Genomic DNA, 96,306 nt, shown 5'->3' with positions numbered 1-96,306 from the left:
CAAAACGTACATAGCTAGGCACCGGCAAGGCACCTCGCACCCCTCAACTGCCCAAACCGCCAGGCGCAAGCGCCGTGGCGCGGGCAGACCTGTCGTTCATTCAAACCACAGGAAAGGAGACCGTCAGTCAGACCGCCTTCCCGCCGGCCGGACCGGGCTTTCCACTCTGGCGCATCCGCGCCGCCGGACGGGCGGGAAGGCGGTGGACGGGGCGTCTAGACACGCCCCGCAATTGACGAGAAATCCGTCCGGTTCATCGCTTGCGGGCCGCTGGAGAAGCCGGCGCCCTTGCCGCCATCTTCCTCGAACAGGGCGGCGAGCTGGTCGGTCATGGCGCCGCCGAGTTGTTCGACATCATTGATGGTCACGGCGCGGCGATACCAGCGGGTGACGTCATGGCCGATGCCGATGGCGAGAAGTTCGACTTCCGAACGGGTCTCGATCATGGCGATGGTTTCGCGCAGATGGCGTTCCAGATAGCCGGCGGAATTGGCCGACTGGGTGCCGTCATCGACCGGGGCGCCGTCCGAGATCACCATCATGATGCGGCGCTGTTCGGGGCGGGCGGCCATGCGCTTCCAGGCCCAGAGCAGGGCCTCGCCATCGATGTTTTCCTTGAGCAGGCCTTCGCGCATCATCAGGCCGAGATTGACGCGGGCGCGGCGCCAGGGCGTATCGGCGGCCTTGTAGATGATGTGGCGCAGATCATTGAGCCGGCCCGGATGCGGCGGCTTGCCTTCGGCCAGCCATTTCTCCTTCGAGCGCCCGCCCTTCCAGGCCTTGGTGGTGAAGCCCAATATCTCGGTCTTTACGCCGCAGCGCTCCAGCGTGCGGGCCAGGATGTCGGCGCAGGCGGCGGCGACCATGATCGGCCGGCCGCGCATGGAGCCGGAATTGTCCAGCACCAGGGTGACGATGGTATCGCGAAACTCGGTATCGCTCTCCTGCTTGTAGGACAGGGGCAGGGTCGGATCGGCGATCACACGGGCGAGGCGGGACCCGTCCAGCACGCCTTCCTCGAGGTCGAATTTCCAGGCCCGTTCCTGCTGCGCCATCAGGCGGCGCTGCAGCCGGTTGGCGAGACGGCCGACGACCTGATCGAGCCCCTTGAGGGTATTGTCGAGATATTTGCGGAGCCGCTCCAGCTCTTCCGTGTCGCACAGGTCGGAGGCCTGGATGACCTCGTCAAATTCGCGGGTGAAGACCTTGTAGGACTTGGCGTCGGGATCATTGGCCGGCTGCCAGTTGGGGCGCATGGCGGTCTGGGCGGCGCCTTCATCATCCATGGCGTCGACGCGGGTGTCGGCGTCGTCTGTGTCGGCATTGATTTCTTCTTCGTCACCCGCCGTGCCGGCGGCATCGGGAGTGTCGGGCTGGTCGCCCTGCTGGTCGTCGCCCTCGGCGTCATCGCCGGTGCGTTCCTCGCGATCGACGCCTTCATCCTCGTCTTCGGGATTTTCCGATTGTTCCGGATCGCCGCCGAGCTCGTCCGACAGGTCGAGATCCTGGATCACCGTGCGCAGCAGGTCGGCGAAGGCTTTCTGGTCGTCGGCATTTTCCGCGAGGGCGTCGAGTGACAGGCTGGCGACGCTTTCCATCTGGTCGCGCCAGAGCGACATCAGCCCGGCGGCCTCGGCGGGGGCCGGACGCCCGCTGATACGTTCGCGGACCAGAAGGGCGAGCGCCTCTTCCATCGGTGCGGCCTGACGGTCCTCGACCCGCATCCAGCCCTTCTGCTTGCAGCGCATGGCGAGGGCGGCATCAAGATTGCCGGCCATGCCGTGCATGTCGCGAGCGCCGAGGCCCTCGACCCGCGCCTGTTCGGCGGCGTGGAAAATCGCCCGCGCCGTGGCGCCGGGTGGCAGGGTGCGGACATGGGCCGCCTCGTCATGATGGGCCAGTCGCAGAGCCAGGGCATCGGCCCGGCCGCGCACCGCTGCCGCCGCTTCCGGCGAGGGCTCACTGCCGGGATTGGGCAGGACCATGCGTCCACCCGACAGGCCGGCGATCTCGCCGCCGAAACGCACGTCGAGATCCCGGTCGCCGGCAATGGCGCGGGTGGTGATGGACAGGGCGCGCTTGAAGGCGTCGGGATCGGCAGGCGGCTGACTCATGGCAGCAAGGGTAATTCATTCACGCCGAATTGCGAGCACCCACGGCCGCAAAAACCACAGCTCGGAACGGCTGGCCCGCTCGGGCGTTTCATATCAATTACAGGCGAGGCAGTGCCAGCCTGGTGTAAGGATGCCGACCCGTTGTCGGCTGGCAGATGACAGGAGTAAGGCTGATGCTGAAAACCGACTATCAAAACGCATTGCTCGACCCGGCCGATGCCTTCGCGACGCCTGACGGTGTCCTGGCGTGCCGCGATCTGAGCCGCGCCCAGAAAATCGAGATCCTGCGCCGTTGGGAACATGACGCAAATGAAGAGGCGGTTGCGGTCGAGGAGGGGATGCCTGGCGGTACGCCGGCGATTGTCCGCCAGGTCTCACTGGCCCTTGAAACGCTGGAGCGTGACGGGGAGGCCGCACCGGCTTCGCCGACCAAGCATGGCGGCTGATACCCGGACGGGTCGGCCTGTTGAAAGACGGCCTTGATCGGGGCGTGGCCGTCAACTTCTCGCTAACCCAATCGTGGAAAACTGGCCGACGGACCCGTATAGGCAAAAATGCCAAGGCGGGTCGGCAAGATGGTGGCGAGTGTCGGCAGGATGACCTTTTCGGTCCATTCCATGGCCGCCGTGAACTCCGCGCTGCAGCATATGAGCATGCTGCAATCGGAAAGTGCCAAAGTGCACGACCGGATCGCGACGGGGCTCAAGGTAGGCAGTGCCAGTGATAATGGCACGGTCTGGGCGATGGCCCAGGTCATGCGCACGGACAATGAGTCCCGTGGCAGCGCCCTCACATCCATCGATCTGGGTACCGGTGTGGTCGAGACCGCGCTGGCAGCCGCTGAGGGCATTTCCGATCTGATGGTGGAAATGCAGTCCAAGCTCGTCGCGGCCACCGACACGACGCTGGACGAGCAGAGCTGGCGCAGCCTGATGACTGACTTTATCGAGCTGGGCAATCAGGCGACCCGTTTGGCCGACAATGCCAGTTTCAACGATCTCAACCTGCTGGGCAGTGGCGGCGAGGATCTCGCGGTGCTGATCGGCGCCAATCCCGGCGACACGCTGACAATTGCGGCGGAAGACCTGACCGATGGTGGCGGAATTTTTGACGCCGGCCTGGCGGCCAACCTGCCGCAAAGCGACAACTCGATTGTCGCGACCCAGCCAACCAGTGCTGATGTGGCGGCGTTCGAAACCTCAATGTCCGATGTCACGTCTGCCGTGTCGCGACTGGGTGTCGGGCTGCGCTCGCTGGAAATCCAGAAGACCCTGCTGGTCAAGCAGATCGATGTGACCAGCGCCGGTATCGGCAATCTCATCGACGCCGATCTCGGTCGCGAAAGCGCGAAGCTGCAGGCACTTCAGGTGCGCGAACAACTCGGCATCCAGGCGCTTGAGATCGCCAACCGCTCGCCGCGGGTGATTTTGAGCTTCTTCCAATAGGCGACCATCCGGGTCGCCGGGTCCGGATCATAACCGGTAGTGCTTGGCGAGAAGGCCGATCAGCTCGTCCAGCTTGGCTTTCTGGTCGCCGGCATCGCCGCTTTCGATCGCGTGGGTGACGCAGTGGCTGGCATGGTCCTTGAGGATTTCACCCTCCACCGCCGCCAATGCCGACTTCACTGCTGACAATTGTGTGAGCACGTCAATGCAATAGCGGTCATCCTCGATCATCCGCGCGATCCCGCGCACCTGTCCTTCCACGCGTTTGAGGCGGTTCAGGCTTTTCTCCCGTGCCGGGGTGAGGGGTGTCTGGACATCTGTCATCCCGCTTGTATACCCCTAGGGGGTATGTTACCGCAAGCGGCATGATGCTTCCACGCCTGCAAATCCTTCCCGTGCTCGTCAGCACGTTTGCTGTGACGGCTTGTATGAGTGTCGATCCGGCCCGCGAACAGGCGGGTGTCATGGACGAGGTCGCGGCGCGCCTCGGAGTGCTGCCTGCGGCCGTCCGTCCGGAGGCCGGTGAAGTGCTCGACGAAACCACCGCAGTCGGTCTGGCCCTGGGCAATAATCACACATTGATGGCCCGGCTCGCCGAAGCGGGGATTGCGCGGGCCGATTGGGCCGAGCGTTCGCGTCCGCTCAATCCGGTGGTCGAGGCTGTCAGCTTGCCCGGACACGGTGACGGCCGGGTCTGGGACGTTGATTTGCGGGCCTCGCTTCTGGGCCTGGCGGCAACACCCTGGCGGGCCGAGGCAGCGCGGCAGCGCTATGAGGGACAGCGGGCTGACACCGTCCTGGCGACAATCGACTTCATCGCCGATACCCGCCGGGCCTGGGTCGCCGCCATTGCAGCGCGCCAACGCCTCGACCTGCAGGAACGCATTCGGGATGCCGCCACGGCCAGCCTGGTCGTGGCTGAGGAAATGCGGGCGGCCGGCAATGCGCCGGTGATTGAGCTGGAACGCGAGCGGGTCTTTGCGCGACAGGCAGAGCTGGACCTTCTCGATGCCCGCCACGCCGCCGTTCAGGCCCGTCTGGCACTCGTTCGGCAATTGGGCGTCGACCTGCCCGAGGACAGCCTGCCAACGCGCTTGCCGACTTTCGATCCGGCCCGCGAGTTGGCACTCGACGCGGCCGAGGCGATGATCGCCAGCCTGCCCTTGCAGGCGGCCGCTTCGCGCGTCGAGGCCAGTGCCGGCGAGGCGGGTCTGGAGAACTGGGCCAGCCTGCTTGAGCACGTTGAAATCGGTGCAGTCTGGGAACGCGAGGAGGCCGAGTGGTCGCGCGGCTGGACGGTGGAATTCGCGCTGCCGGTGTTTGATACGGGGGATGCCCGCCGCACGGCCGCGCGTCTGCGGGCCGGTCAGGCGGTCGACCGGCATGCGGCCCTCGTGCACGAGATCCGCACCGCGATCCGCGCCGCACAGGCGGCCGCCGATCTCGCGGCAAGCCGGATCGACCAGCTCGAAACCGACGCCCTTCCGGCGACCGAACGTTTGATGGATGCGACGATGCGCCAGTATAATGCGATGCAGGTCTCGGTGTTTGATCTGATGGCTGCGGTACAGATGCGCACGCGCACTGGCCAGGCCTATGTCGATGCCCTGATGGATCTGCACGAGGCCCGCATATCCCTGCAGCAAATCCGCGCCGGCGGCTCGCCGGTCATGATCGATGCGGCCGATCCGGGCGGTGCAGCGACTGGCCGGACCGGGGGAGGTCACTGATGCCGATTTCCAGACGCGACGCCCTGCTTGCCGGCGGTGCCGGGGTTGCCGCGGCCGGCCTGGCTGGCGGGTCCGCAACGGCCCAACCCGTCCGTGCCGCCGCCCACAGCGCATCGGTGGCGCATGACCGCGATTATGCACCGGGGCGGCCGGACCGGGATTATACGCCTGTTGTCACACCGGATGGCGCCTCACTGCCCTGGCGACTGGTCGACGGGGTGAAGGTCTTCCACCTCATCCCTGAAGAGGTCGAGCACAGTTTCGCGCCCGGCCTCAACGCGAAAACCTGGGGCTATAATGGCCGCACCCACGGGCCGACCATCGAGGCGGTCGAGGGTGACCGGGTGCGGGTCTATGTCACCAATCGCCTGCCGGCCCCGACGACCGTGCACTGGCATGGCGTCATCCTGCCCTCGGGCATGGACGGGGTGGGCGGTCTCAACCAGCGCGCTATCCTGCCGGGTGAGACCTTCGTCTATGAGTGGACCTTCCGCCAGCACGGCACTTTCATGTACCACTCCCATCATGACGAGATGACCCAGATGGCGCTGGGCATGATGGGGATGATCGTGGTTCATCCGCGCCAGCCGGCCGGGCCACGCCCGGATCGCGACTATGCCATCATGCTGTCGGAATGGGTGCTGCACCCGGGGGCTGAACGGCCCGATCCCAATGCGATGGGCGATTTCAACATCCTGACCATGAATGCGCGCTGCTATCCCGGCACCTCGCCCCTCATCGCCCAGCGCGGCGAGCGGGTTCGGATCCGCTTCGGCAATCTTTCGGCCATGGATCATCACCCGATCCATCTGCACGGCTATGCCTTCACCATCACCGAGACCGATGGCGGCGTGATCCCGGTCTCGGCGCGCCATCCCGACACCACCGTGCTGGTGCCGACCGGGTCGACACGCACGGTCGAATTCATCGCCGACAATCCCGGCGACTGGGCCATGCATTGCCACATGACCCATCACGTCATGAACCAGATGGGCCATGGCATTCCCAATCTCACGGGCGTCAATGCCCGCCGCATCGACCGCGCCGTCGGCGCCCTCCTGCCCACCTATATGACGATGGGTCAGGACGGGATGGGCGAGATGGGCCAGCACATCGAGATGGGCCATATGCCGGTGCCGGACAATTCCCTGCCCATGGTCGGCGCCCGAGGCCCGCGCGACTACATCACCATGGGCGGCATGTTCACCATATTGAAGGTTCGCGACCGCCTGACCGGCGATGGCGATCCGGGCTGGTATGACAATCCCGAGGGCGAGGCCCGCCCGGCCAGCGCCGATGAACTCAGCCGCGATGGCATCGACACGACTGCTTCGAACGCTCCGGCCTCCGCCAACCCGCATCAAGGACATCAGCCATGATCACACTTCTCGCCACCAGCCTCCTGCTTGCCACCGGCAGCGCCGATCACCACGGCCATCATGGCGGTCACGCCATGGCCGATGCCGAAACGACGGCACAATCGGTGGTCTCTGCCGATGTGCGCACGGTCGACACCGACGCCCGCACCACGCTCCTGCGCCATGAAGCCATGCCGGAACTGGGCATGGGCGCCATGGTCATGCCGTTTGCGGTTGATGAGGGCGTCGATATCGAGCTGTTCCAGCCGGGCGCAGCGCTGATGGTCACGGTGACGCGCCGTGACGGCGAATTGTTGGTGATCGCGGCTGAGGTGGATGAGAGCGCGGGTTAGGCCGCGCTCACACTCTTCACCGGCGCTTCCGGCAGGTTCACATCGAACACGCGCTGATACATCTCGGCAATCACTGGGCGTTCCAGCTCGTCGCACTTGTTCAGGAAGGTGAGGCGGAAGGCGGCGCCGAGATCGCCGAAAATCTGGTGGTTTTCGGCCCAGGTGAGCACGGTGCGCGGGCTCATCACGGTTGAGATATCGCCATTGATGAAGGCTTCGCGGGTGAGATCGGCGACCTTGACCATGTCGGCGACCTGTTTGCGGCCCTCTTCCGACCCGGCCAGCGATTTCATCTTGGCCAGCACGATGGCGTTTTCGGTTTCGCGCGGCAGATAGTTCAGCGTGGCGACGATGGACCAGCGGTCCATCTGGCCCTGATTGATCTGCTGCGTGCCGTGATAAAGGCCCGTCGTATCGCCCAGGCCGATCGTGTTGGTGGTCGAGAACAGGCGGAAATAGGGGTGCGGCCGGATCACCTTGGTCTGGTCCAGCAGGGTCAGCGAGCCGGCGGCTTCCAGCACGCGCTGGATCACGAACATCACGTCCGGGCGGCCGGCGTCGTATTCATCAAACAGGAGGGCGACCGGGCGTTGCAGGGCCCAGGGCAGGATGCCTTCCTGGAATTCGGTGATCTGCTTGCCGTCCTTCAACACGATGGCGTCCTTGCCGACCATGTCGATACGGCTGACATGACTGTCCAGATTGACCCGGACCATTGGCCAGTTGAGGCGCGCCGCGACCTGCTCGACATGGGTCGACTTGCCGGTGCCGTGATAGCCCTGGATCATCACCCGGCGGTTATAGGCAAAGCCGGCCAGGATGGCGCGTGTGGTGGCCGGGTCGAACACATAGTCCGGATCGAGAATCGGGGTGTGCTCGTCTGGCGTCGAGAACATGGCGACGTCAAAGCCGGGGTCGAAGCCGAACAGCTCCTTGCAATCGGCTTTGGCATCAGGCGCGGAAAGGGGGAAACTATCGCTCATCGAACCGGTCTTTATGGCTGGGCGCACGCGTCATTTGCTGCGGTGCGTATAAACGGACGCTACCGGGGTATCGCACGCCTGCCGACGCATCAAGTCAATGGCGGTGACTGTATGCGGCTCAGATCAGGCGGCGGCCGCGTGTGGTGAAGTGGGCCAGGGTGATGGCGAGCATTTCGATGAGGATCACAATCAGGCCGAACTGTCCGGAATAATACTGGCCGTCCGTGATTTTCAGCCAGACCACGAGGTGGATGAGGCAGGCAAGGCCGAGTGCCAGGATTGCGGCACGGCGATTGAGCACCAGACACACCAGGCCCGCCAGCCAGCAAACGCTCATTGCGGCAAAGCCGATGATTTCGATCGGGTCTGAACGCAGGATTGCGGTGCCGATATCGAGATCGCCAAGCTTGGGGTGCCAGAGGCCGGAAAAACTGCCGATGATCATTGCCGACCACAGGCCCATATACAGCATGGGAAGACATGCCAGCCCGAGCGTTGCAATCCTGACCGGAAGTGGAATGCCCGGATTGTCCGACATGAAATGCCCCAAAATTATTTGCCCGGCCACAGGATCGACCCGGAAGGCAAACAAAGCGTTAGCTCAGCCGCGTCATGCCATGCCGGCGCTTTTGAGGATCTGGTAGGAGGCGATGACGCGGCCCAGCTGTTCCTCGCTCGAGCGATCACCGCCATTGGCGTCCGGGTGGAATTGTTTGACCAGCTCGGCATAGCGCTTGCGCACGGTCGCCGGATCGACATCCGGATCGAGCGACATGGTCTCCAGCGCCTTGGTCTGCAGCCGGCCCATGGATTTTTCGCGCGGCGCTTCCTTGTGCGGGTCCTTGCGGTCGCCGAACATGCCATAGGGATCGTTGAAACCGTCGGCAAAATCGCGGCTGGCCTTGGCGGCCTTGGCCGAGGCGGAATGGGTGTTCTTCCATCCCCAGGTCGGACGGTGGCCATAGGCGGCACTTTCGCGGAAGGACTGGGCGGCATTCTCGCTCATGCCCTCGAAGAAATTCCACGACTTGTTGTATTCCGAGGCGTGGCTCTGGCAGAACCAGTAGAAGTCATTGAGCCGGTCATTCGCTTTCGGTGCGCGGCTGTCGCCATGCTTCTTGCAGCCCGGCCATTCGCAGACACGCTCTTCCGGCGCCGGCTGGTCCTTGGGCGGCTTGATGCGGATATCTTTGAACCGCGGTTTGTAATTGTAGGCTTCGGACATGATCCCCGATTATGGTCATGCGTCTGTAAAGCGGCAATGAAGCCGATGAACAAAGAGGTGTGAAAATGGAAAATCTTGCCGCCAGGATAGAGGCCAAGCTGCAAAAAGTCTTCACGCCGAGCGCATTGACGGTGACCGATGACAGTCATCTCCATGCCGGTCATGCCGGCGCCCGTCCGGGTGGCGAGAGTCATTTTACCGTCGACATCACCGCCAGCCGCTTTGACGGCCTGACACGCGTGGCCAGGCACCGACTGGTCAATGAGGCATTGGCTGACGAACTGGCCGGTCCGGTGCATGCCCTGGTGATCCGCGCGAAGGCGGCGGTCGAATAAGTCGCAGGTATCGTGCCTCGCGCTTCACATGCAAGGTACGTCGCGGCCATCGGGGACAGCATCATGCTCAGACTCAACACAATCATGCGGCGCCTGCTGCCGCTGACGCTCGCGGCTGGTACCGCGGCCTGCTCGACAAGTTTCGAAACCCCCACAACCCTGTCGTCGAGCGCGCATCTTGTGGCCGGCGAACGGCGCCTGCTGGCTGTCGAGGAGTTTGCCGATCCGGCAGCCCTGGCGCAATTGGCCACGCTATATCTGCCGCCAGTCGTCATGGCGCCGGCGGCCGATATCGACCCGGATATTTCTCCGGCCCGGCTCGACGATGTCCGCCTGCAACTCTCCCGCGATCTCTGTCAACGCTTGGCCCGGGCCGGTTTTTCCGTCGAGCCGGTCCGGCACCAACCGGGGACCGCACCGGTTCAGCGTGGTGATGTCATCGCTGCGGTCACCGGCATCCGCCGCAATAATGTCGCCACTACCGGCATGTCGCGACTGATCGGCGTTGCCGTTCCCGGGCCCTTCAACCCGCGTGTCCCGCTCGGGATTGGTGCGCTGGGTGTGGAGGCGGAGATACTCGATGCGGACGGACGCCAGATCGCCGCCATCCGCTGGGCATCGCAAAACCATCTCGCATCCGGCGGTGGTGTGACCACAATTCTCGACGGGGCGGATGCCTTCACCGATCTGGCGGATGTCATGGACTTGTCGAGTGTGTTCGCTGATGCGCTGGGCGATCTGGTGGAAGAGGCGCGGGCCGGAGCGGACACTGCAGAGCGGGGCGAAACACCGCGCGGAACCTGTAATGCTTATGAGGCGCTGATCGCTGACGCCGTGTCGCCTGAACGCTAGGTCACGGAAGCCTAGCTGCTCGCCACCACATCATCGGGACTCACAGAAACCCGCAGCCGGGTGATCTGGTTGCGCCGCCGCTCGACGACTTCGAAACGGGCGCCGTGGAAGCCGAAGACCTGGCCTCGCTCCGGGATGGTTTGCGCCTCATGGATCACCAGGCCGGCAATGGTGACGGCTTCCTCGTCGGGCAATTCCCAGTCCAGCGCCCGGTTGAGATCGCGGATCGGCAGGGTGCCGTCGACCAGCCAGACACCGTCGCCATCAGGCTGGATGCCTTCCACCGTGACATCGTGCTCGTCCTCGATGGCGCCGACGATTTCTTCGAGAATGTCTTCCAGCGTCACCAGACCCATCAGGGCGCCATACTCGTCGACGACGAGGGCGAAATGCTCACGCTTTTCGCGGAAGGCGTTGAGCTGATCGAGGACTTCGGTGGTCTCAGGCACGAACCAAGGTTCGCGGCGCAGCGCGTCGATATCGATCACAGAGGCATTGCCGTCGGCCTCATGCAGGGCGCGGGCAATGTCGCGGACATGCAGGATGCCGACGATGTTCTCGGTGTCGCCCTTGTAGATCGGCAGGCGGGTGTGGGGTGAGTGCAGGGCCTCGGTGACGATGGCCTCGGACGGTTTGTCGGCATCGATCATCAGGATGGACTTGCGGTGCACCATGATGTCGTCGACCGTGAGATCGCGCAGGTCGAGCACGCCACCCAGCATGTCGCGGTCGTCCTTGACGACGCCGCCTTCTTCATGGTGCAGGGCGATCGCGCCGCGCAGTTCGTCATGCGAAGACAGGACCGGCCCGTCGACATTGGCGCCGAACATCCGCAGCACATTGCGCACCACGAATTGCACCGCACCGACCACCGGGGCAAAGACGCGGACCACGATCAGGATCGGCCGGGAAACGACCAGCGCGAAGCGTTCCGGGTTCGACAGGGCATAGGTCTTCGGCATGACCTCGGCAAAGACGAGAACGAGAATGGTCATGACCAGCGTCGCCCAGACGACGCTGTTGCCGCCGAGCATGGTCTCGAACAACTGGCCAGCGATCATTGATGCCAGGATATTGACCAGATTGTTGCCGAGCAGGATGGCGCCCAGCAGGCTCTCACCGTCGGAGATCAGGATGTTGACGCGCGCGGCGGCCGGATTTTTCTCGCGCTCGAGCTGCAGCATTCGGGCCCGCGACGTCGCGGTGAGCGAGGTCTCCGATCCGGAGAAAAAGGCAGACAGCAACAAAAGACCCAAAATCGTCAGGGCCGGTCCGATTATTGTCCAGTCGAGGCTCATGAGAGCTGGGTCTCCATAAAGGCGAGAAGGTCGGCTTCATCGGCGGCGGCGTCAATGAAGGCGGCGCCGATGCCGCGCGTGAGAATGAGCGTGATCCGGCCATCCCTGTTCTTCTTGTCGTCTCGCATGCGGGCAACAAGGCTGGCGGCGTTCCAGTCGGTATGGGCCAGTTCATTGGGCGTCGCGGGCAGGCCGACTGCGCGCAGATGGGCCGTGACGCGGGCAGCGTCTGTTGCGCTGCAATCGCCGCGCTGGGCGGAATAGGCAAAGGCAAGCGCGATCCCGGCGGCAACGGCTTCGCCGTGGCGGATGACATCCTTTGGGGCATCCGCTTCGAAGGCGTGGCCGAATGTGTGGCCAAGATTGAGCAGGGCCCGCACCCCGCCCTCGCGCTCATCCTCGGCGACGATGCGGGCCTTGAAGGCGATGGCCGCGGCCACGGCGGTGTCCAGTTCCCGACCGTCGAGCACACCGGCGCCGGCGGCTTCGAGGCGATCAAACATCGCGGCGTCACCGATCAGGGCTGCCTTGACGATTTCGGCATAGCCGGCCCGGCGCTCACGATCGGGAAGGGTGGCCAACAAGTCGCGGTCCGCGATCACCAGTCGCGGCTGATGGAAGGCGCCGGCGAAATTCTTGCCGTGGGTGGTGTTGATCCCGGTCTTGCCGCCGACCGAGCTGTCGACCTGGGCCAGCAAGGTGGTCGGGATCTGGATGAAGTCGACGCCGCGCTTGGTCACGGCGGCGGCAAAGCCGGTGAGATCGCCGATCACACCGCCACCCAAGGCGATGACCGCCTCGGAGCGCTCGACATTGCGATCCAGAAGCGCATCGACGACACCGGCCAGACCGGTCCAGCTTTTCGAGGTTTCGCCCGGCTCGACAATGACCGGGTCAACGCGCAGCCCCTGCGCGGCAAGGGTATCGCTGACGGCTTCCAGATGCAGGGCCGCGACATGCCGGTCGGTAACAAGAATGGCGCGGCCACGCGGGAAGTGCGGGACCAGCTCCGGACCCGCCGCTGCCAGCGCGCCGGCGCCGACCAGCACGTCATAGGCGCGCTCGCCGAGCCCGACATTGACCCGCAAAACCTCACTCAAGCCTCGGCCTCCCGCAGGTCCAATGCCCGCAAAATCGCGTCGAGCGTGATCTGGTGCGAGCCACCGGACGCATCGACATGGATATCAGCCTCTGCATACGCGGCCTCGCGCTTGTTGAGCAAGGCACGCAGCACGCTTTCCGGGTCTTCATCGCGCAGCAGCGGGCGGGTGTCGCGGCGAGTGACGCGTTTGACCAGGGTCTCGACATCGGCCTTCAACCAGATCGAGGTTGCCTTCGCCTTGACCCGGGCCCGGGTCTCCTCATCGACAAAGGCGCCGCCGCCCAGCGCCAGCACCATTGGCGGCTCATCAAGCAGGCGGGCGATAACCTTGCGCTCGCCTTCGCGAAAGGCGGCCTCGCCGAAATCCTCGAATATCTCAGCCACGCTGCGACCGGCGGCCTGTTCGACCGCCTCGTCGGCATCGTGGAAATCCAGTTTCAGCGCATGCGCGAGGCGACGGCCGACCGTAGTCTTGCCGACGCCCATCAGGCCGATCAGGACGAGTGTTTTGGGCGGTTTGTGAACGCGCGACATGCTAGCGGTATAAACGGTCTGGAAATCGCCGCAATCAGGGTTAGGCTCGTCACCTGTACGGCCCGCAGTGCGACGGCGGGTTTTCAAGGGGTCTGAGGAGTCGGTTTCATGCGTGGTTTTCTGGTGGGTGTGGTGGTTGTCGCCGGTCTTGTCGCGATCGGATTTGGCACGCTGGTCCTGATTGCCAATGGCCTGGAGCCGACCCGGGAGAATGTGCGTGTCGAGCTGGAAGATGATTTCCCGCGCTAGCCTGCTGGCAGCGCTTCTGGGCGGTACAGCCGCAGCCCAAAATCCGATCGAGGTCGAGCGTCTTGATGCGCTCGATCCGCTTGAGGTGTCGCTGACCAATCGCGGTTTGGGCGATCGTTTGTGGGCCGGGACCAGCCGCGACATGGCCGAGGCCGTGCTGTCGCGCCTGCCGGCCTCGGACGGGCCTGGTTATGCGAGCGAGGCGTTGGCCGATACGGCGCGCCTGATCCTGCTCACCGGTGGACAGCCGCCGGCGGGTGGCCGCGGCGATGCCCGCTTGGCCGAGTTGCGGGTTGACCGCTTGCTGGCTGCCGGTGGCGTCCATGACGCGTTTGACCTGCTGGAACGCACGCCGACCGTCAATCGGCGTCCGGAGCTTGCCCGCTGGCATGCCGAGCTTGGTTTCGCCGTTGGCGAACCCGAGCGCGCCTGCCAGACCGCCAACGCCCTGATCGAAAACCGCGATGCGCCGGAATGGCTGCGTCGCCGCGCATTCTGCCTGGCCTTGGACGGGCAGGGCGCTGCAGCCGAGCTGACCGCCGAACTCGCGCGCTCGGGCTCGGACGATGATGATTTCGATGCGCGCCTGTTTTCAATCACGCTGGATACGCCGGTCGCTGACAGTGTCGCACCGGCTGATAGCGGCCTGGACTTCGCGATGGCGCGCTATCTGGTAGACCCGGAAGCCGACACGCCGGCCATCGCCGCGACGGCGCCGGGCTGGCTGCGTTCGCTCGGCCACACGCCGGATTTTGAACCGGTGCCGGTCGGCGATGTCAAGGCAGCTCTTGAGGCCGCTTTGGCGCTGACCGGGCGCGAACGTCACCACGCGCTGGAAGAAATCCTGGCACAGGGGGGTGATCGCGAGATCGCCGGTCTGGCGCTCGGACACATGCTGGCCGATACGTCCGATGCTGCGCGTTTCATCCATGTCGCCCGTCATCATGGCCGTGAAGTCGACACCCTGCCGCTGACCGAGGCGACGCTTGCCCATGGCTATGACATCGCCCTGGCGGCGGTGATCGTCGGCGACCTGCGCGCGGCGGCGCGCTGGCGCGATGGTCTGGTCGACGGTCCGCCGCACCGGCCCAGCCCTGCGGCACTCGCCGGCCAGCCGATTGTCGAAACCGCAGACGGGCAACTGATTTACGCCGACGGCACGCCAGTCGATGCCGAGATGCCGGAATGGGTGCCGCCGTCACCGCGCCGCATGGTGACTCTCGATCTCGCTCTGGCCGTGGCGCGCGACGCCCTGTCCGGCGGCAATATTGATGCCGTCCTGGCGGCCTGGATCGAGAGCCAGGGTGATGATGCCCTGGATGTGCAGCTGGCTCTCGCCGAGCTGGGTGCCCGCCTGCCCGGGGATATGCGCCTGACAGTGCTCGGCCAGGCCGGCATCGCGACGGTGACGGAATGGTCGTCCATGGAGATGGCGATGCGGGCCAGCGCCAACGCCGAGACCGCCATGCTCGCCATCACCTTGCTCAACCGGCCCGAAACCGCCACCGACCCGGTCGTGTTCAGTCGTGCCATCGCTGCGCTTGAAGCAGCAGGCCTGCGCCGACAGGCTTTGGCGCTGGTGCTGGAACGCATTGTCGCGAGGGCGCGGTGAGCCCAGCCGATCCGGGTGGCCGCAATGGCAATGGCGCCCTGATCGCGCTGTTTCTCGACATGATGGCCGCCGAGCGCGGGGCTTCGGTCAACACGCTCGACGCCTATCGCCGTGATCTGCTGGACGTTGCCAGTCGCCTCGGCGCTGGTGGTCGCCGTCTGGAAAATGCCGCCACGCCGGATCTCGAATCCGTTCTGGCCGGTTTCGCCGCCGATGGTCTGGCCGCGTCGACCGCGGCGCGGCGCCTGTCCGCGATCAAGCGCTTCTACCGCTTCCTGCTGTCGGACGGGGTTCGCGACGACAATCCGGCGACACCGTTGCGGGCGCCCAAACAGGGACGGTCCCTGCCGAAAATCCTGTCGGAAGCCGATGTCGACGCCCTGTTTGATGCCGCCGCTGGCCTGCCCGGTGCCAACGGGGTCCGCACGCGCGCGCTCATGGAGCTGCTCTATGCCGGCGGACTGCGCGTCACCGAACTTGTCTCCTTGCCGCTGGGAGCGTTTGTGCGTGCCGAGCGCTGTATCCAGATCACCGGCAAGGGCGGGCGCGAACGCCTGGTGCCGCTGACCGAAACTGCGCTCGACGCGGTGGCTGCGTACAAGGCCGTCCGCGAGGCTCATTTGCCGGTCGACAAGGGCAAGGCCGGCAAGGCCTCTCGCTTCCTGTTTCCGTCGCGGACCGCCAAGGGCGGGCACCTCACTCGCGAACGCTTCGCGCAGGTGCTCGGCGAGCTGACCCTGGCGGCGGGTCTGGATCCGGACAAGGTCTCGCCGCACGTCCTGCGGCACGCTTTTGCCACTCATCTTCTGGCGCGGGGCGCCGATCTGCGTAGCGTGCAGATGCTGCTGGGGCATGCCGATGTCTCGACCACGCAGATCTATACGCATGTACTTGACGAAAGACTGAAATCCCTCGTCCAGTCGGCGCACCCGCTGGCGCGGCGTGCCGATGACGGCGACGCCGGTTGACGTATGCGTAAGCACGGCTTTTGAGGCTTGTAGCGCCGGGACCGGGTGGTTAGGTTGCCCCCCACTTTGTGATCACAGGCGTTGGCAGGGCATGTCCGACCCCACACGTACCTATCTCGATTTCGAACGGCCGCTGGCCGAATTGGAAGCCAAGATCGAAGAGCTCGAATCCCTCGCGGGTGAAGACTCTCCGGACATGGCGGAAGAAACCGCGCGTCTGCGCCAGAAGGCGGCTGAACAGCTCGCTGCGATCTATTCCAAGCTCGACCCCTGGCGCAAGACGCTGGTCGCCCGTCATCCGGAACGGCCGCATTTCCGCGATTACCGCAAGGCGTTGATCGAGGATTTCGAGGAATTGTGCGGCGATCGCCGTTTCTCCGAAGACGCGGCCATTGTGGGTGGTCTCGGCCGTTTCCGCGGGCGCTCCGTGGTCGTGATCGGCCATGAGAAGGGCCACGACACCGAAACCCGCATCAAGCATAATTTCGGCATGGCGCGCCCGGAAGGCTATCGCAAGGCGATCCGCCTGATGGACCTGGCCGAGAAATTCGACCTGCCGGTTCTCACTTTCGTCGACACCGCCGGCGCCTATCCCGGCCTTGGCGCGGAAGAACGCGGCCAGTCCGAAGCGATTGCCCGCTCGACCGAGCGTTGCCTGACCCTGGGCACCCCGCTGATTTCCACCATCACCGGCGAAGGCGGCTCCGGCGGCGCCGTGGCCCTGGCCAGCGCCAATGTCGTGATGATGCTGGAGCACTCGATCTATTCGGTGATCTCGCCGGAAGGCTGCGCCTCGATCCTGTGGAAGGATTCGGCGCGCGCCAAGGATGCGGCCGTCGCCATGAAAGTGACCGCGCCGGACCTGCTGGCGATGAAAATTGTTGACCAGGTCATCCCCGAGCCGATCGGCGGTGCGCACCGTCATGCGGCCGCGACCATGACGTCGGTCGGCAATGCGATCGAAAAACATCTCGGCCAGCTCGAGCAGATGGACGCCAAAGCCCTGCGCCAGCAACGCCGTGAACGCTTCCTCGCCATTGGCCGGACCCTCCCGGGGGCTTAGGCCCGCCATCCCGTCCGTCGTGATGTTACAGCTCCGTCTCGGCGCTGCTAACCCGCGTGCCCGGCGGCGGGGATGTCTGACTCAGCCAGAGACTGACGAGCACGACCAGCATGCCGCCAATCTGTGTGGCTGACAGGCTTTGGCCCAGCACCGCCCAGCCAAGACATGCCGCGGTCATCGGGCTGAGGAAGCCGAGCAGGGTGGCCCGGGCCGGGCCGATCAGGGCGAGGCCTCGAAACCAGACCCAATAGGTCAGGGCGGCGCCGGGAAGGGCGAGCCATGCCAGTCCGCCCAGCGTCAGCGCATTGATCGGTGGAAGCCCGCCTTCGGCCAGCAGAGCAAGCGGAACCAGCAGGACACCACCCGCCGTCAACTGCCAGGCCGTCAGCGTCAGCGGCGAGACCGGGAATTGCCACCGCCGCGTGAGCACGCTGCCGGCCGCCATGGCCGCCGCGCCGCCCAGTCCGGCGAGCACGCCGACCGCGTCGATCCGGGCCTGACTGGTGAGGACCAGAAGGGCAACACCGGTGAGGCCCATCAGGCCGGCAATGACCTGGCGAGAGCGGATCCGGTCGGACAATGCGAGGCGTGCAAGGGCGATGACGAACAGCGGCTGGATGGCGCCGACCGTCGCGGCGATGCCGCCGGGCAAGCGGTAGGCCGCGATGTTGAGCAGGCTCCAGAAGACCGTGAAGTTGAGGGCGCCGAGAATGACGAGCTTGAGCATCCATCCGGCACGGGGAAGCCGGCGCACGAACAGCAGGAGCAGCAGGCCGGCCGGCAGCGCGCGCAGCGCCGCAATGCCCAGCGCATGATCCGGCGGCAGGCTCAGCGTGATGGCCAGGTAGGAACAGCCCCAGATCGCCGGGGCGAGCGCGGTCAGTGCGATATCCGGTAGACGCGGCATGATCATCACTCCACCGGCAGGGCGATCGGCCGCATGGGCGCCGCGTCGGCGCCCCGCAGGCGCAGCGAAGCCGCAATGAAGGCGAACTCGTACACGCCGTCGTGGGCCAGGCCTTCAAGATTGACCACTTCCAGGATCGGGATGCCGGACTGGGCCAGCAGGAAGGTGTGGACGGGCACGTAATTGCCCTCGATCTCGGACGGGAAGGCCTCGAAGCTGAGATTGTCGGCGCCAACCACCATCGCGCCGGCATCGGCGAGGTAGCGAGCGGCGTCCATGCCGAGCCCCGGTGCGTTGTTCATGTAGGTCTCTGCATCCTCGAAATCCTGCATCCAGCCAGTGCGGATCAGGACGACATCGCCGGTGCGAACGGCCAAACCTGTGTCGTCCAGGGCCGCTGCGATATCAGTGGCGGTCACGCGATAGCCCGGTTCCAGCCTGTCGATGTTGAACAGGGCCGGGAGGTCTACCAGCAGGCCGCGCGCAATGATCGCCGGCAAGGCGCCGGCGTCGGCCCGCTGCCAGCCGCGATCGCCAAGGTGCTCGTCGGCGGTGAAACCGTTCCAGATCCGACCATCAATACCGAAATGGCTGAGTGCATCGATGTGGGTGCCTGTATGCGTGTAGAGGCTGACCGCCGAACCGGAATAGCTGACATGCGCGTTGACGCCGTCCCCGACGCCGAGCGGATCGTCGATCGCGGTGCCGCGCGGTGTGTGGGTCATCCAGAGCCGGTAATGCGGGTCACCGGCGGCCTGCCAGCTGGGCATGCCGATGAAATATTCGACCGCCAGATCATAGCTTGTGCCGCCTGTTATCCGGCCAAGGATGGCCGCACGGCTGGCATCGGTCATGTCATTGAGGCGGCCGATCTCGTCATCGGCGCCCCAAGGGCTGTGGCCAACCTGCTGGGCTTGCCCGACAGATGTTGCCACAAGAGCAAGCAAGGCGGGGATGGCGACGCGATCGAGGTGCAGGAAGCGGGGCATGTCTCTCTCCAATGCGGGGCGGCAGGGCCGCGATAGGTGGAGAGGTACGGGTTTCGCTGGAATTCGATAATTGCCATAATCTTCACCTCAATGTTTCGCTCGGGTGAATTATGGATCGCTTTCTCCTGCTCACTACCTTTCGCCGCGTCGTCGAGCTGGACGGGTTCGCAGCGGCTGCCCGCGACCTTGGCCTGTCCAATGCGTCGGTCTCGAAACATGTCGCGCAGCTGGAATCGCATCTCGGCGTCGCCCTGTTGGTCCGGACGACCCGGCGGTTGAGCCTGACCGATGCCGGCCGCGACTATTACCGCAATGCCGTCCACATACTCGACACGCTGACCGAAGCCGACGATCAGGCAGGTCTGGCGGGCGTGGCGCCGCGCGGACGGATCCGGATGACGGCGCCCATGTCGCTGGGATTGGCGGACCTGACCGACCGGCTGGTGGATTTTCGCGAGCGACATCCGGAAATCACGCTTGATGTCCTGCTCGATGACCGCCAGGTCGACCTTGTCGAACACGGACTCGACCTGGCCATTCGCGGTGCCGGACCGTTGGCCGATTCCTCGCTGCGCGGACGCCGGCTGACGCCCATGGATCGCTGGCTTGTGGCATCGCCGCGCTATCTCGAGACCCGCGGGACGCCGACCTCGCCCGATCAGCTCACCGACCATGCCTGCCTCGCCTACAGCCATGCCGCCGAGCCGGATGTCTGGCGTTTCCGCCGGGACGGGGCCGAGGTCGAAGTGGGATTTAGCGGCCCGATGCGGATCAGTAATTCAATCGCCATCGTGACGGCATTGGTCCGCGGTCAGGGGATGGCGCTCGTTCCGGCTTTCCTGGTGGAACGGGAATTGGTGGCCGGGCAGTTGGCGCGCGTACTGGACAGGTGGGAGAGCGAGCCGCGATCACTGCACGTGCTCTATCCGGGGCATCGGGAGCATTCGGCCCGTGTCCGGGCCCTGATCGATTTTCTGGTCGCGACCTATCGTGAACGCCCGCTGGGACGCGACTAGAGCACCACTTCCAGCCAGGGCAGTTCGCGGCCCTTGAAGACATCGCTCGGCCGCATGGCGACGCGGCGGGCGCCCATGTGGATGTAGGCGGCTTCGGCGTTGGGGTCGGAGAGGATGGTCATGACCGTTTCGCCGCGGGCCTTGAGCTTGGCCTTGGCGTCCTCGAACAGGTCGCGGCCAACGCCCTTGCCGATGGCAGCAGGGGTAATGAACAAGAGGTCGAGCGTGCCATGATGGCCGCCGGGATCGATCTGGCAGACACCCAGCGGGGTGCCGTCATCAAGCTCGGCGACGGTGGTGTGGCCGGCTTCAATGTCCTCGGCCGTCACTTTCAGATAGGGCGCGACCTCGGCCATGAAGACCTCGTCATAACCCCAATGCGCCTTTGATTGCAGGCACAGCTCGGAGAGCGCGTCTTCCTCACCGGGGCGAGCTGGGCGGAGGCGGACAGGGCTCACCGACCGCTCCGGTCACGCCGATGGCGGGTTGTCGATGGCACCGTGGCATTGCTTGTATTTCTTGCCGGAACCGCACGGGCAGGGCGCATTGCGGGCGACCCGGCCCCAGGTTTCCGGCTTGTTGGCGTTGACCGGCGTCGAGACCCGGCGCTGGGTCGGCGCAATACGCGGCGCGACCGGTCCATCGCCCGGATCCGCCATCTCATTGCGGCCGGTGCGCGGATCGATATGGGTGGCGGTCAGGCCTTCCGGTTCCTTTGGCGGCGCCGGTGCGCGTTCGAAGCGGATCAGCATCAGCTGCCGGGTCACTTCGCCGCGCAGATTGTCCATCATGCGCTCGAACAGGTTGAAGGCCTCGGTCTTGAACTCATTGAGCGGATTGCGCTGGGCGTAGGAACGCAGGCCGATCATCGAGCGCATGGCGTCGAGATTTTGCAGGTGTTCGCGCCAATTGATGTCGATGGCCTGCAGCAGGATGGATTTCTCGATCCGGCGCATCAGGTCCGGACCGGCATTGGCGGCCTTCTCGGCATAGGCCTTGTCGGCGGCGGCGGAGACGCGTTCGAGGATTTCCTCGTCGGCAATGCCCTCTTCCTCGGCCCAGGCTTCGACCGGCAGGTCGAGCCCGAATTCGCTCTGCAGCTGCTCCTTGAGGCCGGCAATATCCCACTGGTCGGCATAGGCCTTGGGCGGGATATGGGCGGTCACCAGGTCTTCCGCCGTGGACTGGCGCATGTCCTTGATGACTTCGGCAACATCGTCGGAGAGCATGAAGTCGATGCGCTGTTCGAACACCGCCTTGCGCTGGTCATTCATCACGTCATCGTATTTGAGGACGTTCTTGCGGATGTCGAAATTGCGCTGCTCGACCTTGCGCTGCGAGGTCTCCAGCGCCTTGGACATCCAAGGATGCTGGATCGCCTCGCCTTCCTTCATGCCCAGCGTGCGCATAATGGTGTCGAGGCGTTCCGGGGCGAAGATGCGCAGCAAATCATCCTGCACAGAGATGAAGAATTTCGAGCGGCCCGGATCACCCTGGCGACCGGTCCGGCCGCGCAGCTGGTTGTCGATGCGGCGGCTTTCATGGCGCTCGGTGGCGAGCACATACAGCCCGCCGGCATCGAGTGCGTGGCGCTTCTTCTCGGCGATGTCGGCCTTGATGGCGTCCATCTCGCGATCAATCTCGGTCTGGGTCGGGGTTTTGCCGGCCGCTTCCTGCTCGGCTTTCCAGGCATCCAGGCGCATGTCGGGATTGCCGCCAAGCTGGATGTCGGTGCCGCGACCGGCCATGTTGGTGGCGATTGTCACCGCACCCGGCACACCGGCCTGGGCGACGATGAAGGCTTCCTGCTCGTGATAGCGCGCATTGAGGACCTGGTGCTCGAGCGGGATCAGTTTGAGCATTTCTGGCAGGGTGCGCTCGACCGGGCGGGCTGATTTCTCGAACTCGGCCTTGGCCGCCTCGTCCTTGGGATAAAGATGGCCCAGCATCTTCTTGAACAGGGCCTTGTCGCTCATCAGCCGGTCGATGACTTCCGACTTTTCGATCGAGGCCGTGCCGACCAGGACCGGCTGGCCGCGCTCCTGGCAATCGACGATTTCGTCGATGATGGCGGCGTATTTCTCTTCCAGCGTGCGGTAGACTTCGTCTTCCTCGTCGATCCGGGCGATCGGCTTGTTGGTCGGGATCTCGACCACGGCCAATTTGTAGATGTCGAAGAATTCGTCGGCCTCGGTGAGCGCCGTACCGGTCATGCCGGCGAGCTTGTCGTAGAGGCGGAAATAATTCTGGAAAGTGACCGAGGCGAGGGTCTGGTTTTCCGGCTGGATCTCGGTGCCTTCCTTGGCCTCGATCGCCTGGTGCAGGCCATCGGACAGGCGGCGGCCCGGCATCATGCGGCCGGTGAATTCATCGATCAGGACAACCGCATTGTCCTTGATGATGTAATCCTTGTCGCGCACGAAGATCTTGTGCGCCTTGAGGGCCTGGTTGACGTGGTGGACGACCTGGATGTTCTCGACGTCATAGAGGTCGCCTTCAGCGAGGAGTTCGCGCTCGTGCAACAGGCGCTCGATTTCCTCGTTTCCTTCTTCTGTCAGAAGGATGGTGCGGGCCTTCTCGTCGATCTCGTAGCATTCCTCGCCCATCAGCGGGATCAGCTCGTTGATCGTCTTGTAGAATTCGGTGCGATCCTCGGTCCGGCCGGAGATGATCAGCGGGGTGCGCGCCTCATCGATCAGGATCGAGTCGACCTCATCGACGATGGCAAAGCCGTGACCGCGTTGCACCATCTCCTCGGTCGAGTATTTCATGTTGTCGCGCAGATAGTCGAAGCCGAGCTCGTTATTCGTCGCGTAGGTGATGTCGCAGGCATAGGCCGCACGGCGTTCCGGATCGGTCATGCCGTGGGCGACGACGCCGGTGGTCATGCCCAGCTGGGCAAAGACCCGGCCCATCCATTCGCTGTCGCGGGTGGCGAGGTAGTCATTGACCGTGACCACGTGCACGCCCTTGCCGGGCAGCGCGTTGAGATAGCAGGGCAGGGTGGCGACGAGGGTCTTGCCCTCACCGGTCTTCATCTCGGCGATCGAGCCTTCGTGCAGCACCATGCCGCCCATCAGCTGGACGTCATAAGGGCGCAGACCGAGCGCGCGCTTGGCCGCTTCACGGACAGCGGCGAAGGCCTCGGGCAGGAGGTTGTCGAGTTTCTCGCCGTTTTCCAGACGGGCTCGGAATTCGACCGTCTTCGCTTTCAGCGCGTCGTCGGAGAGCGCTTCGAACTCCGGCTCCAGTGCAGTGATTTTTTCGACCGCGGGCCGCAGACGGCGGACTTTGCGATCATTTTCGGTTCCGAAGAGCTTGCGGGCAATGGAGAGCATGTGGATCAGGCTTTGCGAACTACTGGGCAGCTGGCGTCCGGCGCCCAGGTTTCGTTCCGTTCGCCGGGGACGACAGCATTGCTTTGAAACGTCAGGGTGACTTAAGGATGAGGGGTGTAACTGTCAATCAAGCCGCGCGGCAACTCTGCCCCGCGCCTTTTACAGATGAGGCGCTACAGGTGTCTGTTTTCAGGCTCTTTTGCATTTTTGTGCTGACTGCAACTTGCGCCGCCTGCGGCCCGGAACCGCGGCGCACGGTGGAGGATTTCGACTCAGGCGCTGCGGTCCTTGCGCTGGATGAGGCTGATCCCGTCGTGGCGCGGGTCGAGGGCACGATGATCCGGCGCTCGGATGTCGAACGCGAAGCGCTGGCCCAGCAGGGTGATTCGACCGCTGTTCCGCCAGCCATGGGGTCGGAGAAATTTGACCGGGTGCTCGAGGAATTGATCGATCAGCGTCTGCTGGCCCTCGAAGCCCGCCGCCGCGACCTGCACCAGTCCGAGGAGGCCCGTCGCCGGCTTGCCCTGGCCGAGGAACGCATTCTTGGCAATGTCCTGGTCGAGACCGCGCTGGCCGACGCCGTGACCGATGAAACCATCCAGCGCATTTATGAGGAGCAGATCCGCCTCATCCCGCTCGGCGAAGAGGTGCGTGCCCGCCACATCCTGGTGCAGACGCGAGACGAGGCGGTGGCGATCAAGGCCCTGCTCGACGAAGGCCGGGATTTTGCCGAGCTCGCCGTCGCCATGAGCGAGGACCAGGCGACCCGGCTTGAGGGCGGGGATCTGGGATATTTCTCGCGTGAGGGTATTTTGCCCGCTTTCGGTGCCGTCGCTTTCGCGACGCCGGAAGGTGTGGTGTCCGAGCCCTTCCAGTCCGAGTTCGGCTGGCACATCCTGACCGTGGTCGACCGCCGCCGTCAGCCGCCGCCTTCGCTGGAGGCGCTGCGACCCAACATTATCCGCTTTTACACGTTCGACCAGTTGGAGGCCCTGATCGAAGGGCTGCGGTCAGAGGCCGAAATCGAGCGGGCCGACCTGTCGCTCGCGCTTGCGCCGCCGGACGAGGCTGGTGAAGAGGGGGTGGTGTCGCCGGAGCCTGAAGAAAGCCTCAATTCCGACGAACCCGGATAGGCTGGAATTAACCGCCTTTCTGCACAGGTCCTTAAGGGAGATGTGGAAGTATGACGGCTCGTAGCCCCAAACCGGTGCTCTATGTTGCCGCATGTGCCTTGCTGGATGCCGATGGTCGCATCCTCATCGCCAAGCGGCCCGAGGGCAAATCAATGGCGGGGCTTTGGGAATTCCCGGGCGGCAAGATCGAGCCGGGAGAGACGCCGGAGCAGGCTGTGGTTCGCGAATTGCGGGAAGAGCTGAGCGTTGAACCGTGTGAGCGGTGCCTGCACCCGTTTGCCTTCGTTTCGCACCCCTATGACGACTTCCATATCGTCATGCCCTTCTTCCTCTGCCGCACCTGGGACGGGTTCCCGCAGCCCAATGAGGGCCAGGAACTGGCCTGGGTTCGCAAGGAAAGACTGCGCGACTACCCGATGCCTGCCGCCGATTTGCCCTTGGCGGCCGAATTGAGGGATCGTCTCTAGATGCGCGCGCTTGTGTCCCGATATTGTCGCGATGAGCGTGGTGGCACGGCGATCGAATACGCCTTCATTGCGGTCGTGGTGTCGACGATGCTGATCGGCGCCTTTTCGCTTCTCACTCCCGCCTTGATCGGCGTGTGGGACACGATCTCCGCGGTTTTCTAGCCGCGCGCCGGTAGCGGTCAGCGACCGGCTTTTTCACCCAGTGATCTTTCGCGTGTCCCGAGGGCGTCGGCGAGCCTGTGTGTGGCCGAGCCGGGCCGTTTCGGCTTGGGCTGGTCGGGATGGGGAGCCCATCCGGCGGCGTGGACAATCTCAAAGCTCGCCCTGATGCGTCCGTCCGGGTCGGCAAAACGGTCCGCATAGATCTGGCCGGCCCGGGCAAACAGGGCGCGGCTCGCCGGGTTGCGCGGCCGATCCGCCAACACCGAGGTTTCTCCCATGCCACGTAAATCCGCCATCAGTGCGAAGATGTGGTCATACCGCACGGTCACCCGGTCAATATCCGCAACCGGCATGGCAAAGCCGGCGCGTTGCAGCAGGGCCGCCATGTCGAAGGTTCCCGCGAGTGGCGAGACGCGCGCTGAAACTCCGCCGGTGAGCTCGCCCTCGGCGGCCATCAGGCTTTGCCGCAATTCGGTCAGGGTCGCACCGCCGGGCAGGGCGCAGGCAAAGAAACCATCCGGCTTGAGGGCATGATTGATCTGGACCAGGGCGCCGGGCAGATCATTGGTCCAGTGCAGACCCCAGGGCGCCAGAACCAGATCGAGACTTTCCGGGGCAAAGGGCAGGTACTCCTCGTCGAGGGCGAGAGCCGGGGCGTCGAGGCGGGTCGTGATGCGTGGCGACAGGTCGGCGCGGCACAGCCATTTCACCTTGGTCCGCAGCACGGCGGCAGTATCGGCAGCAAGCAGGCCCGGGCCGCCGCCCAGAATTGCAGCGCGGTCGAAATCACGGGTCACGCTGGCGACCCGGTCGACCATGTCGTCAAATGATCGTTGCGCGAGAAAGTTGTATTCTGTCATTGTGCGCGCCGACCGGTCGCGGCGGCGTCGCAGCAGGTTGCGGTCAAACAGGGCGGGCGGCGTGTTGGCTGTCATCCTGCGGATATGCCCCCTGGCCGGCGGTCGGAAAAGGGGCCGCACGCAGGAAAAGCAGGTTGGACCATCACGGTGGCGCGGATCGAGCGGACGGAGGGGAGGGCAGGCGTGCGGGAAACAGGATGGCAGTTAATCGGGCGACGACTGGCTGACCTGGCCTGGCCGCCGGTCTGCCCGATGACCGGCCGGACGGTCGACCGGGTTGGCCATCTGGCACCGGATCTGTGGCGACGGTTGAATTTTCTCGACGCGCCCTGGTGTGACACGTGCGGTTGGCCCTTTCCCTATCCGGGTGGTGGCGGCGCCGCGTCCCTGTCGGTGTGTGCCGGCTGTATCGCCAATCCACCGCGTTATGACCGGGCCCGCGCGCCCTTGGCCTATGACGGGGTGGCCAGTCCGCTGGTGGTCGGTTTCAAGCATGGCAGCCGACGCGAGATGATCGACCAGTTCGGGCGCTGGATGGCGCGGGCCGGGGCGGATTGTCTTGAGGGCGCCGATGCGCTGGTGCCGGTGCCCCTGCACTGGCGCCGACTGATCGCCCGCCGCTACAACCAGTCGGCGCTGTTGTGCCGGGCCCTGTCCTCACTGACCGGATTGCCGATATGGACCGACCTCCTGGTCCGGCAACGTCCGACCCCCAGCCAGGCGGGACGCACCGCCCGCATGCGACGCCGCAACATGGCCGCGGCTTTCGCGGTGACCGACCCGTCGCGGCTTGCCGGCCGGCATCTGGTCCTGGTCGATGATGTGGTTACCACGGGCGCGACTGTGACAGCTTGCACCCGGCAGCTGAAACGCGCCGGTGCCGCCTCGGTCCGGGTTGTGGCATTGTGCCGAGTTGTACGCGAAACCGATCCCACTATCTAAGACGGATCATCCGGAGTGAATTCATGGCCGACATAACCATCTACACCCGTCCGATGTGCGGATATTGCGCGCGTGCGGTGTCCTTGCTCAAGCAGAAGGGCGTCAAGTTTGACGAGATCGATGCCGGTTTCGACCAGGCCAAGCGTCAGGAAATGATCCAGCGTTCGAACGGCGGTCGCACCTTCCCCCAGATCTTCATCGGCGACATGCATGTCGGTGGCTGTGATGACCTGATGGCGCTTGAGCGCGGCAACAAGCTCGACGCCCTGCTGCAGGCCTGATCCGGCATGGAGGTCGCCCTCATCCAGATGCGCTCGGGCATCGACCCGGCGGAAAACCTGGCCACGGCCTGTGCGCTGATCCGTGCCGCCGCGGCTGACGGCGCGACCTTCATCGCCACGCCCGAGACCACGCATCTGGTGCAAAAAGACGCCGACGCCGCTTTCGCCGTGATGTGCACGCCTGACGATGATCCGGCGATACCGGCATTCGCGGCGCTGGCGAAGGAGCTGGGTGTCTGGCTACTGATCGGCTCGCTCGCAGTCCGCATTGCCGAGCGCCGGGCTGCCAATCGCAGCTTCCTCTTCGCTCCGACCGGCGCGATCGCAGCGACCTATGACAAGGCCCACATGTTCAATGTCGGGCTGGGCCAGGGCGAGACCTATCGCGAGAGCGACAATTACGAAGCCGGGGACCGGCTTGTCGTGCAAGACATTGACGGCGCGAAGCTCGGCCTGTCGATCTGCTATGATGTTCGCTTCGCCTATCTTTATCGCCGCTTGGCGCAGGCCGGTGCCGAGGTCCTGACCGTGCCGGCCGCCTTCACCAAGCCGACCGGACGCGCCCATTGGGACGTGCTGCTGCGGGCGCGCGCCATCGAGACCGGCAGCTATGTGCTCGCCCCGGCCCAGGGCGGGCAGCATGCCGATGGCCGCAAGACCTGGGGGCATTCGATCATCATCGGTCCCTGGGGCGAGACGGTTGCCGAACTCGATCATGACAATCCCGGCCTGTTGCGCGCCCGGCTCGACCTGCGCAAGGTCGCCGAAGCCCGCCAGCGCATTCCGGCGCTGCAGCATGACCGCGCCCTGAGCGGGCCGCTCTGACAGGTCGCCCATGATCCGCTACGCCCTTCTTTGTGACGACGACCATTCGTTCGAGGCCTGGTTCTCGGACTCCGCCGGTTTCGACGATCAGTGCGCCCGTGGTCTTGTCGAGTGTCCGCACTGTGGCTCGACGCAGGTGAGAAAGGCGCTGGCCGCGCCGGCGGTTGCCACCGCGCGCAAGCGGGAGGCGACAAGCGAGCACCGCATGGCCGAGATGGCGTCGAAGGTGAAGGCTCATATCCGCAAGAATTATGACTATGTCGGCACGGATTTCGCCAGTGAGGCCAGGGCCATGCATGACGGCGACAAGCCGGCGCGGCTGATCTATGGAGAAGCGTCACCGTCCGACACGAAAGCGTTGAGCGATGACGGGGTTCCGGTCTCCCCGCTCCCGGACGCGCTGGCGCCGACCCCGCCCAAAAAGGCGAATTAATCCGGATCGCCGGACCAGCCGTTTTCGATGGCAGCGGCTTCGGCCTCGGCATCGAGGGTTTCGCCGGCAATGCGGGCATCGACCGCCTCCAGCAGGATGGTCGGCAGCGCCGTTGACGCCGTACGGATCGGACCGTTTGACCCGGCCGGGACGGGCGCGGTCAGTTCAACCACCCAGCGACCGTCTTCGCGGCAGGCCAGCCCCGCCGTTCCACCTTGCTGGAAGGCCCGGCAATACCCGCCCGCGTCCGTGGCGAAGCTGAGCTGGACATGGGTGTCGCCTTCGCCGACAGCGCCGGCGGCCTGGCGGTCGAGCGCGGTCGCGAGCACCCCGCCGGCCAGCAGCCGGTCGCCTTCAAAATGCAGCGGGGCCGGCTCCGTCAGCCCAAAGCGGCTGCCGATCAACACCCCGATGACGAGGCTGGCAGCGATCGCGCCATAGGCCTGCCAGGCGGGGCGCGAGGGGCGGTCACCGGTCGGGCGTTGGAAGGGCAGGACGGTCTCGCTGTCCGGCGCCGTGTCGCGATCTGCCTGCCGCACGGCGGCGATCAGGTGATCGGGCACGGCCTCTTCGGCAATCGGCTGATAGGTCTCTCGGACGGCCTGGTCACTCAGCTGCAGCCGCTCCAGGCGGTCGGTCAGCGCCGGGTCGGCGTCGATCGCGACGGCGATGCGCTCCATCTCCGCCTCGTCCAACTCCCCGTCGAGGAAGGCGATCAGGGTTTCATCATCAATCATCATGTCCTGCCTCCACACTGTCGGGATTGAGTTGGGCTTCCAGCGCCTTGCGGCCACGCGCGAGCCGGCTGGTCAGCGTCCCCATCGGCACGTCGAGCACATTGGACGCTTCCTTGTAGGACAGGCCCTCAACGAGGACGAGCCCAACCGCGATGCGCTGGTCGTCGGGCAGGGTGGCCATGGCACGCTCGACCGACATGGCGCGTATCCGCTTGTCGAAATCGGGGTCCTCGGCGCCGACGCTCTCGCCGGCCTCCGGCGGGGCGAGGTGTCGACCCTGACGCTGACGGCGGCGGGTTTCATCGATCCAGGCGTTTTTCATGATGCGATACATCCAGCTGTCCAGGCGCGTTCCGTCCTGCCATTGATCCAGGCGGGTCAGGGCGCGCTCCACGGTTAGCTGGACGAGGTCATCGGCATCGGCGGCATCGCGTGACAGCGAGCGCGCAAACCGCCGCATGCGCGGCAGATATTCGATCATCTCGTTTTCGAGCCGGGCGGATCGCTTACCCATTCCCACTCCATCAACGTCTGGAAGAAAGTGTTTCTTCCATGCGTTATACTCCGGAGCAAGCAGGAGGGGGCAATCAGGAGGATTGTGATGTCGATGCGCGCAACAGGACTGATCATGCTGCTCGTCAGCCTGACCGTGTCAGGGATGGCACGGGCACAATTGCCGGTCGGCCTGCCCGACCTGCCGGTCACCGACCGTTTGCGTGACCGCCTGCCCGACACGCTCGATCGGGCCGTCGAGGATCTCGAAGATGTCAGACAGGACACGCTCGATCGCTTGCTGCGCCGAAACCGCGATGTGCTCGAACGCGGTCCGGACCGCTCGGTGATCCTGCGCGACCAGATCACCACGCTGGTCTCGGATGAGGCCGCGCTGGCGAGTCTGCTGGATGCCGGCTTCGGCATCATCCGGCAACGACAGCTCGGGGGGCTGCCGATGCGGGTCTATGTCTTGCGTGTGCCCGTCGGTCTCTCGACCGTGCGCGCCCTGGCGCTGGCCCGGCAGATTGATCCGGCGGGCGTGCATGATTTCAACCATCTTTATTCCCGGTCCGGCATTGCGGCGCAGCCACCGGGCATGACGCGCCGCCCGCCCGGCGGCCTCCGGGTCGGTCTGGTCGATACCGGGGTAGCGGCCGGACATCCGGCACTGGCGGCCGTCCGCGTCGAAGCCCGCGCCTTTCACGACGGGGTCTATGAGGCCGCGCCGCATGGCACGGCGGTGGCGTCTCTGATGGTCGGCCGTGCCGACGACACGCTGTATGCGGCTGACATTTACGGCAGCGGTCCGACCGGCGGTTCGCTGGAGGCGCTGCTGGAAGCCCTGGGCTGGATGGCCGAGGTCGAGGTCGGGGTGATCAATGTCTCGCTGGTCGGCCCGGACAATGCCCTGCTGCGTTCTGTCATCGCGATGCTGGTCGAGCGCGGGCATGTGGTGGTCGCGGCGGTCGGCAATGACGGGCCGCGGGCCGATCCGCTGTTTCCGGCTGCCTATCCCGGAGTGATCGGGGTGACGGGGGTCGATCAACGCGGCCGTGTCCTGCCCGAGGCTTGCCGCGGTGAGCATGTGGATTTCGCTGTTCAGGGGCGTGACCTGCCGGTGGCAGCCTTGCCGGACGGGGTGGACGAGGTTCGCGGAACCTCCTTTGCAGCCCCGCAAATCGCGGCCTTGATCGCGGCCGGGCATGACCGGCCACAGGCCGGTGCCATGAACGCAGCGATGACGATGCTCACGGCCCGGGCCGAAGATGCAGGCCGACCCGGCAGGGACACAGTCTATGGCGTTGGAGTGATCCGCCGGACCCCCGCTCTGACCGCTGTCCGCACCGAATAAGTCCGGCGTTGGAATAAATCCGGGGCCGCGGTCGTTCTCTCCCTGACAGCCTGCTTTCGGGCGGGCCAATCAAGGGAGACTGATGATGAAAACCCTCACTGTTTCAACCCTCGTTCTGATCGTTGCCACAGCCGGCGCCCAGGCGCAGCTGGGCGGTGTGACGGAAACCGCCGGGTCGGTCCGCCAGAGCACTGAGCTTGGTCTCGACCCGACGCTCGATTCGGCCGATGTTCGGGGTGTTGGCAATGGTCTGTCGCGGATCGACCAGATGCGCGCCGACCGGGCCCGCCGGGCGGCCCGTCGTGCCAGCCAAGCCGCCGAAGATGCGGCACCGCAGGCGTCGGCTTCAGCACAGGCCGGGGCCGAAGCCTCCGCCGCCGCCGTGGCCGATACGTCTGCCGAACGGGTTGTTGGTGCCAGCGCGGCAGCCGATGCGCACGCAGCCGCCGACGCTGCGGTTCAACCGGGTACGACGCCGAGCCTGCCGCAACGGGTCGAGCCGGCTGTTCGCGACCGCGTTGGTGAAGCGCGTGCCCGCATCGAGACGACCTCGTTGCCGGCACCGCAATCGGGCGCCGTGGTTCGGGCTGATATTCCGGAAACCCCGGACGTGTCGGTCGAAACACCGGCGCCGCGTGTTGCGGTCTCAACACCGGCGCCCGCCGTGCGCCAGAGCCGCACGGTCTATGTTGCACCAGCGCCGGCGCCCCTGCCGTCGCGCTCGACCCGGGTCGAGACGCGTACCGAAATCGTTCGCGAGACGACCGGCGCCCGGTCGGTTGATCCGGCACCGGCAAACCGTCCGGACGCGCCTGGTCCCGTGCGCCGTGTCGCCGGTGCGGCGGTTGAGCACGGTCTGCCGCTGTGTATCGCGGCCCTGCTGATCCTTGGCCTGATCCTCGCCGCCCGTGAGCTGACCCGCCCGCGCGGCCGGTCCGCATGAGGAAATTTGCAGCGGCATGGAAGAAAGTCCGGTGCCGCTGCGTTGTCCAGATATCCACCGCGTTCTTGAAGGAGGATCCAATGTTGAACCTGAAACAAATTGCCGTCCTGACGGCCCTTGGCACGGCAGCCGCTTCGGCGCCTGCCGCGCTGGCCCAGTCGAGCTGGAGCTTCGGCTACAGCCAGGGCCAATCGGCCAGCCGGGATTATCACGCGAGCTATTACGAGCATGGCTATGACCGGCACGAGTTTCGCTATTATCGCGAGGCTTGCCAGCCGCAGCGTCGCGGTGGTCTGGGCCTGGGTTTGAGCCTTGGCGGAGCGCCCGTCCTGTCGGCTTCCGTCGGCAGCCGCTGGACCGAGTGTGATCGCGGTCAGTTCAGCTATGCGCAATACGAGGCCTTCGACCAGCGCCGGGCCGCCTATTGGCACAATCCGGACAGTGGTCGCCGCGGTGTCGTCCGGCCGGAGCGTCATTATCGTCGCCACGGCCAGGAATGCGCCTCGGGTCATGCGGAAGTCTATGAACGTGATGGTGACTACCAGCGTTTCGATTTCGAAAGCTGCCGTGACGGCTCCGGCCACTGGCGCTTCGAAGGCCGCAGCGGGCGCTAGTCCCCTGTCCGCTGCGGGGCCCCGGGCGGCGCCAGCGTCAACGCTGGCGCCGCTTTTTTTTTGCGTCAGCCTGCCGGCTTTTCCGCCACCATCATGTAGTTCACCGCGGTGTCGTCACCGAGTGAAAACTGGTCGGTAAGCGGATTGTAGCTGACCCCGACAGGTGCCTGCAGGTTCATCCCGCCTTCCCGGAGGGCGGCGCGGATCTGGGCCGGTTTGACCAGTTTGTGGAAACGGTGCGTGCCGCGCGGCAACCAGCCCATCACCCATTCGGCGCCGACAATCGCCAGGGCGAAGGCTTTCGACGTCCGGTTGATCGTGGCGCAGACCATCAGCCCGCCGGGCTTCACCAAACGGGCGCAATCGACCAGGAATGTGTGCGGATTGGCGACATGCTCCATGACTTCCAGGTTCAACACAACGTCGAACAACGGTTCATCCTGTTCGATCAGCTGTTCGGCCACACCGTGGCGATAGTCGATGGCAAGACCTTGTTCGTCGGCATGGACGCTGGCGGTCTTGATATTGGCTTCGGCGGCATCAACGCCGGTGACCGATGCGCCGAGACGGGCCATCGGTTCGCAGACCAGGCCGCCGCCGCAGCCGATATCGAGAATGCGCAGACCGGTCAGGGGCTTGTCACCGGACAGGCCGAAATGCTCGCAGATCGTGTCCCGGATGAAGCCGAGCCGGATCGGGTTGAACTTGTGCAACGGTTTGAACTTGCTGTCCGGGTCCCACCATTCGGCGGCGATGCGTGAGAATTTCTCGACCTCTTCCGGATCGATCGAGGGACGGTTCAGCGTCTGCGGAGCGGCAGCGGTGGTCATGCTTTTCTCCTCGCGGGGGAAACCGCGTCTGATTGCGTTCAGGCGTTGCGTGCGGACGGCTTCGCGCTTACCTAACCGCCAGCGTGGCGCCCCGCTTCAGCCCTAATATGGCCCCAACGGTGCGCCTAATCGAGACCGGTGCGACGTTATGCTCGCCACCGGCTCACAGGGGAAGCGCAAGGGACAGGCAGCATGACGCGAGTCGTGGCGAAATTTGGCGGCACCTCGGTCGGAACGGTCGAGCGCATCCGGCACGCGGCCGGATTGGTTGCTGATGCGGCGTCACGCGGTGAAACCATGACCGTCGTGGTCTCTGCCATGGCCGGTGAAACCGACCGTATCCTGGGCCTCGCCGACGCTTTCGGCAGCGGGCTGGGCGATCGCGAGACCGATGTGGCCCTGGCAGCCGGTGAGCAGGTCTCGTCGGCGCTGATGGCACTGGCCCTGCGTGAACGCGGCCTGAAAGCGCAATCCTTCCTGGGCTGGCAATTGCCGGTGATTACCGACGGTCCGCCTGGCGCATCGCGCATCGCCGGCCTGGACGCGGCGGTGCTGGAGGCTGCCATCGCGGCCGGCATCATCCCGGTCGTGGCCGGTTTTCAAGGCATCACCGAGACCGGCGACGTGCGCACGCTGGGGCGGGGCGGGACGGATCTTTCAGCGGCGGCGCTGGCGGCGGCACTCAATGCTCGCTGCGATATCTACACCGATGTCGACGGCGTCTACACCACCGATCCGCGTATCGAGCCGGGCGCCAAACGGCTCGATGCAATCAGTCATGACGAGATGCTGGAACTGGCAGCCCAGGGCGCCAAGGTCCTGCAGACCCGCTCGGTCGAATTCGCCAAGGCGCGGTCTGTGCCGATGCGTGTGTTATCGTCCTTCCTCGAAGCCGGAAAAAGCCAGGGCACCGACGTGGTGGCCGAGAATGATATCGCGGAACGCCGCCTGGTGTCCGGCGTTGCCTATGCCAGGGATCAGGCCCGGATCGCCTTGCATGGCGCCTCCAACCGGTCCGACATGGCGGCCCGCTGCTTCGCGCGGCTGGCGGAGGCCGAGGTCGGGGTCGACATGATCGTACAGGCCCATGCCCGCCAGCCCGGCATGGTGGCCCTGGAATTTTCCGTCGCTCACCGTGATCTTGATCGCGCGCAGGCGGCGTTGGAAGAGGCCATGACCGGCGTGCGGATCTCGACCGAGACCGGATTGGCAAAAGTATCGGTGGTGGGCGCCGGCCTGCGTCAACGCGCCGATGTCGCCCGCTCGCTGTTTGCGGTGCTGGGCGATCACGATATCACGGTGAAGGTCCTCGCCACGTCCGAGATCAAGATCTCGGCGCTGATCGAGAATGATGCGGTCGAGCGCGCTGTGCGGGCCTTGCATGCGGCCTATGGTTTGGATCAGGTGTAGGCATGGAAGACATGACGACAAAACCGGCCCGGGATCCCCGCAATCTCCTCAAGCGCATGCGTCTGCTCATGGCGGTGCAGGAGAATGCGCAGGCGCGTCTCGATCACCTCACCGCGCTGATCGCGGAAGAGGCCGGCTGGGATGTCTGCTCGATCTATCTGTCGCGCCAGTCCAACGCGCTGGAATTGTGTGCGACCTACGGCCTGAAGCGCGAGGCCGTGCATTCGGTCCGCCTGCAGCCGGGCGAAGGTCTTGTCGGCCTGGTGGCGCGCCGGGCGCGGCCGCTGGCGACCTCCAATGCACGGGCTCACCCGTCCTTCTCCTACAAGCCGGAAACCGGTGAGGAACCGTTCGACACCTTTGTCGGCGTGCCGATCCTGCGCGGCGGTCGCATGGTCGGTGTGCTGACGGCCCAGACCTCGGTCGAGCGCCAGGTTGCCGGTGACGAGATCGAGACCTTGCAGACGGTCGCCATGGTGCTGGCCGAAATTGTTGCCTCCGGCGACATTCTCGATTCCGAGGAAATGGCCGGCCTTGATGTCCGTCAGTCACGCCCCGAACGCTTCCAGGGCGGGGCCTATTCCGGCGGTGTGGCGCAGGGCGTGGCCGTCCTGTTCGAGCCGCATGTTGAATCGACGCGCCTGATTGCCGACGATCCGGCGAGCGAGGAAAAACGTCTTGATGCGGCGATCACCTCGCTGCGCAGCTCGATCGACGAAATGCTGGAAGGCGGTCGCATTCCCTTTGGCGGGCCGACGCGCGATGTGTTGCAGGCCTATCGCATGTTCGCCCATGATCGGGGTTGGCTGGAACGCTTGCTGGAAGCGGTGCGCCGCGGCCTGACCGCTGAAGCCGCCGTTGAACGGGTCCGAAACGAAAACCGCGCCCGTCTGATGAAGGCGTCCGATCCGCTCTTTCGCGAGCGGTTGCACGATCTGGAAGATCTCGCCAATCGGCTCCTGCGTCATCTCGACGGTGTCGGCGCAGCGCTGGAACTGCCGGACAATGCCATCATCATCGCCCGCAATATCGGCCCGGCCGAACTGCTGGATTTTGATCGGACCAAGCTCAAGGGTATCGCCCTGGAGGAAGGCTCGGCGTCCTCGCACGCGGCCATTGTTGCCAAAGCGTTGGGCATTCCGCTGGTCGGCCGCCTGGAGGGTGCGCTCGATCGGGCCGAGAATGGCGACCCGGTCATCCTGGACGGTGAGTTCGGTGTACTCCATATCCGACCCGAGCAGGATGTGGTCGAGACTTACGAGGTTCGGGTCGCGGCGCTGTCGGAGCGACGCCTGTCCTATGCCGAGCTGCGCGGCCCGTCGGTGACGGCCGATGGCCAGCGGATCGGACTGCACATGAATGCCGGCCTGCTGATCGAGCTGACCGCCCTGGACGAGACCGGCGCCGACGGGGTCGGCCTGTTCCGCACCGAATTCCAGTTCATGGTTGCCGAGACCCTGCCGCGCCTGTCGGCCCAGGCGGCGGTCTACAAATCGGTGCTCGATGCCTCGGGCGACAAGCCGGTCATTTTCCGCACGCTCGATCTGGGCGGTGACAAGGTGGCGCCCTTTGCCCCCTCGACCATCGAACCCAATCCGGCGCTGGGCTGGCGGGCCATCCGGATGGGCCTCGATCGTCCCGGCCTGCTGCGCTATCAGCTGCGCGCCCTGATCCTGGCGGCGGCCGGTCGACCGTTGAATGTCATGTTCCCGATGATCGCGGCGCCGTGGGAGGCGCGGGCGGCGCGGGAGATGCTCAACAAGGAATTGCGGCACGCGACGCAATCGGGCCATGACCTGCCGTCCGAGGTTCGCTGCGGCATCATGCTGGAAACCCCGGGCATGGCTTGGGCGCTGCAGTATGCGCTCGACGATGTCGACTTCGTTTCGGTCGGTGCCAATGATTTGATGCAGTATTTTTACGCGGCGGATCGACAGAATACGCGTGTCTCGGAACGGTACGATGTGCTCGCTCCGGCTGCCCTGAACCTGCTCAAACATGTCCGCGACCTGTGCGCTAAACACGATACGCCGGTCTCGGTCTGCGGTGAAATTGCCGCCAAACCGCTCGAGGCTGCAGTCCTGATCGGGCTTGGTTATCAAAGTCTTTCCATGGCATCGGGCAATATCGGACCGATCAAGAAACTCGTCTCCGGACTCGATGCCGGCAAACTTGGCACCTGGCTTGCGAAGCATCTCGACAAGCCCGTGGACAGCCTGCGTCCCCTCCTCATCGAGGCGGGAGAAAACGCCGGACTGCCTCGCGAGGCCATTGAAAATGGACGTGGGATTTGATCTTATGGCGCCGCGTTAAGGATTTTTCCTTTTCAGACGCGTTGTGAGTGACGATCGCTCCGGCAAGGATGAGCGGCGGTATGGTGATGGTGAGTCAGACGCCCAGTGCGGACTTTGTTCCCGTTGACGCGGTCTATTCCGATGACGGCGTCGGATACGTCCACTTGTCTGCCGGTGAACGCTTGCGCGACGCCCGCCAGAAACTTCATCTCACCCTGTCACAGGCAGCCGAGCGCACCCGCGTCCGTGCCGACTATCTCGAAGCGCTGGAAACCATGGATCCGCGTGGCCTGCCGGCGCGGGCCTATGCGATCGGCTATCTGCGCACCTATGCCAATTTCCTGCACCTTGATGCCAGCGGTATGGTCGACCAGTTCAAGCGCGAGGTCGATACCGAGACCGGGCGTGCCCAGCCGACTGCCGCGACCAAGACGCGCGAGCCGATCAAGCTGCCGCGCGGCGCCTTTGGCGCTCTGTTGATCCTTGCCGCGGTGGCCGGCGCAGCCTGGTGGTATTCCGAGGAATTTGCCGGTGGCGGCGCCCTGACCAATATGCCTTCGCCGCCGGATGCGGCGCCGGACTGGGCGCGGGCCGATTTCGAAACCGGCCGTGTTGCGGTCAATGTTGATGATATCTGGACCGATCTGCCACTTGGTGACGCTGCGGCGGCCTCCGGGCAGGTCGTGATGCGGGCCGTCCTGCCGACCTGGCTGGAAGTGCGCGATGCATCCGGTCGCATCCTGTTTTCGCGGGAGCTTGCGGTCGGCGAGGTTTATCGGGCACTGGAACCGGGCCTTACCGTCTCGGCGGCCAATGCCGGCGCCATCGAGATCGAACGCGATGGCGAGAGGGTCGGCCTGCTGGGGGATGCCGGCATGCCGGTGGAAAATCTGCCGGTGATGGCTGAGGCTGATGTGGACGACGTCCAGCCGCAGTAATTTGCCGCACCCCGGTCGCGCAGCCGCCACAGACTCGCTATATCCACTCCATATTCCCGGCGTGCCGTTACAGGGCGATGCCGTGACGGGAGAGTGTCGATGTCGCAAACCAGCTCCGATCCGCGCAGCGTCCGCCCCTGGCGGATGATCGAGCGCCGCAAGAGCCGCAAGATCATGGTCGGTCCGCTCGAGGTTGGCGGCGATGCCCCGATCAGCGTCCAGACCATGACCAACACGCCGACCTCTGATGCCGGTGCCACGATCGACCAGATCCGGCGCTGTGAAGAGGCGGGTGTCGATCTGGTGCGGGTCTCCTGTCCGGACGAGGATTCGACGGCGGCTTTCAAGACGATCGCCAAGGCCGCCAATGTGCCGCTGATCGCTGACATCCACTTTCACTACAAACGTGGCATCGAGGCGGCCGAGGCGGGCGCCGCCTGCCTGCGTATCAATCCGGGCAATATCGGTTCGATGGACCGGGTTCGCGATGTCGTCCAGGCGGCCCGTGACCATGGCTGTGCCATCCGCGTCGGCGTCAATGCCGGCTCACTGGAGCGCCACCTGCTGGAAAAATACGGCGAACCCTGTCCCGAGGCGATGGTCGAGAGCGCGCTGGACCATGCCCGCATTCTCGATGACCTCGATTTTCGCGACTACAAGATTTCGGTGAAGGCCTCCGATCCTTTTCTCACCGTGGCGGCCTACCAGTCCCTGTCGGAAGCCACCGATGCGCCGCTGCATCTGGGCGTGACCGAGGCTGGCGGCACGCGGATTGGCACGGTGAAATCCTCGATCGGCATCGGTTCGATGTTGTGGGCCGGGATCGGTGACACGATCCGGGTCTCGCTGTCGGCGGAACCGGAGGAAGAGGTCAAGGTCGGTTTCGACATCCTCAAATCGCTCGGCCTGCGGACCCGCGGTGTCAATATCATCGCCTGCCCGTCCTGCGCCCGTCAGGGTTTTGACGTCATCCGCACGGTCGAGACGCTGGAAGCCCGTCTGGCGCATATTTCGGAACCGATCTCCCTGTCGATCATTGGATGTGTGGTGAACGGTCCCGGCGAGGCCCTGATGACCGATCTTGGCTTTACCGGCGGCGGCGCCGGGCGCGGCAAGATGTATGTGTCCGGCCGTCCCGACCACAATGTCTCCAATGAGGAGATGGTCGAGCATATTGTTGACATGGTTGAAACGCGTGCCGCGGAATTGCGGGCGGAACGTGACAGTGTGGAAGCCGCCGAGTAATCAGTGGCGGTGACAGTTGGGGGAGTGGAATGTGACGGGATTGGCGGTTTACGGACTGAAGAATTGCGACAGCTGCAAGAAGGCTGTCCAGGCCTTGGACGAAGCCGGTCTGGGGCATCAGTTCAATGATATTCGCGAGGATGTCGACCTGGTCGTGAAAGTGCCGGATTGGCTTGATGCCGTTGGCGCCAAGGCGCTGATGAATACGCGTTCCACAACCTGGCGCAACATGTCCGAGGAAGACCGCGAGATCGCGGTCGAGGATCCCGCCGGCGTGTTGATTGCCCATCCCACCCTGATCAAGCGTCCGGTGATCGAAGCAGGCACACTTGTGACAGTCGGCTGGTCTGCTGACAGCCTGAATGGTTTGCTGGCCGGCGCCGCGGAATGAATGCGGCGTTGAAAGCGCGCTGCGACCTCGATCTCGGCTTTCCCTTTCATCATGATGGCGATCCGGCCGACCGCCTGGAAGCGGTCGCCCGCTGGATGCGCAGCGAAGGTCTGGGGCCGGAAGCCTATCTGACCGGCGACAGCGTGGCGCGCCTGGAAGCACGCATGGCCGAGCTCTTGGGCAAGCCGGCGGCGGCTTGGTTCCCGACCGGCACGATGGCGCAGGGCGTCGCGGCACGGCTGCATTGCGCGGCCAGTGACGACGCCCGACTCGCCCTGCACCCAACCTCACACCTGGCCCTGCACGAGGAAGAGGGTCACATCCATTTGCATGGCCTGACTCCGCTTGAAATCGGCGATTGGTCGCGGCCCTTGCGGGCTGATGATCTGCCGGCGGTGGCGGGTTGCGCCTTTGTTGAACTGCCGCAGCGTCATAATGGCGGTGCCCTGCCGGACTGGGACGGGCTGGTCGCGCTCAAGGCCCGCGCCGCCTCTGCGGGTATTCCGCTGCACATGGATGGGGCCCGGATCTGGGGTCTGCCTTCGGCTTGGCCGGGGCGTGACTGGCCGGAAATCTGCGATGGTTTCGCCTCGGTCTATGTCTCCTTCTACAAGGATCTCGGCGCTTCCGGCGGGGCGGTGCTTGCTGGCGACAGCGACTTCATCGACGCCGCGAAAACCTGGCTGGCGCGGATGGGCGGCCGCCTGGTTTCGGCTTGGCCGATGGTGCCCGACGCCCTGCGGGCGCTGGATCTCCGCCTCGGCAAGCTGCCGGCCTTTGTCGAGCGCGCCCGGGAAATCGCCGCAGGCGTTGGCGAGGTGGATGGGCTGAGCCTCACGCCGAACCCGCCGCTGGTGAACATGATGCATGTCCGCCTCGATTGTGATGTCACAGCCGCCGAAGCGGCGCGTGATGCGGCCGCCGAGGCGACCGGTGTCTGGCTCGGCAACCGTTTCTGGCATTTCGAGAGGGATCCTGTCCCGGCGCTTGAAATCACCATTGGTGAGCGCGCCCATGACGCCGATCCGGCCCGCATCATCGCCGCGATCCGGGTCATGGCGGCGCATGTTTGCCAGGCTCAGTCGACCAGCGCGTAGAGGGTCAGCCGCAGCGCCATCGCTTCGCCGTTGCGGATCAGGTCGAGGTCGAGCGTGGTCGGTGGCTCGCCTTCGAGATCGCAGCTGCGTGTGCGCATCTCGTTGCCGTTGAAATGAGTGATGAAATCGCCGGTTTCGACCCCGGCATCCGATGCCGGTGAATTGGCGATCACGGTGGCGACGCGCATGCCGTCATCCTCGGGCACCAGGACCAGGCCGTGCGTGACCATGGGTTCAAACGTGATCGGCACGGACGGGTCATTGCGCAGCACCTGCACCCGTTCGCGGCGCTGGTCGAAGGTCCAGCTGAAATGCCGCATCACCGCGCCGCCGATCAATTCGGTCTCGGGTGTGGACTGGATAACCGGTTGTTCCAGCTCATGATCACCGATCCGCAAACCTCCGCTCATCCGCGCGGAAGACCGGGGTTCGACGACCGAGAACCGGACCGAGGCGCCGGTTGCGCGCGGCGGTTCAACCGTGTCGTAGCGCGCGATATTGCGCAGGACGACCGAACTCAGCGCCGCGCCGCTGTCGATCAGCAGCCGCCGTCGCTCGCCGCCGGGAAAACCGACCGGGATCCAGGGGCGCATATCGGGGCCGTCAGCGTCGAAAATGGTGACATTGTCCGGCCGCGGCAATTCGCCGGAAACCACTCGCATCTCGCTGGCGGCATAGTCGAGTGTCAGCAAGACGTCCTCGAAGGCGTCGAATTCCAGGATGCCGTCAATCTCCCGGCCCAGCGCGATCGACAGGTGGTCGAGATCGCGGACCCGTGCCCGCAAGCCATTCAGGCGCAGGGTGCCGGTCGTGACCTCGCCGAAACTGGCGCGGACACCGCTCGCCAGTCGCTGCCCCGACACGCGCTCGAGACTGTCGGGATCGACATAACTAGCCGAGGCGCCGGTGTCGTAGAGGAACCAGAGTGTCCGCGCTTCGGTCGTCTCGCCATCGCGTACCGCCAGCGTCACCGGCACAAAGAAATAGCCGCGGCACATCTGCGATGGCAGCACGATCGGCGTCGTGATCTGGGCCTGTGCCTTGCCGACTACCAGCAGCGCGACTATCAGGGCTGCGACCTGTTTCATGCTTGCCTCCAGACGATGGGCCGGCAGGATAAGGCCTGCTCGTTCGTTTCCAAACCATTGGGTTCGCCATGAAATCGATTTGCGTCTATTGCGGCTCCAATGCCGGCCAGGACCCGGCCTTTCTCGCGGCCGCCGACCGTCTCGGCGAGGTCATGGCCCTGCGCGGGATCGAACTGGTCTATGGCGGCGGCCGGGTTGGGCTGATGGGCCGGATCGCCGACGCCACACTCGCCGCCGGCGGCCGGGTGATCGGCGTGATACCGGAATTCCTTGCCCTCAAGGAAATCGCCCATATGGAGCTGACGGCGCTGCACGTCGTCAAATCCATGCATGCCCGCAAGGCCAAGATGGTGCGCTTGTCCGAAGGCTTCATCGCCATGCCCGGCGGCATCGGCACGATGGAGGAATTGTTCGAGATCTGGACCTGGGCCCAGCTTGGCCAGCATCGCCATCCGGTCGGCCTGCTGAACGTCAACGGCTATTATGACGAGCTCGTCGCCTTCCTCGACAAGATGACCGCCCAGGGTTTCCTGTCTCCCGAGCACCGCGGCGCCCTGTTCGTCTCGGACCGGGTCACGACCCTGCTCGACGCCTTCGAGCGCTATCAGGCCCCGCCCGCTGATGTCCGGATCAAGACCGGCCAGACCTGAGCCAAGCGCCTCCCTGACCGGCCGGCGGCGCGTGAGCGCCGATGCGGAATTCCCGGATATGCGGTCAGGGAGACGACCTTGCATGGCGGTTCCTCTGTCATGAGTTGAAGGATGGGTGACAAGCCCGTCCGCGCCATGGCGTTTCCACCTGGCGGTATGAGCAGTTGAGGGGTGCGAGGTGCCTTGCCGGTGCCTAGCTATGTAAGTTTTGTGGGTGGCGCCGGGGGCACCTCGCACACGGAGATTTGGTCAGGTCCCTTGCGGGTCCCGTCTCGAAACCGACAGGAACAAACGGTCGAGCTTTGTGCCGCCGTCCTGCCGATGGCCACGCCGGGTTGGTCTGGCGGTGTTTCCAGGCAACCGGACGAGCTCCGTACTCCCAACGCCCCCGGATCACCAATCCGGGCCTCGAGTAGCGCGGGACAGGGGGATTATCCGCCAGGTTTGACGGGCGGGGACAAGTTTTGTGATTTTTTTAGCGCGGAACGCTTTCCCTCTCCCCGGGGAGAGGGCCAGGGTGAGGGGTAAGTCCCGGTGACTGCAGAAGGAATCCCCCTCATCCGCCGCTTCGCGGCACCTTCTCCCAAGGGAGAAGGAAGGGTGCACAACAGGGATAACCCGCCTCTCCCCGGCCGGGGAGAGGTCCCGGAGCGCGGCAGCGCGCAGGGGGTGAGGGGCGCGCCGCGAAGCGGCGCCAGAGAAAGTCTTTAGTGGGCGCTGACGCGCCGCCCCTCATCGGCCCTGCGGGCCACTTCTCCCCGGTCGGGGAGAAGCGAGGGCGGTGTTTTTTTCCAATCGCGATAGTCCGTCATCCCGGACGCAGGGCTCCGCCCGGGATGACAAGCGAGAGGCGATGGAAGTCAGCCCAGCTCAATCCCCAACTCCCCCCAGATCGCATCGACCCGCGCCTTCGTGGCATCGTCCATGTCCAGCTTTTCGCCCCATTCCCGCGTCGTTTCATGGCCCGTCTTGTTGGTGGCATCCAGGCCGATCTTGGAGCCGAGGCCGGAGACCGGGGAGGCGAAGTCGAGATAGTCGATGGGGGTGTTTTCGACGGTGACGATGTCGCGGGCCGGGTCCATGCGGGTCGAGACGGCCCACATCACGTCTTTCCAGTCGCGCGCGTCGATGTCGGCGTCGACGACGATGATCCATTTGGTGTACATGAATTGTCTGAGGAAGGACCAGGCGCCCATCATCACGCGCTTGGCGTGGCCGGCATAGGCCTTCTTCATCGAGATAACGGCGATGCGGTAGGAGCAGCCCTCGGGCGGCAGCCAGAAATCGAGGATTTCCGGGAATTGCTGCTGCAAAAGCGGGATGAAGACCTCGTTGAGCGCTTCGCCCAGCACCGACGGCTCGTCCGGCGGGCGGCCGGTATAGGTGGTCAGATAGATCGGGTCCTTGCGCATGGTGATCGCGCTGATCCGGAACACCGGAAAATGCTCGACGGAATTATAATAGCCGGTGTGGTCGCCATAGGGGCCTTCCGGGCCGTACTCATCCAGCAGGACATGGCCTTCCAGGATGATCTCGGCTTCGGCGGGGACTTTCAGCGGGATGGTCTTGCAATCGACCAGCTCGGCCTTCTTGCCGCGCAGAATGCCGGCGAACTGGTATTCCGACAGCGTGTCGGGGATGGGCGTGACGGCGGCCAGTATGGTGCCGGGATCGGCACCCAGCACGACGGCGGCGGGCAGCGGGTCGGGCTTGCTATCCTTCCAGCGCTGATAATGCTGGGCGCCGCCGCGATGCTTGAGCCAGCGCATCAGGGTGCGGTCCTTGCCGAGCTTTTGCATGCGGTAGATGCCGAGATTGAAATCATCCTGCTTGTCGTCGGACGGGCCCTTGGTGACGACCAGCGGCCAGGTGATCAGCGGCGCCGGTTCGCCGGGCCAGCAGGTCTGGATCGGCAGCCGATCGAGATCGATATCGTCACCTGTCAGGACCACGTCCTGACAGGGCGCCTTTTTCACGGTCTTCGGCCGCATCGACATCACGGTCTTGGCCAGGGGCAGCAGCTCGGCGGCTTCCTTGAGACCGCGCGGCGGTTCCGGCTGGCGCAGGAAGGCGAGCAACTCGCCAACCTCGCGCAATTCCTCACCCGTGGTGCGCGCCTGTCCGCCCAGCGTGACCGCCTGGGCGACCCGTTTGACCGTGCCGAACAGGTTGACCAGGCAGGGCATTTCGCTCTTTTCGCCGCGCTCATTGATGACATTTTCAAACAGGATGGCCGGCCCGCCCGCATGCAAGGTGCGCTTGTGGATCTCGGTCATTTCCAGCTCGGTCGAGACCGGCGTGGTGACGCGGACCAGATCGCCCTCGGCTTCCAGTTGATCGATGAATTCGCGGAGCGATTTATAGGCCATGTGTCGGTTCCGGCTTGTTGGGCATCCGAAACTGCAACTTCGCTGCTGAAAGTCCAGCCCGCTTTCCGTCGCAGGTGCAGGCGCTTGGGTCGGGTTGCGAAAATTTGAACCAAATTCGCGGCAAATGCGGCGCAAAGGATTGAACCAAGTTTCAGTGTTGGCGTTTAGACGGCGGCATCCCTGATCTGGAACGGACATGCACATGCTGCACAGAATGGTCCTCGCGGCGCGGTCGCAACTCGATATCGGCCCCGGCGCGCTCAATGGTGAATTTGGATCCCTGGCGGCCAATTGCCTGCAGACCAGTGTCGAGAACGGGCTGACGGGCGGGTTGGTGGCCGATTCCGGCGTGTTGCTCGAGGTTCTGGAAGGGGAGAGCGCCGCCTTGTGTGACCGGCACAGCCGCGCTGAACGGGATCCGCGCCTTGATCAGCTTCAGGTTCTGGAATTCATCCCCGTTCTGCACCGGACCTACGCGACATGGTCGGTCGCAACGGCCGATGATGTAACCGGCAATGCGTCGCTGGTTGCAGCCGTCATCGAGAAGCGGGCCGGCCCGTTTGCGGTCGGCCAGCATGTCCGGGCGGTTCTGATGCAGGGCGCATTGGCGGCAACGCCGCCGCTCTGTGTTGCGGCCTAGAGGCTTGCCGGACCGGCGTGGATGTTACATGTCCTGATCATGCGGGTTGCCGGCATTGACCAGGGCAGCCGCGACGCCGGCAGCGAGGTCATAGCTGCCCGACGGGCCGCCATTGGTGGCGCCGAAGCGCACCACGACCAGGTCTTCATTCGGCATGATGATGCCGAGCTGCGACTGGAAACCACGCATCATGTAGGTGCCCTCGGGCAGGTTGACATAGTCTTCGGGCAACCAGAATCCCATGCCATAAAGCCCGTTCGACCCTTCGGTCGGGGTGCTGACCCGCTCGGTCCAGTCTTCGGGCAGCAGCCGGCGTTCACCGACCACGCCGTCATCAAGATAGAGCTGCGCCAGCCGGGCCCAGTCATGGGCGGTGGCGTAGAGATAGGACGAGCCCTGGAAATGCCCGGTCTCGTCCGGCTCCATGATGGCCGAATGAATGCCCAGCGGTTCGAACAGGCGGGCGCGCAGGGCACGGACCTGTTCCGGCAGGCTGTCGCCAAGCTGACGCTGCAGGGCGTCGGTCGCCATGATCGTATTGCCGCTCATGTATTGCCAATGCTCGCCGGGGCCGTGCAGCCGTTCCCGCGTGGCGGCGAAAAGCGGCATGTCGGACCGGGTCATCAGCATGTCGGAATTGGGATCGAAACCGTCATTGAGCTCGGCGATGGCAAAGCCACCGGACATGCGCAGCAAGTCCTCGATCGTGACATCCTCATAGGCCGGATCGACCGCAGACAGGGCCGGCACCTGGCCGTGTGCCTCGGTGTCGATCAGCCCGTCCTGTTCGAGCATGCCGGCCAGCGTGGTGACGGCGCTCTTGGTCATCGACCAGCCATGGAAGCGGGTCTCGCGACTGGCGCCGGGTGCGTAGTGTTCGGCGACGAGGCGGCCCTGGTGAAGTACGGCGACGCCGAGCGTATTGCGGAAACCCTCACCCGGCGCGTCGAAGGCGGCGGCGATGACGGTGTCGAGCGCGGCGGTGTCGAAATTTGCGTCGCGATGGGCGGTATCCAGTTCCAGCGGGATGAAATCCTGCGTCAGCGGCACGCTCAGCTCGCGATCGAAGTCGTGCCCGCCATGGACCAGCGTACAGCCCAGCCCGTCGCGCCAGACCGCACGTTGTTGCCAGAACAGGCCGAAGACGGAAGCGCGCACCTCGCCCGCCTCGCGGTCGAGATCATGGCTGATCAGGCCGGCCGCGGCGCCAAGCAAAGGGTCGATATAGATCGTCTTGGCGTGGTCCGGATCGAGCCCGGCGACAAAGGTTTGCGAGCAGACCTGTTTGGCAACGATGCCGGTGCCGGCTGGCAGGTAGATCCGGCCCAGCGGCGACAGGTTGAGGGCGACAAGCCCGCCGGCGATGAGCGCGGCGACGCCGCCCAGTATGATGCGCTTGGTCATGAATTCCCCCAAGTCCTGTCCCGTTGCCCGGCGCGTCAGCCCAGCTTGTCGAAATCCGGTGCGCGGCGTTCCAGGAAGGCGGCCGCCGCCTCGGCAAATTCCGGCGATTGCAATTGCGAGGCGAAGATCGCGTTCTCACGGTCCATGCGGGCCTCAATGCTCTCGGCTGGCTGACGCATCAGCGCCTTGGAGGCTTTCAGCGAGGTCGGCGCCTTGGCGGCGAGGATGGCGGCCATGAAGCGGGCCGTTTCGTCCATCTTGTCCGGCTCGGTAACGCGATTGACCAGGCCGGTCTCGCGGGCGCGTGTCGCATCCCAGGTCTCGCCGAGCAGCAGGAGTTCGGCGGCGACGGCATGGCCGAAAATGCGCGGCATGAGCTGGGATGAGGCGAATTCCGGCGCCAGGGCCAGATCGACGAAAGGCGTCTTGAAGATGGCGCGGCTCGAGGCGACGACGAGGTCGCAATGCAGAAGCATGGTCACGCCGATCCCGATCGCGAGACCGTCAACGGCCGCCACAACGGGCTTTTGCGCGTTCAGCAATGCCATCATGAAGCGGCGAACCGGCGGCGTATCATGCTGCTCGTTGAAATCCGGCGGACGCTGGGTGAAATCGACAATGTCATTGCCGGCGGTGAACACGCCCTCGGCACCGGTGATGATGCTGACCCGGACCGACGGATCGGTGTCGGCTGCTTCCAGCGCCTCGGCGGCGGCGGCATACATGTCCTGGGTGAGGGCGTTTTTCTTCGCCGGACGATTGAAGCGGATGGTGCGGATGCGATCCGCGGTTTCGACCAGAACCAGTTCGCTCACGCGAGCCTCCCTCATGATGGTTTTCCCGCTCGTATTTGTCGGCGGGCTTGTTGGGTTCGCGGGAGCCTAGAGCAAAAGTACAGGCGTTGAACACCGTGAATCAGTTGACGTAAACGTCACCCGAGCCGCATGGCGACCATACAGATCCGGCATTCAGATATTGACGGCGAGACGGGTCAGAACGCGGTGCAGCATGTCGGCATCATCTTCGCCGAGCCGGCTTTCCAGCTCACCGTTGAAATCGCGCAGGATATGATCCGCCGTATCACCGAGGGCGCGGCCTTTTTCGGTCAGCGAGACGACCGAGGACCGTTTGTCGGTTGTCGAGGCGGTCTTGGTGACCAAGCCGAGCGCGTCCATCCGGTTGACGAGGCCGGTCACGGCCGGCGGGTTGAGCGACAGGGTCTCGCCGATATCGCCCATCCGGCGCTCGCCACGACGGGCCAGCAGGAAGAGCACGGCGGCCTGGGCCGAGGTCACGCCGGCGACCGACTTCAGGCGTGCATCGGCGTCCCGGTTGAGCTTCCGGGCGGCAATCTCGAGCAGCAGGAATAATCGCCGGTCAACGGCGCGAGCGCGGGCCATGACAGCGATAGTGATTTGATTCTGCGGGCGAGGGGAGCGTCAGCGGTATTTCCAGACCTTGGCCTGCCTGACTTCGCGGTCTTCCAGGTCCCTTGTGACCGGGACGGTGTATTCAGCTAGCCGCTCCAGCTTGTCCTGGGGCAGGAAGGAACGACCGGGATCGCCGATCAGCACGGTCGCGCCGCGGGCATTGAGCGCTTCCAGCCAGCCACCGATCATACGCGCCGATCCGGCCTCGTAGAAGACGTCGCCGGCCAGCACCACATCCCAGCCATCATCCGTGCCGACCAGATCGCCCAGCCGTGTGGTCAGCGCCACGCCGTTGGCCCGGGCATTGGTCTCGATTGCCGCGATGGCGAAAGTATCCAGCTCGCAGGCCTCGACTGCTGCGGCGCCGGCCTTCATGGCGGCAATCCCCGACACCGCGCCGCCGGCGGCAAAATCCAGCACGCGCTTGCCGGCGACGATGTCCGGATTGTCGAGACAATAGCGCGCCAGCGCCTGTCCGCCGGCCCAGGCAAAGGCCCAAAACGGCGGCGGCAGGCCCATCTCGCCCAGCGCTTCCTCGGTCTGTTCCCAGATCGCCACCGTCTCGACGGCGAGATGCAGCGTCACTTCCGGCACCAATGGCGGCGCCATCAACGCGGTGTGGGCGCGGATGAAGGCGTGGGGATCATCGAGTCGGGGGCTGGCGGACATGGCGCTTCCTGTCAGTATGGCCAGACCATCCGGTAGGCGGCTCGGGCCAAAGGAGCAAGCCATGACGACACGTGTGACGCGATCAACCTATGTACTGGCCGTCAACGACCTTGAAGCCACCGCTCGCTGGTGGGTGGAAAAACTCGGTTTCGAGCATTGGCTGCGGGTCGAAGGCTGGGCCTTCCTGCGCCGCGATAATTGCTATCTGCGGATTGGTCATTGTGAGGATGCCATTCCGCCGGCGCAACTCGGCGACCACCAATTCTTCGCCTATGTCGAGCTGGAGGACGTCAAGGCGTTCCACGACGAAATCAAGGGCCCCGGGGTCGACATCATCCACCGGCTCTCCGATCAGCCCTGGGGCATGCGCGAGTTTGGTGTTCGCACTCCGGACGGTCACCGGATCTTGTTTGCGCAGAATATTGAGTAGGGAGCCTCAGACACGCCCTTCCCCATGTCATGGGGAAGGGCCGATTAGCGTCTCTCCCTACTCCCGCACTTCCGCAGCGGCGACTTCCGGCAAAGCGCGGACATCATCACCGATCACCGCCAGATCACCGACGAGGACCAGCACCATCTGGTCGAGGGGCAGGTAGTCCCGGGCCATGCGCGAGATATCCTCATCGCTGACGGCCAGGATGTTCGGCACATATTGGTCGAGATAATCATCCGGCAAGCCGTAGAGGTCGCGCTGGCCGAGCTGACCGATCAGACCACCTGTCGAGGCGTTTTGCAGGATGAAAATGCCGGCCAGCCAGTTGCGCATGCCGTCGGCCTCATCGGCCGGCGGCGTTTCGCTTTGCAGGCGCGTGATCTCGCCAAAGGTCTCACGCAGGGCGGCGGCCGTGTCGGCCGCCGTGACGTCGGCATTGAAGGTCCAATAGCCTCCCTCCATCGTCCAGGTCACGCCGGAACCCGGCGAATAGGTATAGCCCTTGTCCTCGCGCAGATTGCGGGTCAGGCGCGAGGTGAAGGAGCCGCCCAGCAGGGCGTTCATCACCGTCATTGCCGGCGCATCGTCGGCGCCGATCGCCATGGCAGGGAAGCCAAGGCGGATGGTGGTCTGCGGTGCGCCGGGCCGGTCAATCAGCTGGACAATCGGACCCCCGCTGGCCGGAGCGCCGGCCGCCGCATCGGCATCACCCGTGGCCCAAGCGCCGAAGGCGTCGCGGATCGCCGCTTCCATGGCCGCCGCATCGAAATGGCCGGCAACATAGAGCCGCGCACGACCGGCGCCGTAATTGGTTGCGTAGAAGGCCTGGACATCGCTCAGCTCATAGCCACGCAATTGTTCTTCGCCCGGCAGGGTATTGCCATAGGGGTGGTCGGGTCCGAACAGGATGCGGGCATAGGCCTCGGTGGCGATGGAGCCGGGCTGGGCCCGCTGGACATCGACATCGCGGACCAGATTGGCCCGCACCCGTTCGAACTCGCTGTCGTCGAAATTCGGGCGCAGGGCGAGGTCGGCCAGAAGGGCCACCGCATCGGGGCCGTACTGGCTGAGTACACCGGTGCTGATATTGGTGGTGTGGCGCCCGACCCCGACATTGAGCGCACCGCCCATGGCGGCAATCTCGGTGGCGATCACGTCGGATGAGCGCCCGGCCGAACCCTCCTCCAGCATGGCGCCGGTCAGGTCGGCGAGGAAAGTCTGGCTGCCATCATCGATATTGGCGGCGCGGACCTGCAGGGAGATATTCACCGTGGGCGCGAGGCCAAACGGGATGAAGGTCACTTCCAGCCCGTTATCGAGCGTGAAGCCGGTGGTTTCCGGCAGTTCAAACGGGACGGGGTCGCCGATCGGTGGCTGTTCGCTGACCTGGGCTCCGGCAAGGCCGGGCAGGAGGGCAAGGCTGGCAGCTGTCAGGGCCGCCTGGAAAATTCGGATGCTCATCTGTCTCATTCCTTCCGGGGGCCTGATCATTCTGAACCGTCTTCGTCCGCAAGGCGGACTTCAAGCACGGTGCGGTTGCTCGGACGCAGATATTCCTGGGCCGTGGCGCGGATCAGTTCGGGCGTCACTTGTTCAAAGCCTTCGGTGATGCGGTTGATGCGGCTCGGATCGTCATCAAACATCGCGAAGGAGGCCAGAAGATCGACGAGGCCGAAGCGGGTGGCTGTATCGACGGTGCCGTAAAAATCCGAAAGCAGCTTCGTGCGGGCGCGTTCGACATCAGCTTCGCTGACCAGCTCGGTGCGGACACCTTCAACGGTCGCGTCCAGCGAGGTCATGACGTCGGAGACCGTGAACTCGCTGTCGTGGATCATGCCGACTGTCCACAGCATCGGGCCGTTATAGTTGAAGGCATTGCCCAGCAGGTTGATGCCGCCGAAGACCCCGGAGGCAAAGCCTTCCTCATTGACCAGTGACTGGTTGAGGCGACTGTCATCGCCCTGGACCAGCAATTGGTCGATCAGGATCATGGCATAGTATTCCGGTGTGCCGCGTTCCGGCATGTGATAGCCGACCGCGAGGGCCGGCTGGTTGGCCAGATCGTCTTCGCGGACCGCGAATTTTTCTTCTTCCTGACGCGGTTCCGAAGTGTCGATTTCGGGCAGGGCATCGCCGGCCGGGATGGCGCTGAACAAGTCCTCGATCATGGCCAGTGTCGCGTCCTTGTCGATCGCGCCGGCGACCACGAGGACGGCATTATTGGGCGCGTAGAACTGGTCGAAGAAAGCTTGCGCGTCGTCCAGGCTGGCGGCGTCGAGATCGGTCAGATCGCCATAGAAATTGTGCGAATTGTGCCAGTTCTCATTGGCGGCCATCGGCAGGTCGATCCAGATCCAGCCGCCATAGGGCTGGTTGATGACATTGACGAAGACCTCGTTGCGCACGACCTCGCGCTGATTGTCGAGCTGGCTCTCATCGAGATTGGGCGCGCGCATGCGGTCGGCCTCGGCCCACAAGACGGCATTGAGGGCGTTGGACGGCACGACTTCATAATAGTTGGTGAAGTCGTAGCGAGTGGAGCCGTTGTTTACGCCGCCATTGCCGTAGATCAGCGTGTCGAAGGCGCCGTGTGGCAGGTTTTCCGAGCCGGCGAACATGAGGTGTTCGAACAGGTGCGCGAAACCGGTGCGGCCGCGCGGCTCATTGCGGAAACCGACGCCGTAATAGACGGCCACGGTGGCGGTCGGCACGCTGTCGTCTTCGGACAAAACAACGCGCAGGCCATTGTCCAGCTGGTGATAGCTGACATCGACCGTGAACTCGGTCGACAATGCGGACTCTGCCGCGGCGGTGTCACGGGGCGTATCGGGTGTTGCCGTCTCGTCCGGCACGCCGGCCGGTTGGCAGGCGGCCAGCAGGAGAATGCTGGCTCCAGTCGCCAAGTTTTTGTAAAAATTCATGATATCCCCGCTCAAGACTGCAAGAGTCGCTCTGATGGACTATCAAAGCGCCCGGCGGTCGGCGGGTCAAACCATGATGACCAAGTTTTAATCTGTCGGGACGGCCTCATGGCGCCGGATATCAGCCTGGCGCAGGGACGGCATGGCCCGCAGATCCCTCTCGAACCGGTCCAGATCGCCGACAATGACCAGCGTGAAACGGTCATCGCGCAGATAGGCGCCGGCGACGGCGCCAACTTCGCGGTCGGTGACGCCCATCAGGGCGGGAACGCGCTGGTCGAGATAGTCATGCGCCAAGCCGAACCCGTCGCGCAGGGCCAGGTTTTCCAACAAGCCATAGGAAGAGCCGGAGGACATCACGAACAGGCTGGCCAGCCAGCGGCGCGTGCTCTCGGTATTCCAGACATCATTGCGCAGCGAGGCAATGGTGCCGAACACCGTCGTCAGGGCGAGGACCGTGCGCGGCGCGTCGATATCATCGGTATAGGTCCACATGCCGCCACCGCGTGTCCACTGCACGAAGCTGGCCGGCGAATAGGACCAGCCGGCCTCGCGCATGCTGGAGGCAATGGCGCCGCCGAGCGCCGCGTCCATCACGGTGATCGCGGTGGCATCCTTGGAGGTGATGGCACCGACCGGATAGACGAGGTGTACCGTGGTTTGAACCGATCCGGGACGGTCGACGAGATGTACGACCGGGCCGCGTGCCGGGATGGCTTGCGGGGCCGTATCGGCCGGGCCGCGTGCCCAGTCTCCAAAAGCGTCGCGCACGGCCGCTTCCATGCGCACCGTGTCAAAGCGGCCGGCGATGTAGAGATGGGTGCGTCCGGCGCTGAAATGGGCGGCGTGGAAGGCCCGGACATCCTCGATCGAATAGGTATCGACCTGGCCCGGGAGCGGCAGGGCCAAATGATAGGGATGGCCGTCCGGGAAAAGCGAATGGAAGGCGGTTGCGAACGCCATCGTGCCGGGCTCGGAGCGCCGCAGTTCAATATCACGCGACAATCCGGAGCGGACCCGGTCCAGCGCCTCTGCGGGAAAGTCCGGCCGGCGGACCGCGTCGGCGATCAGATGAAGCGCGGTTTCACCATGTTCGGCCAGCACATAGGCACCGACCAGGGTCGAGGACTGGGTGACGCTGGTGTTGAGCGAGCCGCCCATGGCGGCGAAACGGTCGGCGATCCCGGCCTGGTCGAGACCGGCAAAGCCCTGGTCGATCATGGCGCCGGTGAGGTCGGCAATCCAGGTCTGCTGGCCATCATCAATATTGCCGGCCCGGACCGAGACGATCACATCCATGGTCGGTGTCATGCCCCAGGGTACGAAAGTGACGGTGAGCCCGTTCTCCAGCTCCAGAGTCTGGGTGTCAGGCAGCTCAAACGGCAGTGGCGCGCCCGGCGCCGGCGGTGTGGCACCACGGCCCGGGACCTGTGCGGCCGCGATGCCGGTCACGGCCAGCCAGCCGGTCAGCAGGGCAAGGGCCGTCGTGCGGAAGGTTCGGGAACCGATCATTGTCCGGCCTCCTCAGCTGATCGTGCCGACGCGGCGACCGGACGCCCGTCGCCGGGCACGAGTTCCAGCACGGTGCGGTTTTCCGGTCGCAGCCAGGTCCGGGCCGTCTCGAGGATCAGGTCAGGTGTGACTTGCTCGAACCCGTCCTCGATCCGGTTGATGCGGCCCGGATCATCGTCGAACAGGGCAAAGCTGGCGAGTAGGTCGACCACGCCGAAGCGGGTGGAATAGTCGAGCTGGGAATAGAATTCGGTCAGGAATTTGCTGCGGGCGCTGGCCAGGGTTTCGGCGCTGACGGGTTCCTGGCGCAATGCCTCGATCACCGTGTCGAACTCGCCGAGCACCGCATCCGGCGCGATGGCGTCATCATGGATGATGCTGGCCGTCCACAACATCGGTCCGTCATAGTTGAACACATTGCCCAACAGGTTGATGCCGCCGCTGACAGCGGTGCCATAGCCCAGATCATCGACCAGCCGCCGGCGCAGGCGGGCATTGCCGCCGCGAACCAGGATCTGGTCGATCAGGATCATCGCGAAATATTCCGGCGTGCCGCGTTCGGGCATGTGGTAGGCGATGGCAAGGCCCGGCAGGGTGGCCAGCGGGTCGGTCATCACGCTGTGCTTTTCAGCCCGCTGCGGGGGTTCCGACACGTCGATGTCCGGCAGGTCCGGCCCGGCCGGAATGTCACCGAAAAAGCGGTTGATCGTGGCCAGCGTGTCATCGCTGTCGAAACTGCCAGCCACCACCAGCACCGCGTTGCGCGGGGTGTAATACTGTTCGAAGAAGGCGCGCGCGTCAGCGACTGTGGCCGCGTCGAGATCGCTCAGATCGCCGTAGAAATTATGCGCATTGTGCCAATTTTCATTGGCCACCATCGGCAGGTCGATCCAGGTCCAGTCGCCATAGGGCTGGTTGATGACATTGACGAAAATCTCGTTGCGCACGACATCGCGCTCGCGCTGGAAGTTCTGGAGGTTGATCGTCGGCGTTGCCATCCGGTCGGCCTCGGCCCACAGATAGGCATCCAGGGCATTGGCCGGCACCACGCCGAAATAATTGGTGAAATCCAGTCGCGTCGAGCCGTTGGCGATGCCGCCCATATTGGAGATATAGTAGTAGAAGACCGGTTCCGGCAGATTGTCCGACCCGGCGAAGAAAAGATGTTCGAACAGGTGGGCAAAGCCGGTCATGCCGCGCGGTTCATTGCGGTAGCCGACGCCGTAATAGACGGCCACGGTCGCGGTCGGCACGGTGTGATCCTCGGCCAGGACCACCCGCAGGCCATTGTCCAGCCGCTCATAGCGCAGCGGAATGTGCAACCCGTCATCGGTGGCGGGCTGGGCCATGACGGGAGCGACACACAGGCTGGCACACAGGCCGGCACAGAGGAGGAGGGCGAACCCGGCGAGGCTGCGAAACGCTGATATCATGACACGAATCCTGAACGATTATGCCGCCCGGGGCCGCACGCTTTCATCAAGCCAGCGCACCGGCCTGACGTCAAATCGCTAATCCGGTCAACAGGGCGCCGGTCGCAAAGGTTGCAACCAGCAGCAGGCCGGTCGTCCGATTGGCCTTGAACAGGGCCAGGCAGCGCGCGCCATCCTCGATGTCGAGCCGACGCACCTGGTTGAACAGGTGGGCGGTGTAGAGGGTGAAGGGGATGACGATCCAGGGCGAGGCCTGGCTCAGCCAGATTGCCAGTGCGACCAGGATGGCGTGGGTGCCGTAAAAGCCGGCGACCCAGTATTGCGAGCTTTCGCCGAACAGGCGGGCGGTCGATTTTACACCGACCAAGGCGTCGTCCTCGGAGTCCTGGTGGGCATAGATCGTGTCATAACCCAGCGTCCAGAAGACGCAGGCGACATAGAGCACGATCATGGCCGGATCGATCCGCCCGGTGGCGGCGGTATAGGCGACCGGGACGCCCCAGTTGAAGGTCAGGCCGAGCCAGGCCTGCGGCCACCAGGTGATGCGTTTCATGAACGGATAGGCGGCGACCAGCAGCAGCGAGGCGAGGCCGACCAAAATGGCGATCAGTGGTAATTGCACCAAGACGATCAGGCCGACCAGGGCTTGTCCGCCGAGGAAGGCCCAGGCCTGTTTCAGGCTCACCGTGCCCGCCGCCAGCGGCCGGTCGGCGGTGCGGGCGACGCGGGCGTCGAGATCGCGATCGATGATGTCGTTATAGGTGCAGCCGGCGCCGCGCATGGCAACGGCGCCGATACCGAACAGGACGGCCAGCCAGATGTCGTAACCGGCAATGCCGTCGCCGATCCGCGCGAGCATCAATCCCATCCAGCACGGCAAGGCGAGCAGCCAGAAGCCGATCGGCCGGTCATAACGGGCCAGGCGCAGATAGGGACGCAGCGCCAGCGGCGCGCGGTCGACCCAGGATGTTGGCAGGCTGTCGGCGACTCGCCGGTCGAAATTCAGTTGCATCAAAGGTGTTTGGCAAAGCCTGAGGGCCAATTCAAGGCGGGAATGCGTATCGGGCAGCGGGACTTGACGTCGCGGGTGCGCGCCGTCAAAGCGGTGTCATGTCGACTGATCCCCGCCTTTTCCTCGATGTGCCGCTCAGCGTCGGCGCTGCCGTGCCGCTGTCGCGCGAGGACGCGCATTATCTGATCAATGTCATGCGCCGCGGCGAGGGCGACGTTGTGCGCGTCTTCAATGGCACGGATGGGGAATGGTCGGCAGTCATCGCCCACGCGTCGAAAAAGGCGGCGGCATTGACCGTCGGCGAACAGACAAGACCGCAGCTTGGCGTGCCCGATCTCTGGCTGCTCTTTGCCCCGGTCAAACGGACCAAGACCGAGCTCATTATCGAGAAGGCGACCGAGCTCGGCGTCGCCGCGATCTGTCCGGTCACCACCGCGCGCACCCAGTCCGACCGCATCAGGTTCGACCGCTTGCAGGCCATCGCCAAGGAGGCCGCCGAGCAGACCGAACGTCTCGACCTGCCGGAGATCCGCGATGTTGAAAAGCTGGACCAGGTTCTCGACGCCTGGCCAGCCGACCGGGTGATCATCTTCTGTGACGAGAGCGGGGATGAGGCGGACGAGGCCTGGGGCGGCGCCCGTGGTCGCGGCCAGCCGATGGCCACGGCCCTCGACGGCGTTGGCGGCCGACCTGCCGCCATCCTGATCGGCCCCGAGGGCGGTTTCTCACCCGCCGAACGCGAGCGCCTGCGCGCCCTCGATCACGTCATCCCGGTGACGCTTGGGCCGCGGATATTGCGGGCCGAAACTGCGGCGATTGCAGCTTTGACGATCTGGCAGAGCGCTTGCGGGGATTGGCGTTAGCCGGACCAGCCGCGTCACAACGCCGTGAATCTCAGCGTCTTGCCCTTGTTCAAGACGCAGTGCCCCCATATCTGTTGCGGACATTTTCAAACGGCGGGGGCGCTTGGCATGAGCGGCACGTATAATTCGGGCGGCGAAGGTGCTCCCATTGAAAGCCTCGACCAGCTGACGGCCTATTTTGCCGCCGGCGAGAAGCCTGAAACGGCCTTCCGCATCGGTACCGAGCACGAGAAATTCGGTTTTGCCCTGGGCGATCATACGCCGCTGGCCTTCCGCGCGGACGGGCCGAGCGTCGAGAAAATGCTGTCGGGCCTGGAGCGGTTCGGCTGGCAGCCGGTGCGCGAGGGTGGCGAGTTGATTGCCCTGAAACGCGACGGCGCCTCGATCACGCTGGAGCCGGGCGGGCAATTTGAATTGTCCGGCGCGCCGCTGGAAACCATCCACCAGACCTGTGCCGAGGTGAATTTGCATCTCCGCGAAGTGCGCGAGGTCGCCGACGAGATCGGCGCCGGTTTCCTCGGCCTCGGCTTTTCGCCGAAATGGTCGCTGGAGGAGACGCCGATGATGCCCAAGGCCCGCTACGGGCTGATGAAGGCCTATATGCCGAAAGTCGGCACGATGGGGCATCAGATGATGTTCCGCTCCTGCACCGTGCAGACCAATCTGGATTTCTCGACCGAAGCCGACATGGCCAAGAAGTTCCGGGTCTCGCTGGCCCTGCAGCCGCTGGCCACGGCGCTGTTTGCCAATTCGCCCTTCAAGGATGGCGGGCTGCACGGCTTCCTGTCCTACCGGGCCCATGTCTGGACCGATACCGACAATAACCGCACCGGCATGCTGCCCTTCGTCTTCGACGAGGGCTTCGGCTATGAGCAATACCGCGACTGGGCGCTCGACGTGCCGATGTATTTCGTCAAGCGCGGCGGCGAGTACAAGGATGCCACCGGCAAGTCCTTCCGCGACTTCCTCGACGGCAAGCTCGATGTGGTGCCCGGCGAAAAGCCGGTGATCAGCGATTGGGAAGACCATCTCTCCACCGTCTTCCCGGAAGTGCGGTTGAAGACCTTCCTCGAGATGCGCGGCGCTGATTCAGGACCATGGAACACGCTGTGCGCCCTGCCGGCCTTCTGGGTCGGGCTGCTTTACGACAATACGGCGCTTGATGCCGCCTGGGACCTCGTCAAGGACTGGACCGAAGCCGAGCGCAATGCGCTGCGCATCGGCGCGGCCAAGACCGGTCTGCACACGCCCTTCCGCGATGGCACGCTGCAGGACATTGCCCGAGAAGCGCTGGCCATTGCCCGCACCGGCCTGCGCGCCCGTGCTCGCATGAATGGTCATGGCGAGAGCGAGGCGCTCTTCCTCGATGATCTCGACGAGATCGCCCGCACTGGCGTGACACGGGCCGAGGGCCTGGTCGAGCGTTTCAAGGGCGAGTGGGGTGGCTCGATCGAGCCGGTCTTCACCGAGTGCGCCTACTAGGACTCAGGGCATCTTCCGTCCCCGGATGAACGGCGCACACCCAAATGTGTAGCGCTCCCATGCAACAGGCCGAGCCAGAGGCTTGAGCCTTCCCCCTGCGCGTGGTCAATTGCGCGCTTGATTTAAAGCCCGCGTGGGGCGGGTACTGGGGAGAGACGCGTGACGGACACCACCGCAACGCCGGGTAATGCACCCAACAATGAAAACAAGGACACCTCCTTCTTCGGACATCCGAAAGGGCTGGCCATCCTGTTCCTGACCGAGATGTGGGAGCGCTTTTCCTATTACGGAATGCGCGGCCTGCTGATCATTTACCTGACACAGCACTTCCTGTTCTCGGATGAGCGTTCGGGCATCATGTACGGGGCCTATACGGCGCTGGTCTACATCATGACGATCATTGGCGGCACGCTGGCTGACCGTTATCTCGGGCAGCGAAAAGCCGTCACCTATGGCGCCATCCTGCTGGTCATCGGCCATGGCCTGATGGCCTTCGAGGGCAGCGGTTCGCGGGAAGTCTTCGACTATCAGGGCGCTGAATACGAGCTGACGCTTGATGGTCGGGGTGGCGATGCGAACCAGATCGTGATCGCAGCCGATGGTGCTGTGTCGCAGATCAGTTTCGCGGACAGCGGCACGCTGCTACAGGTGGCCGAGCCGGATGTGGTTGGCCTCCCGGCTGAAATGCCGTTCTCGTCGGACATGACGCGGGTCGAGCGTGAAGAGCTCTTCGTCAACATCCTCTATCTGGCCCTGGCCTTCATCATTGCCGGCGTCGGCTTCCTGAAAGCCAATATCTCGACGATTGTCGGTTCGCTCTACGGGCTTGGCGATACGCGTCGCGACTCCGGTTTCACGATCTTCTACATGGGCATCAATCTCGGTTCCTTCCTGGCCTCCTTCTCGGTCGGCATCATCGGGATTTACTGGGGATGGGCCTGGGGCTTCGGGCTTGCCGGTATCGGCATGCTGGCCGGTCTTTTGACCTTCCTCTTCTTCCAGCCCTGGCTGGAAGGCCGCGCCGAGCCGCCGAACCCGGCCAAGCTGAAGGAAAAGGTTCTCGGCTTCCTGAACGTCGAATGGGCCTGCTACGCGGCCGGTATCGCCATCATCCTGGTGTCGATGGCGATCGTGAAATTTCCTGACATGTTCGCGGATGTCGCGGGCTGGCTTGGCATCATCATGTTCCTCGTCCTGATCGCCTATGCGGTTACCAAGACACAGGGTGATGAGCGCAAGAAGATGTTCGCGGCGATCTATTTCGTGCTCGCCCAGATCCCGTTCTGGGCCCTGTTCGAGCAGGCCGGCTCCTCGTTGAACCTGTTCACCGACCGCTTGGTCGACCGCACCATGTTCGGCTGGTCCGTTCCGGCGCCGGTCTTCCAGTCGCTCAATGCCGGCTTCATCTTCATCTTCGCGCCGCTGGTGGCGTGGTTGTGGATCGCCCTGGCCAAGAAGGGCTGGAACCCGTCCACACCGGTCAAGTTTGCGCTCGGTGTCTTCATGGCCGGCCTTGGCTTCTACACGCTGGTCGGTGGCATGGGTGTGAGTGGCGCAACCGGTCTGACGGCGGTCTACTTCATCTTCCTCATCTACTGGATCCACACCATGGGTGAGCTGATGGTATCGCCGGTCGGCCTGTCCGCCGTGACCAAGCTGGCACCGCCGCAGGTGGTCGGCATGACGATGGGGGCCTGGTTCCTCTATTCCGGCCTGTCCAACTTCCTGGCCGGCATCATCGCCTCCTCGACCGGTGCAGAAACGATCGGCGGTCAGCTGACCGACGTCGCGGCTGCGAAGGCGGGCTATGTCGAGGTCTATTCGAATGTCGGCCTGATCGGCATGGGGATCGCCCTCGTGATGCTGCTCATCTCGCCGATCATCAAATGGCTGATGGCCGGTGCCGATGCGACCAAGGTGGTCGCGCAAACGACCGAAACCGAAGCCGGAGGGCCGTCAGTGGATCGCTAGTCGATCCGGACGCCCAAAGAATGAGAAAGGCCGCGGAACCTGTGTTCCGCGGCCTTTTTCTTTGCGTTGCAGGGGCTGGCTCTAGAGTCCGGGCGTCTGGACCCGACGGCCATGACATTGCGTGTCCTCGGTCGTGCCGGAGATCTCGAAGGTGCCGGTGGTCCGGTCGATGCGGATGCGGGCGTGGCGCAGCGTGTCCATGCCGATCACCATGGCCGGTTCGTCGGCCCAGCCCAGCGCGTCGAAGACATCGAGGTCGGATTGCAGCGCCGCGGAGCGTTCCACGCACAGGCCGCCGATCTGGAGTTGGCGCAGCATGACCGGTCGTGCCTCCTCGCCTTCGGCATCCTCGATACCGCTGACATGGATGTCGAAATTGAACTGGATGCCGGGGTCATAAAGATGGCGGCGCAGCTGCCGGTTGATCAGCGTATGGGAGCTGCCGGTATCAATGATGACATGGACCGGTGCGGAACGGCGGCGCAGGCGCGCCTCGCCGATCAACAGGCCGCGCCGTTCGACCTGTCCGTCCGGATGCTCCGCGGCGGCGCTGTCGAGAATGAGGGCGAGGTCGTCGACATCGATCTCGTAGCGGTCGGACAGGATCGCGTCGGCACCGAGCAGGCCGGCGACGGGCAGGGGATGGTCGGCCGGAACCGGGATCACGACGCTGTTCAGTCCGACCGGCGGCGCGCCGGGAATGCCAAGCTGTGCGATGTCGTGCCGCTCGGCGTCGAAACGGGCATTGAGCGACTGGACGAGATCATAACTTTCCCACTGCGAGACAAAGCCGATGGCTTCGGCCACAGGCTGGGCAATCGCCGTATTGCTGGCGCCGGTATCGAGGATGAAGGTGAGCGGATCACCGCCTTCCAGTGTCACCGGGAGCAGAAGATGGCCGCTGGGTGCGCGTTGCAATTCGATCCGCGACTGGGCGTTGCCGGGGCCGGTCATGGTGGCCGTCAGGGCCAGCATGCTGCCGGCGAGGCAGAGCGCGCGGACGGATGCGCGGGTCGTGTTGGCGATTGTGTCGGTTTTGGTCGTCATGCCTACCCCTGTGTGTTCGGCCGCAATGCGCAGGCAGCCCCCAACCGGCGCAGGATGACAGCGCGAACGCGGATGGTTCGAGCCGGGCCTTTCAACACGTTAGCGGTGGCTCCGCGGCTTCGCCATCATTCCCGGGTCCGCTCTCCTCAATGTGATCGGCGCCGACAGCAAAGCTGTCGGCGCCTGATCGTCAGAACGTGCTGCGGGCACTGATCTGGAAAGTTCGACCCATCGAGGTATTGCGATAGTCGATCCCGTCGATGATGCCGCTGGCACGCGATCCGTCATAGAAGATGCGCTGGCGGTCATCGCCGGTATTGAATACCGCATCGACCTGGGCGCGGAGCGTGACGCCGAAGAAGCGGGTGGTCTCGACATAAATGTCCAGGTCACCATCGGTATTGTCGTGGTGCTGGAATTCCCGCGACCGGTGCACTTCCCCGTCGGAGAGCCAGAAATAGTCCCAGCCCCAGGCCATCTGGCTTTGTGGGAAGGTCTGGCGATAGTCGAGCCGCAACTCCCACTCCCGCGTGCCGGACCATTGACGGTTCTCGCCCGTCAGCGGGTCCTCGACATTGGTGTCGTACCATTCGAGGAAGACATCCAGTACCGCGTTATTGATACCCAGCGTGTCGAGCGGGGTGGTCAGATTGCCGGTCACGCGCAGATTGGTGCCGTCGCCGATATTGCCCGGCGCGTCGAAAACGCCGGTCGGGGTGACGATGGAGACCCAGCCGTCGAGATCCTCGACCCAGTCATAGCCGATCTGCAGCGAGAAGGAGCCGGCATCGCCGAAGCGTCGCTCCCACTCGCCTTCCAGCGTCCATGTGCGTTGCGGCACATAGTCCGGATTGCCGAGGGTGGAGTTGTTGTCGGTGACATCGACCGAGGAGGCGAACTTGCCGAAATCCAGCTGGTCGACATCGCGGCGGCCGGTGAAACGAAAGCGGTTACGGTCGTCGGAGCGGTAGTTCAGCGTCACGCTCGGCTTGGGATAGGTGAAGGAACGGGTCTGCTGGGCGTCGCCGGTCTGGGCGATTTCCGAAAATTCATAGCGCAACCCGCTCTCGAGGCTGAAGCGGTCATTGATCTGCCAGACATGGTTGGCGAAGATTTCACTGCGGCTTTCCTCGACCCGGGTCTCGGCGACCGGCAGGTCGATCGGCGTGATGGTCGTGCCATCATTCTCGGATAGCGCGAGATGGGTTTCGCGGGAATTGCTGGCGTGCTCGCCGCCGAATTCCAGGGAGTGGCGGTCATTGGGGTCCCAGGACAGGGTCTGGCGAAGGGCGGTTTCTTCCATTTCCGCGCCGGCACTGACGATGATCGAATCGGTGAAGCCGGATACCGGGTCGTAATTCTCGTAGGCTTCCGGCCCGTCTTCCCAGCGTTCCCGGGTGGCCAGAAGCATGGTTTCCAGGGAAATCTCTTCGTTCAGGTCACGCTGGTAGGAGAGGGTTCCCGAATACAGGCTGCCATGATTTTCGGTCTCGTTGTGCTCGAGCCGGTGCGGGGTGAGCGTCGCGCCGGAGACGCTGTAATACTCGGCAAAGCGCACCCGGTGCCAGGTCCATAGATTGGCGCGGGCATCCATGCGCAGGCGCGAGTTGTCGTTGATGTCCCAATTCATGGACCAACTCGGCGCGAACTCTTCATACTGGCGCTGATCATTGTCGGATCCACGGGCAAATTCGACGCCGCTGGCATCGTGCCGGGATTCCCGGCGACGCAGGCGATTGCCGCTCATGCCGGTATCGAGACCGAAGGTCATTTCGGTCGGGCCGACCGGTGTCGTGTAGGAGGCGATGATGCGCGGGCCCAGCCGTCCGCTGTCGGAGATCTGCACGCGCGCATCCCAGGACCCGGATCGACCGGCGCCCTCGCGCAACACCACATTCACCAGCCGCGAATGGCCGCGCATGTCATACTGCGGCAGGGCTTCCTGGATCAGCTCGATGCGTTCGACATCATCGACCGGAATACGCTGCAGCACCGTCTCCAGAGACAGCGACTTGTTGGACGGACGTCGTCCGTTGATCAGAAGATTGCCGAAGGCATCGCCCAGCCCGCGGCGGCTGGTATCGCCGTTCGACAGGCCGAAGCCCGGAACCCGCGACACCATGTCCAGCGCCGTGACCGGCGCGTAATCCGTGAAAAATCCCGGCTGATAGGCGGCGACGCCAGCCTCGGTCTGCACTTGTGTTGCGCTGCCGGTGGCCGGCGCGTCCTGTATGGCCAATACAGGCGTGCTCAAGAACGCACCGATAAAAATACCGGCGGCCCCGTTCAATAAAATCCCTCGCATAATGTCCCTACGCTTTGTACCTGCCCAACTCCCCGATGCCGTGCTCTAGGGGTGACGCGCCGGTGGCGCTAGGTAAGCTTCCGTAAGGTTCGTCACAGACCCGTTATGCCGCGCCTGCTCAGTCGGGATGCGCCTCTCGACAAGTCATTGAACAGGTTCGGTTTATTATCGCGCCGGGTCCGCGCTGGTCTTGTAATAAATCGGATATGAAATTTTGGTCAGGTCCGAAATCAGCCCTTTCAGCCGCCTGAACCACCGACCGTCAGGCCGGAAATTTTCAGGCTTGGCTGGCCAACGCCGACCGGCACGCCCTGGCCGGCCTTGCCGCAGACGCCGACGCCCGGATCCATTTCGAAATCATCGCCGATCATGGTGATCTGGGTGAGGGCGGTCGGACCGTCGCCGATCAGCGTCGCGCCCTTGACCGGTGCCACGATCTTGCCGTCCTGGACGCGATAGGCCTCGGTGCACTGGAAGACGAATTTGCCGGAGGTGATGTCGACCTGGCCGCCGCCGAAATTTACGGCATAGATGCCGTCCTTCAGACTTTCGACCATTTCCTCGCGCTTGTGCTGACCGGCCAGCATGTAGGTGTTGGTCATGCGCGGCAGCGGCGGGTGGGCATAGGACTGGCGACGACCATTGCCGGTCGGCGTCTGACCCATCAGGCGGGCATTCATGCGGTCCTGCATATAGCCGGTCAGGATGCCGTCCTCGATCAGGACCGAGCGTTCGGTCGGCGTGCCTTCATCGTCAATGGTCAGCGAACCGCGCCGTTCCGGCATGGTGCCGTCATCGATCACGGTGACACCCTTGGCGGCGACCTGCTGGCCCATGCGGCCGGCAAAGGCGGATGAACCCTTGCGGTTGAAATCGCCTTCCAGCCCGTGGCCGACAGCTTCGTGCAGCAATACTGCCGGCCAGCCGGAGCCAAGCACGACATCAAATACGCCGGCGGGTGCGTCCACTGCGTCCAGATTGACCCGGGCAATGCGCAGCGCCTCGTCGGCCAGGGGTTTCCAGGCATCCGGCGTGATCCAGCGATCAAATTCGGCGCGCCCGCCAGCGCCGGCCGAGCCGGTTTCGCGGCGACCCTTGCGCTCGACCGTCACCGAGACGTTGAGGCGGACCAGGGGGCGGATGTCGGTTTTCAGATCACCATCGGCGCGCAGGATCGACACCGAGCGTTTGGCGCCGGCGATCGAGGCCGAGACCTGGACCACGCTGGCGTCCTTGGTCCGGCAATAGGCGTCGATTTCCTGCAGCAAGGCGGCCTTGGTCTCGAAACCGGGGCGGGCGACCGGGTCGATCGCGTCATAGAGTTTGCGATTGGTGCCGGCGGGTGGTGGTGCCAGCACGCCGGCATGGCCGCGCTTGACCGCAGCGGCCGCTTCGGCAGCGCGTTTGACCGCGTCCAGGCTGGGGTCGGAGGAGTGGGCATAGCCAAAGGCCTCGCCAGCCACGCAGCGCAGGCCGAAGCCGCGCGACGAATCGAGATTGGCGGCTTTCAGGCGGCCATCGTCGAAGACGAGTGATTCGGCGACCTCGGTCTCGAGGAAGAGTTCCCCGTCATCGGCGCCGCGCAGGGCGTCATGCAGAATCGGCTGCACACTGTCGGCATCAAAATCGAACTGGCTGATCGGATCATCGGACATGATGCGCGCACTCCCGGGGGTTTCTCGACATCATACATAGTCGAGGCAGCCCCGGGGGTGAACACACCGCCCTGCAGTCCGGGCAGTCATCGCGGCCGGTTTCCGCTCCCGGTCAGCGTGAATTGACGCGGAACCGGGCAAGCTCGGCGTCCGGTTGCTGCCAACCGGGCCGCAAATGGCGAGCCTGCCGATAGGAATCATAGGCTGCAGCCAGCTCTCCGAGTGCTTCCAGTGCGACGCCCCGGTTGAACCAAGCATCGGCCTCGCTGTCGCCGCGGCCCCGGATCGCAATATCCGCTTCAGCCACCGCTTCCTGATACCGGCCGAGGCGAATGAGCGCGCTCGACCGGTTCACGGCGAGCACTGCGGTGGGGATGATGTCCATGCGTTGTGCCGCGTCGAAGTCGGCAATGGCGTCCGTGGCGCGGCCGCGATGAATGTTCAATATGCCGCGATTGACCAAAGTCGCAGCTCGATCACGGCGCGTGACGCGGATGTCCTGCATCGCCATGTCGCAGTCACGAAGGGACGCCGTGTCGTCACGCTGGTGAAGGGCGTGGTCGTAACAGGTGGCGGCCGGTGAACGCCCGAGCACCAGAAGCTGGGCGTCGGCAGGGCCGGTACTCATACAAACCATCAGGGCGGCGAGTGAGACGAATAGACGCATCGGTCGCTCCTTTCCGTTGCTGTGAACCGCTCCATGATAAGCTCAGAAGGAAATAACCGGTGATCATAACTTCGCGAGCTGGGCATGCGGCCTTTTACAGACGGGTTTTCTCCTGTAAGGCGGCGCCCAGTGTGAATGACACGAGAAAAAATGCCGTTGATGGCCTGACAGGGCAGGAGACGGTCTCTATATTCCGCCGCCATCGGTGGGGGATTCCCGCCTTAATGCCTGACTTGTATGGGGAAGCCATGCGATTCCTGACCGCACTTGCGCTCACTTGGACGACTTTCGCCGCCGGCGCGTTCGCCACGCCCGGCCAGCCGACTGACGGAGCGCTGGGCTTTCAGCCTGCCGTGACGCCAATCATGGAGGAGGTCGTCTCCTTCCATAACATCCTGCTGGTGTTGATCACCGTGATCACGCTTTTCGTGATGGGCCTGCTGATCTACGTCATGATCCGCTACAACCGGAAGACCAATCCGACGCCTTCCAAGAACAGCCACAACACGCTGCTCGAAGTCGTCTGGACGGCCGTGCCGGTGCTGATCCTGATCGGGATCGCGATCCCGTCCTTCCCGCTGCTCTACCTGCAGGACGAGATTCCGCCGGAAATCGACTTCACATTGAAGGCGACCGGCAATCAGTGGAACTGGTCCTATGAGTATCCCGACCATGAAGTCGCGGAATACTTCTCGAACATGGTCGAGGAAGAGGACCTCCAGCCGGGTCAGCTGCGCAACCTGTCGGTCGACTACCCGCTGGTGGTGCCGGTCGATGCGACGGTCCGCCTGCAGGTGACCGCCTCGGACGTGATCCACAACTGGGCCATGCCGTCTTTCGGCACCAAGATGGACGCCATTCCGGGCCGCATCAACGAAGCCTGGTTCCAGGCGACGCAGGAAGGCGTCTACTACGGTCAGTGCTCGGAGCTGTGCGGTCTGCGCCATGCTTTCATGCCGATCGAAGTGCATGTCGTTCCCCAGGACGTTTTCGACGCCTGGATCGCGGCCAAGGCCGAGGACGAATATTCCGAGGCCGCTGACGCGATCATTGCTCAATACACTGCCGCGCGGGAAACGCGCCTGGCGCAACTCGACTAGGGATGGGCTGAACCATGTCTGCTGACGCCGCAACGCACGACGATCACACTCCCAGCATGTGGGACTGGCGCCGCTGGGTGCTGTCCACCAACCACAAGGACATCGGCACGATGTACCTGGTCTTCGCGATCTTCGCGGGGATCATCGGTGGTGGCTTGTCCGGCCTGATCCGCTGGGAATTGATGGAGCCGGGTCTCCAGGTCTTCACGGGTGAGGATACCGGCTGGGGTGCCATTTTCGGCAATGCCCACAATTATAACGTCGTGACCACGATGCACGCCCTGATCATGATCTTCTTCATGGTCATGCCGGCGATGATCGGTGGTTTCGGCAACTGGTTCGTGCCGCTGATGATCGGCGCGCCCGACATGGCCTTCCCGCGCATGAACAACATCTCCTTCTGGCTGCTGCCGGCCTCGTTCGCGCTGGCCCTGATGTCGATGTTCGTGCCGGGTGCCGGTGCCGATCTCGGTTTCGGTGGCGGCTGGGTGCTTTACCCGCCGCTCTCGACCTCCGGCCATAACGGTCCGGCGATGGATCTTCTGATCCTGTCGCTGCACATTGCCGGTATCTCGTCGATCCTCGGTGCCATCAACTTCATTACCACCATCTTCAACATGCGCGCACCGGGCATGACCATCCACAAGATGCCGCTCTTCGTGTGGTCGGTGCTGGTGACGGTCTTCCTGCTGCTGCTGTCGCTGCCGGTTCTGGCCGGCGCCCTGACGATGCTGCTGACCGACCGCAATTTCGGCACGGCCTTCTTCGCGCCGGAAGGCGGCGGTGACCCGGTGATGTACCAGCACCTGTTCTGGTTCTTCGGTCACCCGGAAGTCTACATCCTCATCCTGCCCGGTTTCGGCATCATCTCGCACATCGTCTCGACCTTCTCGCGCAAGCCGATCTTCGGCTATCTCGGGATGGCCTATGCGATGGTGGCAATCGGCTTCATCGGTTTCATCGTGTGGGCGCACCACATGTACACCGTCGGCATGCCGGTTGATCTGAAGGCCTATTTCGTGGCCGCGACCATGGTGATCGCGGTGCCAACGGGCATCAAGATCTTCTCCTGGATCGCCACCATGTGGGGCGGCTCGATGGAATTCCGGACCCCGATGATGTGGGCCATCGGCTTCATCTTCCTGTTCACCGTCGGTGGTGTGACCGGTGTGGTGCTCGCCAATGCCGGCGTCGACCAGCCCCTGCACGACACTTATTACGTCGTGGCGCACTTCCACTATGTGCTGTCGCTGGGTGCGGTGTTCGCGATCTTTGCCGGCTGGTACTACTGGTTCGAGAAGATTTTCGGCGTGAAGTACAATTCCTTCCTGGCACGCGCCCAGTTTTTCTTCTTCTTCATCGGCGCCAACGTGATCTTCTTCCCGCAGCACTTCCTGGGCCTGCAGGGCATGCCGCGTCGCTATGTCGACTATGCTGACGGTTTCGCGTTCTGGAACGCGGTATCGTCTTGGGGATATGTGATCATGCTGATCGGCATGGTGCTCTTCTTCGCGGTGCTGGTTGACGCGATCATCCGCCGCCGCAAGGGCGAGGCCAATCCGTGGGGTGAAGGCGCAACCACGCTGGAGTGGACCCTGTCCTCACCGCCGCCCTTCCACCAGTTCTCGGAACTGCCGAAGATCAAATAGGACGGACACTTGGACACCATCGTGACCCCAAGCGACCATCGCGCAGAGGGCGAGGCTGTTTCGACAGCCTCGCCCCGCGACTATTTTGACCTGATGAAACCGCGGGTGATGACGCTGGTCGTCTTCACTGCCTTTGCCGGCCTCATCGCGGCACCGGTCGATGCCGATCCCTTCTTGGCCTTCATGTCCATCCTCTGCCTGGCCGTCGGTGCCGGCGCGGCGGGCGCGTTGAACATGGCCTATGACGCCGATATCGATGCGACCATGCAGCGCACCCGCAAGCGGCCGATCCCGCGCGGCGTGGTCTCGGTGGCCAATGCCTATGGTTTTGGCGTCGTGGCCTCGATCCTGTCGGTGCTGCTGATGGCGCTGGCGAGCAATTATCTCGCGGCCGGCCTGCTGGCCTTCTCGATCTTCTTCTATGCCGTCATCTATACGATGATCCTCAAGCGCTCGACGCCGCAGAATATCGTGATTGGCGGCGCGGCCGGCGCCTTCCCGCCGATGATCGGCTGGGTCGCGGTGACGGGCGAGATTTCGCTCGATGCGGTCATCCTCTTCATGATCATCTTCCTGTGGACGCCGCCGCACTCCTGGGCGCTGGCGCTCTACAAGTCCGGCGATTACGCCGCGGCCAATGTGCCGATGATGCCGGTCGCCAAGGGCGCCAAATCGACCCGCCTGCAAATCCTGCTCTATTCCGTTGTGCTGGTGATCTTTGCCGGCGCGCCGGTGCTGACCGGGCTGGGCGGCGCCGTCTATGGCGCGACCTCGGTTGGCGGCGGCGCGCTCTTTCTGCTGCTGGCCTGGCGGATTTTCCGCTCGCGCGCCGGCGAGGCGGGCTCGGCGGAAGAAGGCGCGCTTTATGCTGTCCGCGCCGGCGACAAGGCGGCGCGCGACCTGTTCGCCTACTCCATCGGTTACCTCACGGTGCTATTTGCCGCATTGATTGTTGAGCATGCATTTGGTGCATATGTGGCCATTCCCGGAGTGAGCCCATGACGCAAGACAATCATCTGACGAGTGCCCGCGAAGGCCAGCCGACCGGCGAGAGCCTCAAGCTGACGCCGGAGCAGGAAGCCGCCCGCAAGAAACGCAATGTTGTCATCGCCTGGTCGCTGGTTGCGTTCATGGTCGCTGTCTTTGCGATCACCGTGGTGCGCCTGAGCCAGAATATCGCGGCGGGAGCGGGAACATGATCCGCCGTCCGCTGAACAAGAATGCGCGCGTCGCCGTCTTTGCAGCGCTGACCGCAGCGCTGATGGTCGGTGCGGCCTATGCCGCGGTGCCGCTTTACGACCTGTTCTGCAAGGTCACGGGTTATGGCGGCACGACCCAGGTCGCGGTCGGCGAGGCCGGCGAGATCCTGGACCGTGAAGTCACTGTCTATTTCGACGCCAACACCAATCGCAACCTGCCCTGGAGCTTCGAGCCGGCGCAGCGTTCGATCACGGTGCGGGTCGGCGAAACCGCGCTCGCCTATTACACGGCGACGAATAATTCCAGCCAGCCGGTGACCGGTGTGGCGACCTATAATGTCGCGCCCTACAAGGCGGCGGCCTATTTTTCGAAACTGGAATGTTTCTGCTTCACCGAGCAGACATTGCAGCCGGGCGAGAGCATCGAGATGCCGGTCCTGTTTTTCGTCGATCCGCTGATTGATGAAGAACAGCGCATGGATGATGTCGCTTCGATCACCTTGTCCTATACGTTTTTTGAGTCCCAAGACGGGGCCTCGGCCAACGCCGACGCCGCGCCTTAGCATTGAACCTTTCAGGTGTGCCGCGTATCAGGGGCACACTTCGCTGATTTGAGATCGCAGGAGATTCGCGATGGCTGGGCATGCTGCCAAACACGACTACCACCTGGTTGACCCGAGCCCGTGGCCGTTTGTGGGCTCGGTGGGCGCCTTCCTTCTGGCCATCGGTGCCGTCGGCAACATGGCCGGCCTGGTCCACGCCGAACATCCGGTCGCCTTCATGTATGCGGAAGGTTCCTGGGGCGGCCTCGCACTCGGCTTCGCCATCGTCATCTGGACGATGATCGGCTGGTGGGGCGACATGATCAAAGAGTCCAAGCGCGGCGACCATACGGCCGTTGTCGATATCGGCATGCGCTATGGCATGATCCTGTTCATCGCATCGGAAGTCATGTTCTTCGTGGCCTGGTTCTGGGCCTTCTTCGAATACGCCATCTTCCACGATGTCCGCATTGATCCGGCGCTGGCCACCTGGCCGCCGGCCGGGGTCGAGACCTTCAATCCCTGGCACATCCCGCTGATGAACACGCTGATCCTGCTGCTCTCGGGCACCACGGTCACCTGGGCCCACCACGCCCTGCAGCATGATGACCGCAAGGGCGCCATCAACGGCCTGATCGTCACGGTGATCCTGGGGGCCTGTTTCACCGCCCTGCAGATCGTCGAATATGCCGAAGCCGGCTTTGCCTTCTCGATGGCCGATGGCGGCAATCTCTATGGCTCGACCTTCTTCATGGCGACCGGCTTCCACGGCGCGCACGTGCTGATCGGGACCATCTTCCTCGCCGTCTGCCTGTTCCGCCTGCTGGCCGGCCAGATGAGCGCGAAGAAGCATTTCGGTCTCGAAGCCGCCGCTTGGTACTGGCACTTCGTTGACGTGGTCTGGCTCTTCCTGTTCGCCTTCGTCTACGTGGTCTATCAGGGCTGATAATCGACATGGACAAACCCTCCCCGTTTTCGACAGGCCTTCAGGGGCGCTGCCCGAAATGCGGGGAGGGGGCCATGTTTGACGGCCTCCTGAAAATCGCGCCGCGCTGCGATGTCTGCGGCGCTGATTTCGAAAGCGCCGATGTCGGCGACGGGGCGTCGGTCTTTGTCCTGTTCATCGTCGGTTTTCTGGCCATGGTCCTCTTCCTCCTGGTCGAGGCCGCTTTCCACCCGGCCTGGTGGGTTCACGCGCTGCTTCAGCTCCCCTTCGTGCCGGTCGCGTGCATCGCGACCCTGCGTCCGATCAAGGGGCTGTTGTTTGCGCTGCAATTCCAGCATGACGCCCAGGAGGCGCGGCTGGACGATTGAGGTCGGCTGCCGGCCCCGCCCCAGGTGATGGACACCAACCGATATGCCCCGCTTCCGGCCGCTCCCGCTGCTCACCGTCTTCACCATCGCCAGCCTCGCCTTGCTGGCCTGGTTGGGCACTTGGCAGATGCAGCGCATGGCCTGGAAGTCCGAGCAGATAGCGGCGTGGCAGACGCGTGGTGACGCTGTCAGCTTCCGCGACGCCCTGTGTGCGCCAAGCGGTGATGTCTTCTCGCCGCCAGTGACCGGCCCGGTGCCGCTGACAGGCGAGACGCTGCGATATTACACCATGCGCGAGAGTGCCGGCTGGATGCGGCTGGCCCTGATGCCGGTACCGGCCTGCGAAACCGGTTCGCCGGATCGCTACCTGCTGGTGGAAGTGGCGTTTGAGGACTTGCAGTCGGCGCAGCAAGTCACGGCGCGGCGCTGGCGCATTGAAACACCACCCGGCGGTACTGTTTTCAGTCCGCGAAACGATCCGGATACCAATCAGTGGTATACCCTTGATGCAGACGCGATGGCGGCGGCGCTTGGCATCCCTTCCGACAGCTTGCTGCCGGTCTGGGCCCGCGCCGATACCGGCATGCCGCCTTCGCTGAGCCGGACGCCGCCGGCCAAGCATTTGGGTTACGCCCTGACCTGGTATGGTCTGGCGCTGGCCCTGATCGGGGTGTATCTCGCCCTGCACGCCAGCCGCGGACGGCTGCGACTTACCGCGCCATCGCAAGATGGCGACAAGATCAAGAAGGCGGACTAGTATCCGCCCCGACCTGGAGATGGAATTTGGCAGTCTGGCGCGAAACTTCCTGGGACGAGACCCTGACCGGACAGGGCATAAGGCTGCGAGCCCCGACCCTGTCTGACTATGAAGACTGGGCCAAGCTGCGCAGCGCCTCGCGGACCCATACCGAGCCCTGGGAACCGGCCTGGACCAGCGACGAACTGTCCAAGGGCGCTTTCCGCCGCCGTATCGAACGCTATCAGGCCGACCGAGAGGGCGGGCTGGGTTATCCCTTCTTTGTGGTGCGATCGCGTGACGACGTTCTGTTGGGGGCCTGCAATCTGAACAATGTCCGGCGCGGCGTCCTGCAATCAGCCGATATCGGCTATTGGATCGGCTCGCCCTATGTCCGCAAGGGGCATACCCGCGCCGCGGTGCGCCGGATGCTGGCCTTCGCGTTTGACGAATTGCGGTTGCACCGTGTCGAAGCGGCCTGCCAGCCATCCAACACCGCGTCGCGCACCTTGCTTGAATCGGTCGGATTCACGCTTGAGGGTCGGTCGCGCGCCTTTCTCAACATTGCTGGCGATTGGCGTGATCACGACCGTTTTGCCATCATCGCCACCGACCCGCGCCAATGACCGAAACGGGGTTTGAAGCCGGCGTCAGGGCCGCAGGCGCGGTGGCGTTTGCCTGTGACACGGATATCGGCGAGGTGCGCCTGACCGGCGATGCCGCGGCCTTCGGTCTCGAAGCCGCGACGATGGACTGGCAGGCCTTTCTCGACCGACTCGGTCCCGCCGATCAGATCCGCCTGTCGGACGCCATCGCGCAGGATCATGTTGATCTGCGTATCCGGCTGATCGGGGCCGGTGGTCAACTTTCCTATGTCCGCCTGCTCGGCCGTCGCAACGGGTCGGGTCGGGTTGAGGGCCTGATGACTCCGGCCGGCGCAACCCGCGACCTGGCGGGCCGGATCGGCGAGGAACACGCGCTGGCCAATGGCGTCGACAATGGCGAAGTCCTGGCCTGGTACCAGCCGATCATCGCCCTCGACACCGGACGCCTGGCCGGTTTTGAGGCCCTGGCTCGCTGGGACCGGCCCGGCGTCGGCGTGTTGGCCCCCGATGATTTCCTGGTGATGGCCGGCGAACTCGACCTGCTCAACCGTATCAGCACCAAAGTGCGAGGTCATGCCGCCGCCGACCTGTCGTCCTGGCGGGTGGCGCATCCGACGGCCCACAACATTTTCATTTCCGCCAATGCAACGGTCAGCGAGCTGGTTGATCCGGCGTTCGTGACTGGCCTTCTGAAAGTTGTTTCGGACGCGAAGCTTCCGCCCGGCGCCTTCAAGCTGGAGATCGCCGAAACCGAGATCATGCAGGATCCGGATATGGCCGCAGCCGCCATGCAGCGCCTCAATGGCGGCGGCGTCTCACTGGCGCTTGATGATTTCGGCACCGGCTATTCCTCGCTGGCCCGGCTCGACATGCTGCCGTTCGATGTGGTCAAGATCGACCGCTATTTCATCCGTGCCATGGCGGGTGATGAAGCTGCCGGGACCGTTGTGAAGTCGGTGATCCAGCTGGCCACGCATTTCGGTATGAAAGTGGTCGCCGAAGGAATCGAGAATGCCGCCGCCGCAGAGCGGCTTGCCGCCATGGGCTGCCAATACGCGCAGGGCTATCGCTATGCCGGTGCGCTGGCACCCGATGCGGCCGAGAAGGCCGTTGTCGAAGGCGTCAGCGGCCGTTTCCTGCCGCCACTTCCGGCTCAGGCCTGACTGCGCAGGCGCTTCAACGTGCCGGAAAAGTTCAGGCAGGGCGTGCCGTCGGCCGTGATCAGCCCGCGCACAAAAATCAGCGATCCGCCGGCCCGTAACACCTCGCCGCGCGCCTCGATCAATTGTCCTTCGCTGGCACCGGCGATGAATTCGGAGGTGAAGGCGACGGTGACGCCATAGCCGGACGGGGCGAGGGCTTCGTGGGCGATCCCGAACAGCGCGAAATCGGCAAAACTCATCAGGCAGCCGCCATGAACCGCGCCCATCCCGTTGAGATGGCGGCGTTCGGCGCGAAACGCCATTTCAGGCCCCTCGGCGCCCACCCGCATGTGGAAGGGTCCGGCTGTCTGTTCAAACGGGTCGTCGGGCCAGATGCGCCAGCCGGCGAACTCGCCGGTTTCTACGATTAGGGGAGCCATGATGCGTGTCCGGACTGAGGGCGACGGTCAGGCGTGACCGGAAAGGGCGGAGAGGTGTTCGGGGCTGACGCCGATCAGATCGAGTGCCCGCTGCCATTTGTCGGCATCGCCGGTGTCGAAGACAAGGGTCTCGTCCAGCTCGATCACCAGCCAGGCATTGGCGGCCAGTTCCTGTTCCAGCTGGCCGGCACCCCAGCCGGCATAGCCCAGCGCCAGAAGGCTGCGCTGCGGCGGGTGCGATGAGGCAATCGCGTCGAGCACGTCCTTGGTCGCGGTGAGTCCGATGCGCGGACTGACGGGCAGGGTGGCTTCGAGGCTGGAATAGTCCCGCGTGTGCAGCACAAAGCCGCGATCCTGATCGACCGGACCGCCAATCAGCACCGGCGTGTCGGGCGCGGGCCGGATACCGTCGACGCCCAATTGCTCAAACAATTCAGGCAGGCGCAGATCATCGGCCGGCTTGTTGATGATGATCCCCATCGCGTGGTCCGGGCTGTGATCGCACATCACGATGACGGTGCGGTCAAAGCGCGGATCGCCAATGCTCGGCGTTGCAATCAAAAGCTTGCCGCCGAGGAAGGTCTCGTCCACATCTGTCGAACTAGCAGGAGCCATGGCTGCCATGTTCCCCCCAAATGGGGGATGCGTCCAGCCGGGTTCCCGCTATCTTGCCGTGCGGATACCCGCCATTACTGATCCACAGGAGAATTGCCATGACCATTTCGGTCGGAGATCGCCTTCCCGCCGCCACCTTCATGACCATGACGGCGGACGGCCCGAACAAGCTGAGCACGGATGACGTGTTTGCCGGCAAGACCGTCGCCCTGTTCGCGGTGCCGGGTGCCTTCACGCCGACCTGTTCGGCCAAACACCTGCCGGGCTTTGTCGAGAAGGCCGCTGAAATCCGCGCCAAGGGCGTCGACACGATCGCCTGCCTGTCGGTCAATGATGTCTTCGTCATGGACGCCTGGGGCAAGTCCCAGAATGCCGGTGATGATGTCGTGATGCTGGCAGACGGCAATGGTGAGTTCGCCAAGGCGGTCGGCCTGGAAATGGACGGCACCGGCTTTGGCATGGGCGTGCGGGCACAGCGTTTTTCCATCCTGGTGAAGGATGGCGTGGTAGCCGAGCTCAATGTCGAGGCGCCGGGTGAATTCAAGGTATCGTCGGCCGACCACATTCTCGGCCAGCTCTAGGCCTTTCCGGCCGCCTCCCTGCGGGAGGTTCAACACAAAAACTGGGGGTTCGCATGGACTTTGGATTGATCGGTATTGGTGTCCTTTTCCTGCTGGCACTGTTCATCATCGCGTCGGTGATCAAAACGGTGCCGCAAGGCAAGGAATTTACCGTCGAGCGTTTCGGACGCTTCACGCGAACCCTCAAACCCGGCCTCCACTTTCTGATGCCATTCGTCGACACGGTCGGCTACAAGATGAACATGCGCGAGCGCGTGCTCGACGTGCCCAATCAGGACGTCATCACCAAGGACAATGCGACGGTTTCGGTCGACGCGGTTGTCTTCATCCAGGTGCTGGACGCGCCGCGGGCGGCCTATGAAGTCGATAATCTCGACTTCGCCATCATCAACCTGTCGCTGACCAATGTGCGGACGGTGATCGGTGCGATGGACCTGGACGAGACCCTGTCCAAGCGTGACGAGATCAATGCGCGCCTGCTCAGCGTCATCGATGCGGCTACCAATCCCTGGGGCGCCAAGGTCACCCGGATGGAGATCCGCGACTTGTCGCCGCCGGTCGACATCACCGAGGCCATGGCCCGGCAGATGAAGGCCGAACGCCTGAAGCGGGCCGAGATCCTGGAAGCGGAAGGCTCGAAACAGTCTGCCATCCTGCGCGCAGAGGGTGAGAAGGAAGCCGCCATCCGCGAGGCCGAAGGCCGCAAGGAAAGTGCTTTCCTGGACGCCGAAGCCCGTGAGCGGGAAGCCGAAGCCGAGGCCCGCGCGACCCAGATGGTGTCGGATGCCATCAGCAAGGGCGATGTGTCGGCCATCAACTACTTCCTCGGCCAGAAATACATCGAGGCCTTCGGAAAACTGGCAACCAGTGACCAACAACGCACGGTCATCATCCCGGCGGAGTTCTCCAACATCCTGTCGACGATCACGGGTGTCGGTGAACTCGGCAAGGCGGCCCATGACGCGGTCTCCGAAGCGACCCGCAAGGGCTAGGTCTGATTTGGTTGAGAAGGAGGTGTCATGATGGATTTGTTGTTGTCGGTCTTTGACCGCATGAATCTCTGGGCCTGGTGGGCGATCTCCGGCGTGATCCTGATCGCCGAGCTGCTCACCGGCACCACCTATCTCCTGTGGCCGGCCGCAGCGGCCTTCCTGACCGGTTTCGTGGCGCTGGAAGTGCTCGGCGTGAGCTGGCCGGTCCAGCTGGTGGTCTTCGCCATGCTGTCGGTGGTCCTGCTGTGGGCCGGCGACCGCTGGGTTCGTCCGGCGATGAAGGCCGGTGCCGGCAGCGGGCTGAACGACCGTTCTTCCCGCATGGTGGGTCAGCGGGTCATCGTTGTTGCCGACTTCGCGGCCGGTCGTGGCCGGGTGAAATATGGCGACAGCGAATGGGCCGCCGAGACGTCGGACGGGAGTGATCCGGCAAGCGGTGCCACGCTCACCGTTGAAGCGATCAATGGTGTGGTCCTGAGAGTTGCTTCGTAAGTGAAGTAAGTGAACGAACCCTGTGCATATCATATGACAGGGTTCGTTCAATTTTTAGCGTTTCGAGAAAGCGCATCGCAATTTCATCGGCCTACACCCCGCTCGCAGTCGTAACCAACAACGCCCGAGTGAGCGCCATGAAAAACGAATTCCTCTCCGCCCTTGTCTGTCTGTCCGCCATTGCCGCCCCCGTCGCCCTGAGCGCCCCGGCCTCTGCCAATAACGGCCCCGAGCGCGAAAGCGTCGAGCTGGTTGCCCCGGAATACCCGCGTGGCGCCGAACGTCGCGGCATTGAGGGCTCAGTTCGCATTGCCTATTCGATCGACGCTGACGGCAATGTCGTGAACGCCCAGATCGTCGAAGCCAGCCCGGAAGGCGTTTTTGATCGCGCCGCGCTTGCCGCGATCGAAAACTGGCGTTACGCGCCGGCCGCCGCCCAGACCGATGGTCACTCCCGTGAACTGGAATTCCGCCTCGGCGAGTAAGCTTGCTTAACCCAGCCGTGACTGAAGAGCCGCCCCGGCCCGGGCGGCTCTTTACGTTTTCTTGCCCATTTCCGCCGAGGCTGAACGTTTCGATTGCCAGTAACGCCAGCCACGGACCCCGTCATGCCGGAAATCTGCGAAGAAGATCGCCTTGCAGCGCTGCATGCGCTGGGTCTGCTCGACACCGGTGTTGAGGCGGGATACGAGGCGATTACCGATCTGGTGACAGCGGTGACCGGCGCCCGCATGGCGGCCGTCTCGCTGGTCGATCGTGACCGGCAATGGTTCAAGTCGGCCGTCAACCTGCCGGCCCGAGAGACACCGAGATCCTGGGCTTTTTGTCATCACGCGATCCAGCAGGGTGATGTCTACGAAGTGCATGATGCACGGACCAATCCGTTGTTCGCGGACAATCCACTCGTTACCGGCGAACCCCATATCCGCGGGTATGCCGGCGTGCCGATCAGTCTCCCGACGGGGGAGAAACTGGGCACATTGTGTGCGATCCACGACGCTCCCCTGGCCCTGGATGAGAGCGCACGAAACCGCCTCATATCATTGGCGCGGATGATTGAGGAACTGATCCGGGAGCGCACGGATGCGCGTGAACACGAACGCCTCGCACTGGTTGCCCGTCACACCCACAATTCGGTCGTGATCACGGACCGTGATGGTGTGATTGATTGGGTGAACCCGGCCTTCGAACGCCTGTCCGGCTACACGCTTGCGGAGGTCCGCGGTCGCCTGCCTGGCACGTTCCTTCTGTGCCCGAATTCCGACCCCGGCGCCATAAAGACGCTGGCCGCGGCGGTCCGGGAGGGCACGGAATGCCAGGTGGAACTCGTCAACCGCGCCAAGAATGGTGCCGAGTACACCATTCTCATCGAATTGACGCCCATTCGGGACGAGGACGGGCGTTGTACCGGCTTCATGTCGGTCCAGACGGATATCACGGCGCAGATAGAGACGCGTGAACGGCTGAGCCGGGCGCTGCGCGAAACCCAGTCCCTGATGGACGTCATCCGGCAACACACTGTGTTCAGTGTGACCGACCCGGCCGGTGTCGTCACTGATGTCAATGACGCGTTCTGCCGACAAAGCGGGTACTCGAAGGAAGAAATTCTCGGCAAGACGCATCAGTCCCTGCTGAGCTCAGGCATGCATTCGGACGCGTTCTGGGCGGAGATGCGATCGACGATCAAGGCGGGCCGACCCTGGCGCGGGGAAATCTGCAATCGCAACAAGTCCGGCGAGCTGTTCTGGGTCGATTCAATCGTCGCGCCGCAGATGAATGCGGACGGCGAAATCGAGCGCTACATATTCATCCGCTTTGACATCACGAACCGCAAACACGTTGAAGCCGGTCTGGCCGCCAGCCAAAGGCAGCTTGAGGCATCGCTGGAACGACTCTCGGCGGTCACCGAATTGGGCGGGATCGGGAGTTGGGAAGTCGATCTCGACACGATGACGCCGATCTGGGACGACATCACTCGCAAAATCCACGAAGTCGATACGGACTATGTTCCGAACATGGACACCGCGATCGATTTCTATGCACCGGAGAGCCGCGGGCCGATCTCGGAAGCGGTTGCACATTGCATTGAAACCGGTGAGCCGTGGGACTTGGAGCTTCCGCTGATTACAGCGAAAAACAGGCGAGTCTGGGTTCGCGCGGTCGGACGCCGGGTCCTCCGGGACGGGAAGCCGATCCGCTTGGTCGGCTCGTTCCAGGACGTGTCTGAACGTCGCGAACGCGAGGAAGAAGTGCGTCTCATATCGACGAGACTCGAAGTCGCGCTTGAGAGCTCCGGCATTGGCGTCTGGGACGTCTGCCCGCCAACCGGCGAATATCATTGGGATGATGGCAGTCGCCGCTTGTTCGGCATCGCCGACGATTCGCCCAATCCTGCGCCGGATGACTGGGTCAACGGGATACACCCGGATGATCGTGAGGGCGTATCGGCAGCCTTGGCGAACGCCTACGCATCCAAAACCCATGTCCGACGTGAGTATCGCTATCGCCGGTCCGATGGCGGTTACCGGCACATCCGCTCCTTCGGGGTCTATCGGGAGCGCCTTGATGCGCCGCCGATCATCACCGGCGTTCATATGGACGTGACGGCCGATATCGAGCAGGCCGCCGCCCTGGAACTCGCCCGCGAACGCGCTGAGAGCGCCAGCCATGCGAAGTCCCAATTCCTTGCGAATATGAGCCATGAAATCCGGACGCCGCTCAATGGCGTTCTGGGCATGACACAGGTCCTCCACATGACCGAGCTGACCGAACAGCAGTCACGGCATGTCGAAACCATTCGCAGTTCCGGCCAGGCATTGGCTGATCTCATCGACGACATCCTGGACATCTCGAAGATTGAGTCCGGCATGATCGAGCTTGAGCAGCGGGCGTTCGAGATGCCGGAACTGGTCGCGATGGTCAGCGATATCACGCGATTGCGCGCGCAGGAGAAACAGCTCGCACTGGATACGTCCCTGGCGCCTGACGTTGCGAAAATTGTCGTGGGTGATGAAAAACGGTTGCGGCAAATCCTGATCAATATCGTCGGCAATGCCGTGAAGTTCACCGATAGCGGCCGGGTCAGCATCGATATTCGTGCCGGGGACGGCGATCTGGTCCAGTTTCGGATCAGTGATACCGGGCCGGGAATTGAACCGGGCCATCTCGCCAGTATTTTTGACCGCTTTGCCCAGGCCGATAATTCAATCACGCGCCAATATGGCGGCACCGGCCTGGGACTCGCCATCTGCCACGAACTGGTGACCTTGATGGGCGGTGAGATCGGGGTCGAGAGCGTGCCCGGCGAAGGGTCGACCTTCTGGTTCAATCTTCCCCTTCCGGCCGCCGATGACCAAGAGTTGTCCAAGACGCCGGTCATGACCTCGCGCCAGACCGGCGACGACAATACGGGACGCCGGATTCTGGTGGTCGACGATGTGCAGGCCAACCTGATGGTGCTCACCGCCCTGCTGCAGAACAATCAGTACGAGATCATCACGGCGGGCAATGGGCTTGAGGCCCTCGACCTGCTCGATACCAATCGTTTCGACGCCGTGTTGATGGATATCCAGATGCCCGTGATGGCGGGGGATGAGGCGATCCGGCGTATTCGCGCGTCCGGGACCAGCCATGCCGATATCCCGATTTTTGCCCTCACCGCCGACGCGACCCGGGCAACACGGGAATTGTGCGCGCGTATCGGCGCAACCGGCTATTTCACCAAGCCGCTGAACTTGCCGGATGTGCTGGACGCCTTGCGGCGCGAGACCGCGGACGCGCCTGGCGCGGGGACAGGTGGCGGACAGTCGCGCTACGGCTAGCGCCCGCGCGCTTCGGCGAGGCCTTCGCGGGCGAGTTCGTCGGCGCGCTCATTGCCGGGATCTCCGGCATGGCCTTTCACCCAGCGCCAGTCGATCGTGTGCGACCGGGTGAGATCGTCCAGCCGCTGCCACAAATCGACATTCTTGACCGGCTTCTTGTCGGCCGTCTTCCAGCCCCGCTTTTTCCAGCCATGGATCCATTTTGTGATGCCGTCGCGCAGATAGACGCTGTCGGTGATCAGGATGACCGAGCGGTCCGCTTTCTTGAGCGCTTCCAGGGCCTGGATGGCCGCCATCATTTCCATGCGGTTATTGGTGGTGTCGGCCTCGCCGCCCTTTAATTCCTTGCGGTGGCCATTCCATTCCAGGATCGCCCCCCAGCCGCCGGGGCCGGGATTGCCGGAACAGGCGCCGTCCGTGTGGATGGTGATGGTGCTCACAACGGGTATTTCCTCGCCATGTCATCAAGACCGGCCTCAATGATTTCTTCAAGGACGGCCATGTCGATATCGGCCAGCTTGTTGATGTAGAGGCATGATTTGCCGATCTTGTGCTTGCCGAGGCGGGCGAGCTTGTCGGAATAGTCGGCATAGCCGGGCATGATGTAGAGGACGAGATTGGCTTTGCGCGGCGAAAAGCCCGTGCGCATGAAATCGCCTTCGCGTCCACTTTCATATTTGTAGTGATACTCACCGAAACCGATGATGGACGGTCCCCACATGCGCGGCTGCCAACCGGTTATCCGTTGCATCATGGCCAGCATGGTTTCGGCGTCGGCGCGGCGGGTCGGGTTCTCGATGCTGGCAATGAATTCAGACGCTGATGTCGCGCTCGGCTGGGTCTTGTTCTCGGCCATGATGCCCTCCTCAGGCGACGACACGGGGAAGTTTGAAGACAACATCCTCATCGGTGACGCGGATGTCTTCGAGGCTGATATCATAGCGCGTTCTGAAGGCTTCGATCAGCCCTTCGACGAGGTCTTCCGGTGCCGAGGCGCCGGCGGTGATGCCGACGGTGCGGATGGCGCCGAGACTGTCCCAATCGACATCGGCGGCGCATGAAACCAGGGCCGCCCGACGGGCGCCGGCACGCTGGGCGACTTCGACAAGGCGGACCGAGTTCGAGGAATTGGGCGATCCGATCACGAAGACAATGTCGCTGCGCGGCGCCATCGCCTTGACCGCAGCCTGACGATTGGTGGTGGCGTAACAGATGTCTTCCTTGTGCGGCGCCTTCATGTCGGGAAAGCGCGCGTGCAGCGCCTCGACAATGGCCGAGGTGTCGTCGACCGATAGCGTGGTCTGGGTGACAAAGGCGATCCGCGCCGGGTCCTTCGGCTCGAAACGGCCGGCATCTTCGACGGTCTCGACCAGGCTGATGGCGCCATCGGGCAATTGACCCATCGTGCCGACCACTTCCGGGTGACCGGCATGGCCGATCAGGATGATTTCATCCCCATTGGCAAAATGGCGTTGGGCTTCAACATGGACCTTGGAGACCAGCGGGCAGGTGGCGTCGACATAGATCATTTCGCGACGTTCCGCTTCGGCCGGCACGGTCTTGGGCACGCCATGGGCCGAGAAGACGACCGGGCGGTCGGTCGGGCATTCATCCAGCTCTTCCACGAAAACGGCGCCCAAGGCCTCCAGCCGTTCGACGACATGGCGGTTGTGAACGATCTCGTGGCGGACATAGACCGGCGCGCCGAAGCGTTCGATCGCGCGCTCGACGATCTGGATTGCCCGGTCGACACCGGCGCAGAAGCCGCGCGGAGCAGCACGCAATATGGTCAGCGGGGGGCGGGGTGTCGCGGTCACGCTCATCTCTCCTTCAGCGATGGCGTTGCGGAAGCGGCATCTCCATCGTATGACCGTCCTAACAAAGTGCCCGGGTCCAAGCCAGCGGCCGGGTCTGTTTCCAGGACAGGTAGTACATAATGTCGTTCAAATCCGCGCGTTCTCTTGCCCTCATTGCCGCGATGTCCGGCTTGCTGTCCTCGTGCCAGAGCGTCACGAACGTGCTGGCGGACCCGGAACCGAATGCCGGCCCGTGCCCGTCAGCCCTGTCGCTTTACGATGCCCATCGTATCGTCGAGCTGCGTGATGGCGAAGTGGCATATGAGAATGTCGGATTTACCGGCGAAGTGCTCGCGGTGCGCTCCTTGTGCAGCTATTACGGGGAACGACCGATCCTGGCCAATCTGGAGATCGACTTCGGTTTTGGACGTGGTCCCGCAGCCCAGGGTCGCGAGCGCACCTATGAGTTTTTTGTCGCCATTACCCGCCGCGACATGGCTGTGATTGAAAAGGAAATCTTCCCGATCCGGGTCCGTTTCGATGCGGATGAGGATCGGGTATTCCTGACCGAGACCATTGATGCCATCTCCATCCCGCGTGCCGACGAGGGCACGTCGGGGACCAATTTCGAGATCCTGGTCGGCTTTGAGCTGACCGATGAACAACTCGCATTCAACCGCTCCGGCCAGCGTTTCCGCGTGGCAGCCGGCCAGGACTAAACTCATGCCGTCTATTGCCGATCAGCTCAGCAGCGTGCTGGGCGACGCGTTTGCTTCCCTCGAGCTTCCGCGTGAGCTGGGCCGTGTGACGCCGTCCAAGCAGAACCCGGAAGTCTTTCCTTTCCAGTGCAATGGCGCCATGCCGGCGGCCAAGCAGGCGAAGACCAATCCGCGCGAACTGGCCACCAAGCTGATCGAGGCGCTGCACGGCATCCCGCAGATCGGCGCTGCCGAGATTGCCGGCCCCGGCTTCATCAATTTGCGTCCCGCCGATCATCTCTACGGTGAGCGCGCCGCCGAGATCGCTGCCGATGAGCGCGCCGGCGCGCCGCTGACTGATGCGCCCAAGACGGTGATGATCGATTTCGGTGGCCCCAATGTCGCCAAGCCGATGCATGTCGGCCATCTGCGGTCCTCGGTGCTCGGTGACAGCCTGCAACGTCTGTTCCGCTTCCGCGGTGACAAGGTCGTGTCCGACATCCATCTCGGCGATTGGGGCCTGCAGATGGGTCATCTGATCACCGAGCTGCGCCAGGAACAGCCGGACCTGGTCTATTTCGACGCCGATCATGCGGGTAACTACCCGTCAGAGCCACCGGTCAATATCGAGGACCTGGCGCGCCTTTACCCCCAGGCCTCCGCTGCTGCCAAGGCCGATCCGGCGCGGCTGGAAATCTCCCGCACCGCGACCGCCGAACTGCAGGCCGGTCGGGCCGGTTACCGCGCCTTGCTGCGTCATTTCATCGAGGTCTCTGTTGCCGCCCTGAAGTGCGATTTCGGGGCGCTGGGTGTGCATTTCGACCTGTGGAAGGGCGAGAGCGATGTCGATCCCCTGATCCCCGGCCTGGTCGAGGATTTCAAGGCCCGCGGCGTGGCCGAACAGAGCGAGGGCGCCTGGGTTGTCCGTGTCGCCCGCGACGGTGACAAGAAGGAGCTGGCGCCGCTCATCCTCGTCACATCCGGTGGTGCATCGCTTTATGGAACCACCGATCTGGCAACCATTCTCGACCGCAAGCAATCGGTCGGTCCGGACCTGACCCTCTATGTCGTCGATTTGGCCCAATCTGACCATTTCGAGCAGGTTTTCCGCGCCGCTGAAAAAGCCGGTCTGGCCGCCGAAGGCGCACTGGAGCATGTGAAATTCGGTACCGTCAACGGCACCGACGGCAAGCGCTTGCGGACCCGCGATGGCGGCACCTTCCGTCTCGCCGACCTGATTTCCAGCGCCATCGAACGCGCCGATGAACGCCTCAAGGAGGCGGGTCTTGCTGCCGATGTCGGCGCCGAAGAGCATGATCGGGTCGCCCGGATGGTCGGACTGGCGGCGATCAAGTTTGCCGATCTGCAGAATTACCGGACCACGAATTACGTCTTCGATCTCGACCGCTTCACCAGTTTCGAAGGCAAGACCGGCCCCTACCTTCTCTACGCCGCCGTGCGCGTGAAATCCCTGATGCGCCGGGCTGAAGAGGCCGGCGTGAAGCCGGGCAGGATCGCGATTGACGCCCAGGAAGAGCGCGATCTCCTGCTGGCGCTCGACGCCTTTGGTGCCGCCCTCGACCAGGCGATCGAAAACCGAGCGCCCAACGCCATCTGTGACCATGCCTTCACCCTGGCCCAGGCCTTCTCGAAATTCTACGCCGCCTGCCCGGTCCTGGTCGCCGAAGACGACGCCGTGAAGGCCTCCCGCCTGGCGTTGGCGCAAGCGACACTGAAACAGCTCGAGCTGTGTTTGCACCTGGTGGGACTCGAGGCGCCGGAGCGGATGTAGGTAGCGCGTCTCTTCTAGTGGGCGCAATCCCGGTCGGCGAGTCCTGCCGGAAGGCGGGCCAGCCAGGACCGTTCAAAGAGACCGGATCCGGCCGCCACGACTTCGGTTGAGTCACCCGGGTGCCACATGCGTTCCAGCCCGTCTATCTGGTAACAAGCGGTCAAGACGTCCGGCGGAATAGCATACCCAACGACTTGGGAAGCGGAGTGGTTTGTTGCAGCCAAGATGTCGTCGTAACTTGGAGCTTGGCCAAACGTATCGGACAGCAGGTGGCGATTGACGCCCCAGAAACGGTAGAGCTGTTCAGATCGCTCACCGATTTCCAGAAAGTCCAACCTTGCAGCCTGCCTATCCTCGTCCGCAAGGTCGCCCAGGATTCTTTCAAATGCTGTCACATCATTGATGGGGCCGCCATGCCACACGACAAGACTGCCCTCAGTAACGATTTTCTCGCGCCCGGCCGGGAAAAGATAGTTGGCGCAACTTGAGGCACATAACCCGTCGACAATGATCGTTCGGGGGCGACGAGGAAGGCTTTCCGCAAAAAATAGCCAAGGTCGGACGGGGCCGCCGGAAGATCTCAGAATGATTGAACTAAATCTTCTGGAGCGGATCAGGGCGGCATCGAGGTTGGAGAGAGTTTCTATTGAGCCATAGACACAAAGGCCGCGATCACCGCCTGCCTGAACCAATTCTAGCCCGCCGGGTGCGGAGGGATTGCGAGTGGCATTCGGGAAGAGTGCTCGGCAAGCATCAATGAGCGGCGTTGGATCGGAGACGGGTGGGTCATCGGTCCGCAACAGCCAGGCGAACGGGCTGGCGATTGCAATGCCAATTATTGCCATGGCTCCTGCCGCAAGGCCAGAAAAGCCAATGCCGGTCAATGCGTAACTCGAACAACGCGTCGCGGCCGACTGAGGTCCACCTGGAAGGCTACCGGCGCAATGTCCACAGTCGCGGTGGACGGCGCGATAAGCTGTTCCGTGGTGTGATCATTCAGCGTCAGAGATCTGTCATCCACGCCGGGACTTAAATTATGGGATGCAGTGGATAATTGCGTTTGCCGCTGTGAGGGGAACCTCACCGACACCGGTTCAACAGAGAAAACCACCTGCTCGCGGCAATCGGCAATTCCGCCCAGGTCGGTATCTGAACATGGCGCGATTTCCTGTGCTTCCAGCCAGATTGCCAGTGCTTCCCGTTTTGACCCGAATAGAAATTCCACCCGCCGGTTCAATGCACGCCCGTCCGCCGTGGAATTGCTGGCAACAGGGACGGATTCGCCGAATGAGACGCGATAGATTTCGCCTTGATACACGCCTCGCCTGGCGAGCTCTGTTGCCACGGCGTCGGCGCGCCTTACGCCAAGATCATAGTTGTAGGCTTGTGTGCCGAAAGCATCGGTGTGGCCGGCGATGAAAAGCACAACGTCTGGAGGCTCGTGCTGCAGACTTTCAGAGATCACCTGAATGACATCTTCCGCCTCTGGCCTGATTACGGTTTGGTCGAACTCGAAGAAAATCTGTTGATCGAAAATCACCTGCAAGACAGGAATGTCGGCCGGGAAATCAGGCAGGTCGTGTTCAAGGCGCTCAACAAGGTATTCTTCATAGCGGATTAGCTGATCCCCATAACGTTCGGAGAGGCGCTGAATTCTGTCCCGCCGGTCATTGTGCTCGATGATTGCAGTCTCCCAGGGCTGCAACACCGGAACACCTTTCGGTGGCTGGGCATGCGCTCCTGCGACGACAGAAAGACAACCAAGTGCAGACAGAAGCAGTTTGCGCATCAAAACGACCCGGTAGCCATCCGGACCATCTCGAAGTGGAGGGCGTTGTCTTCCAGGCCCGTTATGGTCACGGAGCTGTCGTAGGCCCGGCCGCTCAGCTGGTCGCCTTCAATGAAGAACTCCATTTCGCGAAGGCCCGAGAACGGCATCCATTCGGGGAATTCCGGATTGGTATCTGGATTGTCGGACCATATTTGAGCGAAGACTCGATCACCTATGAACTCGCAGGATTGATCATTGTCTGGCCGGCATGCGAGCACACCGGAAAAAGGTGTGTATCGGGCCAAATCGGTCTGGACGGCGATCCAGGAGTTCACTGAATCACCGTTTCTATCGACCGATAGGCGCATTCGGGCCGGATACTCCCCGTTGGGGTAGCGGATTCGCCCTTGATAGAAGGTGACCCGCGCCGGCGGCAGAAGAAATTGTGGTAGACCTTGCGCACTGGATAGGCCGACCAGGTTCGCTTGCGATGTCAGGAAAAAGCTTATTGCTGCTTCCTGTGCCACGTCGCCGTTCCGGCCTGTCCCAAGGCCGATGACATATAGTTCAGAGCGTTGAAGGTCCAAACCGATCTGTTCGGCCGCCTCGCGAGCTTGTTGTTTTGCCTCGGAAACAGTGCCTCCAGGATATCGAAAGCGTGCCAAATCCGAATACAGGATTATACGCGGCGTGCCCTGGCTGAGCGTCAGGAACGGGCTGCGCCCCAGTGACGCAATCAGTGTACTTTCAGCGAGCGCGGTTTGGATTCCGACGCTGTCGGGTTCCGGGGTGCCAATTTGTGCGGCCTGCGCCATTGCCGCGGCCAGTCCCGTCCTGAAATGGCGGGAATAGTAATTCTGTGCCTGCGCAATTGGACCGATGCCCAGATAGCGGTTCAGCGAGTTTCGTGCACCGGCGTTCTCGCTGATTGTTAGCTGCTCGGCCGTTGAATAAAATGGCAGGCAGCCTGAGAAGACACGACTCATCCCTGAACCGTCCCGGTGAGCGATGAAGATTGTGACACGTTCACGCGGGGCGAAGCGCGATTCAATCGACGGGTCGTCAAGGTTCAGCAGGTTTCCAATGGCCTGGCGCCAAGGCAGGTTGGCCTCGTTCGGCCGTCCTGGTTGCTCATGGACAATATGATGTTCATCCAAAACGATTGCGGTTTGCCGAAGTGCGCGATCGACAGCGTCGACATTGCAGTAGGCTTCTTCGGAAATCGGGGATGCCGTGAGGGCGGTGAGTAGCGCGAGCAGAATCATACGAGCTTCAGCTCCAGGTCATAGTGTCCGTAGTCGGACAGAGGTGCCGTATCGTATTCGTCCGATTTGCCTGCGGCAGGGATCAGCACCTGCGCGCCGTCTATTTTATTCTGCGAACGCAGCTGTGTACGGTAAGCTGAGAGAGCCGCAATGACCCGGCCATCCTGCGATATGAGGCGCCCCAAATAAGCTTGCGCTTCGCGATAGCCTTTCGCGCCTCGCTGGGCCCGGTCAGCGGCCTTGAGTTTCTCTGATGCGTCGGCAGCGGCCGCTTCTGCGCGCTCGATTTCGCGCCGGACCGGCCCTTCTAGCCGCGCTTCGAGCCGGCGGCGTTTGGTGGTTGCCCTGTTCAGTTCGACGGCTTTTTCGGGATAGTCGGGATTTCGATCGTGCAGGATGTAGGCGAAGATCACGCCAACAATCCAGACGATGACATTGCCCAGCAACGAGCCGCCGATCACCCAGAATGCGTCAGTATCGCCGCCGCCACCCAGCATTTCCCTGGTCGTCAGATAGTCGGCGAGATACTGCGAGCGAGCATATCCAACCGCCGTTAGCACAGTCGTCAGGGCGAGGGTGCCGAGACCAAAAACCTGCCACGCCGCCCAACGCTTACTGTCCCGTTCCTTCACGCCCGTGTAGTATTCGAGCTGTTTGAACAAGGTGCCATGCAAGTGAGCGGCAAAGGCCAGACCGGCGCCGATCAGGAGTGCGAATGCTGATGCGATAAAGGGTGTGAAGAAATTCAGCGAATTGAAAGTTTCAAAGTTGAGCATCATCTCGGAGATGCTGATTGCCAGCAGGACAGTGCCATACAAAGCCCAGTTCAAAATCCGAGGCGGCCGATTGTTTTCCTTGTCCCGAAGCTCGTTGAACTCGCGCTCTAGCCTGCGTTCCATTGCCTCCATGTCGGCCAACGCCTTATGCAAGGTCGAGTGCTGGTCCTGTTGACTGCGCTTCAAATCCCGTTTGGTCTGCGCGAGATCAATCTGGACCTGCTGGAGGTCACGATCCAAAAAAACACCGCCTGCATTGCGATTGGCCGCGATGTCGCGAAAGGCGTCGGCAATAGCCCGAAGGGCAGCGTCGCGCCGTCCGCGAATAGAACCTTGGTACCAAGCAAGCATGCCGCCGGTAAGGTTGCTTGTGCCCGGCCCGAATGGATCCGTCAGCTTCAGCCGCGCGTCCTGGGCCTCCGCATCTAGGTGACGTAGAAGCTCGTCGCGAAGTTCGGAGCCGGCGCTTACGTCGAGTTCGTCGTACGCCGCGATGGCGCTTTCGCGTTCATGCTCTGACATTATTGGGCCTCGCGCTCTCAATAATTGTGATGTGATTGGCTCGACGGCCCGCGCCGTCCAAGAAAACCGGCTGGGTGTCAGTTGGTGACCGCTTCCCAGTCGCCAGTTTCCAAGCGGCACCAGAGTTGAGGGTCGATACTTGCAGCTGGACGGCCCTGAACGCTCAACGTCTGTTGCGAATATCGGCAGGCTGTATAACTCGCAGCCTCCGCAGTCGGAGCCGGAACCGGTGCTGGGCTTGGGGCAACAGAGTAGCTAATTCCTTCCCCGCGCGGTCCAACAAAGTTGCCGCGCTGGGCGGAGTTGCTCTGAATGGCCGCCAGTTCCAGTTCCCGCATTCGCGCACGGTCTTGTTCATTGGCAACAGCCACAAGGAGTGTGCATGCGCCGGCACCAATCAATGCTCCGGTCGTTGCCCCGCGACCGGCGCGACCGCTGCCTGTGTTATTGCCGACAACCGCTCCTAGAAGTGCGCCGGCTCCCACTGCAAGCATGCAGTTTCTGATCGCACGATCCATGGCGGTGCCGCCGCCCCCTGATGTCGTTGCGCATCCCTGGAGTGCAAGCGCGCAAGCCAACAGGCCGCCAAAAATTGATCGCCCCATGATCATAGTCCCCCCAAAATCTGCGAGCATTGCTAATTAGCAATCTAGGCGCGAAAAATGCAATCAGAAAGATTCTTTTTAATTCTGACTCCTTATAGGTGTGTCTGGTGGGCCGGTGGGCCCGAGCGGTCGAAACTTCGCGTCGGGCAAATTGTGGCGGTGCGGTCATGATCACTGGCGAGCGTCTGCCGGTTTTCAGGTCGTGGGCGTGGTCCGCAAGATATTGGTCCGTTTGGGCGGTGTGCGGCGTTTCATTCGCTGCTGGCGCTGCCCTTCACCCGGCGGTCGCCTCCTTCTCTCCTTTGTCCCGCGAGGTCGAAGGGCCGCGCGCGCAAGAATGGGAATCGAAGCAAAAATCGCCGTGCGACAGATCTCACACCCGTCCCCCGATCAGGGGAGGGAAAGCGGGGGTGTATCGGCTAGACTTCCCGTCAACCTGGGAGGGGAAATGCCATGTTCGTCAGCCTGATTGTCGGCCTCGCCGGCCTCGCAGCAACCGAGTTTCCGGATGATCCGGAGCAGTATTCAGTCTGGATGCAGCAGGCCTGCCGGATCCAGCAGGTTGGACATTCCGGCGGCGAACCGGTTGATCACACGGAGTTTTGCACCTGTTTCGATGCCGCTCTGCGCGATGCGGCCAGCCCGGCTATCTACAGGGTTTTCGCGCTGGGCTCGCAGGGCGCGGTGCGTGAGCAGGGCATGATCGAGGACTGGGAGGCGGCTCGCGATACCGCCGCAGCCGAGGCGGCAGCCTTGCCCCCAACTGACCAAGCCCAATTTACCACACTGCTCCAGGGCGGGCTCGGTCGCTGCATGCACCTGTCCCATCAGGGCGAATAAACCGTCTTGTGACATTGACTCTCGGTCCCGGATTCATAGAGTCCGGCGCAATCGCAAAACCCGCCTGAAACCGGGTGATGCAAGACCAAACTCCCCGCGGGAGAGACCGGCGAATATGCCGGCGCCGAAGGCGCAACCGCCCCGGAAACGCTCAGGCCAAGGGACCGCGGGAGAGTAGAACGCTGGAAAGCGGGTGAGGGATCAAAGCCTTCGCCCCACCGACGGAGCAAGTGCGGCCGGTCCCGATCGGGGGGCGTCCACGGCGCGCACGGAATCTCTCAGGTATTCGGGACAGCGGGGGCGATCAGCTTGCAGGCCTTGCCGGGCGTGCAGGATCGCACCCTTGCAAGGACCCGAGATGACCGAAACGCTTCACAAGACACCGCTCCACGCCCTCCATGTCGAGCTTGGCGGCAAGATGGTGCCCTTTGCCGGCTATGACATGCCGGTCCAATACCCGCTCGGCATCATGGGCGAGCACAAGCATTGCCGTGAGCAGGCCGGCCTGTTCGACGTCTCCCACATGGGCCAGGCGCGCTATGTCGGTGACGAGGCGGCGTTGGAAGCGCTGTTGACCTGCGACCTGTCGGAGATCGGTGCCGGCGAACAGAAATACACCCTGCTGCCCAATGAGCGCGGCGGGATACGCGACGATTTGATGGTCTCGCGTCCGGACGGCAATGGTATCTATCTGGTCGTGAACGCCGCGACCAAGGACGCCGATTTCGCCCATATCGAAGCGGCGACGGCTGGCAAGGGCATACTGACCCGCATCCCCGAGCGCGCGCTTCTCGCGCTGCAGGGGCCAGCGGCCAAGGACGTCATGGCACGGCTGTGCCCTCAGGCCTGCAAGATGGTCTTCATGCAGTGCGGCGTGTTCACGCTGGACGGTGTCGACGTGATGATGTCGCGCTCGGGCTATACCGGCGAGGACGGGTTCGAGATTTCCATCCCCGAGGCCGATGCCGACCGCATTGCCCGCCTGCTGCTGGCCCAGGATGAAGTCGCGGCCATCGGCCTTGGCGCCCGCGACAGCCTGCGCCTGGAAGCCGGGCTCTGCCTTTACGGCCATGACATGGACGAGAACCGTACCGCGGTCGAAGCCTCCCTGATCTGGGCCTTGGCCAAATCGCGCCGCGAACGCGGCGATTTCCCGGGCGCTGACGTGGTCGCAAAGCAGATCGAGGACAAGACCTGCCAGAAGCGGGTCGGCCTGACGCTGACCGGTGCGCCGGCCCGTGAAGGCGCCGAGATCGCCGACAAGTCCGGCAATATCATCGGTATCGTGACCTCCGGCGGCTTCGGCCCGACCGTGAATGGTCCGGTCGCCATGGGCTATGTGGATCGTGATTTCATGGCGCCGGGCACCGAGGTCGACATTCTTGTGCGCGGCAAGCCGCGCGCCGCCACCATCACCAAATTGCCGTTCGTACCGGCGAATTTCTATCGGGGCTGAGGCCCGATCATTTTTCTGGGGCAGGAGATAAACCCATGACCACGCGTTACACCGAAGACCATGAATGGATCACCGTTGACGGCGATATCGCCACCGTCGGCATCACTGGCTACGCCGCTGGCCAGCTGGGCGATGTCGTCTTTGTCGAACTGCCGGAAGTCGGCAAGACCCTGAGCAAGGGCGACGAGTTCGCCGTCGTCGAATCGGTGAAGGCCGCCTCCGAGGTCTATGCCCCGGTCGATGGCGAGATCACCGCCATCAATGACGCCCTCGAAGGCGAGCCGGCCAAGGTCAATGAAGACGCCACCGGCGAAGGCTGGTTCGTCAAGATCAAGCTCGCCGACGCCGCCCAGCTCGACGGCCTGATGGACGAAGCCGCGTACAGCGCTCATACGGCGTAAAGGATGACTGGATGGGGAAGCTCCGTCAGTTCAGCAAGCAGGTCCTGCCTTATGCATTGATGCTCTTCCTGTCGATCCGCTGGATCTGGGACGAGGACGCAACGCGTTTCCAATTGGTCTTTGCTGGCGCCGCATCGGCGATGCTGGCTTATATCGTGTTGAACGCAGCGATCGACGTGTTTGGACAGGAGCGCCTCGGGCGGGCCGGCCGGGCAGTCAAACGGGCGACCCAATTGAGTGTGGTGACGGCTTTCTTCGCTGCTGCTGCCGTCGGCGTCTATCTGTTCGGGGCCATGACAGTCGAGGCTGGCTGGTATGGTCTCGCGCTAACGACCGCCATCCTCATTCCCGTCACGACCATCACCATCGTCCTAGGCGGTCACAAGCCGATCCTTGACTGGTTCAACTCTCTGCGCAGGAAAACCTGATGCGATACCTCCCCCATACAGATGCCGACCGGAAGGCCATGCTCGATGCGATCGGCGTGGCGTCCATCGATGATCTCTTCACCGATGTGCCGGAAGCGGCACGGCTGGACGGTCTGGTCGACCTGCCGACCAAGCAGGGTGAATTGCAGGTCGAGCGGGCCATGGCGGCCATGTCGGCACGCAATATTGCCGCCAGCCAGGCGCCCTTCTTTGTGGGGGCCGGGGCGTACAAGCACCATATTCCCTCGACCGTGGATCATCTGATCCAGCGTTCTGAATTCCTGACCGCCTACACGCCCTACCAGCCGGAAATCTCGCAGGGGACGCTGCAGACCCTGTTTGAATTCCAGACCCAGGTGGCGCTCCTGACCGGCATGGATGTGGCCAATGCCTCCATGTATGACGGCTCCACTGCCTGCGCCGAGGCGGTCATGATGGCGGCCCGCGTGACGCGCCGGAACAAGGCCGTGATGGCCGGTTCGGTGCACCCACACTATGTCGAGGCGTCCAAGACGCTGGCCAAGTATTCCGACGTCTCGATCACCGTCACCGATGCGGCGCCGGCAGATCTGGATGCCGTGATTGCCGAGATCGACGACACCACCGCCTGCGTGGTCATCCAGACGCCGGACATTTTCGGCCGCCTGCACGATCTGCGCGAAGTCTCGCGCATCGCTCACGAGAAGGGCGCGCTGGTCATCGCCGTCTTCACCGAAGCCGTGTCGCTGGGTCTGGTTGAAGCGCCGGGCAATATGGGTGCGGACATTGCCGTGGGTGAGGGCCAGTCGATCGGCGTCGGCCTCAATTTCGGTGGCCCCTATGTCGGCCTGTTTGCCTGCAAGGATGATCGCCGCTTCATCCGCCAGATGCCGGGTCGCCTCGCCGGCGAGACCATCGATGCCGATGGCCGCCGCGGCTATGTGCTGACCCTGTCGACCCGCGAGCAGCATATCCGCCGCGACAAGGCGACGTCGAATATCTGCACCAATGCCGGCCTGTGCTCACTGGCCTGGACCATCCACATGACGCTCTTGGGCGAAAAGGGGCTGACCCAGCTCGCCCGTCTCAATCACGAGACTGCCTGTGAGCTGGCCGATGCGCTGGCCTCGATCCCGGGTGTCGAACTGGTCAACGAGACCTTCTTCAACGAGTTCACCCTGCTGTTGCCGAAGAATGCCGACCAGGTCGTCAACGAACTGGCGCGCTTTGGTGTGCTGGGCGGTGTGCCGGCCAGCCGTCTCTATCCGGGTCGCTTCGAGAATTACCTGATCGTCGCGGCCACTGAAACCAACACGCCGGAAGACATCGCCGTCTTCGCCAAGGCCCTCGCGGGAGTGCTCTGATCATGTCGATGAACACCCAAGGACGTCCCACCCGCATGGCCGAGAATATCGCCACCGGAGGGTATGCTGACACGATCTCCGGCAGCCGCGGTCTCGACCAGGCCGAAGCGCTGATCTTCGAGCGTGGTGACCTGGATCGCTGCGGCGTTGACCTGCCGGAACCCAAGGGTCTCAAGACCCGTCTGGGCGGTCTCGAGCGCAAGGATGCGATCGGCCTGCCCGGTCTCGCCGAGCCGGAGACGATGCGCCACTACGTCCGTCTGAGCCGCAAGAATTACGCCATTGATCTGGGCCTTTACCCGCTCGGCTCGTGCACGATGAAGCATAATCCGCGTCTCAATGAGAAGGTCGCGCGGATGCCCGGCTTTGCCGATGTGCACCCGCTGCAGCCGGCCTCGACGGTGCAGGGCGCCTATCAGGTGATGGGCGAGCTGGCCCATTGGCTGATGACGCTGACCAACATGCCCGCCGTCGCCCTGTCGCCGAAAGCCGGTGCGCATGGTGAATTCTGCGGCATGATGGCGATCCGCGCCAAGCTGGACGCCGATGGCCAGACCGGCCGTCGCCGCATTCTCGTTCCCGAGAGCGCCCACGGCACCAACCCCGCAACCGCCGTACAGTGTGGCTTCACGGTCGACGAGATCCCGGCGGACAAGACCGGCCGGGTCGACATGGAGGCCTTCAAGGCCAAGCTCGGCGATGATGTCGCCGGCATCATGCTGACCAATCCCAACACGTGCGGCCTGTTCGAGCGGGATATTCGCGAGATCGCCGACCTGATCCACGAGGCGGGCGGCTATTTCTACTGCGACGGCGCCAATTTCAACGCCATTGTCGGCCGGGTCCGTCCGGGCGATCTCGGCGTCGATGCCATGCATATCAACCTGCACAAGACTTTCTCCACCCCGCATGGCG

The 96,306-nt window shown here is 63.7% G+C and carries 97 protein-coding genes and 2 riboswitches (1 of these 99 only partly in view); of the genes, 57 read left to right on the top strand and 40 right to left on the bottom strand.

The window, feature by feature from the left end; translation table 11 throughout:
* Positions 1–215: 215 nt before the first annotated feature.
* Entirely contained in the window at positions 216–2,114 is a 1,899-nt protein-coding gene (cobT, locus tag C7435_RS08640; protein ID WP_121210874.1) for a cobaltochelatase subunit CobT, read from the bottom strand.
* 173 nt (positions 2,115–2,287) lie between these two features.
* On the opposite strand from cobT, the gene C7435_RS08635 reads away from it, so the two are divergent.
* Both C7435_RS08635 and C7435_RS08630 read left to right on the top strand, forming a co-directional pair.
* Positions 2,288–2,560 carry a hypothetical protein gene (locus tag C7435_RS08635; protein WP_075189413.1) on the top strand — a complete coding sequence of 91 codons (273 nt, stop codon included), beginning with the start codon at positions 2,288–2,290 and terminating at the stop codon, positions 2,558–2,560.
* A gap of 171 nt (positions 2,561–2,731) precedes the next feature.
* Positions 2,732–3,559, top strand: coding sequence for a flagellin (locus C7435_RS08630; protein WP_170150405.1), 828 nt, complete (start codon positions 2,732–2,734; stop codon positions 3,557–3,559).
* A 27-nt stretch (positions 3,560–3,586) separates the two neighbouring features.
* Here C7435_RS08630 and C7435_RS08625 read toward each other — a convergent pair whose 3' ends face one another.
* On the bottom strand, positions 3,587–3,883 hold the full coding sequence (locus C7435_RS08625; RefSeq protein ID WP_121210870.1) for a metal-sensitive transcriptional regulator: 297 nt from the start codon (positions 3,881–3,883) through the stop codon (positions 3,587–3,589).
* Positions 3,884–3,924: 41 nt separating this feature from the next.
* Here C7435_RS08625 and C7435_RS08620 point away from each other — a divergent pair, with 41 nt between their 5' ends.
* Genes C7435_RS08620 through C7435_RS08610 form a run of 3 tightly spaced genes read left to right on the top strand, consistent with a single transcriptional unit; the run spans position 3,925 to position 7,000 of the window.
* Positions 3,925–5,289, top strand: coding sequence for a TolC family protein (locus C7435_RS08620; RefSeq protein WP_121210869.1), 1,365 nt, complete (start codon positions 3,925–3,927; stop codon positions 5,287–5,289).
* Positions 5,289–6,668, top strand: coding sequence for a multicopper oxidase family protein (locus C7435_RS08615; protein WP_121210867.1), 1,380 nt, complete (start codon positions 5,289–5,291; stop codon positions 6,666–6,668). Before C7435_RS08620 ends, C7435_RS08615 begins: the two co-directional genes overlap by 1 nt.
* A complete protein-coding gene (locus C7435_RS08610; RefSeq protein WP_075189408.1) occupies positions 6,665–7,000 on the top strand; it encodes a copper-binding protein in 336 nt (111 codons plus the stop codon). Before C7435_RS08615 ends, C7435_RS08610 begins: the two co-directional genes overlap by 4 nt.
* Here C7435_RS08610 and cobS read toward each other — a convergent pair.
* The 3 genes from cobS to C7435_RS08595 form a co-directional block, all read right to left on the bottom strand.
* Positions 6,997–7,983 (bottom strand): cobaltochelatase subunit CobS, encoded by a 987-nt coding sequence (cobS, locus tag C7435_RS08605; RefSeq protein ID WP_075189407.1) that lies wholly within the window; start codon positions 7,981–7,983, stop codon positions 6,997–6,999. The genes C7435_RS08610 and cobS overlap by 4 nt on opposite strands.
* Before the next feature lie 118 nt (positions 7,984–8,101).
* Entirely contained in the window at positions 8,102–8,521 is a 420-nt protein-coding gene (locus tag C7435_RS08600) for a hypothetical protein (protein ID WP_147422661.1), read from the bottom strand.
* Positions 8,522–8,593: 72 nt separating this feature from the next.
* Positions 8,594–9,208: a J domain-containing protein gene (locus tag C7435_RS08595; protein ID WP_075189405.1), complete on the bottom strand. Its 615-nt coding sequence runs from the start codon at positions 9,206–9,208 to the stop codon at positions 8,594–8,596.
* A 65-nt stretch (positions 9,209–9,273) separates the two neighbouring features.
* On the opposite strand from C7435_RS08595, the gene C7435_RS08590 reads away from it, so the two are divergent.
* Positions 9,274–9,543 (top strand): BolA family protein, encoded by a 270-nt coding sequence (locus tag C7435_RS08590; RefSeq protein WP_121210863.1) that lies wholly within the window; start codon positions 9,274–9,276, stop codon positions 9,541–9,543.
* Positions 9,544–9,606: 63 nt separating this feature from the next.
* Positions 9,607–10,395: a DUF3313 family protein gene (locus C7435_RS08585; protein WP_121210861.1), complete on the top strand. Its 789-nt coding sequence runs from the start codon at positions 9,607–9,609 to the stop codon at positions 10,393–10,395.
* Between the two features lie 11 nt (positions 10,396–10,406).
* Here C7435_RS08585 and C7435_RS08580 read toward each other — a convergent pair whose 3' ends face one another.
* Genes C7435_RS08580 through C7435_RS08570 form a run of 3 tightly spaced genes read right to left on the bottom strand, consistent with a single transcriptional unit; the run spans position 10,407 to position 13,329 of the window.
* Positions 10,407–11,693, bottom strand: a complete 1,287-nt coding sequence (locus C7435_RS08580) for an HlyC/CorC family transporter (RefSeq protein ID WP_121210859.1) — start codon at positions 11,691–11,693, stop codon at positions 10,407–10,409.
* Entirely contained in the window at positions 11,690–12,793 is a 1,104-nt protein-coding gene (aroB, locus tag C7435_RS08575) for a 3-dehydroquinate synthase (RefSeq protein WP_121210857.1), read from the bottom strand. Before aroB ends, C7435_RS08580 begins: the two co-directional genes overlap by 4 nt.
* Complete coding sequence (locus tag C7435_RS08570; protein ID WP_075189400.1) at positions 12,790–13,329, bottom strand: shikimate kinase; 540 nt, start codon at positions 13,327–13,329, stop codon at positions 12,790–12,792. The genes aroB and C7435_RS08570 overlap by 4 nt, the downstream gene beginning before the upstream one ends.
* A 108-nt stretch (positions 13,330–13,437) precedes the next feature.
* Here C7435_RS08570 and C7435_RS17145 point away from each other — a divergent pair, with 108 nt between their 5' ends.
* From C7435_RS17145 to C7435_RS08555, 4 genes are all read left to right on the top strand, one after another.
* On the top strand, positions 13,438–13,578 hold the full coding sequence (locus C7435_RS17145; protein WP_170150404.1) for a hypothetical protein: 141 nt from the start codon (positions 13,438–13,440) through the stop codon (positions 13,576–13,578).
* Entirely contained in the window at positions 13,547–15,190 is a 1,644-nt protein-coding gene (locus C7435_RS08565; protein ID WP_170150403.1) for a hypothetical protein, read from the top strand. The genes C7435_RS17145 and C7435_RS08565 overlap by 32 nt, the downstream gene beginning before the upstream one ends.
* Positions 15,187–16,158, top strand: coding sequence for a site-specific tyrosine recombinase XerD (locus C7435_RS08560; RefSeq protein WP_233350719.1), 972 nt, complete (start codon positions 15,187–15,189; stop codon positions 16,156–16,158). Before C7435_RS08565 ends, C7435_RS08560 begins: the two co-directional genes overlap by 4 nt.
* 91 nt (positions 16,159–16,249) lie before the next feature.
* Entirely contained in the window at positions 16,250–17,221 is a 972-nt protein-coding gene (locus C7435_RS08555; RefSeq protein WP_121210854.1) for an acetyl-CoA carboxylase carboxyltransferase subunit alpha, read from the top strand.
* Between the two features lie 25 nt (positions 17,222–17,246).
* On the opposite strand, the gene C7435_RS08550 is transcribed toward C7435_RS08555, so the two are convergent.
* Together C7435_RS08550 and C7435_RS08545 are read right to left on the bottom strand one after the other, a co-directional pair.
* The gene (locus C7435_RS08550; protein WP_121210919.1) at positions 17,247–18,128 is read right to left on the bottom strand and encodes an EamA family transporter; all 882 of its coding nucleotides are present in this window, start codon (positions 18,126–18,128) and stop codon (positions 17,247–17,249) included.
* 5 nt (positions 18,129–18,133) lie between these two features.
* Positions 18,134–19,117: a cyclase family protein gene (locus tag C7435_RS08545; protein WP_121210852.1), complete on the bottom strand. Its 984-nt coding sequence runs from the start codon at positions 19,115–19,117 to the stop codon at positions 18,134–18,136.
* 110 nt (positions 19,118–19,227) lie between these two features.
* Here C7435_RS08545 and C7435_RS08540 point away from each other — a divergent pair, with 110 nt between their 5' ends.
* On the top strand, positions 19,228–20,133 hold the full coding sequence (locus C7435_RS08540) for a LysR family transcriptional regulator (protein ID WP_121210850.1): 906 nt from the start codon (positions 19,228–19,230) through the stop codon (positions 20,131–20,133).
* Here C7435_RS08540 and C7435_RS08535 read toward each other — a convergent pair.
* Entirely contained in the window at positions 20,130–20,591 is a 462-nt protein-coding gene (locus C7435_RS08535) for a GNAT family N-acetyltransferase (protein ID WP_147422660.1), read from the bottom strand. The genes C7435_RS08540 and C7435_RS08535 overlap by 4 nt on opposite strands.
* A gap of 12 nt (positions 20,592–20,603) precedes the next feature.
* The gene (secA, locus tag C7435_RS08530) at positions 20,604–23,471 is read right to left on the bottom strand and encodes a preprotein translocase subunit SecA (protein ID WP_121210847.1); all 2,868 of its coding nucleotides are present in this window, start codon (positions 23,469–23,471) and stop codon (positions 20,604–20,606) included.
* Positions 23,472–23,728: 257 nt separating this feature from the next.
* Here secA and C7435_RS08525 point away from each other — a divergent pair, with 257 nt between their 5' ends.
* Genes C7435_RS08525 through C7435_RS08515 form a run of 3 tightly spaced genes read left to right on the top strand, consistent with a single transcriptional unit; the run spans position 23,729 to position 25,233 of the window.
* Positions 23,729–24,604 carry a peptidylprolyl isomerase gene (locus C7435_RS08525; protein ID WP_170150402.1) on the top strand — a complete coding sequence of 292 codons (876 nt, stop codon included), beginning with the start codon at positions 23,729–23,731 and terminating at the stop codon, positions 24,602–24,604.
* A 50-nt stretch (positions 24,605–24,654) separates the two neighbouring features.
* The gene (gene mutT / locus C7435_RS08520; protein WP_075189391.1) at positions 24,655–25,071 is read left to right on the top strand and encodes an 8-oxo-dGTP diphosphatase MutT; all 417 of its coding nucleotides are present in this window, start codon (positions 24,655–24,657) and stop codon (positions 25,069–25,071) included.
* On the top strand, positions 25,072–25,233 hold the full coding sequence (locus tag C7435_RS08515) for a Flp family type IVb pilin (RefSeq protein WP_121210843.1): 162 nt from the start codon (positions 25,072–25,074) through the stop codon (positions 25,231–25,233).
* 17 nt (positions 25,234–25,250) lie between these two features.
* On the opposite strand, the gene C7435_RS08510 is transcribed toward C7435_RS08515, so the two are convergent.
* Positions 25,251–26,168: a methyltransferase domain-containing protein gene (locus C7435_RS08510; protein ID WP_121210842.1), complete on the bottom strand. Its 918-nt coding sequence runs from the start codon at positions 26,166–26,168 to the stop codon at positions 25,251–25,253.
* A 108-nt stretch (positions 26,169–26,276) separates the two neighbouring features.
* Between C7435_RS08510 and C7435_RS08505 the strand changes: the two genes are divergently transcribed.
* Genes C7435_RS08505 through C7435_RS08490 form a run of 4 tightly spaced genes read left to right on the top strand, consistent with a single transcriptional unit; the run spans position 26,277 to position 28,574 of the window.
* Complete coding sequence (locus tag C7435_RS08505; RefSeq protein WP_170150401.1) at positions 26,277–27,035, top strand: ComF family protein; 759 nt, start codon at positions 26,277–26,279, stop codon at positions 27,033–27,035.
* Between the two features lie 23 nt (positions 27,036–27,058).
* Positions 27,059–27,316: a glutaredoxin 3 gene (gene grxC, locus C7435_RS08500; RefSeq protein WP_121210838.1), complete on the top strand. Its 258-nt coding sequence runs from the start codon at positions 27,059–27,061 to the stop codon at positions 27,314–27,316.
* Positions 27,317–27,322: 6 nt separating this feature from the next.
* Positions 27,323–28,141 (top strand): carbon-nitrogen hydrolase family protein, encoded by an 819-nt coding sequence (locus tag C7435_RS08495; RefSeq protein WP_121210836.1) that lies wholly within the window; start codon positions 27,323–27,325, stop codon positions 28,139–28,141.
* A gap of 10 nt (positions 28,142–28,151) precedes the next feature.
* Positions 28,152–28,574 carry a DUF1178 family protein gene (locus C7435_RS08490; protein ID WP_121210834.1) on the top strand — a complete coding sequence of 141 codons (423 nt, stop codon included), beginning with the start codon at positions 28,152–28,154 and terminating at the stop codon, positions 28,572–28,574.
* On the opposite strand, the gene C7435_RS08485 is transcribed toward C7435_RS08490, so the two are convergent.
* Positions 28,571–29,314: an anti-sigma factor family protein gene (locus C7435_RS08485; protein WP_147422659.1), complete on the bottom strand. Its 744-nt coding sequence runs from the start codon at positions 29,312–29,314 to the stop codon at positions 28,571–28,573. The genes C7435_RS08490 and C7435_RS08485 overlap by 4 nt on opposite strands.
* Positions 29,304–29,825 (bottom strand): RNA polymerase sigma factor, encoded by a 522-nt coding sequence (locus C7435_RS08480; protein ID WP_075189384.1) that lies wholly within the window; start codon positions 29,823–29,825, stop codon positions 29,304–29,306. The genes C7435_RS08485 and C7435_RS08480 overlap by 11 nt, the downstream gene beginning before the upstream one ends.
* Positions 29,826–29,912: 87 nt before the next feature.
* Here C7435_RS08480 and C7435_RS08475 point away from each other — a divergent pair, with 87 nt between their 5' ends.
* The 3 genes from C7435_RS08475 (at position 29,913) to C7435_RS08465 (ending at position 32,714) form a co-directional block, all read left to right on the top strand.
* Positions 29,913–31,157 carry a S8 family serine peptidase gene (locus tag C7435_RS08475; protein ID WP_083635016.1) on the top strand — a complete coding sequence of 415 codons (1,245 nt, stop codon included), beginning with the start codon at positions 29,913–29,915 and terminating at the stop codon, positions 31,155–31,157.
* An 82-nt stretch (positions 31,158–31,239) separates the two neighbouring features.
* Positions 31,240–32,100: a hypothetical protein gene (locus tag C7435_RS08470; protein WP_075189383.1), complete on the top strand. Its 861-nt coding sequence runs from the start codon at positions 31,240–31,242 to the stop codon at positions 32,098–32,100.
* An 80-nt stretch (positions 32,101–32,180) separates the two neighbouring features.
* Positions 32,181–32,714, top strand: coding sequence for a hypothetical protein (locus C7435_RS08465; protein WP_075189382.1), 534 nt, complete (start codon positions 32,181–32,183; stop codon positions 32,712–32,714).
* Between the two features lie 65 nt (positions 32,715–32,779).
* On the opposite strand, the gene ubiG is transcribed toward C7435_RS08465, so the two are convergent.
* Complete coding sequence (gene ubiG, locus C7435_RS08460) at positions 32,780–33,544, bottom strand: bifunctional 2-polyprenyl-6-hydroxyphenol methylase/3-demethylubiquinol 3-O-methyltransferase UbiG (RefSeq protein ID WP_121210830.1); 765 nt, start codon at positions 33,542–33,544, stop codon at positions 32,780–32,782.
* Between the two features lie 192 nt (positions 33,545–33,736).
* On the opposite strand from ubiG, the gene C7435_RS08455 reads away from it, so the two are divergent.
* From C7435_RS08455 to C7435_RS08430, 6 genes are all read left to right on the top strand, one after another.
* Positions 33,737–34,954 carry an aspartate kinase gene (locus C7435_RS08455; protein WP_121210828.1) on the top strand — a complete coding sequence of 406 codons (1,218 nt, stop codon included), beginning with the start codon at positions 33,737–33,739 and terminating at the stop codon, positions 34,952–34,954.
* A gap of 2 nt (positions 34,955–34,956) precedes the next feature.
* The gene (gene ptsP / locus C7435_RS08450) at positions 34,957–37,248 is read left to right on the top strand and encodes a phosphoenolpyruvate--protein phosphotransferase (protein WP_121210827.1); all 2,292 of its coding nucleotides are present in this window, start codon (positions 34,957–34,959) and stop codon (positions 37,246–37,248) included.
* A gap of 80 nt (positions 37,249–37,328) precedes the next feature.
* On the top strand, positions 37,329–38,186 hold the full coding sequence (locus C7435_RS08445) for a helix-turn-helix domain-containing protein (RefSeq protein ID WP_170150400.1): 858 nt from the start codon (positions 37,329–37,331) through the stop codon (positions 38,184–38,186).
* 99 nt (positions 38,187–38,285) lie between these two features.
* A complete protein-coding gene (gene ispG / locus C7435_RS08440; protein WP_121210823.1) occupies positions 38,286–39,431 on the top strand; it encodes a flavodoxin-dependent (E)-4-hydroxy-3-methylbut-2-enyl-diphosphate synthase in 1,146 nt (381 codons plus the stop codon).
* 31 nt (positions 39,432–39,462) lie between these two features.
* Complete coding sequence (locus C7435_RS08435; protein ID WP_121210821.1) at positions 39,463–39,822, top strand: ArsC/Spx/MgsR family protein; 360 nt, start codon at positions 39,463–39,465, stop codon at positions 39,820–39,822.
* Complete coding sequence (locus C7435_RS08430; protein ID WP_121210819.1) at positions 39,819–40,919, top strand: threonine aldolase family protein; 1,101 nt, start codon at positions 39,819–39,821, stop codon at positions 40,917–40,919. Before C7435_RS08435 ends, C7435_RS08430 begins: the two co-directional genes overlap by 4 nt.
* On the opposite strand, the gene C7435_RS08425 is transcribed toward C7435_RS08430, so the two are convergent.
* On the bottom strand, positions 40,901–42,007 hold the full coding sequence (locus C7435_RS08425; RefSeq protein ID WP_121210817.1) for a PDZ domain-containing protein: 1,107 nt from the start codon (positions 42,005–42,007) through the stop codon (positions 40,901–40,903). The genes C7435_RS08430 and C7435_RS08425 overlap by 19 nt on opposite strands.
* A gap of 68 nt (positions 42,008–42,075) precedes the next feature.
* Here C7435_RS08425 and C7435_RS08420 point away from each other — a divergent pair, with 68 nt between their 5' ends.
* Positions 42,076–42,657, top strand: a complete 582-nt coding sequence (locus C7435_RS08420; RefSeq protein ID WP_121210815.1) for an LOG family protein — start codon at positions 42,076–42,078, stop codon at positions 42,655–42,657.
* An 860-nt stretch (positions 42,658–43,517) separates the two neighbouring features.
* Here C7435_RS08420 and C7435_RS08415 read toward each other — a convergent pair.
* Positions 43,518–45,026, bottom strand: coding sequence for a UbiD family decarboxylase (locus C7435_RS08415; protein WP_121210814.1), 1,509 nt, complete (start codon positions 45,024–45,026; stop codon positions 43,518–43,520).
* 202 nt (positions 45,027–45,228) lie between these two features.
* Between C7435_RS08415 and C7435_RS08410 the strand changes: the two genes are divergently transcribed.
* A complete protein-coding gene (locus C7435_RS08410) occupies positions 45,229–45,666 on the top strand; it encodes a BLUF domain-containing protein (protein ID WP_170150399.1) in 438 nt (145 codons plus the stop codon).
* Positions 45,667–45,690: 24 nt separating this feature from the next.
* Here C7435_RS08410 and C7435_RS08405 read toward each other — a convergent pair whose 3' ends face one another.
* From C7435_RS08405 to C7435_RS08390, 4 genes are all read right to left on the bottom strand, one after another.
* The gene (locus C7435_RS08405) at positions 45,691–47,070 is read right to left on the bottom strand and encodes a serine hydrolase domain-containing protein (RefSeq protein ID WP_121210810.1); all 1,380 of its coding nucleotides are present in this window, start codon (positions 47,068–47,070) and stop codon (positions 45,691–45,693) included.
* Between the two features lie 35 nt (positions 47,071–47,105).
* Complete coding sequence (locus tag C7435_RS08400) at positions 47,106–47,885, bottom strand: enoyl-CoA hydratase-related protein (RefSeq protein ID WP_083634974.1); 780 nt, start codon at positions 47,883–47,885, stop codon at positions 47,106–47,108.
* 153 nt (positions 47,886–48,038) lie between these two features.
* Positions 48,039–48,470: a MarR family winged helix-turn-helix transcriptional regulator gene (locus C7435_RS08395; protein ID WP_075189102.1), complete on the bottom strand. Its 432-nt coding sequence runs from the start codon at positions 48,468–48,470 to the stop codon at positions 48,039–48,041.
* A 39-nt stretch (positions 48,471–48,509) separates the two neighbouring features.
* A complete protein-coding gene (locus tag C7435_RS08390) occupies positions 48,510–49,169 on the bottom strand; it encodes a class I SAM-dependent methyltransferase (RefSeq protein WP_121210808.1) in 660 nt (219 codons plus the stop codon).
* Between the two features lie 61 nt (positions 49,170–49,230).
* On the opposite strand from C7435_RS08390, the gene C7435_RS08385 reads away from it, so the two are divergent.
* Positions 49,231–49,599 carry a VOC family protein gene (locus C7435_RS08385; protein WP_075189100.1) on the top strand — a complete coding sequence of 123 codons (369 nt, stop codon included), beginning with the start codon at positions 49,231–49,233 and terminating at the stop codon, positions 49,597–49,599.
* A gap of 57 nt (positions 49,600–49,656) precedes the next feature.
* Here C7435_RS08385 and C7435_RS08380 read toward each other — a convergent pair whose 3' ends face one another.
* From C7435_RS08380 to ubiA, 5 genes are all read right to left on the bottom strand, one after another.
* On the bottom strand, positions 49,657–51,063 hold the full coding sequence (locus tag C7435_RS08380; protein WP_075189099.1) for a M16 family metallopeptidase: 1,407 nt from the start codon (positions 51,061–51,063) through the stop codon (positions 49,657–49,659).
* A gap of 26 nt (positions 51,064–51,089) precedes the next feature.
* Complete coding sequence (locus C7435_RS08375) at positions 51,090–52,523, bottom strand: M16 family metallopeptidase (RefSeq protein ID WP_075189098.1); 1,434 nt, start codon at positions 52,521–52,523, stop codon at positions 51,090–51,092.
* Between the two features lie 87 nt (positions 52,524–52,610).
* Complete coding sequence (locus C7435_RS08370; RefSeq protein WP_121210806.1) at positions 52,611–54,035, bottom strand: M16 family metallopeptidase; 1,425 nt, start codon at positions 54,033–54,035, stop codon at positions 52,611–52,613.
* Entirely contained in the window at positions 54,032–55,468 is a 1,437-nt protein-coding gene (locus C7435_RS08365) for a M16 family metallopeptidase (protein WP_233350717.1), read from the bottom strand. Before C7435_RS08365 ends, C7435_RS08370 begins: the two co-directional genes overlap by 4 nt.
* Before the next feature lie 70 nt (positions 55,469–55,538).
* Positions 55,539–56,480: a 4-hydroxybenzoate octaprenyltransferase gene (gene ubiA, locus C7435_RS08360; RefSeq protein WP_121210802.1), complete on the bottom strand. Its 942-nt coding sequence runs from the start codon at positions 56,478–56,480 to the stop codon at positions 55,539–55,541.
* Between the two features lie 98 nt (positions 56,481–56,578).
* On the opposite strand from ubiA, the gene C7435_RS08355 reads away from it, so the two are divergent.
* The 3 genes from C7435_RS08355 (at position 56,579) to C7435_RS08345 (ending at position 60,796) form a co-directional block, all read left to right on the top strand.
* Positions 56,579–57,343 carry a 16S rRNA (uracil(1498)-N(3))-methyltransferase gene (locus tag C7435_RS08355; RefSeq protein WP_121210800.1) on the top strand — a complete coding sequence of 255 codons (765 nt, stop codon included), beginning with the start codon at positions 56,579–56,581 and terminating at the stop codon, positions 57,341–57,343.
* Between the two features lie 108 nt (positions 57,344–57,451).
* Positions 57,452–58,825, top strand: a complete 1,374-nt coding sequence (locus C7435_RS08350; RefSeq protein ID WP_121210799.1) for a glutamate--cysteine ligase — start codon at positions 57,452–57,454, stop codon at positions 58,823–58,825.
* Positions 58,826–58,984: 159 nt separating this feature from the next.
* Positions 58,985–60,796, top strand: coding sequence for a peptide MFS transporter (locus C7435_RS08345; RefSeq protein WP_075189092.1), 1,812 nt, complete (start codon positions 58,985–58,987; stop codon positions 60,794–60,796).
* An 81-nt stretch (positions 60,797–60,877) separates the two neighbouring features.
* Here C7435_RS08345 and C7435_RS08340 read toward each other — a convergent pair whose 3' ends face one another.
* From C7435_RS08340 to C7435_RS08325, 4 genes are all read right to left on the bottom strand, one after another.
* Positions 60,878–61,843 (bottom strand): retroviral-like aspartic protease family protein, encoded by a 966-nt coding sequence (locus C7435_RS08340; protein ID WP_121210797.1) that lies wholly within the window; start codon positions 61,841–61,843, stop codon positions 60,878–60,880.
* Between the two features lie 190 nt (positions 61,844–62,033).
* The gene (locus C7435_RS08335; RefSeq protein ID WP_170150398.1) at positions 62,034–64,097 is read right to left on the bottom strand and encodes a TonB-dependent receptor plug domain-containing protein; all 2,064 of its coding nucleotides are present in this window, start codon (positions 64,095–64,097) and stop codon (positions 62,034–62,036) included.
* A gap of 290 nt (positions 64,098–64,387) precedes the next feature.
* A complete protein-coding gene (gene tldD / locus C7435_RS08330) occupies positions 64,388–65,803 on the bottom strand; it encodes a metalloprotease TldD (protein ID WP_075189089.1) in 1,416 nt (471 codons plus the stop codon).
* A gap of 112 nt (positions 65,804–65,915) precedes the next feature.
* Positions 65,916–66,470 carry a tetratricopeptide repeat protein gene (locus tag C7435_RS08325; RefSeq protein WP_075189088.1) on the bottom strand — a complete coding sequence of 185 codons (555 nt, stop codon included), beginning with the start codon at positions 66,468–66,470 and terminating at the stop codon, positions 65,916–65,918.
* Between the two features lie 248 nt (positions 66,471–66,718).
* Between C7435_RS08325 and coxB the strand changes: the two genes are divergently transcribed.
* The 10 genes from coxB to C7435_RS08275 all read left to right on the top strand — a co-directional run bounded on the left by coxB (position 66,719) and on the right by C7435_RS08275 (position 74,778).
* The gene (coxB, locus tag C7435_RS08320) at positions 66,719–67,570 is read left to right on the top strand and encodes a cytochrome c oxidase subunit II (protein ID WP_233350716.1); all 852 of its coding nucleotides are present in this window, start codon (positions 66,719–66,721) and stop codon (positions 67,568–67,570) included.
* 14 nt (positions 67,571–67,584) lie between these two features.
* On the top strand, positions 67,585–69,219 hold the full coding sequence (gene ctaD, locus C7435_RS08315; RefSeq protein WP_121210791.1) for a cytochrome c oxidase subunit I: 1,635 nt from the start codon (positions 67,585–67,587) through the stop codon (positions 69,217–69,219).
* Positions 69,220–69,228: 9 nt separating this feature from the next.
* The gene (locus C7435_RS08310; protein WP_121210789.1) at positions 69,229–70,221 is read left to right on the top strand and encodes a heme o synthase; all 993 of its coding nucleotides are present in this window, start codon (positions 69,229–69,231) and stop codon (positions 70,219–70,221) included.
* On the top strand, positions 70,218–70,418 hold the full coding sequence (locus C7435_RS08305; protein WP_121210788.1) for a cytochrome c oxidase system small membrane protein: 201 nt from the start codon (positions 70,218–70,220) through the stop codon (positions 70,416–70,418). Before C7435_RS08310 ends, C7435_RS08305 begins: the two co-directional genes overlap by 4 nt.
* Positions 70,415–70,981 carry a cytochrome c oxidase assembly protein gene (locus C7435_RS08300; protein ID WP_075189083.1) on the top strand — a complete coding sequence of 189 codons (567 nt, stop codon included), beginning with the start codon at positions 70,415–70,417 and terminating at the stop codon, positions 70,979–70,981. Before C7435_RS08305 ends, C7435_RS08300 begins: the two co-directional genes overlap by 4 nt.
* 70 nt (positions 70,982–71,051) lie before the next feature.
* Complete coding sequence (locus C7435_RS08295) at positions 71,052–71,906, top strand: cytochrome c oxidase subunit 3 (RefSeq protein WP_075189082.1); 855 nt, start codon at positions 71,052–71,054, stop codon at positions 71,904–71,906.
* A gap of 74 nt (positions 71,907–71,980) precedes the next feature.
* On the top strand, positions 71,981–72,274 hold the full coding sequence (locus tag C7435_RS08290) for a DUF983 domain-containing protein (RefSeq protein ID WP_233350715.1): 294 nt from the start codon (positions 71,981–71,983) through the stop codon (positions 72,272–72,274).
* A 43-nt stretch (positions 72,275–72,317) separates the two neighbouring features.
* Entirely contained in the window at positions 72,318–73,031 is a 714-nt protein-coding gene (locus C7435_RS08285) for an SURF1 family protein (RefSeq protein WP_121210783.1), read from the top strand.
* 26 nt (positions 73,032–73,057) lie between these two features.
* The gene (locus tag C7435_RS08280; protein ID WP_075189079.1) at positions 73,058–73,636 is read left to right on the top strand and encodes a GNAT family N-acetyltransferase; all 579 of its coding nucleotides are present in this window, start codon (positions 73,058–73,060) and stop codon (positions 73,634–73,636) included.
* On the top strand, positions 73,633–74,778 hold the full coding sequence (locus C7435_RS08275; RefSeq protein ID WP_121210782.1) for an EAL domain-containing protein: 1,146 nt from the start codon (positions 73,633–73,635) through the stop codon (positions 74,776–74,778). Before C7435_RS08280 ends, C7435_RS08275 begins: the two co-directional genes overlap by 4 nt.
* Here the strand turns inward: C7435_RS08275 and C7435_RS08270 are convergent.
* Positions 74,769–75,197 carry a PaaI family thioesterase gene (locus C7435_RS08270; RefSeq protein ID WP_075189077.1) on the bottom strand — a complete coding sequence of 143 codons (429 nt, stop codon included), beginning with the start codon at positions 75,195–75,197 and terminating at the stop codon, positions 74,769–74,771. The genes C7435_RS08275 and C7435_RS08270 overlap by 10 nt on opposite strands.
* Positions 75,198–75,224: 27 nt before the next feature.
* Positions 75,225–75,812 carry a YqgE/AlgH family protein gene (locus C7435_RS08265; protein WP_121210915.1) on the bottom strand — a complete coding sequence of 196 codons (588 nt, stop codon included), beginning with the start codon at positions 75,810–75,812 and terminating at the stop codon, positions 75,225–75,227.
* Positions 75,813–75,910: 98 nt separating this feature from the next.
* Here C7435_RS08265 and C7435_RS08260 point away from each other — a divergent pair, with 98 nt between their 5' ends.
* From C7435_RS08260 to C7435_RS08240, 5 genes are all read left to right on the top strand, one after another.
* Positions 75,911–76,393 carry a peroxiredoxin gene (locus tag C7435_RS08260; protein ID WP_075189075.1) on the top strand — a complete coding sequence of 161 codons (483 nt, stop codon included), beginning with the start codon at positions 75,911–75,913 and terminating at the stop codon, positions 76,391–76,393.
* Between the two features lie 53 nt (positions 76,394–76,446).
* Complete coding sequence (locus C7435_RS08255; protein WP_121210780.1) at positions 76,447–77,385, top strand: SPFH domain-containing protein; 939 nt, start codon at positions 76,447–76,449, stop codon at positions 77,383–77,385.
* A gap of 27 nt (positions 77,386–77,412) precedes the next feature.
* Positions 77,413–77,877, top strand: a complete 465-nt coding sequence (locus C7435_RS08250; protein ID WP_233350714.1) for an NfeD family protein — start codon at positions 77,413–77,415, stop codon at positions 77,875–77,877.
* A 137-nt stretch (positions 77,878–78,014) separates the two neighbouring features.
* Positions 78,015–78,362: an energy transducer TonB gene (locus tag C7435_RS08245; RefSeq protein WP_075189073.1), complete on the top strand. Its 348-nt coding sequence runs from the start codon at positions 78,015–78,017 to the stop codon at positions 78,360–78,362.
* 123 nt (positions 78,363–78,485) lie between these two features.
* Positions 78,486–81,698 carry a PAS domain-containing protein gene (locus tag C7435_RS08240; protein WP_121210779.1) on the top strand — a complete coding sequence of 1,071 codons (3,213 nt, stop codon included), beginning with the start codon at positions 78,486–78,488 and terminating at the stop codon, positions 81,696–81,698.
* Here C7435_RS08240 and rnhA read toward each other — a convergent pair.
* Genes rnhA through ispH form a run of 3 tightly spaced genes read right to left on the bottom strand, consistent with a single transcriptional unit; the run spans position 81,695 to position 83,521 of the window.
* Complete coding sequence (gene rnhA, locus C7435_RS08235) at positions 81,695–82,138, bottom strand: ribonuclease HI (RefSeq protein WP_121210777.1); 444 nt, start codon at positions 82,136–82,138, stop codon at positions 81,695–81,697. The genes C7435_RS08240 and rnhA overlap by 4 nt on opposite strands.
* Complete coding sequence (locus C7435_RS08230) at positions 82,135–82,554, bottom strand: DUF1801 domain-containing protein (RefSeq protein WP_121210776.1); 420 nt, start codon at positions 82,552–82,554, stop codon at positions 82,135–82,137. The genes rnhA and C7435_RS08230 overlap by 4 nt, the downstream gene beginning before the upstream one ends.
* 10 nt (positions 82,555–82,564) lie before the next feature.
* Positions 82,565–83,521, bottom strand: coding sequence for a 4-hydroxy-3-methylbut-2-enyl diphosphate reductase (gene ispH / locus C7435_RS08225; RefSeq protein WP_075189069.1), 957 nt, complete (start codon positions 83,519–83,521; stop codon positions 82,565–82,567).
* A gap of 113 nt (positions 83,522–83,634) precedes the next feature.
* Between ispH and C7435_RS08220 the strand changes: the two genes are divergently transcribed.
* Positions 83,635–84,213: a hypothetical protein gene (locus C7435_RS08220; protein ID WP_075189068.1), complete on the top strand. Its 579-nt coding sequence runs from the start codon at positions 83,635–83,637 to the stop codon at positions 84,211–84,213.
* A 4-nt stretch (positions 84,214–84,217) separates the two neighbouring features.
* The gene (argS, locus tag C7435_RS08215; protein ID WP_121210774.1) at positions 84,218–85,984 is read left to right on the top strand and encodes an arginine--tRNA ligase; all 1,767 of its coding nucleotides are present in this window, start codon (positions 84,218–84,220) and stop codon (positions 85,982–85,984) included.
* A 14-nt stretch (positions 85,985–85,998) separates the two neighbouring features.
* Here argS and C7435_RS16960 read toward each other — a convergent pair whose 3' ends face one another.
* The 4 genes from C7435_RS16960 to C7435_RS08195 are packed head-to-tail and all read right to left on the bottom strand — an operon-like array spanning position 85,999 to position 90,318.
* Positions 85,999–86,868, bottom strand: a complete 870-nt coding sequence (locus tag C7435_RS16960; RefSeq protein WP_147422658.1) for a hypothetical protein — start codon at positions 86,866–86,868, stop codon at positions 85,999–86,001.
* A complete protein-coding gene (locus tag C7435_RS08205) occupies positions 86,865–87,773 on the bottom strand; it encodes an OmpA family protein (protein WP_121210772.1) in 909 nt (302 codons plus the stop codon). The genes C7435_RS16960 and C7435_RS08205 overlap by 4 nt, the downstream gene beginning before the upstream one ends.
* Positions 87,773–89,020 carry a hypothetical protein gene (locus C7435_RS08200; protein ID WP_121210770.1) on the bottom strand — a complete coding sequence of 416 codons (1,248 nt, stop codon included), beginning with the start codon at positions 89,018–89,020 and terminating at the stop codon, positions 87,773–87,775. Before C7435_RS08200 ends, C7435_RS08205 begins: the two co-directional genes overlap by 1 nt.
* A complete protein-coding gene (locus C7435_RS08195) occupies positions 89,017–90,318 on the bottom strand; it encodes a DMT family transporter (RefSeq protein WP_121210768.1) in 1,302 nt (433 codons plus the stop codon). Before C7435_RS08195 ends, C7435_RS08200 begins: the two co-directional genes overlap by 4 nt.
* A 1,058-nt stretch (positions 90,319–91,376) precedes the next feature.
* On the opposite strand from C7435_RS08195, the gene C7435_RS08190 reads away from it, so the two are divergent.
* From C7435_RS08190 to gcvPB, 6 genes are all read left to right on the top strand, one after another.
* Complete coding sequence (locus C7435_RS08190; RefSeq protein WP_121210766.1) at positions 91,377–91,763, top strand: hypothetical protein; 387 nt, start codon at positions 91,377–91,379, stop codon at positions 91,761–91,763.
* Positions 91,764–91,850: 87 nt separating this feature from the next.
* Positions 91,851–91,940: riboswitch (glycine riboswitch) on the top strand.
* Between the two features lie 3 nt (positions 91,941–91,943).
* Positions 91,944–92,060, top strand: a riboswitch (glycine riboswitch).
* A gap of 61 nt (positions 92,061–92,121) precedes the next feature.
* Positions 92,122–93,219 (top strand): glycine cleavage system aminomethyltransferase GcvT, encoded by a 1,098-nt coding sequence (gcvT, locus tag C7435_RS08185; protein ID WP_121210764.1) that lies wholly within the window; start codon positions 92,122–92,124, stop codon positions 93,217–93,219.
* A gap of 35 nt (positions 93,220–93,254) precedes the next feature.
* Positions 93,255–93,620, top strand: a complete 366-nt coding sequence (gene gcvH, locus C7435_RS08180; protein ID WP_121210763.1) for a glycine cleavage system protein GcvH — start codon at positions 93,255–93,257, stop codon at positions 93,618–93,620.
* An 11-nt stretch (positions 93,621–93,631) separates the two neighbouring features.
* Positions 93,632–94,048 carry a hypothetical protein gene (locus tag C7435_RS08175; RefSeq protein WP_121210761.1) on the top strand — a complete coding sequence of 139 codons (417 nt, stop codon included), beginning with the start codon at positions 93,632–93,634 and terminating at the stop codon, positions 94,046–94,048.
* The gene (gene gcvPA, locus C7435_RS08170; RefSeq protein ID WP_121210759.1) at positions 94,048–95,391 is read left to right on the top strand and encodes an aminomethyl-transferring glycine dehydrogenase subunit GcvPA; all 1,344 of its coding nucleotides are present in this window, start codon (positions 94,048–94,050) and stop codon (positions 95,389–95,391) included. Before C7435_RS08175 ends, gcvPA begins: the two co-directional genes overlap by 1 nt.
* Before the next feature lie 2 nt (positions 95,392–95,393).
* Positions 95,394–96,306: the 5' portion of an aminomethyl-transferring glycine dehydrogenase subunit GcvPB gene (gcvPB, locus tag C7435_RS08165; RefSeq protein ID WP_121210758.1), read on the top strand. 653 nt of this gene lie beyond the right edge of the window; only the first 913 of its 1,566 coding nucleotides appear in the window; the start codon lies at positions 95,394–95,396; the stop codon falls past the right edge of the window.

Origin of the sequence: Maricaulis maris (assembly GCF_003634045.1) — a bacterium.
Taxonomy (GTDB): Bacteria; Pseudomonadota; Alphaproteobacteria; order Caulobacterales; family Maricaulaceae; genus Maricaulis; species Maricaulis maris.
Note: the sequence above shows the minus strand (reverse complement) of the source record. Positions and strands in the feature narration are given on the sequence as shown.

Excerpts from the sequence above, each read along its gene's own strand:
- C7435_RS08550 (WP_121210919.1), bottom strand. The coding sequence starts at position 18,128 with ATGCCGCGTCTACCGGATATCGCACTGACCGCGCTCGCCCCGGCGATC.
- C7435_RS08270 (WP_075189077.1), bottom strand. The coding sequence starts at position 75,197 with ATGGCTCCCCTAATCGTAGAAACCGGCGAGTTCGCCGGCTGGCGCATC.
- C7435_RS08375 (WP_075189098.1), bottom strand. The coding sequence starts at position 52,523 with ATGAATTTTTACAAAAACTTGGCGACTGGAGCCAGCATTCTCCTGCTG.
- C7435_RS08395 (WP_075189102.1), bottom strand. The coding sequence starts at position 48,470 with ATGGCCCGCGCTCGCGCCGTTGACCGGCGATTATTCCTGCTGCTCGAG.
- C7435_RS08340 (WP_121210797.1), bottom strand. The coding sequence starts at position 61,843 with ATGACGACCAAAACCGACACAATCGCCAACACGACCCGCGCATCCGTC.
- cobT (WP_121210874.1), bottom strand. The coding sequence starts at position 2,114 with ATGAGTCAGCCGCCTGCCGATCCCGACGCCTTCAAGCGCGCCCTGTCC.
- C7435_RS08250 (WP_233350714.1), top strand. The coding sequence starts at position 77,413 with ATGATGGATTTGTTGTTGTCGGTCTTTGACCGCATGAATCTCTGGGCC.
- C7435_RS08220 (WP_075189068.1), top strand. The coding sequence starts at position 83,635 with ATGTCGTTCAAATCCGCGCGTTCTCTTGCCCTCATTGCCGCGATGTCC.
- C7435_RS08515 (WP_121210843.1), top strand. The coding sequence starts at position 25,072 with ATGCGCGCGCTTGTGTCCCGATATTGTCGCGATGAGCGTGGTGGCACG.
- ubiA (WP_121210802.1), bottom strand. The coding sequence starts at position 56,480 with ATGCAACTGAATTTCGACCGGCGAGTCGCCGACAGCCTGCCAACATCC.
- cobS (WP_075189407.1), bottom strand. The coding sequence starts at position 7,983 with ATGAGCGATAGTTTCCCCCTTTCCGCGCCTGATGCCAAAGCCGATTGC.
- C7435_RS08305 (WP_121210788.1), top strand. The coding sequence starts at position 70,218 with ATGACGCAAGACAATCATCTGACGAGTGCCCGCGAAGGCCAGCCGACC.
- C7435_RS08380 (WP_075189099.1), bottom strand. The coding sequence starts at position 51,063 with ATGAGCATCCGAATTTTCCAGGCGGCCCTGACAGCTGCCAGCCTTGCC.
- C7435_RS08255 (WP_121210780.1), top strand. The coding sequence starts at position 76,447 with ATGGACTTTGGATTGATCGGTATTGGTGTCCTTTTCCTGCTGGCACTG.
- grxC (WP_121210838.1), top strand. The coding sequence starts at position 27,059 with ATGGCCGACATAACCATCTACACCCGTCCGATGTGCGGATATTGCGCG.
- C7435_RS08285 (WP_121210783.1), top strand. The coding sequence starts at position 72,318 with ATGCCCCGCTTCCGGCCGCTCCCGCTGCTCACCGTCTTCACCATCGCC.
- C7435_RS08590 (WP_121210863.1), top strand. The coding sequence starts at position 9,274 with ATGGAAAATCTTGCCGCCAGGATAGAGGCCAAGCTGCAAAAAGTCTTC.
- C7435_RS08490 (WP_121210834.1), top strand. The coding sequence starts at position 28,152 with ATGATCCGCTACGCCCTTCTTTGTGACGACGACCATTCGTTCGAGGCC.
- argS (WP_121210774.1), top strand. The coding sequence starts at position 84,218 with ATGCCGTCTATTGCCGATCAGCTCAGCAGCGTGCTGGGCGACGCGTTT.
- ptsP (WP_121210827.1), top strand. The coding sequence starts at position 34,957 with ATGGAAGACATGACGACAAAACCGGCCCGGGATCCCCGCAATCTCCTC.
- tldD (WP_075189089.1), bottom strand. The coding sequence starts at position 65,803 with ATGTCCGATGATCCGATCAGCCAGTTCGATTTTGATGCCGACAGTGTG.
- C7435_RS08635 (WP_075189413.1), top strand. The coding sequence starts at position 2,288 with ATGCTGAAAACCGACTATCAAAACGCATTGCTCGACCCGGCCGATGCC.
- ctaD (WP_121210791.1), top strand. The coding sequence starts at position 67,585 with ATGTCTGCTGACGCCGCAACGCACGACGATCACACTCCCAGCATGTGG.
- C7435_RS08620 (WP_121210869.1), top strand. The coding sequence starts at position 3,925 with ATGATGCTTCCACGCCTGCAAATCCTTCCCGTGCTCGTCAGCACGTTT.
- C7435_RS08615 (WP_121210867.1), top strand. The coding sequence starts at position 5,289 with ATGCCGATTTCCAGACGCGACGCCCTGCTTGCCGGCGGTGCCGGGGTT.
- C7435_RS08555 (WP_121210854.1), top strand. The coding sequence starts at position 16,250 with ATGTCCGACCCCACACGTACCTATCTCGATTTCGAACGGCCGCTGGCC.
- C7435_RS08585 (WP_121210861.1), top strand. The coding sequence starts at position 9,607 with ATGCTCAGACTCAACACAATCATGCGGCGCCTGCTGCCGCTGACGCTC.
- C7435_RS08260 (WP_075189075.1), top strand. The coding sequence starts at position 75,911 with ATGACCATTTCGGTCGGAGATCGCCTTCCCGCCGCCACCTTCATGACC.
- C7435_RS08175 (WP_121210761.1), top strand. The coding sequence starts at position 93,632 with ATGGGGAAGCTCCGTCAGTTCAGCAAGCAGGTCCTGCCTTATGCATTG.
- C7435_RS17145 (WP_170150404.1), top strand. The coding sequence starts at position 13,438 with ATGCGTGGTTTTCTGGTGGGTGTGGTGGTTGTCGCCGGTCTTGTCGCG.
- C7435_RS08385 (WP_075189100.1), top strand. The coding sequence starts at position 49,231 with ATGACGACACGTGTGACGCGATCAACCTATGTACTGGCCGTCAACGAC.
- ispG (WP_121210823.1), top strand. The coding sequence starts at position 38,286 with ATGTCGCAAACCAGCTCCGATCCGCGCAGCGTCCGCCCCTGGCGGATG.
- C7435_RS08445 (WP_170150400.1), top strand. The coding sequence starts at position 37,329 with ATGGTGATGGTGAGTCAGACGCCCAGTGCGGACTTTGTTCCCGTTGAC.
- C7435_RS08370 (WP_121210806.1), bottom strand. The coding sequence starts at position 54,035 with ATGATCGGTTCCCGAACCTTCCGCACGACGGCCCTTGCCCTGCTGACC.
- C7435_RS08595 (WP_075189405.1), bottom strand. The coding sequence starts at position 9,208 with ATGTCCGAAGCCTACAATTACAAACCGCGGTTCAAAGATATCCGCATC.
- C7435_RS08625 (WP_121210870.1), bottom strand. The coding sequence starts at position 3,883 with ATGACAGATGTCCAGACACCCCTCACCCCGGCACGGGAGAAAAGCCTG.
- C7435_RS08405 (WP_121210810.1), bottom strand. The coding sequence starts at position 47,070 with ATGACCAAGCGCATCATACTGGGCGGCGTCGCCGCGCTCATCGCCGGC.
- C7435_RS08350 (WP_121210799.1), top strand. The coding sequence starts at position 57,452 with ATGAGCGGCACGTATAATTCGGGCGGCGAAGGTGCTCCCATTGAAAGC.
- C7435_RS08545 (WP_121210852.1), bottom strand. The coding sequence starts at position 19,117 with ATGCCCCGCTTCCTGCACCTCGATCGCGTCGCCATCCCCGCCTTGCTT.
- gcvH (WP_121210763.1), top strand. The coding sequence starts at position 93,255 with ATGACCACGCGTTACACCGAAGACCATGAATGGATCACCGTTGACGGC.
- C7435_RS08200 (WP_121210770.1), bottom strand. The coding sequence starts at position 89,020 with ATGATTCTGCTCGCGCTACTCACCGCCCTCACGGCATCCCCGATTTCC.
- C7435_RS08245 (WP_075189073.1), top strand. The coding sequence starts at position 78,015 with ATGAAAAACGAATTCCTCTCCGCCCTTGTCTGTCTGTCCGCCATTGCC.
- coxB (WP_233350716.1), top strand. The coding sequence starts at position 66,719 with ATGCGATTCCTGACCGCACTTGCGCTCACTTGGACGACTTTCGCCGCC.
- C7435_RS08410 (WP_170150399.1), top strand. The coding sequence starts at position 45,229 with ATGCTGCACAGAATGGTCCTCGCGGCGCGGTCGCAACTCGATATCGGC.
- C7435_RS08425 (WP_121210817.1), bottom strand. The coding sequence starts at position 42,007 with ATGAAACAGGTCGCAGCCCTGATAGTCGCGCTGCTGGTAGTCGGCAAG.
- C7435_RS08355 (WP_121210800.1), top strand. The coding sequence starts at position 56,579 with ATGTCGACTGATCCCCGCCTTTTCCTCGATGTGCCGCTCAGCGTCGGC.
- C7435_RS08470 (WP_075189383.1), top strand. The coding sequence starts at position 31,240 with ATGATGAAAACCCTCACTGTTTCAACCCTCGTTCTGATCGTTGCCACA.
- C7435_RS08580 (WP_121210859.1), bottom strand. The coding sequence starts at position 11,693 with ATGAGCCTCGACTGGACAATAATCGGACCGGCCCTGACGATTTTGGGT.
- C7435_RS08495 (WP_121210836.1), top strand. The coding sequence starts at position 27,323 with ATGGAGGTCGCCCTCATCCAGATGCGCTCGGGCATCGACCCGGCGGAA.
- ubiG (WP_121210830.1), bottom strand. The coding sequence starts at position 33,544 with ATGACCACCGCTGCCGCTCCGCAGACGCTGAACCGTCCCTCGATCGAT.
- C7435_RS08465 (WP_075189382.1), top strand. The coding sequence starts at position 32,181 with ATGTTGAACCTGAAACAAATTGCCGTCCTGACGGCCCTTGGCACGGCA.
- C7435_RS08540 (WP_121210850.1), top strand. The coding sequence starts at position 19,228 with ATGGATCGCTTTCTCCTGCTCACTACCTTTCGCCGCGTCGTCGAGCTG.
- C7435_RS08430 (WP_121210819.1), top strand. The coding sequence starts at position 39,819 with ATGAATGCGGCGTTGAAAGCGCGCTGCGACCTCGATCTCGGCTTTCCC.
- C7435_RS08510 (WP_121210842.1), bottom strand. The coding sequence starts at position 26,168 with ATGACAGCCAACACGCCGCCCGCCCTGTTTGACCGCAACCTGCTGCGA.
- secA (WP_121210847.1), bottom strand. The coding sequence starts at position 23,471 with ATGCTCTCCATTGCCCGCAAGCTCTTCGGAACCGAAAATGATCGCAAA.
- C7435_RS08300 (WP_075189083.1), top strand. The coding sequence starts at position 70,415 with ATGATCCGCCGTCCGCTGAACAAGAATGCGCGCGTCGCCGTCTTTGCA.
- C7435_RS08240 (WP_121210779.1), top strand. The coding sequence starts at position 78,486 with ATGCCGGAAATCTGCGAAGAAGATCGCCTTGCAGCGCTGCATGCGCTG.
- C7435_RS08600 (WP_147422661.1), bottom strand. The coding sequence starts at position 8,521 with ATGTCGGACAATCCGGGCATTCCACTTCCGGTCAGGATTGCAACGCTC.
- C7435_RS08275 (WP_121210782.1), top strand. The coding sequence starts at position 73,633 with ATGACCGAAACGGGGTTTGAAGCCGGCGTCAGGGCCGCAGGCGCGGTG.
- C7435_RS08230 (WP_121210776.1), bottom strand. The coding sequence starts at position 82,554 with ATGGCCGAGAACAAGACCCAGCCGAGCGCGACATCAGCGTCTGAATTC.
- C7435_RS08610 (WP_075189408.1), top strand. The coding sequence starts at position 6,665 with ATGATCACACTTCTCGCCACCAGCCTCCTGCTTGCCACCGGCAGCGCC.
- gcvPA (WP_121210759.1), top strand. The coding sequence starts at position 94,048 with ATGCGATACCTCCCCCATACAGATGCCGACCGGAAGGCCATGCTCGAT.
- C7435_RS08455 (WP_121210828.1), top strand. The coding sequence starts at position 33,737 with ATGACGCGAGTCGTGGCGAAATTTGGCGGCACCTCGGTCGGAACGGTC.
- C7435_RS08295 (WP_075189082.1), top strand. The coding sequence starts at position 71,052 with ATGGCTGGGCATGCTGCCAAACACGACTACCACCTGGTTGACCCGAGC.
- C7435_RS08415 (WP_121210814.1), bottom strand. The coding sequence starts at position 45,026 with ATGGCCTATAAATCGCTCCGCGAATTCATCGATCAACTGGAAGCCGAG.
- C7435_RS08190 (WP_121210766.1), top strand. The coding sequence starts at position 91,377 with ATGTTCGTCAGCCTGATTGTCGGCCTCGCCGGCCTCGCAGCAACCGAG.
- C7435_RS08205 (WP_121210772.1), bottom strand. The coding sequence starts at position 87,773 with ATGCGCAAACTGCTTCTGTCTGCACTTGGTTGTCTTTCTGTCGTCGCA.
- gcvT (WP_121210764.1), top strand. The coding sequence starts at position 92,122 with ATGACCGAAACGCTTCACAAGACACCGCTCCACGCCCTCCATGTCGAG.
- C7435_RS08630 (WP_170150405.1), top strand. The coding sequence starts at position 2,732 with ATGGCCGCCGTGAACTCCGCGCTGCAGCATATGAGCATGCTGCAATCG.
- C7435_RS08290 (WP_233350715.1), top strand. The coding sequence starts at position 71,981 with ATGTTTGACGGCCTCCTGAAAATCGCGCCGCGCTGCGATGTCTGCGGC.
- mutT (WP_075189391.1), top strand. The coding sequence starts at position 24,655 with ATGACGGCTCGTAGCCCCAAACCGGTGCTCTATGTTGCCGCATGTGCC.
- C7435_RS08265 (WP_121210915.1), bottom strand. The coding sequence starts at position 75,812 with ATGGCTCCTGCTAGTTCGACAGATGTGGACGAGACCTTCCTCGGCGGC.
- C7435_RS08365 (WP_233350717.1), bottom strand. The coding sequence starts at position 55,468 with ATGATATCAGCGTTTCGCAGCCTCGCCGGGTTCGCCCTCCTCCTCTGT.
- C7435_RS08485 (WP_147422659.1), bottom strand. The coding sequence starts at position 29,314 with ATGATGATTGATGATGAAACCCTGATCGCCTTCCTCGACGGGGAGTTG.
- C7435_RS08195 (WP_121210768.1), bottom strand. The coding sequence starts at position 90,318 with ATGTCAGAGCATGAACGCGAAAGCGCCATCGCGGCGTACGACGAACTC.
- C7435_RS08570 (WP_075189400.1), bottom strand. The coding sequence starts at position 13,329 with ATGTCGCGCGTTCACAAACCGCCCAAAACACTCGTCCTGATCGGCCTG.
- C7435_RS08480 (WP_075189384.1), bottom strand. The coding sequence starts at position 29,825 with ATGGGTAAGCGATCCGCCCGGCTCGAAAACGAGATGATCGAATATCTG.
- C7435_RS08325 (WP_075189088.1), bottom strand. The coding sequence starts at position 66,470 with ATGCGTCTATTCGTCTCACTCGCCGCCCTGATGGTTTGTATGAGTACC.
- C7435_RS08475 (WP_083635016.1), top strand. The coding sequence starts at position 29,913 with ATGTCGATGCGCGCAACAGGACTGATCATGCTGCTCGTCAGCCTGACC.
- ispH (WP_075189069.1), bottom strand. The coding sequence starts at position 83,521 with ATGAGCGTGACCGCGACACCCCGCCCCCCGCTGACCATATTGCGTGCT.
- C7435_RS08420 (WP_121210815.1), top strand. The coding sequence starts at position 42,076 with ATGAAATCGATTTGCGTCTATTGCGGCTCCAATGCCGGCCAGGACCCG.
- C7435_RS08390 (WP_121210808.1), bottom strand. The coding sequence starts at position 49,169 with ATGTCCGCCAGCCCCCGACTCGATGATCCCCACGCCTTCATCCGCGCC.